This is a genomic window from Sphingomonas sp., from assembly GCF_048595155.1.
Taxonomy (GTDB): domain Bacteria; phylum Pseudomonadota; class Alphaproteobacteria; order Sphingomonadales; family Sphingomonadaceae; genus Sphingomonas_I.
Genome location: NZ_JBMDXN010000008.1, coordinates 1 through 91,074, shown reverse-complemented (window position 1 = coordinate 91,074; position 91,074 = coordinate 1). Strand labels below are relative to the sequence as shown.

The 91,074-nt window shown below is 63.8% G+C and carries 85 protein-coding genes, 1 tRNA gene and 1 pseudogene; 44 read left to right on the top strand and 43 right to left on the bottom strand.

Features of this window, described 5'->3' with window-relative positions:
• The 8 genes from ACOJSI_RS01815 to ACOJSI_RS01780 all read left to right on the top strand — a co-directional run.
• Positions 1-573, top strand: a 573-nt coding sequence (locus ACOJSI_RS01815; protein ID WP_420136541.1) for a succinate dehydrogenase iron-sulfur subunit, incomplete at its 5' end; no start/stop codon positions are given.
• Positions 574-587: 14 nt separating this feature from the next.
• Positions 588-1,706, top strand: a complete 1,119-nt coding sequence (zapE, locus tag ACOJSI_RS01810) for a cell division protein ZapE (protein ID WP_420136540.1) — start codon at positions 588-590, stop codon at positions 1,704-1,706.
• 161 nt (positions 1,707-1,867) lie between these two features.
• The gene (mdh, locus tag ACOJSI_RS01805) at positions 1,868-2,830 is read left to right on the top strand and encodes a malate dehydrogenase (RefSeq protein WP_420136539.1); all 963 of its coding nucleotides are present in this window, start codon (positions 1,868-1,870) and stop codon (positions 2,828-2,830) included.
• A gap of 108 nt (positions 2,831-2,938) precedes the next feature.
• On the top strand, positions 2,939-3,829 hold the full coding sequence (gene sucD / locus ACOJSI_RS01800) for a succinate--CoA ligase subunit alpha (protein WP_420136538.1): 891 nt from the start codon (positions 2,939-2,941) through the stop codon (positions 3,827-3,829).
• Positions 3,830-3,914: 85 nt separating this feature from the next.
• Positions 3,915-6,818 (top strand): 2-oxoglutarate dehydrogenase E1 component, encoded by a 2,904-nt coding sequence (locus ACOJSI_RS01795; RefSeq protein WP_420136537.1) that lies wholly within the window; start codon positions 3,915-3,917, stop codon positions 6,816-6,818.
• 9 nt (positions 6,819-6,827) lie between these two features.
• Positions 6,828-8,132 (top strand): 2-oxoglutarate dehydrogenase complex dihydrolipoyllysine-residue succinyltransferase, encoded by a 1,305-nt coding sequence (odhB, locus tag ACOJSI_RS01790; RefSeq protein ID WP_420136536.1) that lies wholly within the window; start codon positions 6,828-6,830, stop codon positions 8,130-8,132.
• Between the two features lie 120 nt (positions 8,133-8,252).
• Positions 8,253-9,647: a dihydrolipoyl dehydrogenase gene (gene lpdA, locus ACOJSI_RS01785; RefSeq protein WP_420136535.1), complete on the top strand. Its 1,395-nt coding sequence runs from the start codon at positions 8,253-8,255 to the stop codon at positions 9,645-9,647.
• Positions 9,648-9,770: 123 nt separating this feature from the next.
• Positions 9,771-10,391 carry a hypothetical protein gene (locus tag ACOJSI_RS01780; RefSeq protein WP_420136534.1) on the top strand — a complete coding sequence of 207 codons (621 nt, stop codon included), beginning with the start codon at positions 9,771-9,773 and terminating at the stop codon, positions 10,389-10,391.
• 5 nt (positions 10,392-10,396) lie between these two features.
• On the opposite strand, the gene ACOJSI_RS01775 is transcribed toward ACOJSI_RS01780, so the two are convergent.
• The 5 genes from ACOJSI_RS01775 to secB all read right to left on the bottom strand — a co-directional run bounded on the left by ACOJSI_RS01775 (position 10,397) and on the right by secB (position 15,219).
• Entirely contained in the window at positions 10,397-11,197 is an 801-nt protein-coding gene (locus ACOJSI_RS01775) for a TrmH family RNA methyltransferase (protein ID WP_420136533.1), read from the bottom strand.
• 39 nt (positions 11,198-11,236) lie between these two features.
• The gene (locus tag ACOJSI_RS01770) at positions 11,237-11,869 is read right to left on the bottom strand and encodes a DUF4136 domain-containing protein (RefSeq protein WP_420136532.1); all 633 of its coding nucleotides are present in this window, start codon (positions 11,867-11,869) and stop codon (positions 11,237-11,239) included.
• Positions 11,870-12,060: 191 nt separating this feature from the next.
• Positions 12,061-13,062, bottom strand: a complete 1,002-nt coding sequence (gene trpS / locus ACOJSI_RS01765) for a tryptophan--tRNA ligase (protein WP_420136531.1) — start codon at positions 13,060-13,062, stop codon at positions 12,061-12,063.
• Positions 13,063-13,122: 60 nt separating this feature from the next.
• The gene (gene murJ, locus ACOJSI_RS01760; protein WP_420136530.1) at positions 13,123-14,682 is read right to left on the bottom strand and encodes a murein biosynthesis integral membrane protein MurJ; all 1,560 of its coding nucleotides are present in this window, start codon (positions 14,680-14,682) and stop codon (positions 13,123-13,125) included.
• Positions 14,683-14,706: 24 nt separating this feature from the next.
• Positions 14,707-15,219 carry a protein-export chaperone SecB gene (gene secB / locus ACOJSI_RS01755; protein ID WP_420136529.1) on the bottom strand — a complete coding sequence of 171 codons (513 nt, stop codon included), beginning with the start codon at positions 15,217-15,219 and terminating at the stop codon, positions 14,707-14,709.
• Between the two features lie 186 nt (positions 15,220-15,405).
• Here secB and ACOJSI_RS01750 point away from each other — a divergent pair, with 186 nt between their 5' ends.
• The 3 genes from ACOJSI_RS01750 to ACOJSI_RS01740 are packed head-to-tail and all read left to right on the top strand — an operon-like array spanning position 15,406 to position 17,864.
• On the top strand, positions 15,406-16,053 hold the full coding sequence (locus tag ACOJSI_RS01750) for a Tim44/TimA family putative adaptor protein (protein ID WP_420136528.1): 648 nt from the start codon (positions 15,406-15,408) through the stop codon (positions 16,051-16,053).
• 7 nt (positions 16,054-16,060) lie between these two features.
• Positions 16,061-17,338 carry a murein transglycosylase A gene (locus tag ACOJSI_RS01745; protein ID WP_420136527.1) on the top strand — a complete coding sequence of 426 codons (1,278 nt, stop codon included), beginning with the start codon at positions 16,061-16,063 and terminating at the stop codon, positions 17,336-17,338.
• Positions 17,339-17,372: 34 nt separating this feature from the next.
• Entirely contained in the window at positions 17,373-17,864 is a 492-nt protein-coding gene (locus ACOJSI_RS01740) for a Smr/MutS family protein (RefSeq protein WP_420136526.1), read from the top strand.
• Here the strand turns inward: ACOJSI_RS01740 and dapE are convergent.
• Together dapE and ACOJSI_RS01730 are read right to left on the bottom strand one after the other, a co-directional pair.
• Positions 17,836-18,966, bottom strand: a complete 1,131-nt coding sequence (gene dapE / locus ACOJSI_RS01735; protein ID WP_420136525.1) for a succinyl-diaminopimelate desuccinylase — start codon at positions 18,964-18,966, stop codon at positions 17,836-17,838. The two genes, ACOJSI_RS01740 and dapE, sit on opposite strands and share 29 nt — an antisense overlap.
• 180 nt (positions 18,967-19,146) lie before the next feature.
• Entirely contained in the window at positions 19,147-20,490 is a 1,344-nt protein-coding gene (locus ACOJSI_RS01730; RefSeq protein WP_420136545.1) for a DEAD/DEAH box helicase, read from the bottom strand.
• A 272-nt stretch (positions 20,491-20,762) separates the two neighbouring features.
• On the opposite strand from ACOJSI_RS01730, the gene ACOJSI_RS01725 reads away from it, so the two are divergent.
• From ACOJSI_RS01725 to ACOJSI_RS01685, 9 genes are all read left to right on the top strand, one after another.
• Positions 20,763-21,560, top strand: coding sequence for an aspartyl/asparaginyl beta-hydroxylase domain-containing protein (locus ACOJSI_RS01725; protein WP_420136524.1), 798 nt, complete (start codon positions 20,763-20,765; stop codon positions 21,558-21,560).
• Between the two features lie 39 nt (positions 21,561-21,599).
• On the top strand, positions 21,600-23,141 hold the full coding sequence (locus tag ACOJSI_RS01720; protein ID WP_420136523.1) for a cation:proton antiporter: 1,542 nt from the start codon (positions 21,600-21,602) through the stop codon (positions 23,139-23,141).
• 198 nt (positions 23,142-23,339) lie between these two features.
• Positions 23,340-24,659: a M20/M25/M40 family metallo-hydrolase gene (locus ACOJSI_RS01715; protein ID WP_420136522.1), complete on the top strand. Its 1,320-nt coding sequence runs from the start codon at positions 23,340-23,342 to the stop codon at positions 24,657-24,659.
• A gap of 31 nt (positions 24,660-24,690) precedes the next feature.
• Positions 24,691-25,266 (top strand): NifU family protein, encoded by a 576-nt coding sequence (locus tag ACOJSI_RS01710; RefSeq protein WP_420136521.1) that lies wholly within the window; start codon positions 24,691-24,693, stop codon positions 25,264-25,266.
• Between the two features lie 12 nt (positions 25,267-25,278).
• On the top strand, positions 25,279-25,869 hold the full coding sequence (locus ACOJSI_RS01705) for a malonic semialdehyde reductase (protein WP_420136520.1): 591 nt from the start codon (positions 25,279-25,281) through the stop codon (positions 25,867-25,869).
• A gap of 4 nt (positions 25,870-25,873) precedes the next feature.
• The gene (gene tsaB / locus ACOJSI_RS01700; RefSeq protein ID WP_420136519.1) at positions 25,874-26,485 is read left to right on the top strand and encodes a tRNA (adenosine(37)-N6)-threonylcarbamoyltransferase complex dimerization subunit type 1 TsaB; all 612 of its coding nucleotides are present in this window, start codon (positions 25,874-25,876) and stop codon (positions 26,483-26,485) included.
• The gene (locus tag ACOJSI_RS01695; protein ID WP_420136518.1) at positions 26,482-26,976 is read left to right on the top strand and encodes a GNAT family N-acetyltransferase; all 495 of its coding nucleotides are present in this window, start codon (positions 26,482-26,484) and stop codon (positions 26,974-26,976) included. The genes tsaB and ACOJSI_RS01695 overlap by 4 nt, the downstream gene beginning before the upstream one ends.
• A gap of 18 nt (positions 26,977-26,994) precedes the next feature.
• Positions 26,995-27,417 carry a Fur family transcriptional regulator gene (locus tag ACOJSI_RS01690; protein WP_420136517.1) on the top strand — a complete coding sequence of 141 codons (423 nt, stop codon included), beginning with the start codon at positions 26,995-26,997 and terminating at the stop codon, positions 27,415-27,417.
• A gap of 9 nt (positions 27,418-27,426) precedes the next feature.
• Positions 27,427-28,170 carry a lysophospholipid acyltransferase family protein gene (locus ACOJSI_RS01685; protein ID WP_420136516.1) on the top strand — a complete coding sequence of 248 codons (744 nt, stop codon included), beginning with the start codon at positions 27,427-27,429 and terminating at the stop codon, positions 28,168-28,170.
• A 34-nt stretch (positions 28,171-28,204) separates the two neighbouring features.
• Here ACOJSI_RS01685 and ACOJSI_RS01680 read toward each other — a convergent pair whose 3' ends face one another.
• Complete coding sequence (locus ACOJSI_RS01680) at positions 28,205-28,906, bottom strand: glycine zipper 2TM domain-containing protein (protein ID WP_420136515.1); 702 nt, start codon at positions 28,904-28,906, stop codon at positions 28,205-28,207.
• A gap of 93 nt (positions 28,907-28,999) precedes the next feature.
• The gene (locus ACOJSI_RS01675) at positions 29,000-31,057 is read right to left on the bottom strand and encodes a TonB-dependent receptor (RefSeq protein ID WP_420136514.1); all 2,058 of its coding nucleotides are present in this window, start codon (positions 31,055-31,057) and stop codon (positions 29,000-29,002) included.
• A 118-nt stretch (positions 31,058-31,175) separates the two neighbouring features.
• Here ACOJSI_RS01675 and ACOJSI_RS01670 point away from each other — a divergent pair, with 118 nt between their 5' ends.
• Positions 31,176-32,237: an SDR family oxidoreductase gene (locus ACOJSI_RS01670; protein WP_420136513.1), complete on the top strand. Its 1,062-nt coding sequence runs from the start codon at positions 31,176-31,178 to the stop codon at positions 32,235-32,237.
• On the opposite strand, the gene ACOJSI_RS01665 is transcribed toward ACOJSI_RS01670, so the two are convergent.
• Positions 32,182-33,198 carry a sugar kinase gene (locus ACOJSI_RS01665; protein ID WP_420136512.1) on the bottom strand — a complete coding sequence of 339 codons (1,017 nt, stop codon included), beginning with the start codon at positions 33,196-33,198 and terminating at the stop codon, positions 32,182-32,184. The genes ACOJSI_RS01670 and ACOJSI_RS01665 overlap by 56 nt on opposite strands.
• A 223-nt stretch (positions 33,199-33,421) precedes the next feature.
• Between ACOJSI_RS01665 and paoA the strand changes: the two genes are divergently transcribed.
• The 5 genes from paoA (at position 33,422) to ACOJSI_RS01640 (ending at position 37,878) form a co-directional block, all read left to right on the top strand.
• Positions 33,422-33,952: an aldehyde dehydrogenase iron-sulfur subunit PaoA gene (paoA, locus tag ACOJSI_RS01660; RefSeq protein WP_420136544.1), complete on the top strand. Its 531-nt coding sequence runs from the start codon at positions 33,422-33,424 to the stop codon at positions 33,950-33,952.
• Complete coding sequence (locus ACOJSI_RS01655) at positions 33,949-34,890, top strand: FAD binding domain-containing protein (protein WP_420136511.1); 942 nt, start codon at positions 33,949-33,951, stop codon at positions 34,888-34,890. The genes paoA and ACOJSI_RS01655 overlap by 4 nt, the downstream gene beginning before the upstream one ends.
• Positions 34,887-37,097 (top strand): aldehyde oxidoreductase molybdenum-binding subunit PaoC, encoded by a 2,211-nt coding sequence (paoC, locus tag ACOJSI_RS01650; RefSeq protein WP_420136510.1) that lies wholly within the window; start codon positions 34,887-34,889, stop codon positions 37,095-37,097. Before ACOJSI_RS01655 ends, paoC begins: the two co-directional genes overlap by 4 nt.
• A 33-nt stretch (positions 37,098-37,130) precedes the next feature.
• Positions 37,131-37,598 (top strand): NUDIX domain-containing protein, encoded by a 468-nt coding sequence (locus ACOJSI_RS01645; RefSeq protein WP_420136509.1) that lies wholly within the window; start codon positions 37,131-37,133, stop codon positions 37,596-37,598.
• Between the two features lie 145 nt (positions 37,599-37,743).
• Entirely contained in the window at positions 37,744-37,878 is a 135-nt protein-coding gene (locus ACOJSI_RS01640; protein ID WP_420136508.1) for a hypothetical protein, read from the top strand.
• Positions 37,879-38,004: 126 nt separating this feature from the next.
• On the opposite strand, the gene ACOJSI_RS01635 is transcribed toward ACOJSI_RS01640, so the two are convergent.
• Positions 38,005-39,705: an alpha-amylase family glycosyl hydrolase gene (locus tag ACOJSI_RS01635; protein WP_420136507.1), complete on the bottom strand. Its 1,701-nt coding sequence runs from the start codon at positions 39,703-39,705 to the stop codon at positions 38,005-38,007.
• Positions 39,706-39,765: 60 nt separating this feature from the next.
• Here ACOJSI_RS01635 and fdhD point away from each other — a divergent pair, with 60 nt between their 5' ends.
• A complete protein-coding gene (gene fdhD, locus ACOJSI_RS01630; RefSeq protein WP_420136506.1) occupies positions 39,766-40,572 on the top strand; it encodes a formate dehydrogenase accessory sulfurtransferase FdhD in 807 nt (268 codons plus the stop codon).
• Positions 40,572-41,132: a molybdenum cofactor guanylyltransferase gene (gene mobA / locus ACOJSI_RS01625; protein WP_420136505.1), complete on the top strand. Its 561-nt coding sequence runs from the start codon at positions 40,572-40,574 to the stop codon at positions 41,130-41,132. The genes fdhD and mobA overlap by 1 nt, the downstream gene beginning before the upstream one ends.
• On the opposite strand, the gene ACOJSI_RS01620 is transcribed toward mobA, so the two are convergent.
• Genes ACOJSI_RS01620 through ACOJSI_RS01610 form a run of 3 tightly spaced genes read right to left on the bottom strand, consistent with a single transcriptional unit; the run spans position 41,129 to position 43,356 of the window.
• On the bottom strand, positions 41,129-42,175 hold the full coding sequence (locus ACOJSI_RS01620; protein WP_420136504.1) for an SDR family NAD(P)-dependent oxidoreductase: 1,047 nt from the start codon (positions 42,173-42,175) through the stop codon (positions 41,129-41,131). The two genes, mobA and ACOJSI_RS01620, sit on opposite strands and share 4 nt — an antisense overlap.
• On the bottom strand, positions 42,172-42,747 hold the full coding sequence (locus ACOJSI_RS01615) for a CC0125/CC1285 family lipoprotein (RefSeq protein WP_420136503.1): 576 nt from the start codon (positions 42,745-42,747) through the stop codon (positions 42,172-42,174). Before ACOJSI_RS01615 ends, ACOJSI_RS01620 begins: the two co-directional genes overlap by 4 nt.
• Before the next feature lie 39 nt (positions 42,748-42,786).
• Entirely contained in the window at positions 42,787-43,356 is a 570-nt protein-coding gene (locus ACOJSI_RS01610; protein ID WP_420136502.1) for a DUF4142 domain-containing protein, read from the bottom strand.
• 230 nt (positions 43,357-43,586) lie between these two features.
• On the opposite strand from ACOJSI_RS01610, the gene ACOJSI_RS01605 reads away from it, so the two are divergent.
• The 4 genes from ACOJSI_RS01605 to ACOJSI_RS01590 all read left to right on the top strand — a co-directional run bounded on the left by ACOJSI_RS01605 (position 43,587) and on the right by ACOJSI_RS01590 (position 47,444).
• The gene (locus tag ACOJSI_RS01605; RefSeq protein ID WP_420136501.1) at positions 43,587-44,438 is read left to right on the top strand and encodes a formate/nitrite transporter family protein; all 852 of its coding nucleotides are present in this window, start codon (positions 43,587-43,589) and stop codon (positions 44,436-44,438) included.
• A gap of 117 nt (positions 44,439-44,555) precedes the next feature.
• Positions 44,556-45,512 carry a manganese catalase family protein gene (locus ACOJSI_RS01600; protein ID WP_420136500.1) on the top strand — a complete coding sequence of 319 codons (957 nt, stop codon included), beginning with the start codon at positions 44,556-44,558 and terminating at the stop codon, positions 45,510-45,512.
• A 35-nt stretch (positions 45,513-45,547) separates the two neighbouring features.
• On the top strand, positions 45,548-46,066 hold the full coding sequence (locus tag ACOJSI_RS01595; protein ID WP_420136499.1) for a ferritin-like domain-containing protein: 519 nt from the start codon (positions 45,548-45,550) through the stop codon (positions 46,064-46,066).
• A 133-nt stretch (positions 46,067-46,199) separates the two neighbouring features.
• Positions 46,200-47,444 (top strand): Nramp family divalent metal transporter, encoded by a 1,245-nt coding sequence (locus ACOJSI_RS01590; protein WP_420136498.1) that lies wholly within the window; start codon positions 46,200-46,202, stop codon positions 47,442-47,444.
• A gap of 16 nt (positions 47,445-47,460) precedes the next feature.
• On the opposite strand, the gene ACOJSI_RS01585 is transcribed toward ACOJSI_RS01590, so the two are convergent.
• Positions 47,461-49,668: an alpha-galactosidase gene (locus ACOJSI_RS01585; protein ID WP_420136497.1), complete on the bottom strand. Its 2,208-nt coding sequence runs from the start codon at positions 49,666-49,668 to the stop codon at positions 47,461-47,463.
• A 280-nt stretch (positions 49,669-49,948) separates the two neighbouring features.
• Here ACOJSI_RS01585 and ACOJSI_RS01580 point away from each other — a divergent pair, with 280 nt between their 5' ends.
• Together ACOJSI_RS01580 and ACOJSI_RS01575 are read left to right on the top strand one after the other, a co-directional pair.
• Entirely contained in the window at positions 49,949-52,618 is a 2,670-nt protein-coding gene (locus ACOJSI_RS01580) for a TonB-dependent receptor (protein WP_420136496.1), read from the top strand.
• Between the two features lie 54 nt (positions 52,619-52,672).
• Positions 52,673-53,746 (top strand): aldose epimerase family protein, encoded by a 1,074-nt coding sequence (locus ACOJSI_RS01575; protein ID WP_420136495.1) that lies wholly within the window; start codon positions 52,673-52,675, stop codon positions 53,744-53,746.
• Between the two features lie 20 nt (positions 53,747-53,766).
• Here ACOJSI_RS01575 and ACOJSI_RS01570 read toward each other — a convergent pair whose 3' ends face one another.
• From ACOJSI_RS01570 to ACOJSI_RS01550, 5 genes are read right to left on the bottom strand one after another with little or no spacing between them, the layout of a single operon-like run.
• Positions 53,767-54,492, bottom strand: coding sequence for an SDR family NAD(P)-dependent oxidoreductase (locus tag ACOJSI_RS01570; RefSeq protein WP_420136494.1), 726 nt, complete (start codon positions 54,490-54,492; stop codon positions 53,767-53,769).
• Positions 54,486-55,631 carry a galactonate dehydratase gene (gene dgoD, locus ACOJSI_RS01565; protein WP_420136493.1) on the bottom strand — a complete coding sequence of 382 codons (1,146 nt, stop codon included), beginning with the start codon at positions 55,629-55,631 and terminating at the stop codon, positions 54,486-54,488. The genes ACOJSI_RS01570 and dgoD overlap by 7 nt, the downstream gene beginning before the upstream one ends.
• The gene (gene araH, locus ACOJSI_RS01560; protein ID WP_420136492.1) at positions 55,624-56,622 is read right to left on the bottom strand and encodes an L-arabinose ABC transporter permease AraH; all 999 of its coding nucleotides are present in this window, start codon (positions 56,620-56,622) and stop codon (positions 55,624-55,626) included. Before araH ends, dgoD begins: the two co-directional genes overlap by 8 nt.
• Entirely contained in the window at positions 56,619-58,148 is a 1,530-nt protein-coding gene (araG, locus tag ACOJSI_RS01555; RefSeq protein ID WP_420136491.1) for an L-arabinose ABC transporter ATP-binding protein AraG, read from the bottom strand. The genes araH and araG overlap by 4 nt, the downstream gene beginning before the upstream one ends.
• Positions 58,145-59,140 (bottom strand): substrate-binding domain-containing protein, encoded by a 996-nt coding sequence (locus ACOJSI_RS01550; RefSeq protein WP_420136490.1) that lies wholly within the window; start codon positions 59,138-59,140, stop codon positions 58,145-58,147. The genes araG and ACOJSI_RS01550 overlap by 4 nt, the downstream gene beginning before the upstream one ends.
• A gap of 88 nt (positions 59,141-59,228) precedes the next feature.
• On the opposite strand from ACOJSI_RS01550, the gene ACOJSI_RS01545 reads away from it, so the two are divergent.
• A complete protein-coding gene (locus ACOJSI_RS01545) occupies positions 59,229-60,101 on the top strand; it encodes an SMP-30/gluconolactonase/LRE family protein (RefSeq protein WP_420136489.1) in 873 nt (290 codons plus the stop codon).
• 58 nt (positions 60,102-60,159) lie between these two features.
• Entirely contained in the window at positions 60,160-60,909 is a 750-nt protein-coding gene (locus tag ACOJSI_RS01540; protein WP_420136488.1) for a FadR/GntR family transcriptional regulator, read from the top strand.
• 15 nt (positions 60,910-60,924) lie between these two features.
• Here the strand turns inward: ACOJSI_RS01540 and ACOJSI_RS01535 are convergent, their stop codons facing one another.
• Positions 60,925-63,162 (bottom strand): penicillin acylase family protein, encoded by a 2,238-nt coding sequence (locus ACOJSI_RS01535; RefSeq protein WP_420136487.1) that lies wholly within the window; start codon positions 63,160-63,162, stop codon positions 60,925-60,927.
• A gap of 91 nt (positions 63,163-63,253) precedes the next feature.
• Between ACOJSI_RS01535 and ACOJSI_RS01530 the strand changes: the two genes are divergently transcribed.
• From ACOJSI_RS01530 to ACOJSI_RS01520, 3 genes are all read left to right on the top strand, one after another.
• Positions 63,254-64,612 (top strand): M24 family metallopeptidase, encoded by a 1,359-nt coding sequence (locus ACOJSI_RS01530; RefSeq protein WP_420136486.1) that lies wholly within the window; start codon positions 63,254-63,256, stop codon positions 64,610-64,612.
• 46 nt (positions 64,613-64,658) lie between these two features.
• Entirely contained in the window at positions 64,659-65,972 is a 1,314-nt protein-coding gene (locus ACOJSI_RS01525; RefSeq protein ID WP_420136485.1) for a sugar MFS transporter, read from the top strand.
• A 183-nt stretch (positions 65,973-66,155) separates the two neighbouring features.
• On the top strand, positions 66,156-67,826 hold the full coding sequence (locus ACOJSI_RS01520; protein ID WP_420136484.1) for an aspartyl protease family protein: 1,671 nt from the start codon (positions 66,156-66,158) through the stop codon (positions 67,824-67,826).
• Positions 67,827-67,848: 22 nt separating this feature from the next.
• Here the strand turns inward: ACOJSI_RS01520 and ACOJSI_RS01515 are convergent, their stop codons facing one another.
• The 8 genes from ACOJSI_RS01515 to ACOJSI_RS01480 all read right to left on the bottom strand — a co-directional run bounded on the left by ACOJSI_RS01515 (position 67,849) and on the right by ACOJSI_RS01480 (position 73,591).
• Entirely contained in the window at positions 67,849-68,997 is a 1,149-nt protein-coding gene (locus tag ACOJSI_RS01515) for a DUF1501 domain-containing protein (protein WP_420136483.1), read from the bottom strand.
• 4 nt (positions 68,998-69,001) lie between these two features.
• Entirely contained in the window at positions 69,002-70,426 is a 1,425-nt protein-coding gene (locus tag ACOJSI_RS01510) for a DUF1800 domain-containing protein (protein WP_420136482.1), read from the bottom strand.
• Positions 70,427-70,509: 83 nt separating this feature from the next.
• Positions 70,510-70,935: a periplasmic heavy metal sensor gene (locus ACOJSI_RS01505; protein WP_420136481.1), complete on the bottom strand. Its 426-nt coding sequence runs from the start codon at positions 70,933-70,935 to the stop codon at positions 70,510-70,512.
• Between the two features lie 3 nt (positions 70,936-70,938).
• Positions 70,939-71,331, bottom strand: coding sequence for a hypothetical protein (locus ACOJSI_RS01500; RefSeq protein WP_420136480.1), 393 nt, complete (start codon positions 71,329-71,331; stop codon positions 70,939-70,941).
• Positions 71,328-71,882, bottom strand: a complete 555-nt coding sequence (locus ACOJSI_RS01495) for an RNA polymerase sigma factor (RefSeq protein WP_420136479.1) — start codon at positions 71,880-71,882, stop codon at positions 71,328-71,330. Before ACOJSI_RS01495 ends, ACOJSI_RS01500 begins: the two co-directional genes overlap by 4 nt.
• Positions 71,883-71,920: 38 nt before the next feature.
• The gene (locus ACOJSI_RS01490) at positions 71,921-72,379 is read right to left on the bottom strand and encodes an EF-hand domain-containing protein (RefSeq protein WP_420136478.1); all 459 of its coding nucleotides are present in this window, start codon (positions 72,377-72,379) and stop codon (positions 71,921-71,923) included.
• A gap of 71 nt (positions 72,380-72,450) precedes the next feature.
• Positions 72,451-72,699: a GCG_CRPN prefix-to-repeats domain-containing protein gene (locus ACOJSI_RS01485; protein ID WP_420136477.1), complete on the bottom strand. Its 249-nt coding sequence runs from the start codon at positions 72,697-72,699 to the stop codon at positions 72,451-72,453.
• Positions 72,700-72,835: 136 nt separating this feature from the next.
• On the bottom strand, positions 72,836-73,591 hold the full coding sequence (locus ACOJSI_RS01480; protein ID WP_420136543.1) for an exonuclease domain-containing protein: 756 nt from the start codon (positions 73,589-73,591) through the stop codon (positions 72,836-72,838).
• A 112-nt stretch (positions 73,592-73,703) separates the two neighbouring features.
• Here ACOJSI_RS01480 and ACOJSI_RS01475 point away from each other — a divergent pair, with 112 nt between their 5' ends.
• A complete protein-coding gene (locus ACOJSI_RS01475; RefSeq protein WP_420136476.1) occupies positions 73,704-73,847 on the top strand; it encodes a hypothetical protein in 144 nt (47 codons plus the stop codon).
• A 96-nt stretch (positions 73,848-73,943) separates the two neighbouring features.
• On the opposite strand, the gene ACOJSI_RS01470 is transcribed toward ACOJSI_RS01475, so the two are convergent.
• From ACOJSI_RS01470 to moaA, 3 genes are all read right to left on the bottom strand, one after another.
• Positions 73,944-74,018: transfer RNA gene (locus ACOJSI_RS01470), tRNA-Asn, on the bottom strand.
• A gap of 75 nt (positions 74,019-74,093) precedes the next feature.
• The gene (locus tag ACOJSI_RS01465; protein ID WP_420136475.1) at positions 74,094-74,870 is read right to left on the bottom strand and encodes an NAD kinase; all 777 of its coding nucleotides are present in this window, start codon (positions 74,868-74,870) and stop codon (positions 74,094-74,096) included.
• Complete coding sequence (gene moaA, locus ACOJSI_RS01460; protein WP_420136474.1) at positions 74,867-75,868, bottom strand: GTP 3',8-cyclase MoaA; 1,002 nt, start codon at positions 75,866-75,868, stop codon at positions 74,867-74,869. Before moaA ends, ACOJSI_RS01465 begins: the two co-directional genes overlap by 4 nt.
• A gap of 379 nt (positions 75,869-76,247) precedes the next feature.
• Here moaA and ACOJSI_RS01455 point away from each other — a divergent pair, with 379 nt between their 5' ends.
• Entirely contained in the window at positions 76,248-76,940 is a 693-nt protein-coding gene (locus ACOJSI_RS01455) for a Crp/Fnr family transcriptional regulator (protein WP_420136473.1), read from the top strand.
• A gap of 12 nt (positions 76,941-76,952) precedes the next feature.
• On the opposite strand, the gene ACOJSI_RS01450 is transcribed toward ACOJSI_RS01455, so the two are convergent.
• The 8 genes from ACOJSI_RS01450 to ACOJSI_RS01415 are packed head-to-tail and all read right to left on the bottom strand — an operon-like array spanning position 76,953 to position 82,702.
• Positions 76,953-77,222: an HPr family phosphocarrier protein gene (locus ACOJSI_RS01450; protein ID WP_420136472.1), complete on the bottom strand. Its 270-nt coding sequence runs from the start codon at positions 77,220-77,222 to the stop codon at positions 76,953-76,955.
• Positions 77,219-77,626 (bottom strand): PTS sugar transporter subunit IIA, encoded by a 408-nt coding sequence (locus ACOJSI_RS01445; RefSeq protein ID WP_420136471.1) that lies wholly within the window; start codon positions 77,624-77,626, stop codon positions 77,219-77,221. The genes ACOJSI_RS01450 and ACOJSI_RS01445 overlap by 4 nt, the downstream gene beginning before the upstream one ends.
• Positions 77,623-78,564, bottom strand: a complete 942-nt coding sequence (rapZ, locus tag ACOJSI_RS01440) for an RNase adapter RapZ (RefSeq protein ID WP_420136470.1) — start codon at positions 78,562-78,564, stop codon at positions 77,623-77,625. The genes ACOJSI_RS01445 and rapZ overlap by 4 nt, the downstream gene beginning before the upstream one ends.
• Positions 78,561-78,986: an HPr kinase/phosphorylase gene (locus tag ACOJSI_RS01435; protein ID WP_420136469.1), complete on the bottom strand. Its 426-nt coding sequence runs from the start codon at positions 78,984-78,986 to the stop codon at positions 78,561-78,563. Before ACOJSI_RS01435 ends, rapZ begins: the two co-directional genes overlap by 4 nt.
• Positions 78,983-80,545, bottom strand: coding sequence for an ATP-binding protein (locus tag ACOJSI_RS01430; protein ID WP_420136468.1), 1,563 nt, complete (start codon positions 80,543-80,545; stop codon positions 78,983-78,985). The genes ACOJSI_RS01435 and ACOJSI_RS01430 overlap by 4 nt, the downstream gene beginning before the upstream one ends.
• On the bottom strand, positions 80,514-81,221 hold the full coding sequence (locus ACOJSI_RS01425) for a response regulator transcription factor (protein ID WP_420136467.1): 708 nt from the start codon (positions 81,219-81,221) through the stop codon (positions 80,514-80,516). The genes ACOJSI_RS01430 and ACOJSI_RS01425 overlap by 32 nt, the downstream gene beginning before the upstream one ends.
• Before the next feature lie 49 nt (positions 81,222-81,270).
• Complete coding sequence (locus ACOJSI_RS01420) at positions 81,271-81,729, bottom strand: NfeD family protein (protein ID WP_420136466.1); 459 nt, start codon at positions 81,727-81,729, stop codon at positions 81,271-81,273.
• Between the two features lie 4 nt (positions 81,730-81,733).
• Positions 81,734-82,702 (bottom strand): SPFH domain-containing protein, encoded by a 969-nt coding sequence (locus tag ACOJSI_RS01415; protein ID WP_420136542.1) that lies wholly within the window; start codon positions 82,700-82,702, stop codon positions 81,734-81,736.
• Positions 82,703-82,830: 128 nt separating this feature from the next.
• Here ACOJSI_RS01415 and ACOJSI_RS01410 point away from each other — a divergent pair, with 128 nt between their 5' ends.
• Complete coding sequence (locus tag ACOJSI_RS01410) at positions 82,831-83,763, top strand: cation diffusion facilitator family transporter (RefSeq protein WP_420136465.1); 933 nt, start codon at positions 82,831-82,833, stop codon at positions 83,761-83,763.
• Between the two features lie 177 nt (positions 83,764-83,940).
• Here the strand turns inward: ACOJSI_RS01410 and ACOJSI_RS01405 are convergent, their stop codons facing one another.
• From ACOJSI_RS01405 to ACOJSI_RS01395, 3 genes are all read right to left on the bottom strand, one after another.
• Positions 83,941-87,294, bottom strand: coding sequence for a polysaccharide deacetylase family protein (locus ACOJSI_RS01405; RefSeq protein ID WP_420136464.1), 3,354 nt, complete (start codon positions 87,292-87,294; stop codon positions 83,941-83,943).
• Between the two features lie 138 nt (positions 87,295-87,432).
• The gene (locus ACOJSI_RS01400) at positions 87,433-88,734 is read right to left on the bottom strand and encodes an MFS transporter (protein ID WP_420136463.1); all 1,302 of its coding nucleotides are present in this window, start codon (positions 88,732-88,734) and stop codon (positions 87,433-87,435) included.
• A gap of 16 nt (positions 88,735-88,750) precedes the next feature.
• Positions 88,751-89,563: a 2-keto-4-pentenoate hydratase gene (locus ACOJSI_RS01395; protein ID WP_420136462.1), complete on the bottom strand. Its 813-nt coding sequence runs from the start codon at positions 89,561-89,563 to the stop codon at positions 88,751-88,753.
• Positions 89,564-89,711: 148 nt separating this feature from the next.
• Between ACOJSI_RS01395 and ACOJSI_RS01390 the strand changes: the two genes are divergently transcribed.
• Together ACOJSI_RS01390 and ACOJSI_RS01385 are read left to right on the top strand one after the other, a co-directional pair.
• Entirely contained in the window at positions 89,712-90,731 is a 1,020-nt protein-coding gene (locus ACOJSI_RS01390) for a LacI family DNA-binding transcriptional regulator (RefSeq protein WP_420136461.1), read from the top strand.
• A 49-nt stretch (positions 90,732-90,780) separates the two neighbouring features.
• Positions 90,781-91,074, top strand: a pseudogene (locus ACOJSI_RS01385) (5-dehydro-4-deoxy-D-glucuronate isomerase); the annotation flags it as partial.

Below are 91,074 nucleotides of genomic sequence, written 5' to 3'. Positions count from 1 at the left end.
GATCCGACGCTGACCTTCCGCCGGTCCTGCCGCGAGGGCATTTGCGGCTCTTGTTCGATGAACATCGACGGCCGCAACGGTCTGGCCTGCACCACTGCGATCGAGGATGTGAAGGGCGAGGTGCGCATCACGCCGCTCCCGCACATGGACGTGATCAAGGATCTCGTGCCTGATTTCACGCACTTCTACGCGCAATATGCGTCGATCAAGCCGTGGCTCCAGACGGTGACGCCCGAACCGTCGAACAAGGAGCGCCTGCAGTCGCCCGAGGATCGCGCCAAGCTGGACGGCCTGTACGAGTGCATCCTGTGCGCCTGCTGCTCGACCTCCTGCCCCAGCTATTGGTGGAACAGCGACAAGTTCCTCGGCCCCGCAATCCTGCTCCAGGCCTATCGCTGGCTGGCCGACAGCCGTGACGAGATGACCGGCGAGCGACTCGACGAGCTGGAAGACCCCTTCCGCCTCTATCGCTGCCATACGATCATGAATTGCGCCAATGTTTGCCCCAAAGGCTTGAGCCCGGCGCGCGCGATCGCCGAGATCAAGAAGATGGAAATGGAGCGCCAGCTCTGATCCTGCGCGCGTAAATGACGACGGTACTCGCCCGCTACGAGCGGCTTATCGCAGCGGGCGAGCTGAAGCCCGACGCTGACCAGCGCCGGGTTGCCGAGCGGCTGGACGTGCTGGCGCGCGCGCTGGAAGATCAGCCCACCAGGGGCAGCGTGCTGTGGCGCATGCTCGGCCGAAGACCCGATCCGGTTCGAGGTGTTTATCTTTGGGGCGGCGTGGGGCGCGGCAAGTCCATGCTCATGGACCTTCTGTACGACTGCGCGCATGTCCGCTTGAAGCGACGTGTGCACTTTCACGAATTCATGATCGACGTGCATGATCGATTGCGATTCGAGCGCGCCAAGGAAGTTGGCGACCCGATCCCGCCGGTTGCCGTGGCCATCGCTGGCGAGGCCAAGTTGCTCGCCTTCGATGAGATGGTGATCAATAACACGGCCGACGCGGCGATCATGAGTCGTCTCTTTACCGCGATCATCGATGCCGGCACCACGGTGGTGGCTACCTCCAATCGGCCGCCGCGCGATCTTTATAAGGACGGCCTCAACCGCGATCTCTTCCTGCCGTTCATCACGTTGATCGAGCAGAAACTGGACGTAATGCCTTTGAACGGGCCGAGCGACTATCGCCTCGATCGGCTGGCGGGCTTTCCAACCTGGTACACGCCGCTGGGCGACGCCGCCACTCAAGCCGTTTCAGCCGCCTTCTTCCGCCTGACCGATTATCCGCCGAGCGACCGCGTCCATGTTCCGTCGTGCGAGCTGAAGGTGCCCGGCGGGCGCACGCTTCACGTACCGAAGTCGCTGAAGGGGGTGGGCGTGTTCTCCTTCAAGCGTTTGTGCGGCGAGCCGCGTGGCGCGCCTGACTATCTCGCGATCGCTCGCGCCTTCCACACCGTGATCATCGTCGGTATCCCGATCATGGGCCCGAATCTGCGCGACCAGGCAGCGCGGTTTAAAGTGCTGATCGATGCCCTGTACGAGCATAAGGTGAAGCTGCTCGCGGCCGCGGCGGCCGAGCCTAAGGATCTTTATCCAGCCGGCGATGGACTGTTCGAATTCGAGCGGACCGTCTCGCGCCTGATGGAGATGCAGTCGGCCGATTATCTCGCAGAAGGCCATGGCATCGCCCCCAACTGAGGCCGTTGGCGGAAAATATCCGCCTATCCCGGAATGAGTCGGCCCAATACGCCTTTCGAAGGTTGAACCCCTCCGGCTATGGGTCTAAGCGGCCCCGGCAGCTCCGCGGTTGCCTCCTGCGACCGCTCTCACGCGCACTGGATCAGCCTGGAAGGGGTCGCATGGCTCGGAAGAAGATCGCGCTTATTGGCGCGGGCAATATTGGCGGAACCTTGGCCCATCTGGCCGCCAAGAAGGAACTCGGCGACATCGTTCTGTTCGACGTGGTCGAAGGGGTGCCACAGGGTAAAGCACTCGATCTGTCGCAGTGCGGCCCGGTTGAGGGTTTCGACGCCAAGATCACCGGCTCCAACGATTATGCCGACATTGCCGGCGCTGACGTGATTATCGTCACGGCCGGCGTGGCGCGTAAGCCCGGCATGAGCCGCGACGACCTCCTCGGCATCAACCTGAAGGTGATGAAGGCGGTGGGCGAGGGCATCAAGGCCAACGCCCCTGACGCGTTCGTGATCTGCATCACCAACCCGCTGGATGCGATGGTGTGGGCGCTGCGTGAATTTTCCGGTCTGCCGCATCACATGGTGGTCGGCATGGCAGGCGTCCTCGACTCGGCCCGCTTCAGCCATTTCCTGGCCGAGGAATTCGGCGTGTCGGTCAAGGACGTGAACACGTTCGTCCTGGGTGGCCATGGCGACACGATGGTTCCGGTGGTCGAATATTCCACGGTCAACGGCATCCCCGTTCCCGACCTGATCAAGATGGGCAAGTCGACGCAGGAGCGGATCGACGCGATCGTCAAGCGTACGCGCGGCGGCGGCGGTGAGATCGTCGCACTGCTCAAGACCGGCTCGGCCTTCTACGCGCCTGCGACCAGCGGCATTGCCATGGCCGAAGCCTATCTTAACGATCAGAAGCGCATCCTTCCCTGTGCGGCTTATGTCGACGGCCAATATGGCGTGGACGGCCTCTATGTCGGTGTTCCGGTCATGATCGGCGCCGGCGGCGTGGAAGAGATTGTCGAGATCGCATTGAATGACGAGGCCAAGAACAACCTTCAAGTCTCGGTCGATGCGGTTAAGGAATTGCTGGTTGCCTGCCAGGGCATCGACGAAAGCCTGAAATAAGGCAGTCGTGACCCCGGCGCTGCCGGGGTCGCTTGGTACTGACCAGCGCCGACGCTGACAAAGTCTGGACCGCGGCATGGCCGGGGAACCAAAGGATCGAAATTTCGCATGAGCATTCTCGTCAACGCCAACACCAAGGTCATCACGCAAGGGATGACCGGCAAGACCGGCACCTTCCACACGAAGGCGGCGCTGGACTATGGCTCCCAGATGGTAGGCGGCGTTACGCCCGGTAAGGGTGGAACGACCCACGAGGAGCTGGGTTTGCCTATCTTCGATACCGTTCTTGAGGCGGTTCAGACGACTGGCGCCGATGCTTCGGTGGTGTACGTGCCGCCGCCATTCGCCGCCGATTCGATTCTAGAGGCGATCGACGCCGAAGTGCCGCTGATCGTCTGCATCACCGAGGGCATCCCGGTGCTGGACATGGTGCGGGTCAAGCGCGCGCTGACCGGCTCCAAGTCGCGCCTGATTGGCCCTAATTGCCCGGGCGTGCTTACGCCGAACGAGTGCAAGATCGGCATCATGCCCGGCAGCATCTTTTCGAAGGGCTCGGTCGGTGTCGTGTCGCGTTCGGGCACGCTGACCTATGAGGCCGTGTTCCAGACGACTAATGCGGGCCTCGGCCAAACAACGGCGGTTGGCATCGGCGGCGATCCGGTCAATGGGACCAACTTCATCGACGTGCTGGAGCTTTTCCTCGCCGACGATGCCACCGAATCGATCATCATGATCGGAGAGATTGGCGGATCTGCGGAAGAAGAAGCGGCGCAGTTCCTGAAGGACGAAGCGAAGCGCGGTCGTAAGAAGCCGATGGTGGGCTTCATCGCCGGCCGTACGGCGCCTCCGGGCCGTCGCATGGGCCATGCCGGCGCGATCGTCTCGGGTGGTCAGGGCGGCGCCGAAGACAAGATTGCGGCAATGGAAGAGGCAGGCATTCGTGTCGCAGCCTCGCCATCCGAGCTGGGCACGACGCTTTCCGCGCTGCTCAAGGGTTGATTAAGCTGCTGGTAACGCTCACCTGAATAAGGCCCGCCGCGACGGAGCGGTTCAATCCGGCGGCGAAGCGAAACAAGGACGTGCGATGGGTATCGAAGGTATCGGCTTTGACGAGCTGGAGGGCGTAAGCCCCTCCTTCGCGGAGGCGCTGTACCGCCGATACCGCGCAGATCCGCAGTCGGTCGAGCAGGATTGGCGCGACTATTTCGCGGCGCTCGAATCGACCGTGTCGGGCCCCAGCTGGGCGCGCGCCAACTGGCCGCTGAGCGATACGGACGCTCTGACGGCGGGGCTCGACCCGACCCAGATGGAGCCTGCGCCGAAGCCCGCCAAGGGCGGCAAGCCTGCACCGGCGCCGGCAGCCGCTCCAGCGACATCCGCAGCCGACATCACCGCTGCGGCGCTCGATTCGATCCGTGCGACCATCCTGATCCGCACCTACCGGGTGCGTGGCCACTTGCTGGCGGAGCTCGATCCGCTGGGCCTAGCCCATCAGGAATCCCCTGAGGATCTGAAGCCCGAATATCACGGCTTCACGGCCGCCGACATGGATCGCCCTATCTACCTTGGCGGCACGCTCGGCTTCGAGCGCGCAACCGTGCGGGAAATCATCGACGTCCTGAGCCGCAATTACTGCGGCAAGGTCGGGCTCGAATATATGCACATCCAGGACGTGGAGGAGCGCAAGTTCCTGCAGGAGCGGATGGAAGGCAAGGACAAGGAGATCAGCTTCACGCCGGAAGGCAAGAAGGCGATCCTGGCCAAGGTGATCGAGGGCGAGCAGTGGGAGAAATTCCTGGCGCGCAAGTATGTCGGCACGAAGCGCTTCGGTCTCGACGGTGGCGAAAGCATGATACCGGCGCTGGAAGCCGTTCTGAAATATGGCGGTCAGGCTGGTGTCGAGGAAGTCGTGATCGGCATGGCCCACCGCGGCCGCCTGAACGTGCTGACCAACGTGATGAAGAAGCCGTATCGGGTACTCTTCCACGAATTTGGCGGCGGATCGGCGAATCCTGAAGACGTGGGCGGTTCCGGCGACGTCAAATATCACCTGGGCACGTCGACCGATCGCGATTTCGACGGGCATCGTATCCATCTCAGCCTCGCCCCCAATCCTTCGCATCTTGAAGCCGCGGATCCGGTCGTCCTCGGCAAGGCGCGCGCCAAGCAGACGCAGCTCAAGGACAATGAGCGTGCGAAGGTCATGCCGATCCTGATCCACGGCGATGCGGCCTTTGCCGGCCAGGGCATCGTTATGGAATGCTTCGGCTTCTCCGGCCTGCGCGGCTACAATACGGGCGGCACGATCCATTTCGTGATCAACAATCAGGTGGGCTTCACTACCAGCCCGCAATTCGCACGCTCGTCGCCTTATCCCAGCGATATCGCCAAGATGGTACAGGCGCCGATCCTGCACGTGAATGGCGATGATCCTGAAGCGGTGACCTTCGCCTGCAAGGTCGCCACCGAATTCAGGGCACAGTTCAAGCGCGACGTCGTGATCGACATGTGGTGCTATCGCCGGTTCGGCCACAATGAAGGCGACGAGCCCGGCTTCACCCAGCCGCAAATGTATGAGGCGATCCGCAAGCATCCGCCGGTATCCAAGCTGTATGCCGAGCGGCTGATCGCGCAGGGGCAGGTGGATCAGGCCTGGGTTGATCAGACGGAAGGCGAATTTGTCGCCCGCCTGGAAGACGAATTCGAAGCCGGTAAGAGCTACAAGGCCAACAAGGCGGATTGGTTCGAAGGCGAGTGGGCCGGTCTTGCGGCGCCGCGCGAGCCGATTACAGAGCGCCGCGCCGCTGCGAGCGGCGTGACGCGGGAGGCGCTCGATAAGGTCGCAACCAAGCTGACGACCGTCCCGGGTGATATCGTCATCCACAAGACGCTGGCACGCATTCTGGATGCCAAGCGCAGCATGTTCGACAGCGGCGAGGGCTTCGATTGGGCAACGGCGGAAGCGCTCGCCTTCGGCACCTTGTTGCTGGACGATTTCCCGGTGCGCCTGTCCGGCCAGGATGTCGGCCGCGGTACCTTCAGTCAGCGCCACGCGGTGTGGGTCGATCAGACGGACGGCCATAAATATATCCCGCTGTCGGATCTCGACCGCCGGTTCCAGGTCCTCGACAGTCCGCTCAGCGAGTTTGGCGTGCTCGGGTTCGAATATGGTTATGCTGGCCAATCGCCCAACACGCTGGTGTTGTGGGAAGCCCAGTTCGGCGATTTCGCCAACGGCGCGCAGGTGATGATCGATCAATTCATCGCCGCGGGCGAATCCAAGTGGCTGCGGGCCAACGGCCTCGTGATGCTGCTGCCGCACGGCTACGAAGGGCAAGGGCCGGAGCATAGTTCGGCGCGTCTTGAGCGTTATCTGCAGTTGTGCGCCGAGGATAATATCCAGGTCGCGAACTGCACGACGCCGGCCAATTATTTCCACATCCTGCGCCGGCAGATGCTGCGCAAGTTCCGCAAGCCGCTGGTGATCATGACGCCCAAGTCGCTGTTGCGTCACAAGGCGGCGGTTTCGAACATCGATGAATTCCTGGGCGACAGCCACTTCCATCGCGTGCTCGGCGATCCCAGCGCACCGGCGGACGCGGATGTGACGCGGTTGGTCTTGTGCTCGGGCAAGGTATTCTATGACCTTGCGGAAGCACGTGATGCCGCCGGGGATACGAACACCGCAATCTTGCGGGTGGAGCAGCTTTACCCCTTCCCGTCGGACGCGCTGACGGCGCGGATCGCGTCGATGAAGAATGTCGAGACCGTGGTCTGGGCTCAGGAGGAGCCGCGCAACAACGGCGCCTGGGGCTTCGTCGAATGCCAGATCGAAGAGGTGCTCAAGCAGGCGGGCAAGCCCGGCATGCGTCCGGTCTATGCAGGTCGCAAGGCCTCTGCATCCACCGCCACCGGCCTCATGAAGAATCATGCCAAGCAGCAGGCGGCGCTCGTCGCCGAAGCTCTTGGCCACGAACCGAAGCAATAAGGAAAAACGATGGCGACCGACGTAATCGTCCCCACGCTGGGCGAATCGATCACCGAAGCGACCTTGGGCCAGTGGCTCAAGCAGCCCGGAGAAGCGGTAAAGGCTGATGAGCCGATCGCCAGTCTGGAGACCGACAAGGTCGCAGTCGAGGTCAATGCGCCCACGGCGGGTGTGCTTGCCGAGCTGGTTGCGAGCGAAGGCGATACGGTTGCGGTTGGCGCGGTGATCGCGCGGATCCAGGAAGGTGCCGCGGCGCAGACCAGTGCTACGCCTGCGGTGGAAAATCGCACGGCCGTTGGCCAGGCCGAAGCGGCGCAGCCGCCCGAGCCGGCAGCCGCCCCCGCAGTCGAAGCGACACCGGCGGGCTACGGCAACCATGGCGAGGCGGAAGAAGGCGGCAGCGGCAGCCAGGCTCTGTCCCCGTCGGTCCGCCGGGCCGTACTGGAGCACGGGCTTGAGGCATCGAAGATCAAGGGTACGGGCAAGGATGGCCGGCTGACCAAGGAAGATGTCCTTCTGGCCGCGCAATCGGCGCCGGCGCAGGGGCGCGCCCCGGCGGCGGCCGCGTCGACTTCTCCCGCAGCAAGCGTCTCTGCTCCGGCCGCGTCAGGCGGCCGCAAGGAAGAACGCGTTCGCATGTCGCGCCTGCGTCAGACGGTCGCCAAGCGGCTGAAGGAAGCGCAAAACACGGCGGCGATGCTCACGACGTTCAACGACGTCGACATGAGCGAAGTGATCGCCGCGCGCGCGAAATATAAGGATCTATTCGAAAAGAAGCATGGCGTGCGCCTTGGCTTCATGGGTTTCTTCGTGAAGGCGGCCTGTCAGGCATTGCGCGATATTCCGGCGGTGAACGGCTCTATCGAAGGCGATGAGATCGTCTATCATGACTATGCCGACATCTCGGTCGCGGTCTCCGCGCCGAACGGCCTGGTTGTCCCGGTGATCCGCGACGCGCAGGACCTGTCGGTTGCGACGATCGAGAAGACGATTGGCGATTTCGGCAAGCGCGCCAAGGACGGTACGCTCAAGATGGACGAGATGAAGGGCGGTACCTTCACCATCTCCAACGGCGGCGTGTTCGGGTCGCTGATGTCGACCCCGATCATCAACCCGCCACAGTCGGCCGTGCTCGGCCTGCACCGGATCGAGGAGCGCCCGGTCGTCCGCGACGGCCAGGTTGTTGTCCGTCCGATGATGTATCTGGCGCTGAGCTACGATCACCGCCTGATCGATGGTCGCGAAGCGGTGACCTTCCTGGTCGCCCTCAAGAACGCGATCGAGGATCCGACGCGGCTCCTGATCGATCTGTAAGATCAGGGCGTAATCCCCATATTCCGTTCGGGCTGAGCTTGTCGAAGCCCCGTACCTATCTGCGGAACGGAACCGAGACGATACTGCCCTTCGACAAGCTCAGGGCGAACGGAGTGGCGAATGGCTGACTATGATTTCGACGTCCTTGTGATCGGTTCCGGTCCGGGCGGCTATGTGGCGGCGATCCGTGCAGCGCAGCTTGGGCTCAAGACGGCCTGCGCCGAGAGCCGCGCGACCCTGGGGGGGACCTGCCTCAATGTCGGTTGCATCCCGTCCAAGGCTTTGCTGCATGCGTCCGAGCTGTTCGACGAAGCCGCATCCGGCAAGCTCGCGAAGCTTGGCGTTAAGATCGACGGAATGAGCCTCGATCTCGATGCCATGCACGCGCAGCGGATCGATGCCGTCAAGCAACTCACCGGCGGCATCGAATATCTGTTCAAGAAGAACAAGGTCGAATGGCTGAAGGGTCATGCTGCCTTCGAAAGCGCCGATACGGTGAAGATCGGCGATCGTACGGTGCGCGCCAAGCACATCGTGATCGCGACCGGCTCTTCCGTCACCCCGTTGCCGGGTGTGGAGATCTACCAGCAGGTCGTGGTCGATTCGACCGGTGCGCTCGAACTGCCGAAGGTGCCGGGGCATCTCGTCGTGATCGGCGGCGGCGTGATCGGCCTTGAGCTGGGTTCAGTCTGGCGCCGGGTCGGCGCTAAGGTCACCGTGGTCGAGTTCCTCGATCAGATCCTGCCGGGCATGGATGCCGAGGTCCGCAAGGAATCGAACAAGATCTTCAAGAAGCAGGGCATGGAGCTGCGCCTGTCGACCAAGGTCACCAAGGTCGAACGTTCGGGCGAGGGCGCGGTCCTCACGGTCGAACCGTCTGCAGGCGGGGCCGCCGAGACGATCGAAGCCGACGTGGTGCTGGTGGCGATTGGCCGCCGCGCGAATACGGACGGGCTGGCCCTCGACAAGGCCGGCCTGACCGTCAACAAGCGTGGCCAGATCGAGATCGATCATGATTTCGGTACCTCCGTCCCCGGCATCTGGGCGATTGGAGACGTCGTTCCCGGCCCGATGTTGGCGCACAAGGCCGAGGATGAAGGCATCGCGGTGGCCGAAAACATTGCCGGGCTCACGGGCATCGTGAATCACGACGTCATCCCGAGCGTCGTCTACACCACGCCGGAGATTGCCGGCGTCGGCTTGACCGAAGAGCAGGCCAAGGAACGGGGCCCGATCAAGGTTGGCAAGTTCCCCATGCTCGCCAACAGCCGCGCCAAGACCAATCACGAACCGGACGGCTTCGTGAAGATCGTCGCCGATGCGGATAGCGATCGCGTGCTGGGCGTCTGGATCATCGCGACGCTCGCCGGCACGATGATCGCACAGGCTGCCCAGGCGATGGAATTCGGGGCAACGAGCGAGGATATCGCTTATACCTGCCACGCCCATCCGACCCATTCGGAAGCGATCAAGGAAGCGGCGATGGCGGTAACGGGAAAGCCGATCCACATCTGAGCTGTGGGCGGGTTCGCGCCCGCCTTGCTTTCTCCGCCCGACGCCGCGCAGCGTTCGTTGCGGGGCAACCGATGCCGATCTGACGCGTATCTTGCGTGTCCGTAACGATACCGGGATTGAACCATGCGCGTGGTAGCGGCGACAATGACGACGATGGCCCTGCTGCTCGCCGGATGCGGGGAGAAGACGCCCGTGTTGCCGACGGAGCCGCTCGACCGTGCCGCCGCCTGCGGCGTGCTTGAGGCCGGCAGTGCGCGTGAAGCTCTCGGCATGAAAGGCGAACTGCCGGCCGAGGCGCAAGCCCGCGTCCTTCATTATGCCATGCTTTATGCGTCGGAAGGCGGTTCCTTCGACAGGACCAAGTTCAACGCGGTATCGAAGCGCATGCCGACCTTGTCCGATTCGCTCCTTAAAGGGAAGTGGCAGACGCTGCGTCCGGCGTGCGCCAGCGCGTACCCGCCGGCTCAGATTGCCACGCCAACCCTGCCGCCCAAGCCGCTCGATGCGATGCTGCAATGTTATACGATGGCCGATTTCCTGCGCACCGCGTCAACCGGGACGGAAGACCGTTATGGGTTGCTCACGAGCAAGCTCGACAGCAAGATGACGCCGGCTTTGCGCGCCGCGGGCATCGCGAATGGCGATGCCCTGACCGCAAGAAAGAATAGCGCGTTGGCGGCCGCAGCCCAGCTCGGCCAGCCTGTCGCGGTGATCAAGGCGTGCGAGGCGAAATTCGGCGGCTAGCAAGCTTAGGGCAGCCGCTGCCCCAGAACCTGATACGCCATCACGGCGCAGGATATGGCGGCATTCAGACTATCCGCCTTGCCGAGCATCGGTATCTTGACGCGCAGGTCGCACGCCGCTGCATAATCGGAGGGAAGGCCCTGGGCTTCGTTGCCGACCAACAGAAAGGTGGGGGCGACATAGTTCGGAAGGCGATAATCCACGCTGCTGTCCAGGCTCAGGCCGACCAATTGCCCGTCGCCGCTGCGTAGCCAATCGATAAAGTCGGGCCATCGCGCCTGGGCGATGCGCTGCGTGAACATCGCGCCCATACTGGCGCGCACGGCCTCCACCGAAAAAGGGTCGACTGTATCGTCGATCAGGATCAACCCGCCGGCGCCGACCGCGTCGCCGGTGCGCAGCATCGTACCGAGGTTGCCGGGATCCCGCATGGCCTGGGCAACGAGCCAGATGCCCGATGCGGCGCGATCGACACGTGATAAGGCTGTATCGAACTGGCGATATACGCCCAAGACGGCCTGCGGATTATCCTTGCCGGAGAGCTTGTGCAGAATGTCGCGGCTCGTCTCGATAACGTCCCCGCCTTGCCCTTCGACCTTCGCGGACAAGCGTCGGACGATCGGATGATCGCCGCTTTCCCGCGCGAAGAAGAGCATTTGCGGCAGTGTGCCGGCCTCTTCCGCTTCGGCAAGGATACGCAACCCCTCTGCAAGGAACAGGCGCTCCTCGCGGCGGTGACGCTTGTCGCGCAATCCGCGGACGCGCTTGATGAGGGGATTGGAAAAGGCGGTAATCTGGCGCGGCATCGGGCGGGGTCTAGCCGCACCCGATGCCGGAGAGAAGGGTCAGCTGCCGCGTGTCGGCCGGATCGTTGCCGGCTGCGGTGCCTCGCCACCTTTCGGTGGGGGCGGAATGGTGATCATCACATCTTCACCGGAACGGCCGGGGAAGCCGGCGAACATGGCTTCAACCAGGTTTGGCACGAGCCGCGGCAATGCCTGATCGGTAGAACGCGCCCGCGCACGGCCTTCGAACAAGGCTTGCCCGTCGGAGGTGCGACGGATCTTCATCTCCAGCTGGCTGACATAATAGGTGTAGCTGTTGACCTGCGGATAGCCGAACGGATCATACCAGAAGGGATCTGCCCAGCCGTAATAGAAGCCCCGACCGTACAGACCGCCGCGGAAACCGCGCCGGTATCCGACGCCCCAGTTGCCGTACGGGCCCCAGCCCCAGGATGGGCCGATGCCGGGGGTGGTGACTACTTTTTCGTGGCCATTGTCGACGCCATAATCCATCGACACGACAAAGGTCGGCTTGGCGTCACCCGATGCCTCGCGATAGCCCAGCGCGGTCAGGCGCGAACTGACCAGCTGCGCATAATTCTGAAATTCGATCCCGCCTTGCTTGCGAGGATCGGCTGCCTGGACGACAAAGGTCTGCCCTTGCGGAGGCGGCATCATCTGGAAGCGGGACACATCGGCTTTGAAGGGCGTAGCGCACGCGCTGAGAAGGAGCAGTGCGGCGGGGGCAGCGATGGTAAGAAGCGAGCGGCGAAAAGACATAGTCTTGTGTCCCGAAAGGCTTGGAAGTCGAAGCTAAAGCGAAATTACTTAACCACGATTGAACGTTCCGAACCTGCGGTCAGTTGCTCGATTCGTCGTGCGACTCACAGGCCCAATGCGGCGTAGGCGCCGCCAAGTGTAGGTGCTGCAACGCGGTTGGCCTTCTCGGCGCCGAGCTTCAGCAGGCGGTCCAGTTCCGCCGGATCTTGCTGGAGCTCTGCGAACCGAGCCCCGATCGGGCGGAGCTTTTCTACTGTAAGCTCCGCCAGTGCGGGCTTGAACGCTCCGAACCCCTGGCCAGCAAATCGCGCCAGCACGTCCTTCACCGGCTCGTCGGCCAGCGCGGAATAGATCGTCACCAGATTTCTGGCTTCGGGCCGGCCATCCAATAAGCCTGGATCGTCCGGGAGCGGTTCGGGGTCCGTCTTCGCCTTGCGGATCTTCTGGGTAATCAAATCCGGGTCGTCGGCCAGGTTGATGCGGCTCATGTCCGACGCGTCGGACTTGGACATCTTGGCGGCCCCATCGCGCAGCGACATGATCCGTGCCGCTGCGGGCGGAATGATCGGTTCCGGCAAGGTGAAGAGCTCAACCGCATAATCGGTGTTGAACTTGATAGCGATGTCGCGCGCCAGTTCCAGATGCTGCTTCTGATCGTCGCCGACCGGCACGTGGGTCGCCTGGTAAAGCAGCACGTCAGCCGCCTGCAAAACGGGATAGGTATAGAGCGCGACCGAGGCGCCCTCCCGATTCTTGCCCGATTTGTCCTTGAACTGGGTCATACGATTGAGCCAGCCCACCCGGGCCGTACCGTTCAGCAACCAGGCAAGCTCGCTATGCGCCGGCACATCGCGCTGGCGAAACAGCGTCGATCGGGCTGGATCGACACCGCAGGCGATAAGCGCCGCCGCCATTTCGCGGATGCCACGGCGTAGCTCCGCTGGATCCTGATATTGGCTGATCGCATGAAGGTCGGCGAGAAAGAAGAAGCACTCGCCTCCACTCTCCTCCATCGCATCCTGCATGCGCACCCAATTTCGGATCGCACCCAGATAATTGCCGAGGTGGAGATTGCCGGTGGGCTGGATACCTGAGACGGTGCGCATGATCCCGACGCTCTCGTGCACGCGATGCGGCCCGTCAAGCGCCGCCCGTCGCCGTTGAGACTAGCGGCGGCGCACCAGCAGTTTGATGTCTTCGCGGCGGAATGCGCCGGTGGCGAAGCAGGCGATCGCATAGACCAGTGCACCGCCAGCGCAGAGCACTGCCAAGGCGGTAATCCGAATCGGCAGCGATCGGATCAGATAGGCTTCGACATAGGGCGCCAGAAGATACAGCACCGCCCCCATCATCAGCGCGGCGAGCAGCAGCCGGGGAATGCGGCGGCGCAAACGTGCGTCTGCGGTGAAGTGTCCGCGCTTGCCCAATGTGCGATAGAGCATGGCCACGTTGACGCTGGAGGACAGTGCCGTGGCCAGCGGGGGACCCATCGTGCCGATCGTAGGAATCAGGATCAGGTTTCCGACAATGTTCACCCCAACCGAGATGATCGCGTAACGAACGGGCGTGCGGGTGTCGGCCCGCGCGTAAAAGCCGGGGGTCAGCACCTTCACCAGAACATAGGATGGCAGGCCGATCGAAAAGGCGCTGAGCGCCCAAGCGACCCGTGTGGTGTCGGCCGCGGTAAACGCGCCGTGCTGGAACACACCGCGTACGATGGGATGCGCCGCAAAGATGAACGCGGCGGTCGCGGGGAGGGTCAGGAACAGCGCCAGTTCGATGCCGCGATTCTGCGTTTCCAGCGCCTCCGCCTCCTGGCCCCGGGTCAGCAGGCGCGAAACCGTGGGTAGCAAGACTGTACCAAGGCCGATGCCGATCATGCCCAGGGGCAGCTGATTCAATCGATCTGCATAATAAAGTGCGGAGATCGAGCCGGCCGAGAGCAGGGCGCCGGCAAGCGCGGTCGAGATGACGAGGTTGATCTGTGACGCGCCGGCCCCGGTTGCCGCCGGCAGGATCAGCTTCATCAGCTGCTTGACGTCATCGTCCCAGACCGGGCGGCGCAACCGCATGCTGACTCCGGCGCGCCGGCAGGCGTGGATCAGCCAAAGCAGCTGGAGGATGCCGCCCGCGGTCACGGAAATTGCCTGCACCCGGGCGGTCGCATAGGCATCCGGCCCGTGAAAAAAGAACAGGCCGGCGACCATCGCGATATTCAGCAGGATCGGCGCCGCTGCATTCACCCAGAACCGCTCGAGCGAGTTCAGGATGCTGCCCAGCAGCGATGCGAGGCTGATCAGCATCAGATAAGGGATGGTGATCCGTGACAGCAGCACCGCGAAGGCGAATTGCTCGCGCGTGGGATGCTGGCGGTGAAAGCCGCCGGCCAGCAGCCAAGTCACCGGCCATGCCGCAATCAGCATCGCGATCGTGAAGACCAGCAGAAAAGGGAAGAGGACGGCGAGCGCGCGTTCGGCGAAATCGATCGCTGTGCGCGTGTTGCCGTCTGCCGCCTTGCGGTTGAACATCGGGATGAACGCGGCCGAAAACGCGCCTTCGGCAAAGAAGGCGCGAAACATGTTCGGCAATCGGAACGCGACAAGGAAGGCGTCGGACGCGAAACCGGCGCCGACATAGGTCGCCTGCAGCGTGTCACGGACCAGCGCCAGCAGGCGGCTGACCAACGTCAGTCCGCCAACCGACCCAAGCGAGCGGGCCAGCCGCACCGGCGCTATTCCCCCCGCTCGTGCTTATGCCTGGCCGGCAGGCTCGCTCTCGGCCAGCTGGCCGGCCGCAGCCGCCTGCTGGAGGTACATGGCGCCGAAATCGATCGGGTCGAGCAGCAGCGGCGGGAAATTGCCGTCGCGCACCACTTCCGCAACGATCCGCCGTGCGAACGGGAACAACAGGCGGGGCGCTTCCGCGTAGAGGAACGGAGCCAGCTGTTCCGGATCGATGTTGCGCGCACCGAACAGGCCGGCATAGACCAGCTCCACAGCAAACATGGTCGAGTTGTTCTCACCGATCGCGCGGATTTCGATCTTCATTGACACTTCGTGCACGTCCTCAGCCACCGGCGTCACGCCGATGTGGAACTGGACGTCGATCTGCGGCTGAACCTGCGTCTGATAGACGGCGGGCGCGTTCGGGTTTTCGAACGACAGATCCTTCACATATTGCGCGATAAGGCCGATCTGGGCCTCCGTATCCGCACCGTTGGGGAGGGCGCCTTCGGGCGCTGCGTTGCTGTCGTTTTCGGCCATGGCGTGATCAGTCCTGAATGTCTGGAGCGGGGCCGCTGCTTGGGACCCGCGGGCGGCCCGCCGCTAGCAGCACGGTTGGGCAAGGGCAATGCGGAACCCCGAGGCCAGCGCCGCGTCTAGCAGTTGGTCGGTTTGCAGATTGGCCGCGCGCGTCCTATGTAGTGCGTGTAAAGTTTTGGAGGTCGGGTGGCCACGCTGATCGTTCTTGCCCTGGTATTCGTGTTCGTCGCGCTTCGGCTGTGGAGCGTGCTTGGACGGCGCACGGGTCATGAGCAGTCGCTCGTGAAGCCGGAAAGCGTGCCTCAGGTGCGCAACGTGCTGGTCAAGGCGCCCGACGCCGATCGTACGCCCGCCATCGGGCAGGAGCCCGCGACCTCGCCCAGTGCCGCTGCCGGCTTGCGCGCCATTGCCGCCGCCGATCCGCAGTTCGATCTGGCGCGCTTCATCGAAGGCGCCCGATCCGCTTACGGCATGGTTCTGGAAGCCTATTGGCGCGGCGATCAGGATACGCTCGACAAGCTGGTCGACGCGGATGTCGCCAGCGCCTTCTCCCAGGCGATCAAGGAGCGCGAGGAGGATGGAGAGACGCTGGACAACCGGCTGATCTCGATCGAGCAGGCGCAGATTGACGACGCTCACATCGACAATGGCGTGGCCCACATTCGTATCCGCTTCGAGGCGGATGTGGCGGCGGTGACGCGCGATCGCGATGGGAATGTGGTGGCCGGATCCCTCACCGATGCCGTGCCGACGCATGACGTCTGGACCTTTAGCCGCCAGATCAAATCGCCCAATCCGAACTGGATGCTGACCGAGACCGACGAAGCGGCTTGATCGATTGATGCGGGGAGGGTCAATCCGTCGCGCCGGCTGCGCGCTCGCCCTGGCGATGCTTGTCGCAGCTTGCGCGACCACCCCACCACCAAGGCCGACCGCGCCCGTTCCGACGCCAACTCCTGTGCCAACGGCCCCTCGGCCGATGCCGCCCGTGCGGCCCGCCAACCCCAAGACAGCGGCCGAAACGGGGGTAGCGGCGGGCCCGGCCGTATCTTCGCTCGACATCACGCCTGATCAGGCAAGCGCCGCTTTGTCGGCTTTCAAGTCGTCCTGCCGTGCGCTGATGAAGCGTCGGGATGTGAGTGGGCTCACCGAGCCGGGCGCGTGGGCGCCGGCCTGCACCGCGGCGGCGGCTCCTGACGTCAATCCCATCACCTTCTTCCAGACCCAGTTCGAAACGGCCCTGGTGGGGTCGGGCGCCTTGTTTGCGACGGGCTATTACGAGCCGGAGATTGACGGCTCGCGCTCGCACGATCCGGGTTATGACGTTCCCGTCTACAAGCGTCCGCCCGATCTGGTCGAACGTGACACCGGCCTTGCTGCCGGGGGTCCTCCTTCGGGCAAGAAGGCGCGCGGGCGGATTCAGGATGGGAAGCTGGTCCCCTATTATGATCGCGCGGCGATCGATGCCGGTGCGCTGGCGGGCCAAGGGCTGGAACTCGCCTGGGCCAAGGATCCGGTAGAGTTTTTTTTCCTGCAGGTTCAGGGGTCGGGCAGGCTGCTGTTGCCGGATGGCAGTGTGATGCGGATCGGCTATGATTCGCAGAACGGCCGCGAATATACCGGGATCGGCAAGATGATGCGGGATCAGGGGCTGATCGGCCCCGGGACCAGCTATGCGACATCGATGCAGGGGATCATGCAATATATTGCGGATCATCCCGATCAGACGCGCACCATCCTGGAAGCGAATAAGAGCTTCGTGTTCTTCCGCGAACTGACCGGCGCCGGCCCGATCGGCGCTATGGGGGCGCCGGTGGTCGGCCATGTCAGCGTTGCCGCCGATCCGGCCTTCGTGCCGCTGGGTGCGCCAGTCTGGCTGTCGGCCGACCGCCCGGAGGCGACGGGGCTGTGGGTAGCTCAGGACACGGGTGGCGCGATCAAGGGCGCCAATCGGGTCGACACCTTCTGGGGCGCCGGCGTGGCAGCACGCATCACTGCCGGCGGTATGTCTGCACGCGGGCAGATGTTGATCCTGGTGCCCCGCGGCACCCTGGCGAAGTTGCGGCGTGAAGCGCAGGAAGAGCGACTCGATGCCATCGGGGCCACGTCTCAGCGCTGAGGAACTCGCGCTTTGGGCGCGTGTCGCATCAACCGTGACGCCGCTTGAAGGGCGTGCACCACCCCAGGAGGCCGCACCTGCGCCAATCAAGCCGGGAGCGGTCAGACAGTCCCTGGGTGCGCCGCGTGCTCCAGCCAAACAGGATCACCGCGCAGGTCCGCGTCGTCCCGCACCCGGCCCGCCCTCCGATACGCTGGATGGTGGCTGGGATCGACGCCTGCGGCAGGGAAGCGTTGCGCCCGACCGTACGATCGATCTTCACGGCCATACGTTGGTGAGCGCCCAGTCAGCGCTGGAACATGCCCTCGCGCGGGCGGTGGCGGATGATGCGCGGGTGCTGCTGGTCATCACCGGAAAGCCGCCTAAACCCGATGCCCGCGGCCGGGGCCTGATCCGAGCGAGTATCGGTGATTGGCTGGGTACGTCCGGCTATCGCGATCGGATTGCCGCCGTCCGCCACGCGCATCCGCGCCATGGCGGTAACGGCGCGCTTTATGTCATCCTGCGGCGAAGGCGCGCCGGATGATATCGGCGTAAATGTCGCGCAGTGCGTGAAGGTCCGCGACCGCCACCGCTTCATCCAGCTTGTGCATGGTGGCGTTGATCAGGCCGAACTCCACCGTCGGTGCAAGCTTCGACAGGAAACGCGCATCCGACGTTCCGCCGGTAGTGGACAGCTCCGGTGAAACCCCGGTGACCTGTGTGATCGCGGCACCGACGAGCGCTGAAAACGCGCCGGGCTGGGTCAAAAATGCTTCCCCCGAAATACGCGCTTCCAGTCGCGCATGCGGTGCCTCCGTCGCGACGACCGATCGTACCTGTTCCACCAGATCGGCGCCACGCTGCATGTCGTTGAAGCGAATGTTCAACCGCGCCCGTGCCGCCCCGGGGATGACATTGGTGGCCTCATTGCCGGTATCGACGTCTGTGAATTCCAGATTGGAAGGCTGAAACCAGCTATTACCGGAATCGAGTTCCCATGCGGCCAAACGGGCTACGATCCGCGCCAGGGCGGGTATCGGGTTGGCGGCGAGGTGAGGGTAGGCGACATGTCCCTGGGTGCCGGGCACCGTGATCCACATATTCACCGATCCGCGCCGGCCGATCTTGATCGTGTCGCCCAGCCGGGCGCCGGAAGTCGGCTCGCCCACCAGGATCATGTCGGGTCGATGGCCTTGTGCCTGCATCCAATCGATGATGGCGGTAGTGCCGTGTGTCGCCGGCCCCTCCTCATCGCCGGTGATGATCACAGCGAGCGTACCGGTGTGCTCGCGCACGTCGGCGGCTGCCGCCATGAACGCCGCGATGGCGCCTTTCATATCGACCGCACCGCGGCCGTAGAGAAGCCCGTCTTCGATACGTGGAGTGAAGGCGGATTCGGTCCAACCCTCGCCCGGTGGGACGACATCGCTATGTCCCGCAAAGGCGAAGAAGGGCGCACCGCTGCCGCGGAGGGCAATCAGATTCTCGATCGGACCGTCGGGCGGTCCTCCGCTGGTGAAGCGATGGACGGTGAAGCCTTGCGCGATCAACCCTTCGGCAATCACCTGCTGCGCGCCGGCGTCGTGAGGGGTCACGCTGGGGCAGGCAATCAATTTGCTGGCAAGATCGACTGGATCGAACGACATGCCCGCCGGTTAGCGCGCGCTTCTGCATTCGTCATGCTGAACTTGCCTGCATTGGCGTGATCGCACGCCGCAGTGAAGCAATGCCGGGGTCAAGCTGACGCTGATCCATGAAAGATGCGGATCAACGGCTCGCCCCGACGGCGATCTGCACAAACGTCGTCGGGGTGAAGCGCGGTAGGTTTAGCGGGCGCCGGTCTTCCGGACGGCGCCGCGATGGGCGCCGGGCGCGCCCTTGCGCGGGCCGAAATGCCGCTTCGGCGGACCGCCGGCCGGGCGTTCACCCGCCGGACGGCCACCGTCGGATCGACGCTGACCCTGGCCGTGGCGCTGACCATGCGAACGGTCGGGACGCTCCTCGGACTTGGCAGGCTTCGGCAAGCGTGCCTGTTCGGCCAGGAAATTCTCCGGCAGCGGCACGATCGTGGGACGTACGCGTGTCAGCTTCTCGATCCCGCGCAGATAAGGCCGCTCGTCATCCGCTACATAGGAAATAGCGAGACCGGTCGCGCCCGCCCGCGCCGTGCGGCCGATGCGATGGACATATTGCTCGGGCACGTTCGGCAGTTCGAAGTTGAACACGTGGCTGACGCCGGAGACGTCGATGCCGCGCGCCGCGATGTCCGTGGCGACCAAGATCGGCGCAAGGCCCGACTTGAACTCAGCCAAAGCGCGTTCACGCTGCGGCTGGCTCTTATTGCCGTGGATCGCATTGGCAGCGATGCCGGCGGCGAGGAGATGCTTCACCACGCGATCCGCACCATGCTTTGTGCGGGTGAAGACCAGCGCGCGATCAATCGTCTCGCGCTTGATCGTCAGCGTCAGCAGGGCCTGCTTTTCCGACTGGTTTACATAGGTAACGAACTGTTCGACGCGTTCCGCCGTTGTCGACGGCGGCGCAACCGAAACCTTGGCGGGATCGGTCAGGAAGCTATCGCCCAGATCGGCGATCGTCTTCGGCATCGTCGCCGAGAAGAACAGGGTCTGGCGCTTCTTGGGCACCAGCTGGTGGATGCGCTTGAGGGCGTGAATGAAGCCCAGATCAAGCATCTGATCGGCTTCGTCGAGCACCAGGATCTCAACATCGCGCAGCGTCAACGCGCGTTGATCGATGAGATCGAGCAGACGACCCGGCGTGGCGACCAGAATGTCCACGCCTGCTTGAAGCTGGCGCATCTGGCGGTTGATCGGCACACCACCGAAGACGGTCATGACCGAGAGGCGGAGGTTCTTGCCATAAGCGGTGAAGCTGTCGGCGATCTGGCTGGCAAGCTCACGCGTCGGCGCCAGCACCAGCATGCGGCAGCCCTTGGGCGGCCGCGGCTTGAATTCGGCGGCCAAGCGATGGAGCGACGGCAGCGCGAAAGCTGCGGTCTTGCCGGTGCCGGTCTGGGCGATACCGCACAGATCACGGCCTTCCAGGACGACAGGAATGGCCTGCGCCTGGATCGGCGTGGGAATTTCATAGCCCTTGGCGGCAAGCGCCTGCTGCAGGGGAGCGGCGAGGCCGAGGTCGGAAAATTTGATCAAGTTATGCACTTTCGTGTGCGCGAACAGCCGTTCGGAATCGCTCCGAACCGCGGCAAGCGGGTTCATGAGACGACCCGCGTGAAAGGGGAGCCCTTGGCTACAGCATCGGATGGCGAGCACGACCCGCCTGGCGGGAGTTCACGCTGCTCGCTTCGCCGTAATATACGTCGATGCTGCGAGGCAGATAGTCTGTTGCACCTGCGAAATCAAGTGGACTGCTTGAACACTTTTTATCGGAACCAAAGCTTGCCTCGTCGATTTCGGTGGCAATGTTCACCGCAAATTTCGGTGCGCCTGCCTCCGGCACGGTTGCACCCCCGCCGCCCAAGAAGCGTCGCCCGCTCAGCATCCGGGTCGGCAAGAAGCTTCGTCGCCGTATCGATGCGGTGGTCGAGCGGTCGTCGCTCGTATCAAACGCGCCGGTTCTTCAGCCGGAACTGTTCCCTTGGACCGATCTGCTTCGCCGTCACTGGACCGAGATCAGGGACGAAGCACTTGCCGTATTGGCGCAGCCGGACGCCGTGCCGCTGCTTGATGAGGTCTCGCCCGATCATCGTCGGATCGCGCCCCCCGGTAAGTGGCGCAGTTTCTTCCTACGCGGCTATGGTGCCGACATCGAAGAAAATCTAGCGCGGTGCCCGCGCACAGCCGCGCTCATCCAGCATATCCCGAAGCTCAACAGCGCGTTCTTTTCGATCCTGGCGCCCGGGGCGCGCATCCCCCCGCACCGCGGCGTCACGAAAGGCCTGATCACCTGCCACATCGGCCTGATCGTCCCGGCAGGCGACATTCGCCTGCGGGTGGGACCGGAAGTCGTTTGCTGGCAGGAAGGCGAGGCGCTCGTATTCGATGACACCTACAAGCATGAGGTGTGGAACGAGACCGCGGAAACACGCGTGGTTCTGCTGATCCAATTCGGTAGGCCTTTGCGATTCCCCGGTAAATTGCTGGCAGATCTGTTCCTTTGGGGTATACGCCATTCCGCGTTCGTTCGCGAAGCGCGACGCAATATTGCTCTGTGGGGTCAGGCGATGGGAAAAGTGGAAGACGCTCATCGTCTGGATTGAACCGCGAGCGGTCGCTTCGGCTGACCGCGCCGTGGGGGCATGAGCTTCTTCGAAAGCCTGCTGGTGCTTGCACTGGCGTCGATCCTGCTCCTGCAGGTGTCACGCAGGCTCTCCATTCCCTATCCCGCCATGTTGGCGACCGCGGGCGTGGTGCTGGCGCTGATACCGGGTACGCCATCAATCTCCCTCGACCCCCACATAGCCCTGGCCTTGTTCATCGCGCCGGCGCTGGTGGATGCGGCCTATGATTTCCCGGTAGGCGCGGTTTGGCGCTTGTGGCGGCCCCTCGTCGCCCTCGCGGTCGTCGCGGTCTTACTGACGGCAGGGGCGGTGGCGTGGGTGGGTGTCGCCGTCGCAGGCCTTCCGTTCTACGCCGCGCTCGCGCTCGGCGCCATCGTGGCGCCGCCGGATGCCGCCGCGGCAACGGCCATCCTGGGCAGCGTCAGCATGCCGCGTCGTTCGGTCGCGATCCTGAAAGGGGAAAGCCTGCTGAACGACGCTCTCGCCCTGTTGCTATTCGGCGCCGCGACCTCGGTACAGAGCCGCGGCGGGATTGACGGTCATATCGCATTGCAGCTTGGGCTGGCCGCGCCTGGGGGCATCCTGTTGGGCATCGTACTGGCCTGGTGTTCCCGGCGGATCCAACATTATGTCAGCGGCACGCTGGGCGGCAATCTGCTGGAATTTCTCACGACTTTCGGCGTGTGGATCATCGCCGAGCGGATCGGGCTATCACCGGTCCTCTGTCTCGTCGCCTTCGCGATGTCGGTCGCGCGCTCCGCGGGGTTGAGGACGCCTCCCAGAGTGCGTGTACATAGTTTCGCGGTGTGGGAGACGGTGGTCTTCCTGCTCAACGTGCTCGCCTTCCTGCTGATGGGGATGCAGGCGCGCACCATCATCGGCGGCATGGCGCCGGAGCGGCTTTACGAGGCTGCCGGATTTGCCGGGGTCGTAACACTCTGCGTTATCTTGGTCCGGCTCGCCTGGGTGTTGATCTATAATCGGCTGGCACACCGATTCTCTTCGCTGCGGGGCGAATTCAAGCCCGCGAGCCTGAAACATGGCTTTTTGGTGGGGTGGTGCGGGATGCGGGGGCTGATCACGATGGCGACGGCCTTCGCCCTGCCCGGCAACTTTCCCCAACGCGATCTCATCGTGTTGACCGCCTTTGCGGTCGTTCTGGCGACGCTGGTGGTGCAGGGCCTTACGCTGGCACCCTTGGTGCGCCTGCTGCGGCTGGACGGCGAAGAAGGCGCACAGCGTGAGCTGGATGCGGCGCGGGCGACCTTGGCAGAAGCCGGGATTGCCGCGCTCAAGGGCAAAGAGGGTGAGGCGGCCGATTATTGGCGCTACAGCTTCGCCACTCTGTCAGCAGCGGTCGTGCCCCCGCACGATCCGAAGCCGCTCAAGGAGCGCCGCAAGCTGGGGTTGATGGCCGTGCGACACCAGCGCAAGCAGCTCGAACATTTGCGCAACGACCATAAAATCGACGCCGACGCCTTCCTCATCCTGCAGGAAGAGCTCGACTTCCACGAACTCGCCATCACCACCGAGGATGAGCGCCATATCGAAGAAAGCTAGGCGCTGGACGGGGACAGACCGCCAGATAGCTCCTCACCGCGCGCGCCTTGATGCTGGTCGCGGCCGCGGCCGGCCTGCCGTTTTCGGTGGCAGCGCCATCGCCAGTGTGGCGGGGGTGCAGCCGTGGCGATCACCGACGCGCAGCGGCGAGGACAGGACATCACTCGACCTAGATTACCCGGATGCTAAGGCGGTCGCATGAGACGCTTCCATGCTTCCGCGCTGCTCCTGCTCGTCGTTTTGGGGAGCGGCACCGCGCATGCTGCCTTGTCTCAGCCCGAACGGCGGATGGCCAGCGCGGTCGATGCGGGGCAGGCGCAGGACGTGGCGCTGCTCCAGCGGCTGGTCGATCAGAATAGCGGCACCCATAATTTCGAAGGCGTGCGCAAGGTCGCGGCGATGATGGAAGCCGAGCTCGTCCCGCTCGGTTTCACCGTTCGCTGGGTGCCGACGCCGGAAACCGGGCGCGCCGGCCATCTGCTAGCGGAGCATAAGGGCAAGGGGCGGCATATCCTGCTGATCGGCCATCTGGACACCGTGTTCGAGAAGGACAGCCCGTTCCAGAAGATGGAACGTCGTGGCGACACGGTGATCGGGCCCGGTGTCTCGGACATGAAGGGCGGCCTCGTCATCATGCTGTCTGCGCTGCGGGCCATGAAGCAGGCTGGCACATTGGCGAACGCCGATATCCGCATCGTGCTGTCCGGCGACGAAGAGAGTGCCGGCCGTCCGCTTGCCCTGTCGCGCCACGACATGGTCGAGGCGGGACGATGGGCGGATGCGGCGCTGGAGTTTGAGGGGCTGGCGCGTGAGGATGGGCAGGATGTTGGGTCCATCTCCCGGCGCGGATCGATCACGTGGACGCTGACGACAACGGGGCGCACCGGCCATTCGGCGGGTATCTTCAGCGAGGATAAGGGCTTCGGCGCCAATTACGAACTCGCCCGGATCGTGGATCAGTTCCGCCGTGAATTGCGCGAGCCCAACCTTACCTACAGCGTCGGCGTCATTCTCGGCGGCGTCACCGCGACGCCATCGGCCGTAGGGGAGGAGGCCACCGGGGGCACAGCGCAAGGCAAATCGAACATCATTGCCGGGCAAGGCTACGCGACCGGCGATATCCGGGCCCTTTCAAACGACCAAGCCGCCCGCGTCGAACAAAAGATGCGGGCCATCGTGGCCGATCACCTGCCCGGCACGGGCGCGGAGATCAGCTTCAATGAGGGCTATCCAGCTATGGCGCCGACGGCTGGCAGCCGAGCGCTGCTCGCGCAGCTTAACATGGTGAACCAAGATCTCGGCTTGCCCGCCATGGCCGAGCTCGATCCGATGAAGCGCGGCGCGGGCGATATTGCCTTCGTCGCGCCCTATACGGATGGTCTGGTCGGCACCGGTGCTGCGGGCAATGGCGCGCATGCGGTAGGCGAATCGGCCGACCTCACCAGCTTTCCACGCCAGGCCAAGCGCGCGGCGATCCTGATGACGCGGTTGAGCAAGTTAGCGTCGTCCAAGCCTTGATCTGTCTTCCGCCTCGGCCCACATGCCGCTCATGTTAATTGAAACCGAAAACACGCCGAATCCGGCCACGTTGAAATTCATGCCGGGCCGTCCGGTTATGGAGGCGGGCCCGCCGCGGGATTTCGCCGATGCCGACGAAGCGGAGGCGTCTCCGCTGGCGGCGGCGCTGTTTTCGTTGGGCGATGTTGCCGGCGTGTTTTTCGGACGCGATTTCGTTGCCGTAACGGCCGGCGAAGGCGCCGATTGGCGCGATCTGAAGCCGGAGGTGCTGGCGGTATTGCTGGACCATTTTTCCAGCCACGCGCCGTTGTTCCGGGCCGGGACCGCGCATGACATCGTGATCGAAGATGATGCTGCTTTTGCTGAACATCCGGAAGACGCGGACATCGTGGCGCAGATCAAGGAACTGATCGAGCTGCGGGTGCGCCCGGCGGTGGCCAATGATGGCGGCGACATCGTCTATCGCGGCTTCGACAAAGGTGTCGTCTATCTGGCGATGCACGGCGCCTGTTCCGGCTGCCCCTCTTCCACCGCGACCTTGAAGCAGGGCATAGAGCAGCTGCTCAAACATTATGTGCCCGAAGTTACGGAAGTCCGCGCCGCCTGAGGGGAAGATATGATGGCTGTTCCGTTAGCCGACGAGGCACTTGACCGTGCATTCCGCACCGCGCGCACCTTTAACGGCTATCGCGACGAGCCGGTCACCGAAGCCGATTTGCGCGCGATTTGGGACCTGATGAAGTGGGGGCCGACCTCCGCCAATCAGGAGCCGCTGCGGATCGCATGGTGCGTCAGCCAGGAATCGAAGGACAAGCTGGCCCAATTCTGTTCGGGCCAGAATGCGCCGAAGGTGCGCGCCGCGCCCGTCACCGCCATTCTGGCGATGGACATGGAATTTTACGAGAAGCTCCCCAGGCTATTCCCGCACACCGATGCGCGTGCCTGGTTCCTGGGCAATGATAGCCTGATCCAGGAATCCGCTTTCCGTAATTCGACGCTGCAGGGCGCCTATTTCATCATCGCTGCCCGCATGCTGGGGTTCGATACGGGGCCAATGTCGGGCTTCGATACGCCTAAGGTCACGGAGGCTTTCTTCGGCGGTACGACCTACAAGGCGAACTTCATTTCTACCCTTGGTTATGGTGATCCTGCCAGCGTTCAGGCGCGCCTGCCGCGTCTCGACTTTGAGGAAGTGAACCAGCTACTTTAGCCGCATGACGACGTTGGTGATCGAGACGGCGACCGCCGCATGCTCGGTGGCGTTGCTCGACGGTACAGCCGTGCGCGCATCTGCTCACGAGGTGGTCGGGCGCGGGCATGCCGAGCGGCTGGTGCCGATGATCAGCGAGGTTCTCGCGGCCGGCGGCGCCACGCGCGCCGACCTTATCCTGGTCGATTGCGGTCCGGGCAGCTTTACCGGTATTCGTGTCGGCTTGGCCGCTGCGCGTGCACTCGCATTGGCGTGGCAGGTCGATGTCGCGGGATATAGCGCGCTGGCATTGATCGCCGCGACGGCACCTGGAGATGAGGTGGGGGTGGCGATTACCGGCGGCCACGGCGAGATTTTCGTACAGCGCTTTGCCGTTGCGCCGCTTCATCCGCTTGGTGCCATGGTGTCTTTGCGTCCGGAAGCGGCGGCAGAAATCGTGCAGGATGGCCTCGTGCTTGGTTCCGGCGCGCCGGTACTGGTCGCGGCGCGTGGCGATGGCCAGGCGGAGGAGCGCCTGCCCAATGCTGCCGATGCGATTCTGCTGCCCTCGACGCTTGCTTCCCTGCCGCCCATGCCGCTTTACGGGCGTCCGCCTGATGCGGCACTGCCGCGATGAGCGCGCTGTTCTGGGAGGGCAACGAGGGCGATATCGGCGCCATCATGGATGTGATGGAACATGCTTTTGACCCGGCATTCGGGGAAGCATGGAATGCCGGCCAATGTCTGGGCATGTTGTCGCTGCCTGGCGTGTGGCTGTCCTTCGCCCAACAGGAGGGGCGTACCGCCGGATTCGCGCTCAGCCGCCTCCTGGTTGACGAAGCCGAATTGCTGCTGCTTGCGGTCGAGCCTGCGTCGCGGGGGCAGGGGATCGGCCGCGCCTTGATCGAGCGAACCGCCCGCATCGCCGGCGAGAAGGGGGCCCGCCGCCTGTTGTTGGAGGTGCGCCACGATAATCCCGCGCTGGATCTATACCGCTCTGCGGGCTTTGCGGAGATCGGCCGGCGCTGCGGCTATTATCATGGCGCGGACGGCGTGACCCGTGACGCGTTGACGTTGGCGCGAGAGATCGACCTCGATCCGTCCGACGCCCTTTCAACGGCACCGTAAAGCCGTTAGCATGCCGGCATGACGCGCAAAATTGATGTAGAAGCCCTCTGTGCCGACAAGGGATTGCGCATAACCGAGCAGCGCAAGGTGATCGCGCGTGTGCTTTCGGAAGCGGAAGATCATCCCGATGTCGAGGCGCTTCATGCGCGTGCGGCCGCGATCGATCCTGGTATTTCGATCGCTACCGTTTACCGCACCGTCCGATTGTTCGAAGATGCGGGCATTCTGGAGCGGCATGATTTCGGCGATGGGCGCGCCCGTTATGAGGCGGCGGCCGAAGAGCATCATGATCATTTGATCGACGTGGAAAGCGGCAAGGTGATCGAGTTCGTCGATGCCGAGCTGGAAGCCATGCAGCGGCGGATCGCCGAAAAGCTCGGCTTCCGTCTCGTCGATCATCGCATGGAATTATACGGCGTTCCTCTCGACCGGCAGAGCTGAGCCCGCTTCATGACGATTCGGGCGGTGGTGCGCGTGCTGGCCATGGCAATGCTGCTGCTCATGTGCCTGCCGATCTGGGCCATAAGCCGGTTGTTTTGCGACGGCGCCTTCATGGTGCGCTTTTTCCTCGGGCGGGTCGGTTGGCTGCTCGGGCTGCGCGTGACGGTCCGTGGGCAGCCGGTCGCCGGCAATGTGCTCTATGCCAGCAACCATCTCTCGTGGCTCGACATACCGGCCATCGGTGGGACAACGCCGGCGCGCTTCATCGCGAAGTCGGAGATTGCCGGCTGGTCTGTCATCGGGTGGCTGGCCCGGATCGGAGGAAGCGTATTCGTCGCGCGCCAGAAGCGCAGTGAGACACGCGAACAGGCCAATGCCGTGTCGGTGGCGCTAACGGAAGGACGGCCGGTGGTGCTGTTTGCCGAAGGCGGTACCGGAGACGGCGTGACGTTGACCCCATTCCGCCCTTCGCTGTTCGCTGCTGCCAATGAGGCAGGGGTAAAGGTACAGCCCCTCGCGGTCGATTATGGCTCCCGCGCCTCCGAGATCGCATGGCCGACCGGTGCGGGCTTCGCGCGCGAGCTCAAGCGCATGCTGAACCGTCCCGCGCCCGTGCGGGTGACCTTGCACTTCATGGCGCCGATAAACGGCGCCGAAGTCGATCGTAAGAGCATCGCCCGCGAAGCCTACCGGGCCGTCTCCGGGGCGCTTGGAATCGCCGAACCGGCAATGCCTGAGAAGTTGGCAGACTGATGCCCGGCGCGGAGCCGGGCACCCTCACGAGACGTTAGCGGCAGCGAATGTCGTTATTCTGCTCGATCGACTTGCCGAGCAGCGCACCCAAGGCACCACCGATCAGCGTGCCTGCGGCGCGGTTGTGGCCGCCATCGATGACATTGCCAAGGATTCCACCACCGGCGGCGCCGACGATCAGACCGGTCGTGCCGTCGTTGCGCTTGCAATAATAGCGCCCGTCTGATCCGCGATAGACCTCATCCTGTGCCGCCAGGCGCCGCTCCGAATAATTGGGCCCGTCGCGATAATAGCGCGACGCATCATATTGGGTCCGGAAGCGCGGATCGTTGCCGGCATAATAGCCATCATTGTTATAGCCGCCGTTGCCATAAGCGTAATTGCCGTTGCGGCGTTCCCAGCGGATCCGTTGGCTGAGCGCATCCAGCCGCTGCTGGATCATGTCGGCGCGCGCCGGGCTCCAGCCCCGGCGGTTTGCATCCCGTCGGATCGAATTGAGTTCGATCTGCGCATTACGTGCCTCACGGCGATCCAAGCTGCCATCGGCAATGCCACGCTGGATCCGGCGCTGGAGGAACTGGATCCGCTGACGCGGATCGACCGGCGCGCCGCGCCAAAAGGCATCCCGATCCCAGCTGTTGGCCGATCCCCATGGCGCGCCCGGTGGCTGCGCGACGATCGGGGTCGCGCCCAGCATAGCCAGCACGGCTGCGCATGTGAGAATATTGCGTTTCATCGTGTCTCTCCTGCGTCCGGACATTGGGTCCGATGCGGCTAGAACACCTGGATACCGAAACGGTGCCGTGACGACTGTGCCAGGCTGGATCGTCTAGCCGCCGAGGCGAATACCCAGCCATAAAGTTCGCGGCGTCGCGCGCTCGATCGTGCCGTCCGACGATATCGTCGCCGTCACCAGGGTGCCGGTCACATTTTCCGCACGCGCCTGAATCGCCAGATTATGGCCGATAGGAATGCCGGCGGAGAGATCGAGCGTTGTTGCACGCTTGTCGACGCGACTATTCTGATCGTCCTCATACTGGCCCGACACGTAGCGTAGCGTGGCCGAGGTCGAGAGACCCCATAATTCCTCTCGCCCGATCGTCGCTGAGAGCTGGTGGCGCGGCGTCTGGGCGGGGCGGAGTCCGTCCAGCGCAGCCGAAAGCCCATCGCCGCGCACCTTGGCATCCACATAAGCGTAGGAGGCTGCCAGTCGCCATTCGCCGTTGGTCACCTGCGCATCGAATTCAGCGCCGTTTGAGCGGATCGCATCCAGATTGCCGCGCTGGCGATAGACGCCACCGGCGCCGACGAATCCGACGCCGGGGAAGTTGCCGGGTCCGGTGCCGAGGGTGATGTTGCCGATCGCATGATCCAGCACATTGTGGAAAATCGTTCCACTGACCTTGGTGTTCGGGAAAGGCGTCCAGTCGATGCCGGCATCCACGCCTTTCAGGCGTTCCGGACGCAGGGCCGGATTGGCGGCCGTGGCATCCGTGCCAGCCCGAAATGGACGATAGAGCTCGTTCAGGGTGGGCAGGCGCCAGCCGAGATAGGCGGCCGCACGCGCGTGCCAATGGCGTGCGGGCCGCCAAGCAACGCCCCCGCGCGCGGTCGTCTCGGTGCCGTGGCGATCGGCATAATCGGTGTTGGTGACGAAATCGCCTGTCGCCAGCGCCCGTTCGCGCAGACGCCCATCGCTGATCCACCACCGGTCGATCCGCCCGCCCCCGGTCAGGATAAGCCGATCGTCGAGCGGCCAGCTCAGATCGACGAAGGCTCCCGCAGTGGTCGTGCGGCCGCCGGCCTCGCGCTGGCGGGTCGGCGCGCCCGCGACGTAGGTGAAATATTCGTCCGTCTCGCCTTCCGTGTAGCGCGCGTCGGCGCCGATGCGCAGCTCCACATTGCCGCCCAAGGGCGGGCGCACCTCAATCCGGCCGCCGGCTCCGGTGGCGGGAACGTTGAACTGGTCCAGCGTCTGGGTCGCAATCGTGCGGCTGGCATTTGCGCTCGCAAAGCCGGACGTGAACTTCCGGATTTGGAGATAGGTCAGCGCTTCGAACCCCCAGCGTCCGCGACCGATCAGCCGCAGGCTGGCGTCCGCGCCTGTAGTGGCGTTTTCCGTGCCTGCAATGCCGCGATTTCGCTCATCCCGGATCAGCAGCATGTTGGCCTGTAGTTCGGTGTCCGCGGCGACCGGGAATATCGCGCGGGCATTGACCGAACCTTGGCGGTAGGCAGCAGGCTGATCGATCGGCCCGCGCTGGCGCGCGATGATCGGCGTGAAGCCGTCCCCGCGCTGGTAGGATGCCGAAAGGGTGGCGAAGCCGGCGCCGGCATTGCCCGAAACGGCGGCGTCCGCATCGATCGAATCGCGGCTGCCATAGGCAACTGCGGCTGTCACCGGGCGCAGCTGATCCGGGCCGGCACTATCGATCTCGATCGTGCCGGCGAGTGCGCCGGGGCCATAAATGCCGCTGCCGCCGCCGCGCGTTACCCGAACCTCACCCAGGCGGGCGGGGTCGAACGCGGTGAAAGTGGCCCAACCGCCGAAGGGATCGATCTGCGGCACGCCATCCAGCACGATAAGGGCGCGGGAGGAGGCATTGCCGCCGAGGCCGCGCAGGGTTGCCCCTTGGCTGGTCGGATGGGCTGACCGTGAATCCGATCTGCGAAATTGCTGAAAGCCTGCCACGTCGCGCAGCACGTCTTCCAGCCGACCGCTGGCGGTCGACGTAAGCCTCGTCCGATCGATGGTGGCCACGTCGTAGGCCGCATCGCCTGCGACCTGTGCCAGGCCGCGTCCGGTCACGACGATATCGGCATAGGGCTGCGTGTCAGGCGGGGCGGCCTCGGCGACGATTGCGGGGGGCGGTAGATCTGCGGGCATCGCCGCCTCTTAGCGGCGTGGACGCGCTTGGGGAGATTAAATGCGCGATCGTTGAGATGTCGGGGAACGAGCGTGTCCGGCGGGCCGTTCCCCAGCATCTTCAAGGAGATACATCGCCATGCGCTACCAGCTGCGGCCGCTGCGAGACCAATCGATCGTGATCACCGGCGCCAGCTCCGGCATTGGCCTGAATACCGCACGGAAGGCGGCGGCAGCGGGGGCGAAAGTGACGCTGGTCGCCCGGGATGAGGGCGCGCTTCGCGCTACGGTCGACCAGATCGTGGAAGCCGGCGGCGACGCTATCTTTGTCGTGGCGGATGTCGGTGATCCGCAACAGGCGGAAGCTGCCGCTACGGCGGCGGTTGCCCGCTTTGGCAGGATCGACACCTGGGTCAACGACGCCGGAGTAACAATCTATGCGTTGCTGCGCGATACCCCGATCGACGAGCATCAGGCGCTGTTCCGCACGAATTATTTCGGCGTTGTGAATGGTGCGACGGCGGCGCTGCGACATATGCGTACATCGGGCGGTGCACTAATCACGGTTGGGTCGGTGGTGGCCGATCTGCCCACCCCCGTCCTCGGCGCCTATGCTGCATCCAAGCATGCCGTGAAGGGCTATATCAACTCGCTGCGGATCGAACTGGCCGCAGACAAGGTGCCTGTGTCGGTCACGCTCGTAAAGCCGGGCGGCATCGATACGCCGATCGCGCAGCATGCCGCCAACCATCTGGAGCAAGAGGGGCTGATTCCGCCGCCCGTTTATGATCCTGATCTGGTCACGCAGGCCATCCTCGACGCGGCGGAGCATCCTCGTCGGGAGATTACCGTCGGCGGCATGCCGCGCCTGCAAGTGTTGATCGGCACCCACTTCCCGCGATTGCTAGACGCGCTCTCGAACCCGCTGATCCAAATGCTCAGCGACCCGAACGAAGCGCCGACCAGAAGCGATATCGTCGCTTCTCCGGTTCCCGAGGGACAAATACGGTCGGGACGGCAGCAGGGCCGCCGTTTCAGCGTCTATACGTGGGCCGCCCGTCATCGCGTCGCCACGACGCTTGGCGCCGCCGCGCTGGCGACAGGCGTCATCGCACTTGTCCTGCGCCGTGGAAGCGCAGACACGCTTAGCGCCGAACGTCCAGCCCGCCTTGGAGGAAAGCGTCCAGGTCGCGGCGGGTGAACAAGCTCGCATCGCCTGGCAGGCTATGCTTGAGCGCGGTCAGGGCCAGACCCGCGCGCGCCACATCTTCCAGGCTGAAAGCCTCGATCAGGCCATGCAGGACGCCTGCGGCAAAGCTATCGCCACCGCCGATGCGGTCGACAATCCCGGAGATCGCGATCTCGTCCGTCTGAAAGCCACGGTCCGGGGTGTCGATGCGCGCTGCCAACCGGTGACGATCGCTGTCTTCTACATGCCGCGCCGTCGACGCGATCAGCTTCAGCTGCGGAAACGCCTGGAATGCAGCCTCGGCCGCCTCCCGGCGGCGGTCCGCGCCATCTCCGGAAAAATGCCGATCGAGCAGCAATGCCACGTCCTGATGATTGCCAAACAGAATGTCGGCCTGGCTGACCAGCTTCGCCAGAGTCTCGCGCGGACGTCCCTCCCAAGCCGCCCATAATTTCCCGCGCCAATTGCCATCGAAGGAAATAGGTACGCCCAGGCGCGTGGCCGCCGCGGCTGCGGTAAGTGCGGCATCGGTGCCATTCGGCCCAAGGGCGGGGGTGATGCCCGAAAGGTGGAGCCGCCCGGCACCCGCCAGCAGCGCGTCCCAATCCCAAAGATCCGAGGGCGTGTCGGCGAAGACGGAATGCGCCCGGTCGTAGATGACTTCCGTGGCGCGCAAACCAGCGCCTGGCGTGACGAAATACAGGCCCATCCGGCCCTCGCGGCGCTCAACTCCCGAAACGTCGACGCCGTGTGCACGCAGCGCATGGACCGCCGCGTCCCCCAGCGGCGTGTCCGGCAGCGCGGTTACCATCCGCGTCGCATGGTCCAGCCGTGCCAAGCCGGTGGCCACATTTGCTTCGGCACCCGCCACCCACACGTCCAGTTTGGCCGACTGCAGCAGCAGTTCGCGATTGGGCGGCGAGAGCCGCAGCATCACTTCGCCAAAGAAGATGGTCGGCTTGGAAGAAGGCATGTGCGTCGGATCCCTTCGATTGCGTGGCGGCTTTAGGCAGGCTCGACCGGCCCGGCAATCGGCACGGCTTGCCGGTTGCGCCACATGGTTCCCCCACCACGCCGCGCAGGGGTGGATCGGCTTTCGTCCGATCGGCGGGACCCGCTCGCGCGGATGAGCGTTCCCCTTGGCGATTGGTCATGCCGCCTGCGCTGCACCTGGCTGGTCGCCGCCAAAGAACCACATTCGAAGGGCCCTCGTCCGCATGACAGCCGCATTGCAGGTCTCGCTGACCGTCAACGGTACGCCACAGACACTCACGCTGGATCCGCGTGTCACGCTGCTCGACGCCCTGCGTGAGCATCTTCACCTGACCGGAAGCAAGAAGGGCTGTGATCATGGTCAATGCGGCGCCTGCACCGTCATCGTGGAAGGCCGGCGAATCAATTCGTGCCTGTCGCTTGCGGTGATGCACGAGGGCGAGGAGATCACTACGATCGAGGGGCTCGGCTCACCCGAACAGCTCCATCCCATGCAGGCGGCTTTCGTCAAGCACGACGGCTTTCAGTGCGGCTATTGCACGCCCGGGCAGATCTGTTCGTCGGTCGCCATGCTCGACGAAATCAGCGACGGCATTCCAAGTCATGTCACGGACGATCTGATGGAAGTCGCCTTTTCCAACAGCGAGGTGCGCGAGCGGATGAGCGGCAATATCTGCCGCTGCGCCGCCTATCCCAACATCATCGCCGCGATTCGGGAGGTGCAGGGCGCATGAGAGCCTTCACCTATGAGCGCGCGACGAGCGCCCAAGGCGCTGCAGCGGCAGCCGCGGCCCATCCCGGCGCGAAGTTCATCGCCGGCGGCACCAATCTGCTCGACCTGATGAAGCTGCAGATCGAGACGCCGACCCATCTGATCGACGTCAACCATCTGGGCCTCGACCGGATCGAACCAACGGAGGAAGGCGGACTGCGCATCGGGGCGCATGTCCGCAACACCGATCTTGCCGCGGATAAACGGGTCCGCAAGGATTATGCGGTTCTGAGCCGTGCATTGCTGTCAGGCGCAAGCGGTCAGTTGCGCAACAAGGCCACCACTGCCGGCAATCTGTTGCAGCGGACGCGGTGCCCCTATTTTTACGATACTGCCAAGCCTTGCAACAAGCGCCAGCCAGGCTCCGGCTGCAGCGCGATCGGCGGGTTCAGCCGCAACCATGCGATCCTAGGCGTCAGCGATGCCTGCATCGCGACGCAGCCGTCCGACATGGCAGTGGCAATGCGGGTGCTGGATGCGACCGTCGAGACGATCGATCCGGACGGGGCGAGCCGCACCATCGCCATCGCCGATTTCCACACATTACCTGGCGACACGCCCCATATCGAGACGGTGCTTGGCGCGAACGAGCTGATCACGGCGGTAACCTTGCCCGCACCGGTGGGCGGCAAGCATGTCTATCGCAAGGTCCGCGATCGCGCTTCCTACGCCTTCGCTAACGTGTCGGTGGCGGCGGTGATCGGCGATGGCTTTCAGCGTTTCGCCTTTGGCGGCCTCGCGCACAAGCCATGGCGGGTAGAGGCGGCCGAGAAGGCTGACGGTGCCGCAGCGGTCGCCGATATCGTGCTCGATGGCGCGCGAACCACGCCGCTCAACGCCTTCAAGTCGGTCCTGACCCGACGTACCCTGAATGCGGTCCTGCGGGAGGAACATGCGTGAGCCAGCTTCTATTTGATCGGCCCGCCGGCCCCAATCCGATCGATCAGCAGAAAGTGGTCGGTGTCGGTCACGATCGCGTCGATGGACCGCGCAAAGTGTCTGGACGGGCGCCTTACGCCTATGAATATCACGACGAGGTTCCCGATGCGGCCTATGGCTACATTGTCACGTCCGGCATCGCCAAAGGCAGGATCGCGTCGATCGACACGCAGGATGCCGAGGCGGCGCCTGGCGTGTTGCTGGTCGTCACGCACCTGAACGCGCCTGAGCAGGGGCCCAAGAAAGGAGATTTCGCCCCCCAGCTCGTCAGCGACGAAATCAGTTATTACCATCAGCCTGTCGCGCTGATCGTTGCCGAGACGTTCGAGCAAGCGCGGGACGCCGCACATCGGGTGCGGATTTCCTATGCCGAAGAGGCTGGGCGCTTCGATCTCGCGCGGGAACAGACGAACGCCTATCGCCCGACATCAAAGCAGGCGCAGGGCAATCCAGACAGTGGCGCCGGCGATTTCGAGGCCGGTTATGCGGCAGCCCCGGTCACGCTGGATGTCACCTATACGACACCCGATCAAAGCCACATGATGATGGAGCCGCACGCCACGATCGCGCGCTGGGACGAAGACCGGCTTACCGTCTGGACATCGAACCAGATGGTTCATTGGGCGGTGCGTGATCTTGCCGGTACATTACGGTTGGCAAAGGACCAGGTGCGTGTCGTGTCGGCCTTCGTCGGCGGCGGCTTTGGCGCCAAGCTCTGGATTCAGGCGGATGTCGTGCTGGCGGCAATCGGTGCGCGCATGCTCGGCCGGCCGGTCAAGCTGGCGATCGCACGGCCGCAGGTGATGAATACGACCACGCACCGGCCGGCGACGATCCAGCGGCTGCGCTTCGGCGCGGATGCGGACGGGCAGCTGTTGGCGATCGGGCATGAAAGCGTCAACGGCAACCAGCATGATGGCGCGGTCGAAACCGCAACCAGCCAGACCAAGCAGCTCTATGCCGGCAAGGACCGGATGACGTCGCTGCGCTTTGTCGACCTCGATCTGCCGGTCGGAAATTCGATGCGGGCGCCAGGCGAGGCGGTGGGCCTGCTCGCGCTGGAATGCGCGATGGACGAACTGGCCGAAAAGCTCGGCATGGACCCGGTCGAACTGCGGATTCGCAACGATGTTCAATATGATCCGGAAACCGGCCCGGATACGCCTTTCTCCAGCCGCAAGTTGATCGAATGCCTGCGGACAGGCGCGGAGAAATTCGGCTGGTCTCGACGTGACCCCAAGCCGGGGCAGATGCGTGATGGGAAATGGCGGATCGGCTATGGCGTGGCCGCCGCCTTCCGCCCGAATATCACCATGGATTCGAATGCGCGCGTTACCCTGCGCCCGGACGGCACCGTACTGGTCGAAACCGATATGACGGATATCGGCACGGGCAGCTATACCATCATCGCGCAAACCGCGGCGGAGATGCTGGGCGTGCAGCTTGGCCAGGTCGAGGTCCGCCTAGCCGATTCCGATTTTCCTACATCATCGGGATCGGGTGGATCCTGGGGCGGCAACAGCTCGACCGCAGGCGTCTACGCCGCGTGCGAAACCTTGCGCCAGCAGCTGGCGCAAAAGGCCGGCTTCAACGTTTCCGAAGTGGTGTTCGCGGACGGCACTGTGCGCTCCGGCGGGCGATCCGTGCCGCTGGCAGAGATTGCCGGGGACGGCGTCGTGGTGGAAGGCGGCATCAAAGTCGGCTCGCTCGCCGACGATTATGCGCAGGCAAGCTTCGGCGCCCATTTCTGTGAGGTGGGCGTCGACAGCGATACGGCGGAGGTGCGCGTCCGGCGGATGCTCACCGTCGCCGCGGCGGGCCGCATCCTCAATCCGAAAACCGCGCGCAGCCAGTGTCTGGGCGGTATGACGATGGGCATCGGCGCCGCCTTGATGGAGGAATGCGTCGTGGATACGCGCTTTGGATACTTCGTGAACCACGACATGGCTGAATATCATGTTCCCGTCCATGCCGACATTCCAGATCTTGAAGTCATCTTTCTGGAGGAAGAAGATGATAAGTCCTCGCCGATGAAGGCCAAGGGCGTCGGAGAGCTTGGGATATGCGGGGTGGGTGCTGCCGTCGCAAATGCGATCTACCATGCAACCGGGGCGCGCATTCGCGATTATCCTTTGACGATGGACAAGATACTGCCCCACTTAACGTGATGTCCCCGATCAGCCCTGCCGAGTTGTTGCCGCATGCCTGAGCATAGCGCGGGCATCCTGCTGTATAGGCAGTCGGAAGATGGCTTGCAGGTCCTGCTCGTCCATCCGGGTGGGCCGTTTTGGCGTAACAAGGATGCTGGCGCCTGGCAGATCCCAAAAGGGAAGATTGACGAGGGCGAGGCGCTCCTGGAGGCAGCGTTGCGGGAGTTCGAGGAAGAGCTTGGATCCTTGCCGACAGGCGATGCGCGCCCGCTGGGCCAAGTGCGTCAGGCGGCGGGCAAGCTGGTCGACGCCTTCGCGCTCGAAGGAGACTTCGATGCGGAAGGCATAAGCAGCACGATGTTCGAGATGGAGTGGCCGCCCAAATCCGGAACCGTGCGGGCCTTTCCGGAGGTGGATCGCGCGGCTTGGTTCTCGCTGGATGAGGCGCGCGAGAAGATGCTGGCAAGCCAGCAGCCGCTGCTCGAGCAGCTTGAACGGCAATTGATCGAGGATGGCTGACGATCGCATCGGGAAGAACGTCGTGGACTGGGAAAAAATGGCGCAGCGAATTGTGCGATGCGACAATCAAAGCCTTCGATGAGATCTCCACGACCCTACAGGACCAACAGCTTTACGCGATTGTCTGCAGACGGACGATGGAGGGATGACCGTTGGCCCCTGCGCGAACAGCGAAGAGGCTTATGCCGAGCAGATGGCGGAGGAGGAAGACGGACTGCATTTGCCGGAAGCGGCTTTCAATCGCTGGGCGCCGAACGCGCTGCTAACCTTGAAGGGGTGACCTTGTTCGTCACCATCTCCGACAGCGAAGAAGCCGAAGCGCTAGAGGATCGCTCTGCAGCCACCCTCAATCCGCCGCACTTCGCTCAGGCGTTTTTGCAGCGTTACGCCTGAGTTCACTGCTCGGCTAAAGCAGTTCGACTACCATTAGCCCGAGCGGGTCAAGTCGTATCGTCGCGCCATCGATGCGCGCCCGGTTCTGCGTGAGGATCCGCCCGGTTCTGCCGCCGCCGACCCGCGCCAATGGCATGTCAGCCGCAGTGCCGGAGAAGTTGAGCAGCGTCAGCAGCCGTTTGCCGCCGCCGGCGCGAACATAGGCCAGAACCTGCGCATTGCCGCGATCCACCATCGCCATGTCGCCCGCCAAGGCGGGGTTGGTGCGACGCTCCGCAATCAGGCTTCGATAGAGCGACAAGACTGAGTTGGGATCGACTTTTTCTGTCGCGACATTGCGCGTCTTGTAATCGGGCGCCACCGGCAGCCAGGGCTTGGCGCCGCTGTTAAAGCCGGCATTGGCGCTGGCATCCCATTGCATCGGGGTGCGCTCGCCATCGCGCCCTTTTTCCTTGGGCCACCCTTTCTTACCGATAATATCCTGCACGTCCTCGATCCGCTTGGGATCGTTGTTCACCATGCCAAGCTCTTCGCCATAATAGAGGATCGGCGTGCCGCGTAGGGTCAGCAGCAGGGTGCCGATCATCTTGGCCATATCGTCGCTGCTGGTGCCGGCGGGTCGGGCATAGCGGCTCGCGGCGCGCGGCTGATCGTGGTTGCTGAGCGCAAAGGTGGGCCATCCGCCGGCCGGATTGGGTTCCACCGCTTCGATCCGCGGCCGTAGCGCGTTGGCGGTCAGCGGCGTCCCGATCAGGCTCAGGAACATCGGCATTTGCAGCTCGTCATTATGTGCGCCGTAAAAGCGGGTCAGTTCGGGCGCGGTGGCGACATAGGTTTCGCCGATCAGGACGCGGCCGGGATAGCGGTCGATCACCTGCTGCCGCAGCCGTTGCAAGGCCGGATGTATCTCCGGCTGCTCGGTGTTGTAGAGCCGTTGCTGCTGGGGCAGGCCATAAGGATCCGTGCCTGGCGCGGCTGGATTGTCCTTGAGGTCGGCACGCTCGAACATCGTGCCGACGGCGTCCAGCCGATAGCCGTAGACGCCACGCTTCAGCCACCATTCGGCAGCATCGAACATCGCTTTCTCAACCTTGGGGTTGCGCCAGTTCAGGTCGGGCTGCTGCGGGTAGAAGAAGTGATAATAATATTGTCCGGTCTTCGCGTCCTTTTCCCACGCCGGGCCGCCGAAGAGCGAGGTCCAGTTGTTGGGCGGGCTGCCGTCCGGTTTGGGGTCGCGCCAGATGTAGAAATCGCGATACGGATTGTCCCGGCTGGCGCGGGATTGCTTGAACCAATCATGCTTGTCGGAGCTGTGGTTTATCACGAAGTCGAGGATCAACTTCACGCCCTGCGCTTTGCCTTTCGCAATCAGCGCATCGACATCGCCGACCGTGCCGAATTGCGGATCGACGGCATCATAATCCGAGACGTCATAGCCGAAGACCGCCTGCGCGCTCGGGAACAACGGTGTCATCCACACCGCTTCCACGCCCAGATCGGCCATATACTCCAGATTGCCTGCAATCCCCTTGATGTCGCCGATGCCGTCATTGTTGCTGTCCGCGAAGCTGCGCGGATAGATTTCGTAGATGACGCTCCGCTTCCACCAATCGGCCGAACCAGCGGCCGGGTTGGCAGGCATGGTAGGCGGGGCCGCGGAGACAGGCGCGGCAAAGAACAAGGCTAATGTTCCCATCCAGACCGCTTTGTTCATCCTGCTCCCCCTAAGCGTGTGCTGCTGGCATGCTGGTCTAGCATAGAATAACGCAGCACCATGAGTGCACCATCCGATGGGATCCGCAACGAGCGCGCGTCGCAGCCGATCCGGTTTGAGCGCGTCGAGCCAGATGGTACTCATCGCCAGGTGACGCGACCGGTTGCGGTCGAGCGGCCCATCGCGATCGAGTTCAACGGAATCGGTTATGCCGTGATGATGGCGACCCCGGGCGACCTCGAAGATTTTGCCATTGGCTTTGCGCTGAGCGAGCGGTTGGCGGTCCAGGCGCAAGACGTGATCGCCATCGATCTGCATTCGACCCCCAGCGGAGAGATAGTCCGCGTCACGCTGGCGGATGGCCTGACCGAAGCTTTGCTGGAGCGCGTTCGGCATCGGGTGTCGGAGTCATCCTGCGGCCTGTGTGGCATCGAAAACCTGGAGCAGGCGCTCCGACCGCTGCCGCGCTTAACGAGTGCGGCGCACGCAGGCGATGCGGCGCTGTTCCGGGCGTTGGCAGATCTGCGTGATCGACAGCCGCTCAATCGCACAACCGGTGCGGTGCATGCCGCTGCCCGCTGCAGCGCCGACGGGGAGATATTGGATGTTCGCGAGGATGTCGGCCGTCATAATGCTTTCGACAAACTGATCGGGGCGATGCGGCGGAGCGGCGCCGACTGGGACGGGGGTTTTGCGTTACTCTCCTCCCGCTGTTCCTATGAGCTGGTCGAAAAGGCAGCCTTGGCACAATGCCCGATGCTGGTGACGATATCTGCCGCGACCGATCTTGCGATCGCGCGCGCGCAATCGTGCGGGCTGAAGCTCGTCGTATTGGCGCGTGAAGACGCCATGCTGGCGCTGCCTTGATGAAGCCGCTCGGTGCGATCCTTGCCGGCGGACGCTCGTCACGTTTCGGCAGTGACAAAGCGTTGGCGCTGCTGGCCGGCGAGCCGCTTCTCGCGCACGCCGCGCGCGCAATTCGGCCTCACGTCTCCGGGATCATCGTCTGCGGACGCGTTGAGGCTGCAGACGGCCTGCCGAGTGTCGCCGATCGGCCGCGCCCCGACCTCGGGCCGCTTGGCGGCCTTTGTGGGGCCCTGCATCATGCTGCGATCCACGGCCATGATCGGGTTCTCACGATTGGTTGCGATATGCCGGTCGTGCCGTCCGCTTTGATGGAAGAATTGATCGCCGCCGGGCGGCCCGCCTATGTGGCGGATGCACCCATTCTTGGGATCTGGCCCAGCACGCTTGCTGCGACGTTGGAGGATCATCTGGCGGGCGAGGAGGATCGATCGCTTCGCCGGTGGGCGGCCCGCGTCGAGGCGATCGGCATCAAACCAGTCTTCAAGCTTGCTAACGTCAATCGCCCCGCGGATCTCGCGCGACTTGCTGCGGCGCCCGGCAACGGCAGCCATATCCTTTAATCGGATTGAAGTGGCGGAACCGGTGCCTTTCCCTTCAAGGCCCGTTCCTCTTGTCGGATGCGTTCGCGATTGCCTCCTTCTACCCCGGTTCCCTTGGTTATCGGCTGATGGAGGCTGCCGGACGTGTTCGGTGCAACTGGCCCCCGATCGATCTGGAAGCCATGGGCTATGTCCGCCGCTACATGTTCGGTCAGACCGGGCAGGATATGATCGCCGACGGCAACGGCTTCGGCCTTCCAGCCGACCGAGATGCGCTTGCGCGGGTGGATCGACATCCAGGTGATGGCGTCGACAACCTTATCGGGCTTGTCCATCCACGGCATGCGCGGGGTTCGGCCGCTATAATTCGCGGCATGTTGCCAAAAGGCGGTGTCGGCCGCCCATGGCATGACGGTGACGACCTTGATGTGCTTCTGGCCATCCAGCCGTAACTCCTGGCTCAGCGCCTCGCTCAGGCCAAGCACGGCATGTTTCGATGCGGTGTAGCTACTGTGGTAAGCCAGCGGCACCTTGCTCTCGACGGAGCCGATGTTGATCAGCGTGCCATAGCCTTGGGCACGGAATTGCGTCAGCGCGGCATGGCTGCCGAAGATGACGCCCTTGACGTTCACGTCGATGACGCGCGCGTGATCGGCGAGGGGAACGGTGTCGAACCGCCCGATGGTGCCGACCGCCGCGTTGTTGATCCATATGTCGATCCGGCCATATTTGCCCAGCGCGGCGCGTTTCAGCCGATCAATGTCTTCGGAACGGCTGACGTCGGTGACAACAACGAGCGCGGTACCGCCTACCGCACGGATTTCCGACGCAACCTGTTCCAGCACCTCGCCCCGGCGCGCCGCCAGAACGACATTGGCACGGTAGCGGCCAACTGCGAGCGCCACCCCGCGGCCGAAGCCGCTGGAGGCGCCGGTAATGACATAGGTTTTGCCTGCGACCAGCTGGGCATCACGCGGCGGCAAGACCGACGGGGTGGCACAGCCGGCCAGGCCAAGCCCGCCGAGCGATGTCGCGACGATCGCCCGAACGAGCGGCCGCGTCATCGCGGCGTCTGCACGCGCGGCGCGAGATTCACGACGACCGCGCGGGCGTCGAAGGCGCGAACATTATTCGATGGCTTGGGTCCGCGTCCCATGACGATCTCTGCCGCCGCCTCGTATCGCGTAACCGTCGTCACATCGACGCTGCCCGCCCAGAAGGGGTTGCCCCAATAAGGGTCCCAATTGCGCCAGCCGGACCCGCGGCGCCCATAGCGCCAGGACGGACCCCAATAGCCGTAAGGGCCCGGTCCAAAGGGTTGCGTCACATAGGTGTTGCTGTTCCGCTCCGTATTGCGATCCGCCATCTCGAACCAATCGAAGCCGCGGTCGATAGTGAGCTGGGCGGCGCGATAGAGAAGATAGGTTTCCACGGTTTCGCGGGACGTCATCGAATTGCCGGCAAAGGTTACGCGAAACCGATTGGGTTCGATCTGCTGATCGGTATAACCGCCGCGCGACCGGGCGTTGGGCGCGAGCGGCTGGTAAGGTGTGGCCGTCTGGCAGCCGGCCAGTATCAAGGTGGCGACGGCGGCCGCCGTCAGCCGCACGCCGTTGCGCACAAGCTTCGTCTGCATGGATCACCTATGGGTGCGGCCGCGCGTGGCGGCCGCGATTTACATTCCGCCTGCGCCGCCGCCGGGCATCGACTTCAGATGCTGGAGGTGCTTTTCGATGATGGGAACGGCAGACGTCGCCACCTGCCGCAATGCCGGGTCCGTCCCGTCGGTGGCATAGCCCTTGTGCAGGGCCCATGCCTTCTGGTGCGCTTGAAGCTGCTGCTGGATGTAGAGCCTGTCGAACGCATCGCCCGACGCTTGCTTGAGCTGCGCAATCATCGCGACATTGGGCTCCGACAGCTTCATCGGCGGCTTGGCGACTTTGGGTTCGGTCTTCGGAAGCGCCGCAAGCAATGTCTTCGTGGTCGTCGTGTGATCTGTAATCATTTCACGCGCATGGCTTTTCACCGCATCGCTGCGGCCTTTTGAGAGTGCCAGTCGGCTGGACTGAATCTCATACATGTCGCCGTCGGCCGCCCAGGCTACGTAATTCTGGGCGGGCGTACCCGTCATCGGACTTGCGCCGACATCGCTGGCGGAGAGCGCGCCACCAGCCATGTCCTGCGCCAAGGCCGGAACGGAAAGAGGTGCCATCACCAGGCAAGTCGCGATTAAAAGTTTGCGCATCTTATTCTCCTATTCGCTCCCGACAACGGTTATACTTATTCCTCGTTCCGCTCCGGCCGCGTTGATATAGAATTATTTGAGTATAACATAGATCAGCAAGCGGGCTAATCTAAGTCAATTCGTCAGTAAAAGTTTGAATTGGTCCTTCAGGGCGATCGTACGTTGGTGCCTTTGCGCCAGCCGTAAGGTGCATGGCTTGTCGTTCGATTCACTGATGTGGGAGGTGTGACGTGGCTGCATCAGGTTCGGATTCGGAGCATCTCGAAGAAGATGAACGCGCGCAGGTGGCCCGTTTCGAGCCGCTGCGCGCGACCGGGATTCACGAGATCCTGCGCAAGGAAGGCGAGAGCGAACTGGAGCGTGCGCTCCCGGCGCTGCTTTGGACCGGCTTGGCTGCCGGCCTCTCGATGGGGTTTTCCTTTTCCGGGCAGGCCTTGCTGCACAGTGGTCTTCCCGATCTGCCGTGGCGGCACCTTGTCGCCAGCTTCGGCTATGCGATCGGCTTCGTCATCATCGTTATGGGCCGTCAGCAGCTCTATACCGAAAGCACGCTGACCGCCGTCCTTCCCGTGCTGACGCGCCGCGATCGCAAGACGGCGATGGCGACCCTGCGTCTTTGGGGATCCGTATTGGCAGCGAATATCACGGGGACATGGCTGTTCGCGGCTGCGCTTGCTTATGGCGAACCCTTCGGACCGGACGTTGCCGCAAGCCTGCGTGCTCTTGCGGGCGAGGTCGGGAACGATCCGTTCGGCACTACCGTGTTCAAGGGCATCTTTGCGGGCTGGCTGATCGCCCTGATGGTGTGGCTGCTGCCAAGCGCGCGCACGGCGAAATTGTGGGTGATCATCCTGATCACGTACCTGGTGGCGCTCGCGCGACTCCCGCACATCATCGCGGGCTCCGCCGAGGTTGCTTGTGCGGTGCTGACGGGCATCAAGACGCCAAGCCAATATTGGCTCGACTTCTTCGTGCCGACCCTGATCGGAAACAGTCTCGGCGGCGTCTGCCTGGTGGCGATGCTGAACCATGCACCGATAGCGCCGGAGCTAGAAGGCAAAGAGGAGAAGGGTTCCTCATGATCGGAACGGGGGCGTTCCAAGTATCGCATAAACACAGATTAGTATAGGTAAATTAAGCGGAACGTTGCTGCTTGGCTCTGGGTTGGTCATTCTCTCGAATATGACTGGAGCACGCCCATGTTCATGCACAACAAGCGCTTGCAATATACGGTGCGGGTGGCGGAGCCTAACCCCCGCCTGGCTACAATGATGCTAGAACAATTTGGCGGTGCGGATGGCGAGCTTGCCGCTGCCATGCGCTATTTCACCCAAGGGCTTGGCGAGGATGATCCGGGCCGCAAGGATATGCTTCTGGACATCGCGACGGAAGAGTTGAGCCATCTGGAAGTCATCGGTTCGATCGTGGCCATGCTCAACAAGGGCGTCAAAGCGCAACTGGCCGAAGGTCAGATGGAAGAGGTTGAACTCTACCGCACGATCGGCGCGACCGGCACAAGTGCCAAGGAATCGCTGCTCTTCGGTGGCGGCCCCGCGCTGATCGACTCTGCCGGCGTTCCATGGACCGCCGCCTATGTCGACAGCCGATCGGAGCCGACCGTCGATTTGCGGTCGAACATTGCGGCCGAAGCGCGCGCCAAGATCGTGTATGAGCGCCTGATCAACATCACGGACGATCCTGGCATCAAGGAGGCGCTGGGCTTTCTGATGACGCGTGAGGTCGCGCACCAGAAGTCGTTCGAAAAGGCGCTTTACTCAATCGAAGACAATTTCCCGCCGGGCAAGCTTCCGGGCGTGGAGAAATATGCCAGCGTCTATGTCAACACGTCACAGGGTGACGGCGACACGACTGGCCCGTGGAACTCCGGCGAGCAGTGGGATCGTATCGACGATCTTGCGCAGACCATGCCGATCGATGGCGGGGACGGGCTTGCAACCGTCGGCCTCGATAGCGCGGATCAGGCCGTCGCCACCAAGATGGCGAAGCGGACCATGTCCGACCCGACGAGCGATCCGGTGACCGGGGCCGATCTTGGTGCGGGACCAGGCGCAGGCCGCACGAGCAGTGGGGACAAGGGCGGCGCGCCGGACATCCAGTCGGCGCCGGCCATGGCCGAGGCAACCGCTCCGGCCTGATCTGACCTCCCCGAAGACATTGCAAGAGGTGACCCATGGCGACGGCAGCTGACGAGGTACGAGAGGTCTTCATCGATGGGCTCAAAAATGCCCATGCGCTGGAAAATCAGGCTTTGGCGCTGATGGACCGGCAGATCGAGCACCTCGCTCATTATGCCGAAGTCGCGGAACGCCTGCGCGCGCATCGCGGCGAGACGCACACGCAGATCACGCGTCTCAACCAGATCCTTGAGAGCCTTGGGGAAAGTCCCTCGGCACTCAAGGATGCCGCGCTGACCATGTCAGGCAACATGGCGGCTATCGCGCACGGTTTTGCGACAGATGAAATCCTAAAGAACAGTCTCGCCAATTTCGCGTTCGAAAATTTCGAGGCGGCGACCTACAAGGCGTTGATTGTCATGGCAGAAGAAGGCGGTTTCACCACTGCGATTCCGCTATTGCAACAGACGCTGCAAGAGGAGCTGGCGATGGTCGCGTTCTGCGATGAAATATTGCCGACGGTCATTCGCAAATATCTATACCGCAAGGCCAGCGGCGGTCAGGCAAGCCATTGATCGCTCCGGTCGCTGATAAGGCGCAGCGTTGGGGGCGGATCGCGGAGTGACACCGCCCCCTCCGCCAGCAATCGCGGTCGACCCTGACCGCGGGTTGCTGCGTTCGCCAAGTCTTCCTGGTTCCTACCGTACCGTGCCGATACCTCGGCACGGTTCTTTTTGGCGCAAGCTTGGGGCTTTTGCGGGGCCCGGCTGGCTGGTTGCGGTCGGCTATATGGATCCCGGCAATTGGGCCACCGATCTCGCCGGCGGGTCGCAATATGGCTATTCGCTGCTGTGGGTGATCGCCTTTTCCAATCTGATGGCGATGTTGCTCCAGGGCTTGGCAGCCAAGCTGGGCATCGTGACCGGACGCGATCTCGCGCAGGCCTGCCGCGATCATTATAGCCGGCCTGTCAGGATCGCGCTGTGGCTGCTTGCCGAATTGGCGATCATCGCCTGCGATCTGGCCGAAGTCATCGGAACCGCGATCGCGCTGGACCTGCTGTTCGGCATTCCTCTCACACTCGGCGTATGGCTGACCGCGCTCAACGTGATCATGGCAACAATCCTGGAGCAGCGTGGCTTTCGCCGTTTGGAGGCGCTGGTCGGAGGCCTGATGGTTGTGGTCGCCGCCAGCCTGACCATCGAGCTGATCCTGTCCGGCCCTGATTTTGCCAGGATAGGCGGCGGCCTGGTTCCCTCCGGCGCGATCCTCTCGGACCCTGGTATGCTTTACATCGCCACCGGGATCATCGGCGCCACGGTAATGCCGCATAATCTCTATCTGCATTCGGCCGTCGTCCAGACGCGACGTTTCGCAACTGATCATTGCGGCAAGCGCGAGGCGGTCCGCTTCGCGATGCTGGACGGTGTGCTGGCATTGAGCCTCGCCATGCTGGTCAATGGTGCGATCCTGATCCTGGCCGCCTCTGTCTTCCACGCGCAGGAGCGCTCGGTCTCGGATATCGCGGAAGCCTATAAGCTGCTCTCTCCCATGCTGGGCGTCGGCTTCGCCAGCGCCCTGTTCGGCATCGCGCTGCTCGCATCGGGCCAGAACTCGACCTTGACCGGCGCGCTGGCCGGTCAGGTGATCATGGAAGGCTTCACCGATCTGCGCATTCCGATATGGGCGCGCCGGCTGATATCGCGTGGTCTCGCGATCATTCCCGCCGCGATCGTCGCGAGCCTCTATGGCAGCGCCGGGACCGGTAAGCTGCTCATCCTCAGCCAGGTGCTGCTAAGCTTGCAGCTCCCGTTCGCGATCGTGCCACTCATCCGCATCACGGGCGATCGCAAATGGATGGGCGAATTCGCCAACAGCCGGCCGGTCCAGCTGATGGCCTGGGTGGTCGCCGCGCTGATCATCGGCCTGTGCCTCAAACTGCTGTGGGGATGAGGATCGCACCCGCACGCTAGCGCTGTCGGCTGAGAATGTAGCCGGCACCCTGAAAGTCGCCCTGCAACCGCACGTCGATACCCCGGCCCATCCAATAAGCGCCGCTGGCAACCGCCGGTATGCCGTTCCCCAACGGCGTCCCGTCCATCGTCTCGACGGCGTAGCGCGCCTCCGGATCTAGCCCGAGCAGTCGGATCGGCGCCCGCGGCTCAAGCCGGTGTGTGCCTTGCGTGAGTGCGAACAGTGCCGCCTGCGTCTTGTCGCGTGAGACGTAGAGCGTGGTCGACGTCACATCATCCGGCTTGGGCCGCGTGAGGCGGTAGAGATTGCCATGCTGCACCGTCTCGCGGATCCGTTTGTAGACGCCGACATAATGCTGCGCGGTGGTGAAATCTTCCTCGGACCATTTGTTGAGGTTGGTGCCGATGCCGAGCCCGCCCTGCATCGACGACAGGAAACGGAATGGGAGCGGCGTCGCCCGCTTGTTCACCCAATTCGGGCTGTCGGTGACCCAGGCCATCATCAGCCCGGGTGAATAAGCCTGGGTGAAGCCGTCCTGGATCTGGAGCCGATCGACCGGATCCGTATTGTCCGAAGGCCAGACCTGATCGGTCAGGCCCATGATCCCGAGGTCGACGCGACCGCCGCCGCCGGAACAGCTTTCAATCTCCACATTAGGATGGCGCCGCCGCAGTTCGGCTAGGATCCAGTAGAGGTTGCGGACATAGTCGACATAGATTTTCTGCTGATCGGCCGGGTCCGCCGCCGGCCAGCCAGGCTCAGACCAGTTGCGGTTATAATCCCATTTCAGAAAGCGGATGTCACTGTTGGTCAGCAAGGCGTCCAGCTGCCGCAGCAGATGGTCCCGCACGTCGGTGCGGGCCAGGTTCAGGACATATTGATTGCGCCCTTCGGTCCGGGGGCGCCCGGCGAAATTGATGATCCAGTCGGGGTGCGCGCGATAGAGGTTGCTGTCGGCATTGACCATTTCCGGCTCTACCCACAGGCCGAAATCCATGCCGAGCGCGCGGACCTTGCTGATCAGCGGCGCCAGTCCATTGGGGAATTTGCGGGGGTTGACGGTCCAGTCGCCCAATCCGGCATGATCGTTGTCGCGGGCGCCGAACCAGCCATCGTCCATGACGAAGCGTTCGACGCCGATCCGCGCGGCACGTTCGGCCAGGCGCATCTGGCCCGCCTCGTCCACGGCGAATTCGGTTGCCTCCCAGCTATTGTACAACACCTTGCGCAATGCCGGCAGTTCGCCTTTGCGCGGTACGATATTTTGCAGGGCGAAACGGTGCATCAGACGCGATGCCTCGCCCATGCCGGCTTCGGCGTGGCCGGCGTAGAATATGGGCGTCTCCAGCCGTTCGCCCGGCTTCAGGCGATAGGCAAAGTCGAACGGGTTGAAGCCACCTGTCACGCGGGGTCGACCGGCGACATCGCGATCCACGCTGATGCGGAACGATCCGCTCCAGGCTAAGGTGCCGAACCAGACCGGTCCATCCGTCTCGGTCGAACGTCCGTCCTGGGTGATGGCGAACCAGGGATTGTTCTCGCTGCCGGTTGAACCACGCCGGCTCTCCAGCACGGTGGCACCAGCAGAGACGGGTCGCTCCTGACGCGTCCATTCGGATCCCCACCGTCCGGTCAGGAAATGGAGGCGATAGTCGCTGCCGACGGGCAAGACGTAGGTGGCCGCCATCGCCTGATCGACACGGACGTCGGTGCGGCCTTCATTGGCGATCGTAGCGGATCGGCCGACAATGCCCGTGGCGCGGTCGATGACATAGTTGAGCGTGACGGTGAGAGGCCGCTGGATGTCGCGCAACGTGACCGAGACGCCATCACGGCTGAGACGGTGTGAGGCATAGCGCAGCACCAGATCGCGATTGCCGTCAGGCCAGGCCACTTTCAGTGCGGGTTCGGCGAAGATGCCGCCGCCCCAGCCGGCATATTCCTGCGGGATGACATTGGCCGCCACGTCGAAACCGCTGAGCTCGCGTCCCTGTGGGCCGTCGATCGGATCCGTGGTCCTGAGGCGTGCTCCCCAATAGACAGACTGCAACAGGCCGGCAGCGTCGATCTTGAAAGCGTAGGTCACGTCGCCACCGTCCAGGCGGAACACGCGCCGGCTCGCGTCGAAGCCCGCTTCTGCGTGCGCTGCCGCGTGGGACAGGGCGGTGGCGGCCAGGATCAGTCCGGCCCGCGTCAGCTTCATCGACATGGCATCCTTCTCTTTGTCATACTTTTAGACTCTCGTCTTTGTGCTCAAATTGCAACAGATTATTCCTATCCGGGAGATTTGTTACAGAATCCTGTCGACGTGAAAGCAATAATATCATACTTTATCATCATAACGAGAGGGGATGATGATGCGCACGAGGTTTCACACGAAGCTAATCTTGCTGACCACAGCGGCGATTTCCATAGCGTCAGCGGCTTATGCGCAGGACGCGACCGCGCCGATCGGCCAAGACCCACAATCCCCGGGCGGCACGATGGCACAGCCGCCTGCGGCTCAAGGCGATACGGGCACGCCGGATGAAATCGTCGTCACCGGCGCGCGTGCCAGCCTCGCGCGCGCGCTCGATCTGAAAAAGCGTACCATCGGCGTTGTCGACGCGATCTCTGCCGAAGACATGGGAAAGTTCCCCGATCAGAACATCGCTGAGTCTCTGCAGCGTATCACCGGTGTGTCGATCAATCGCGTCAACGGCGAAGGTCAGGGCATCACCGTGCGCGGCCTTGGGCCCGAATTCAACACGGTGCTGCTCAACAATCGCTTGCTGGCGACCGTGGGCGGCGGCCGCTCCTTCGACTTCAGCCTGCTCTCTTCGGATCTTATCTCGGGTGCCGAGGTCTATAAGTCGTCCGAAGCGCGGCTGCAGGAAGGCGGCATCGGCTCCACCGTGATCCTGCGCACCGCGCGGCCGACCGACCGCGCCGGTTTGCGGATCACCGCTAACGCTGCCGGCCGCCACGACAATACGGCCGACAAGGTGACGCCTTATGGCTCGATCGCGGTCAGCAGTTCGAACGAGGACCGTACCTTCGGCGTGATGGCCAGCTTGATCTACGACAAGCGTATTTCGAACCTGACCAACATCAGCACGGATGGCTGGGTGATCAACCAGTCCGTCGACACCAACAATGACGGTAAGGCGGATCGTAATGACGTCGCGCTGCCCCGCACGCTGAACTTCACCTCGACGCGCAACGATCGTCGTCGTTCCGGCGGTACCTTCGCGCTGGATTATGTCGTGACTGACAAATTGAAGTTCACCATGGACGCGCTGTACACCCAGCAGAAGATCAGTAGCCGAACCAACCAGCTCGGTTTCTACACCGATCCGGCGCGTATCACGTCGGCCACGGTCAACGGCAACGGTACGGCCACAAGCTTCACGGTTCTGCCGGCGACGGCGAACGCGGGTGTGGCTGCCGACAACATCTTGGCGACCAACCCGGTCAACGAGCGCACCTATCAGATCGGCGGCAACCTGGAATGGAAACCGAACGATCGCACCACGATCCTGTTCGATGGCGCGCATTCCAAATCACGCAACAATTCCGATCAGTTGTTCTACGTGGTCGGCACGCGGGAGGTTGGCGTGACGCCGACTTTCACGCTGGAAGGGCCGGATGGTCTGCCGACCATGACCAATATTCTGCCGACGGACGATCGGTCGCAGCCACGGCTGCACTGCTGCTCCGAACGCGGCGGCCGCAACAGCGACAAGGTCAATCAGGCCACGATCGACGGCACCTATGACGCAGGATGGGGTCCGCTCTCCAAGCTCCAGGCCGGCCTGCTTTTCACCAACCGCCTGAAGACGACCGTCTCGCGCGAGTCACCGGAGCCGCTGGGCTGTTTCTACTGCGGCTATGCCGCCGTCGCGCCGTCCGACCTGTTCACGCCCTTCAAAGCCAATGTCCTCGGGCGCGACATGACCTGGCTGAATTATGATCGCGACGCCCTGGTCAAATATTATGGCAGCGCCGCCGCGGTGAATCAGGTCGGCAACAGCAATGATCCGGACGCGATCGCCGCACGCCAGCGCTTCCTGGCCGTCTATAGCGGCAACAATAACAGCCTGGATCCGATCGATCGTCAGCGCGGCTCCGGTACGGTGCGGGAAAACACGTTCGCCGGTTATATCCAGGCAAGCTTCGAGGGGCAGTTTGGTGATCGCCGCTGGACCGCGATGGCGGGCGGCCGCCTGATCCACACGGATCTGCACGCGACGGGCTATTCGGTGACGTTGGTCAACATCATTCAAAATCCCCAGGATCCGACGGCGGCTGTGCCCGTCTACAGCCCAACCGTGCCGGTGGATGCCAACAACAATTACACCTACTTCCTGCCGACGCTGAACTTCCGGTTGGACATGACAGACAAGCTGATCTTCCGCCTCGCAGGGTCGCGCACACTCACTCGCCCGACCTTGAGCCGGCTCGGTCTCTCGCAGGATTTCGTGTTCCGTCCGCCCAACAGCAACACGGTCAGCGGCGGCAATCCCTATCTCAAGCCGTTCCTGGCATGGAACGCGGACGCGTCGGCCGATTATTATCTGACGCGGACGAGCTATGTCAGCCTTGCCGGTTTCTACAAGAAGCTGCAGAACTTCATCATTTCCGGCCAGCAGCCAGAGGAATATTTCGGTCTGACCTTCATCGCCAACCGGCCGTACAACGCCCAGAATGGCGACGTGTACGGGTTCGAAGCAGCGATCCAGTCGACCTTCGATTTCCTCCCCGGGATCCTGAAGAATTTCGGCGGGTCGGCCAATTATACCAAGGTGAAAAGCTCGATCCGTTTCGATCCGTCGCTCAGCAACCAGACGTTCAATGTAGAAGGCTTGTCGGACTCGGCGAACCTCGTCCTCTTCTATGAGGACGATATTTTCCAGTTCCGCGGTGCCTATAACTGGCGCGCCAAGTTCCTGAATCAGACGTTCGGGCCGCAAAGCCAGCCGGAAAACGTCAACGGCTACACCCAGATCGACTTCAGCGGGTCGATCAAGCTGACGCCCAACTTCTCCCTCTATGGCGAGGTGCTGAACGTCGGTAACAAGAAGTTCCGCAGCTATTCGCGCTTTCAGGAACGGCTGATCACCCAATCCGATCAGGGACGCCGTATCACGCTCGGCATCCGCGCCAGCTTGTGAACCATATTGGGGAGGATTGTGCCGCCGGCATGATCCTCCCTATGGCCCGTGCAAATGACGATCGAGATCACGCGACAAACGGTCCGGTTGCGGGACGGACGCGAGACGTCGATCTTCCGGATCGCCGCGCAGGATGGTGTGATCGTGTGGGTGGCCGAACTCGGCGCCACCCTGCTGCGGATCGAGGCGCCTGATCGCGAAGGGCATCGCGCCAACGTTATCCTGGGCGATGTCGACATCCAGAATTATCCGGCCGCGCTTGGCATGGCCGAGGATCCCCGCTTCGGGGCGAGCTGCGGACGGGTCGCCAACCGCATAGCGGGCGCCGCCTTTACCCTCGATGGCGAACATTTTGCGCTGGACGCCAACGAAGCGCCCAATCATCTCCACGGCGGCAGCGACGGCTTCAGCCGGCAATTGTGGCGCGGTCAGGCCACACCGCGCGGGGTGGAGATGACTTTGGTCAGCCCGGACGGCGATCAGGGCTATCCGGGGACAGTATCGGCCTCCGCCAGGTTCGAACTGGTGGCGCCGGATCGGCTTGCGCTCACTTACCGCGCGACCACCGATCGGTCGACGCATGTGAACATCGTTAGCCATCCCTATTTCAACCTGTCCGGCGATCCCGCTGTCACCATCGATCGTCATCAGCTTGAGATTGCGGCAGAAAGCTTCTTGCCGATCGATGCGATGGCGCTGCCGGTCGGAGCGGCGCTATCCGTTCACGATACGCCGTTCGACTTCCGCAAGCCGCGCGCGGTCGGTGACGTGATCGATGCCGATCATTCGCAAATTCGTGCAGCGGATGGCTTCAATCATTGCTTCATTCTGTCCTCAGGCGGGACGCAGGAGGATGCACGCTTCGCTGCCCGGCTGCGTTGCCCGGGAAGCGGACGTGTCATGACGCTGTTTACCGATCAGCCGGCGCTTCAATTCTACAGCGGGAACGCGCTGCAGGCGGCCGATCCCGCCGGCTCACACATCGCCTTCGCGCGGCGCACCGGCCTCTGCCTGGAGGCGCAAGCCTTCCCCAACGCCGCCAATCGGCCGGACTTTCCGACGACACGGTTGGATCCGGGACAGGAATATCGCTCCGAACTCCGCCTCCTTTTCGCCGTGGAGGATTGATCCGTCCGGAAATGGGGCGGCTAAAGCCGGCCCATCCGCCCGCCGTCGGCGACAATGTCTTCGCCGGTGATGAACCGGGCCGCATCGGAGAGAAGGAACACAGCCAGTCGGGCGATGTCATCGGGGTGCCCCAGGTCAGCCGGATCGACCACCTCCGCGCCGGATCGGATATTGGGGCTGGCATGGAGCAAGGGGGTATCGATCGCCCCAGGCAGGATGGCGTTGCAGCGGATGCCGCGCGCTTTTCCTTCGATCGCGGTCGATCGGGTAAGGCTGACCATGGCAGCCTTCGAGGCTGCATAGGATGCGACCAGCGGCGATGTACGGCGCGCATGGACCGACGCGATGTTCACGATCGCGCCGCCCTGCGCCATGCTGCGCAGCGCGCATCCCGTCAGCAGCGCCGGCGCGATCAGGTTAATCGCCAGCAAGGTCTGCCAGTCCGCTGCCGATTGTTCCTCGATCGTCTTGTAAATCATGACCCCGGCCACGTTGACGAGCAGATCGACGCGGCCAAACCGCGCGACGGCAGCGGCAAAGGCGTCTTCGACCGCCACGGGATCCGCCAGATCGCAGCCAAGCGCCATCGCCGCCGGGCCCAGCAGCCCGGCTACGGCGTCCGGCGGTTGACGGTCGATCAGGAACAGCATTGCCCCGGCATCGGCCAAGCTCCGCGCGATCGCACTGCCGATCCCGCCGGCAGCGCCCGTGACGAGCGCGACCTTGCCTTCGATACCCTCTACCATTCGCGCAGCGATCCGTCGCGCCCGCGCCAGGCTGGGTTGCGCCAGCGATGTGGGGCGATGGCAGCCGATCGTACCGCATCTTCGTCAATGTCCACGCCCAGGCCCGGTCCTTCCAGCACGGCCACCGTTCCGTCGGTCACGCGCAGGGCGTCTGGATTGCGCACGAAGGTAAGAAGGTCCGCATCCGGACGATTATAGTGAATGCCGATCGACATTTCCTGGATTACGAAGTTCAGCGTCACTGCGGCCACCTGGAAGCAGGAGGCCAGTGCAAGCGGGCCGAGCGGGCAATGCGGTGCAAAGGCGACGTCATAGGTTTCTGCCATGGCGGCGATGCGGCGGCACTCGGAAATGCCACCGGCATGGCTGAGGTCGGGCTGGGCGACGTCGATCGCGGCGGCTTCGAAAAAGGGCTTGAACTGCCAGCGACTATACAGCCTTTCGCCGAGGGCGAGGGGCAGGCTGGTCTGTCCCGCAATCTGGGCAATCGCTTCCGGCTGCTCGTTGGCAAGAACCTCCTCGACGAACAGCGGCCGCAACGGCTCGAGCGCGCGGACCAGCTGGCGCGCCATTGGTTTATGCACCCGGCCATGAAAGTCGACCCCCACGTCCACCCCGGTTTCGCGCACCAGCGCCAGTCGCTCGGCCGCCGCATCGACACTCGCCGGGCTATCCAGCCAGTCCATGTCTTCGGTCCCGTTCATCTTGACCGCGTCGAAACCTTGCTGGCGCCGCTCCAGCGCAGCGGCGGCCACGTCGTGCGGGCGATCGCCGCCCACCCAGGCGTAGACGCGCATGCGGTCGCGCACCCGGCCGCCCAGCAGGTCCGATACCGGTACGCCCAACATCCGGCCCTTAATGTCCCATAACGCCTGATCGACCCCGGCTATGGCCGACATCAGGACCGGACCGCCACGATAGAAGCCGAGCCGGTAGAGCAATTGCCAGATGTCCTCGATCCGGCCCGGATCCATGCCGATGATGCGATCGCGCACCGCTTCCATCGCGCCTTGCACGGCTTCGCCATGGCCCTCTAGGCTCGCCTCGCCCCAGCCGACCGCGCCCTGATCGGTTTCGATCCGGACGAACAGCCAGCGCGGCGGGACGAGAAAAGTCTCGAGGGTGGCGATCTTATGCACGGTCAGTCTCGCTCGTCTGTAAGGTTCGGCCGGTGGCAGGCCAGAAGCGGAAGGCGGTCCAGCCGCGGCCTTGCCGCAGCCCGTCGGCGGTCACCGCGAGCAGCAGGATCCCGCCGCGCACCACATATTGATAGAAGGTCGGCACGTTCAGCAGGTTGAGCGCATTTTGCGCCGTTCCCATGATCAGCACGCCGATGATCACGCCGCCGATCGTCGCCACGCCGCCGGCCAGCGACACGCCGCCCAGCACGCACGCCGATATCACTGCCAGTTCCAACCCGACGCTGGTATTCGGCTGGCCGCTGGTAATCCGTGCCGCCAGGATGATGCCGGCGACACCGGCAACCAGGCCCTGGAGCGCGAACACGGTGATCCGAACGCGCGTGATCGGCACGCCAGACAGCCGGGCCGCCTCGGGATTGCCGCCTACGGCAAGCACGTTGCGGCCGAACACCGTTCGGTTGAGCAGAAATCCGAAGGCGGCGAAGCTCGCCAGCATCGCCCAGATCGGCCATCCTACGCCCAGGAAGGCGCCGGATCCCAAGGTGAAGAAGCTTTGTGCCGGGATGGCGACGGATTCGCCGCCGGACACCAGAAAGGCCAGTCCGCGAACCATCTCCATCGTCGCCAACGTCACGATCAGCGAATTGACCTTCAACAGTGCGACGACGGCACCGTTGAACAGGCCGACTGCCGCGCCGCCCGCCAAGCCGGCAACCACACCCAATATCGGGCTGCCCGTGCTTGCGATCACCACCGCGGCGATCACGCCGGAGAGCGCCACGGTGGAGCCCACCGATAGATCGACTTCCCGCATTGCGAGCACCAGCATCATCGTCGCGGCAATGGTGCCGACAAGGGTGATGGACAGCAGCAGACCACGCAAATTGCGCAGCCCCATGAAGTCGGGAACCGCGACCGAGAGCAAGGCCATCAGCAGCAGGAGAAGGATCAGGGGACCTGATCGGCGCAGCAGCCGGCGGTTCATCATGCGGGGTTTGCATCCTTGACGATGGGGAAGGGCGACGCGGCGGTCGCATCCGGCAGGGCCAGTCGCAGCAATCGTTCGGCGGTGGCATGGGCACGCGGCACGATGCCGGCGACAGCGCCGTCGCGCATGACGACCATCCGATCGGCCACGCCCAGCACCTCGGGAAGATCGCTCGACGCCAGCAATATGGTCCCGCCACGTTCGGCGAAATCGTAGATGTGGCTGTAAATCTCGCTGCGCGCGCCCACGTCGATGCCGCGCGTGGGCTCATCCAGCAGCAGGATGGAGGCCTCGGCCAAAAGCCAGCGAGCGATGATCGCCTTCTGCTGGTTCCCCCCCGACAGGGTGACGATCGCGGCCTCCGATCCGGGTGTCTTGATCCGCAGCCGGGCGATTTCCTCGGCGGCGTGCGTGGCCTCCTCGCGCTGCCGCAGCATTGCGCTTTCCCCGCCGCGGTTACGCCAGGCCAAGGCGATATTCTCTCGTACGGATGCAAGCGGTACGATACCCTGATCCTTGCGATCCTCCGGCGCCAATCCCATGCCGGCAGCGATGGCAGCCCGCGGATCGTTATCGATCGCCTGCCCGTTCACTGCGACGGTTCCGGCCGTCCTTGCCGTCGCCCCGAACAACAAGCGGAACAACTCGGTTCGGCCAGCGCCGACCAGACCAAAGACACCGACAATCTCGCCCTTGGCGGCATGCAACGAGACCGGTGCCCGCAGGCCGGGGCCTTCGACACTGTCCACCTGCAGGGCGGTGGCGCCCAACGGACGCGCGCGATAGGCATAGATGTCCGCAACCGTGCGGCCCGCCATGGCTGATACGAGCCGCGCCTCGTCAGCGGGGCCCACGTTCGTGGCGTCGAGCACATGGGTGCCGTCGCGCAGTACCGTGGCCGTATCCGCCAGCGCGAACACTTCTTCCATCCGGTGGCTGACGTAGATGATCGCGCGGCCTTCCGCGCGGAGGCCATGGATGATCTCCATCAGCTTCGCCGTCTCACGCGTACTGAGCGAGCTCGTCGGTTCGTCGAAGGCGATGATGCGCGCGTCGCGCAGCAGCGCCCGGCCAATCTCCACCATTTGCCGCCGGCCGATCGAAAGATCGCCCAGCCGGCTGTCCGGATCGATGGGCTCGCCCAACCGCTCCAACACGGTGCGCGCCCGCGCCCGCAACGCGCTGCGATCGATCATGCCCCACCGCTTGGGAAGCGCGCCCATCATCAGATTTTCCGCCACGCTCATGTCCGGAGCGAGCTGAAGCTCCTGATGGATAATCGCGATGCCCGCATCCTGGCTCTCGCGTGGGCGCGCGAAATGCTGTGGGGCGCCACCCACCACCAACTCGCCGCCGTCGGGCTGATATTGGCCGGCCAAGATTTTCAGCAGCGTCGATTTGCCGGCGCCATTTTCCCCGATCAGTGCGCGCACCTCGCCTGCGCCCACTTGGAAGCTGACGCCATCCAGCGCGACGACACCCGGGAAGCGCTTGGTGATGCGGCGATATTCCAGCAACGCGCTCATGCCATGCCTTCCTGCGCCAGCACGTCGCGATAATTGGCGCGGGTCAGCAACCGGCCGCTGGTCAGCGTTACCGGCGGCGGCGCCCGGCCGGTGGTGATCCACCGGTACATCGCCGCTGCCGTATCATAACCATGCGCGCGCGGACTTAGCAGAACTGAGGCGTGAAAGCCGGTGGGGCTGGGCTTGGCGAGTTCGGCAATCGCTGCTTCCGATCCGCCGATGCCAACGCCGATAATCTCGGTCGAGCCAAGCGACAGGCCTTCGGCCGCGCGGACGCCGCCGATCACCGTTTCGTCGTTCAGTCCCAGGATGATCCAGCGATCATAGCGTGCGTTGGCGGTCAGGACGGGAGCCGCGGCGCTGAATGCACCTTCCGTATCGCTGGTCCTTTGCGGCGCGTCTTTGATCGCAGTGGTGGGGTACCCTGCCGCGCGGAGGGCAGCGACCGCACCGGCCGTGCGTTCGCGGCCGGTTTCCAGGCTGTCGAAGCTGATGCGCAAAATGCCGGTCGTGTCGCGTGCCCATCCCCGCCGTGTGGCTTCGGCGGCGGCAGCCTCACCGGCCAGCCGGCCGATCGAAACGGCGGAGATGCCGGTATAGGGAATGTCCGCGATCGGCCGGCCGTCGGCCGCCATCAGACGATCGTCGACGGACATGGGCTTCAAGCCGGTCGTACGGGCAAAGCCGGCAATCGCCGGGCCCAGCCGCGGGTCCGGCGCGCAGATGATGAAGCCTGCGGCGAAGCGTGCGTAGAGCGTATTGAGAGCCGCCAGCACCCGGTCGCCATCTTCCGCGCCGATCGCGATTATTTCGAAACCCAACTTTCGGCCGGCCGCCCGTGCGAAGCGCCATTCATCCTGAAACCATTGCGCCTCCGGTTGCTTCACGATGAAGCCTATACGGGTTGCAGCCGGAGCGCGCGCACATCCCGAAAGCAGCGCGATGCCCGCTGCGCCACCTCCTGTCAGGCAGCTTCTCCTGCTTACCAGCACCTATCGTTGTCCCGCCTCATCCTGTTGTCGCAATCATGCGTTCGGAATCGACACACGTCAATTTATATCATACTTATAACGTGAGGTGATGATGACGAACTATCGGATTGTGGCCCGGGCAGAACGGGATGTGCTGGGCGAGGGGCCTCATTGGTCGGTGCGTTCGGGCACCCTGTTCTGGGTCGACATTGTCGGGCAGCGACTATGGTCGCTGACGCTGGCGGATGATCGCCTGCGCAGCTGGGCGATGCCGGAGAAGATTTGCTGGGTGGTGGAACAAGCCGGCAGTGCCGATTTGCTCGCCGGCTTCAAGAGCGGCGTGGCCGATGTGTCGCTCGATCCGTTCGTGATCCGCCCGCGGCTGTCGCCCGAACCGGCTCGTCCCCACAATCGATTAAACGATGCGAAGGTGGATCCCACCGGCCGGCTTTGGTTTGGCAGCAAGGATGATCGGGATCAGGAGGCGAGCGGCGCGCTCTATAGTCTCGATAGTTCTGGGCGGGTGCGGCGCCACGATGATGGCTATCAGGTCACGAACGGGCCTGCCTTCAGCCCTGAGGGCGATTGGCTCTATCATACCGACAGCGGCCGCGGCCTGGTCTATCGTTTTCCGCTGGGCGCCGACGGAATGCTGGGTGAGCGATCCATCTTCATCCAGTTCGAACAAGGTTGGGGTGCGCCCGACGGCATGACAACCGATGCCGAGGGGTATCTATGGATCGCCCATTGGGGTGGGGGCCGGGTCAGCCGCTTCGATCCGAATGGGCAGCTCGACCGCTCGATCGCGCTTCCTGCCACCAACATCACCAGCTGTACCTTCGCCGGTCCCCGATTGGACCGGATGTTCGTAACCTCCGCCTCGCTCAAAACCGATGGCGGCGAAATGCAGGGTGTGCTGTTCGAGATCGAGCCCGGCGTCACCGGATTGGCCCCGATAGCTTTCGCCGGGAGAGCGCTGTAAACTGAAACCGGGCGCGCGCGCTTCCCCGACCATCGGGTTAACGTTCATGAAGGATGGCATGGTCACTGCCCCGATCGAAGGCTTCTCCACAAAGTTTGGCGATGACGGCCGCAACCTGACCGCCAGCATCGTCAACGATCTGGGTCGGGCGATCGTGACCGAGGCGTTCACGCAGGAACGCGCCTTCCCCACCGAGGCGGAGCTTTGCCTACGCTATCACGCCAGCCGCCCGGTGGTGCGCGAAGCGGTCAAGATGCTGACGGCCAAGGGGCTCTTGCATGCGCGCAAGCGGGCGGGGACGGTCGTCCAGCCGGAGGCGAGCTGGAACTTGCTCGACCCAGACGTGCTCAACTGGATGTTGCAGCGAAGCTTCTCGATCGATCTGCTGATCGACTTCACTGAGATCCGAATGTCGATCGAGCCTCGCGCCGCCACGCTGGCCGCCCACACGTCCACAGGCCCGCAACGCCGCGCGATCGTTGACGCAATTGGGCGAATGCTGGCTGCCGATCGTGGGGAAGAAGACTCGCTGGAAGCCGATATCGGTTTTCACATCGCCGTGCTGGAGGCGAGCAACAACCGCTTCATGCGCCAATTTACCGATCTGGTGGAGACGACGCTGCGTTTCTCAATCACGCGGACCAACGAATATAAGGGCGTTCCCCGCGCCAGCGCCCGCGATCACAAGCGCGTTGCCGACGCCATTGTGGAAGGGCAGGCCACGCTCGCCGGCGAGCGGATGCGCGATCTGATCAAAGGCGCGTTGGACCTGCTGCTGACCGCCGGCAACCGCCCCCACCGGCCCTGACGAGCGGACGCCGGATCATAGCGCGCCGCAGCGGCTTGCGCCGGGGATAGGCTGGGCGGCCGCTTCTGACGGTCGCGGATCGCCGGGATGATAAGCATTGGCCATGAACGGGCGCAGATCCTCTTCGTCGAGCGGGATCGGCCGAAGGTCGCCATCGGCATAACGCCTGACCTGATCGTTGAAGTGCGAGGAGGACGGATTTCCGCTTTCGCCGCCCGCGGAAACCGCCCAGGCGCGCGGGTGCGGGCCAAATTCCACGACCGCGACGAAGCTGTTGCCGCTCGTGCCATAGAAGCAGCGTTGTCCTGGCTGCCGCTCCACGGCGAAGGAGGCGAGCGATCCGAAGTTTCCGGAGGTGAAGGCGATCGGCAGGCTCGGCGCGGCATCGTCAAAGTTTTGGTGGATCGCCCCGCTCACGCGCTGGAAGCGATTGATCCGTCCCCATTCGACCTGCCAGCTTCCCCAGCGCTTCTGCATCTGATCGATCGCCTGGCCCAGCGCGGCGAGCCTGTCGGCATCGCTCATAGTCTCCCGAAACCAGGTGAAGAGCGGCACATTGGCCGCCTTGGCCTTTGGACCCTCCGATGCCCATAAGGCCTCGCCCCAATGGACGGCCAGCGAAGTCGGGCGCGACGTCAGGGCCCATCGCCGGTCCCACGATGTCAGCAGTGCGATAGGCGCTGCGAGCCGCGCGCGTCGCGGATCGCGCGGCGGGAGAGCGTCATACCCACGCAACAGCAGCGGAATCTGTTCTTCGAAGAAGGGAAGAAAGGAATCGAATGCCGCCTTGCTCAAGCTTTGCGCCGAAAATCTGGTGGTTCCGGACAGCAGTATGGTGGCGTGGACGCCCCGCGGATTCTCCCCCAATTGATCCATATATCGGGGGTAATCCGCCGCGCGCGGGCTTGCGCTGCCGGCGGCGCTCCATGGCCAATTATTGGTGTTCATGACGTAGCCGGTCGACGGCGCGATGACCTGCGGAAGCTGGTTCAGGCGGTGCAGGCCCTTCCAGTCGGTCGCCGGATCGCTGCCGTCCACGGGTCGGGTGTAATCAAAGCGCGCGCTGCGCACCGGCACGAATTGCGGCGGCAGGAACGCGATCGATCCGTCAGCCGCGGCAAGAAGCGTGTTATTCGTCGAGTTCGCCTTGCGCTCGGACACCGCCTGATACGCGCGCAGGCTGGTCGCCTTGGTCCGCAGGAAGCTTTGCTCGAGCGCGGCGCGCGGATTGTTCAGCATCGCAACTGCAATCCACCGCCCGTTCTCGCTGCGGATTACCGGGCCATGATGGGTGGCCAGCGTGGTGAAGACCCGCTCTTTCAAATGGCCATCGTCACTGCGCACCTGCAGGCGCACGACCTGCTGGCGCATCGGCCGCCAGGCGCGGCCATAGCGATAAACCAGCCGTCCGTTGCGGCGTTCGACGGTCTCGGCAAATTCGTCGATATTGTCGACCCGGCTGGTCGTGTGCATCCAGCCAAGCTGTCGGTTGAACCCCTGATAAACGAAGAATTGGCCCCACGTGGCGGCCCCATAGACGTCCAGGCCCTCATCACTGGTGACCTGTTGTTCCGCCCGGAAGAAGAAGGAGGTGTGCGGGTTGATCCACAGCAGAGGATAGCCGTTGACCGTGCGGCTGGGGCCCAACGCGATGCCATTCGATCCCTGGGGTTCCGTCATCTCGCTGTCGCGCGCGGCCAATGCGGCGGGCGAGGGGGGCGCTATCTGTCCGTAAAAGGCGCGAAGCTGGGCAAGATCGACACCGCTCTCGATGTCGCCGCCGATGCTTCCTTCGGAAAAGGCAAGCGCCATCCACGGTTCGAAATGGGTAAGAATGCGCGGTCGGACGTCGCGGTGGCTGGCGAGATACTGGTTCAGCCCGTCCGCCCAGGCTTCCATCAATGTCTTCAGCCAAGGTGGCGACGCACGGTACTGGGCACGCAGATCGTCCAGATCAAGGAACAGGCGCTGGCGCAGATCCTGCCAGACCGCTTTCTCTCCATCGACCTCAGCAAGCCGGCCCAATGCGACCAGGTAGTTCTGCTCGATCCGTGGGAAATCGTCTTCCGCCTGGGCATAGGCCATGCCGAATACGGCATCCGCATCCGTCTTGCCGTGGACGTGGGCGATGCCGAAGCTGTCGCGAACGATGCGGACCCGGCTGGTACGCTCCCCCGGTGCACGATCTACGGCGCTGGCGGGAAGTGGCAGCGTGGCGGCTGCGGCGACAAGCAAGATCGATGAGGTGCGCACGCAAGCTCCTTGGAAGATTCGCAATCACCGGCTGACGGCTTGCGTCCAGGTTAAGTCATATATATTCGCCGGAGCAAGAGGAGAGCTTCGGATGACGATACGGCTGCGCGAAATCCCCATTCCCGATTTTGGCCCCATCTCCGCGCCGGCACCGCTTGAGGGCGAACGCTACGCGCAACGTTGCCGGTCTGCCCACGCGAGCGCAGGGACCGACTGGCTCATTCTATATGCGGACCGGGAGCATCTGGCGAATGTCATGTTCCTGTCGGGCTTCGAACCGCGCTTCGAGGAGGCGCTGCTGCTGCTTGGCCCCCAGGATCAGCGCATTCTGATCACGGGCAACGAATGCGTTTCTTATGCTGCGCGATCCCCCTTGCCCGGCCTGGAGGTACGGCTGTCACAGACGATGAGCCTACTTGGTCAGGATCGCAGTCGGGCGCCCAAGCTCACCGATGTACTGCGCGATGCCGGGATCGGCGCCGGGGACAGCGTCGGCGTTGCGAGCTGGAAATATCTCGGCGCCGACGAATGGGAGGGCGACGCGCCGCCATCCTTCCTGCCGGCAGCTTATCTGGAGGCAATCCGCCGGGTTTCAGGGCACGTGATTGATCGCACCGATGTGATGCTGCATCCGGAAACCGGTCAGCGCTCGATCATCGATGCGGATCAGATCGCCATTTTCGAGGCCGCCGCGGCGCGCAGTTCGGAAATGGTCTGGAACGCGCTCAGCCAAATCCGCCCGGGGGATCGCGAGTGGGAAGCCGCCGCGCGCATGACCTATCGTGGCGAGCCGTTCAACGTGCATACCATGCTTGCGTCCAGCAACGCAGCGAACGGGCCGGTGATCGGCCTCGCCAGCCCCGGCGGCCGGATTATCGAGCGCGGCGACGGTGTTTCCACTGCGGTCGGTCTCTGGGGCGGGCTGACGGCGCGGGCAGGTCTCGTCACGGACGAAGACGCCGCCTTCGAGACGCTCGCCGCTCATTATTACGAAGGGCTGCTCGCCTGGTATGCCGTGGCCGATATCGGTGTGGCGGGCGGCGCCCTGCACAGCCATGTGACGGAAACGCTGGCTCGCAATGGTCTCGGTTCGATGCTCAATCCCGGCCATCTGACCGGGCATGAGGAATGGTCGAATACGCCGATCCGGCCAGCGTCGGTCGAACCGATCCGGTCCGGCATGCACATGCAGGTGGATGTCATCCCGACACCGGTTCAGGACGGTTGGGCCCTGAATTGCGAAGATAGTGTCGTGTTCGCGGATCAGGCACTGCGCGCCGAACTGGCCGAACGCCATCCCGATGTCTGGCGCCGCATGGAGGCACGCCGCCGGTTCATGACCGAACAGCTCGGCGTCCGTCTCGCAGACTCGGTGCTTCCGTTGTCCTCTACGCCGATGTGTCTGCCGCCCTGCTGGCTGCGCAGCGACCGGATCTTCACCTGCGCATAAGCCTTCGCCCCGCGCAGCGGTGACCGAAAAATGAGAGGAGAAGTGGGTGCAGTTTGATCCATCTGCGGCAACATCCACGGCGTCCGCGGCCGCATCCGAACGCGCAGGCTATGGCTATGATGCGCCGGACTTACGCATCTTCATGTTCGCGCTTTTCTTCGTGTTCGGCGGCATCACCAGCCTCAACGACGTGATCATTCCCAAGCTGAAGGAATTGTTCACGCTCAATTATGCGCAGGCGCTGCTGGTGCAATCCGCCTTCTTCGCGGCCTATGCGATCGTGTCGATACCGGCCGCCGCGATCGTGCGCCGCACAGGCTATATGCGCACCGCAGCGCTTGGGCTGCTGACCATGATGCTCGGCTGCCTGCTGTTCGTGCCGGCCTCGCGTTCCGCCACCTTCGGGCTGTTCCTGTTCGCTTTGTTCGTGCTCGCTGCCGGGATCACGGTGGTGCAGGTTGTTGCCAATCCGCTGATCTCGCTCCTGGGGCCGCCGCAATCCTCCCATAGTCGCCTGACCTTTGCGCAGGCGTTCAACGCGCTTGGGACGACCGTCTTCCCCTATGTCGGATCCGTCCTCATTCTCGGCAACCTCGCGACAGTGGATCCGAAGACGCTGACGGGTGCCGCGCTCGACGCTTATCGCGCGGCTGAAACCCATATGGTCGTCATGACCTATCTGGGGCTTGCCGCCGCCCTCGCGCTGATCGCGCTGGTCGTCTGGTCGCGCCGTCATCGGCTAAAGGAAGAGCAGGCGCCGCGCCAAAGCGTCCTCCATGCGCTGGATCTGTTGGCGCGGCCGCGATTCGGCTTGGGCGCCTTGTGCATCTTTCTCTACGTCGGCGCCGAGGTGGCGATCGGATCGCTGATCGTGAACTATCTCATGCAGCCCGCCACGCTGGGCCTGAGCGCGGCCGAGGCGGGCAAGCACGTCCCTTATTATTGGGGCGGTGCCCTCGTCGGCCGGTTCATCGGCGCCTATGTCCTGACGCATATTTCCCCCGGCAAGGTTCTCGCTACGGTTGCCACAGGATCGATCCTGCTGATCCTCCTTTCGGCCAACAGCGTCGGCGCCGTATCCGGCTGGTCGCTACTCGCGATCGGGCTGATGAACTCGATCATGTTCCCGACCATCTTCTCGCTCGCGAGCGAGGGGTTGGGCCGGCGTACGGCAGAAGGATCGGGCGTCATCGTCACCGCAATCGTTGGTGGCGCGATCATCCCGCCGCTGACCGGCTATCTGGCGGATAGATCAGGCAGCCTTCATCTGTCGCTGGCTTTGCCCGCCGCTTGTTATCTCGTCATTGCCGCCTACGGCCTTTATACGCGCCGGCCCGCGCGGCCTCTGGAACCGGCCTGATACAAGCAGGCTATTGCTTCCCACTTGCGGCCGACCCAAAGTTCGATAGCTTGCTTAGCCAAAGGGTGAGCTTGGCTGCGGAGACGGCACATGCGCGGGGTGGCAATGGCGGCTTGCGTGGCGGCAAGCCTGGTCTGCATCATGTCCCCAGGCACCGCTAAAGCGGCCTGTCAGGTCGCCCGAATGGCCGAAATCCCCGTCATGCTTTCCGGGCAACGCGCCATGGTCGACGCGCAATTCGGGACGCATCAAACGCGCTTCATCCTGGACAGTGGAGCTTTCTACAGCACCTTGTCGCGCGCGTCGGCCGCCGAATTCGAGTTGTCAACCGAACCTGCCCCGCCAACCTTCCGGCTGAGAGGCATTAACGGCGATACCTCGGCTGGCATCGCCAAGGCCAAGAATTTCACGCTTGCGGGAATTGCGCTGCCTCCGGTCGAGTTCATCGTCGGCGGCAGCGATACCGGAACAGCCGGTTTGCTCGGCCAGAACATCCTGGGTCTTGCCGACGTGGAATATGACCTTCCGCACGGGATGGTCCGCCTGATGAAGGTTACCGGCTGCGGCAATGTGGACCTGGCCTATTGGGCCGAAGGCAAGCCCTTTTCCATCATCCCGCTGGAGCGCAACAGCGACGAACGTTTCCGGCCGCATACCGTGGGGACCGTTTCGGTCAACGGCGTGAAGATGCGGGCGATTTTCGATACCGGCGCGACCTCCACGATCATGACATTGGCCGCCGCCAAACGCGCGGGCATCACGCCTGCCAGCCCCGGCGTTGTCAGCGTGGGAACCTCCACCGGCCTCGGCTCCAAGCAGGTGCCCTCCTGGCTGGCTTCGTTCGACAAGATCGATCTCGGCGGAGAGATCGTGCCGCACCCCAAGTTCAGGATCGCCAATATCGACATTGATGGCGATATGCTGATCGGATTCGACTTCTTCCTCACGCACCGCATGTTCGTGTCGAACGCCAATCACCAGCTCTACATGACCTATGAGGGTGGGCGGCTATTCGGTATCACCCCCACGGGAGCCCGCAGTGCCGCAGGCGAAAAGATCGATCTTACCGACATGGCTGCGGTCCCGACCGATGCGGAAGGGTTTAGCCGCCGTGGCACGGTGCTGATGTCGCAACGCAAATTTGCCGACGCCCTGTCCGACTTCGACAAGTCCGTTGCCATGGCTCCGCAGCAGGGGCGTTATATTTATCTCCGCGCGCTGGCGCATCTCGCGCTGGGGCAAAGCTTGCTCGCGTCGGCCGATCTCGACAAAGCCGTGACGCTGGCGCCGGACGACGCCGAAATGCGCCTCACCCGGGCGCGATTGCGCCTGCGGCATCGCGATACGGACGGTGCGGCAGAGGATATCAAGGCCGCGGATCGCGTCTTGCCGGCAGCATCCGATCACCGGCTGCAACTTGCCGGCCTATATAACAGCATCGAGCAGCCTGACGCCGCCATCACCAACTATGATGCCTGGCTGAAGATGCACAGCGAGGATGCCGATCGTGCAAGCGCCTATAATGGCCGCTGCTGGTCGCGGGCCTTGCTCAATCGCGAGCTTGAGCGTGCTTTGTCGGATTGCAATACAGCGTTGCGGCTTCGTCCGGGCTATCCCGCCTTCCTCGACAGCCGCGCTCTCGTGCAACTCCGCCTCGGCAGGTTGGACGCCGCGATCGCCGATTATGATGCGGCGCTCACGCTCACGCCCCGTAACGCCTGGTCGCTCTATGTCCGCGCCATCGCGGAGAAGCGTGCCGGCAGGACGGACGCCGCCGAAGCTGATCGTAAGGCGGCGTTGGCGATCAACCCGGATGTGGGCAAACGCGCTGCGAAGTTCGGACTGGAAGGCTGACGCAACCCTCTGCCGTGATCGGCTAAGCTTTAATCAGCCCTGTCATAGGCCGGCTCGTCGTCGCCTGCGCAAATAGCCCGCGTCCCACCCGCTCGGGATCGAGCGCCAGCGCTTCCGCGGCAGCACCGGCAATCAACGCATCGAGCGCGGTGGTTGGGCGAAGATCGCGGGCCTCGTAGAGAGACGAGGGCGCAAGGCCAGGCCAATCGGCCACAACGCGACCCCCTTTCACCGCTCCGCCGATCAGCATGGCGACGGACGCGGTGCCATGGTCGGTTCCGCCCGTGCCGTTCATCGCGGCGGTACGGCCGAATTCGGTGGCGACCAGAATGGTCGTACTGCCCCAGGTGGACCCCAGCCCCTCGCGCAAACCGACGAGCAGGGTATCTAGGTTCTTGAGCTGGGTCGAGAGGCGCCCGCGCTGGGCATCATGCGTATCCCAGCCTAGCGTCTCCAGCATCGCGATGCGGGGTCCGGCCGGCTTCGTCAGGAATTTCGCTGTCAGGCGGCCAAGGCTCGCGGGATCCTGCTTCGCTGCTGTACCCGCGGCCAGGGCCTTTGTCTCCAGCGCGGCCGACCATATCGGGTGAAGCGCCGGATCGGCGTCGTACAACATGGTGACGCGCGTCATCAGATCGTCCACCGGCTGGGCAAGGCCCGACGGCGCGAAGGAGGCAACCTGGACCGGGCCGCGAAGAGCGGCCGGTACAGTTGGCGCGATCGCGATGGCATCCTCGCTTGCGCGGGGCAGCATGGCGGTCAGCCGGTTCAGCCAGCCGTCGCGCAAGACATAGGGTTGCGTGCCACCCGTCTCGAGCACGTTCTGGCCGTCGAAGTGTGAACGATCCCGATAGGGCGAAGCGACCGCATGCACGAATAGAGCCTCGCCACCGCCGTACATCTTGCCAAGCTCGACCAGCGCGGGGTGCAGGCTGAAGTGCGGGTCCAGCGGGATACCGGGCCCCGCTTCGTCGACTAAGGGTCCGCGCAGGGCTGAGAAAGCGGCGTCGCCGGTGGGGCGTACGATGTCGAGCCCGTCCGCCGCCCCTCGCTGGATGATGAAGACGAAGCGTCGATCGGTGGCGGCGTTGGCGAAGGCGATGCCGGGACTGACAAAGAGGCCGGCAGCCCCCAATGCAGCCGCGGAGAGAAACTGGCGGCGAGCGATCATTCGATCATCTCCTCAGGAAATCAGGGGACACCAGCATCAGTGCGATCGCGCCGGCGGGACTCTCGGACCGGCCGATCTGCTCCGCTGTCATATTGCTGAGCGAGGCAGGTATAAGTCTTGGCGCCGTGGCGCGGGCATCGATCGAGCCGCCGAGCGGTGCGGCCAGCTTCTGCGCTACCTCCACGCGCCGGAGCAGCGCGTCCGATCCGGCCCAGCTCGCGGCAATATCGTCCCAGCCGGCAGGGGAGCCGGGTTTCCAGACGCGTTGTCCGAGCTGCGTCTCAAGCGCCGCCAGCTGGATGTCGCCGGCTTCGTGGTAGCCAAGGCCGCGAAGCGAGGAGATCGTCCATTCCCACGGCGTCTTGAACTTGGTCGGGCGTGGAGCCCAGGCTTCCGGCGACCCGATCAGGGAACGATATAATCTCGGCAGGTCGCCGCGGTTCTCCATGAAGTTCGCCGCAAGCCGGGCGACCATGGCCGGTGGCGGATCATCGCCGGCGAAGTGCCGGGCAAGCTTGGTGGCGATATGCGTCGCGGTGGCCGGCGCACGGGCGAAGTCCAGTAGAGCCTGCCGCGCTTGCGTTTCTCCCGCCTCGGGATAGCGCTTGCCCAGGATCATGCGCGTGCCAGGCTCATGTCGCGCGGGTCGGAAGGTGTAGCGATACGGGGCCGCGGTCGTTTCTTCGCCGCCATCCTCTCCGTCGATGGTCCAGCCAGTCAGCGCGCGGGCGAACTCCGTGACGTCATTTTGAGTATAGCCCGATCGCACGCCGAGCGTGTGCAGCTCCATGATCTCGCGTGCCAGATTTTCGTTGAGACCTCGGCGACGATGCGGGTTGCGTTCGGCCGCAGGGCTGTTGGGCCCGATCGATTGCGCCTGATTGAGGTAGGTCAGCATGGCCGGATGCTGCTCGACCGCCAGGAGCATATCGGTAAAGTTGCCGAGCACGTGCGGCCGAATGGCGTCGCGTTCGAAGGGCGCCGCCAGTGCTGTCACCTGCGCATTATCCGCCGAGACGCAAAAATGGTTGGACCAGAAATGGACCATGCGCTCCACGAACGGCGCCTCTGTCGCCAGCGCGCTGTCGGCACGCGCCTGGACCCCGGCACGGTAAAGATCCTGCACATCGTGCTGAAAGGCCTGCCGCGCCGCCTTGACGTCGTCAGACGGGCCTGTCGAGCCCGTCTGCGCACCCTGGTCGGCCTTGGCGGCCCGGCGCATTTGCCGCTGCTCCGCGCGATAGTGGCTCACGACAGCGCCCGCATCCGCCAACGCGGCAAAGGCCGGCGGCTTCGCATCATAGCGCCCGAACTGATCGGTGAGCCAATGCGAAGGATTGGCGGGAATGGCGTCGTCCGGCCGTGCGCCGAGCCCGAAGCGATTAAGCGCGATCGCGGCCGGGGAAAGGGGCGGAGGGGAAAGCGACACTCAGCGTACCTCGCAACTGATCTACAGCTGGTACGCGGCGCATCCTTGGTTCCGTCGCTGCCGTTACGGAATGGATGCCGAGCCTATCTTGCCCGCCGCGTCATTGCGTCGGCCAGCTTGTTACGCTCCGTGATCGGGAGCGCCGCCGCATAATGAACGGCACTACGCTCCACGGCCGCTCGGACGCGGGAATCCGCGTCCCGTGCGCGGTCCAGTGCGGCGTTTACCGCCGCTTCGTCGACGCTGGGTTGGCGCAGCAAGAGCGCGGCTTGAGCCTTCGCGCCGCGCGATTCCGCGATGGTCGGCCGCATGGAGCGCCGCGCGTCCCGTAGCGTCATCCGGAATTGCCGCCGTTCCGCCTTGGAAAGCTCCGCCCCGGCCACGCGCAGCGACCCGGCGTTGATCATGCGGGTGCGGCCATTCAGCGAGACGATGCCCGCGACCAATGCGGCCGCGAGAAACAGGTTCACGACGATCGAGGCGGCGAGTGCGATCCTGACTTTGCTCATTGCTCAACCATCCTGTCCGCTCACATCTCCGAAGGACGTGCTGCCAATGGCGGACGGCTCGAAGGGTACGGCCATCGCCACGGCGGACGTGCCTGCTACCGCACCCGCCAGCGCGGCGGCAAAGCCGATGGCGGACCACCAGAGCCGTATCCGGGTTGCGATGGCGGGGCGTGCGGCAGTGGCGAACGCCGGCTGAAGCGAGGGTGAAGGCGGTGCCACCGTCCAACTGTCGAGTGCGGCATCGAGCGATGCGGCCTGCTCCAGGATTGCGGCGCCGCGCGCGTCGCGCGCCAATGCCATGGCGTCATCGCGCACCTCCTCCGGCCAGCGCGCGATGACGCCGCCATAAGCGTCGGCAAGCTCCTGGAAGCGCGCGAAGCTAAGGGATTCAGTCATGACTCATGCTCCAGCGAACCCGCTAATTGCGCCCGCAATGTCCTTCGGCCGCGCGCCAACAGCGATTCCAGCGCTTCGATACTGATCTCCAGTGCGGCTGCGGCCTCTTTTCCCGGCAGATCCTGATAATGGACGAGCAGGATTGCCTCGCGTTGCCGCTCCGGAAGCGCGGCGATGGCTCGCGCCACCGCATCGCCTCGCTCCGCTTCGAGCAGCCCCGTTTCCGCATCCGCACGGGGGTCTGCCGTCTCGGGAATATCGTGGCTGGTTCTTTCCCGGCGACGGCGCAGGCGATCCCGGCACAGGTTGAGCACGATAGTATGCAGCCACGTGTCGAAGCGGGCGCGTTCCGGGCGCCACACGCCGGCATTGCGCCACACGCGAAGGAGCGCCTCCTGCGCAACGTCTTCGGCTTCGCTGCGGTCGCGCAACATGCGTGTCGCCAGCCCCAGCATGCGCGGCAGCTTCGCGGTCATGAGCGCACGCATGGCCGCCGGCTCGCTGCGGACAAGCCGTTCGACCAGGCGCGCATCTGGATCCGGATCGCTCAATCGGGCGCTTTCCTAGCCTCACGAGGGCCCGTCGGCGCTCATCGCGCCGATGCCTCCTGGCCGGGGCCGCCGCGGGCCGGTCTTGCTGCGGCACGCTCATCCGCGGTGAGGACGCCATCTCCATTCGTGTCCATATGTTTGAAGCGTTGGGTCAGCATGGCCTCGATCTCGCTGCGGTCCAGGACCCCGTCGCCGTTCAGATCCATGCGGGCGAAGCGCTTGGCCGGATCCCCTCTGCCGCCTTGCGACGCTGCAAGGAACTCGGCCTGCGTGATCTTGCCGTCGCCATTGCTATCCGCAGCCATCAACCTGCGCGCATGGCGCTCTACGAATTCCTGCAGCGTGATCGATTTGCCGGCCGCTGCGCCATCGTGTGGCGGCCTTGTCTGGTCTGCGGTGGCCTGGGCGCTTGCGGGCATATCGAGCAGTGCAGCGGCGAGCGCAGCGCCGGCGATCATCATTTTCATCATGCTATAGCCTTTGATCAAAGCGGTCATGTGCGCTGGTCCAGCCCGACGCATCGCAGCATGAGAAAGGGGTGGGAGAGACTTCGCCCCGCGCGTCTGCGTCAGCGATAGCGCCAGCCGCCGTGCCAGTAGCGATGATGCCAGTAGCGGCGGCCATCCCAATAGCCGTGGCCGGGATAGAAGACGCCGATATGGGGAGCCGGCGCGACATAGACGGGCCGGTAATTCGGGCGGCACCAGCCGCGCCAATCCCGATGCCCTGCCGGGCCGCAGCCTTGCGCGGCTTCGGCCGGCGATAAGGCCATAGCCGCAGCACCAGCCAGTATCGCGCCAAGTAGGATCTTTGTCATGACACTCGTCCTCGCAACCTGTCGGCCAGCTTTTCGCCCGCCGGACAGACGTTGTACGCCGCGTGTCGCGCGTTCCGTCGCTGCGCGCTGACGAATTTGGCGGGCGTGCGACAAGGCAACGCGCTGGGCAGCCGATCTAGATAAGCTGGCCTTGGGAGGCTGCGCGCGTCGGTGAGGCCGTCGTGGTGCCGCCGCGGCGTTTCCGTTCTTCCTGGGCCGAGAAACGCACGTCCTCATTGCGATCTTCGGCAAATCGGGCGAGCGCAGTCGCATCCAGCTCCGACCACGTGCGACCGCGATCCGGGCCCGCCGGCACGCGCGGCAGGAGACCCGGCTCCTCGCTCCATCGCAAAAGCTGGTCGACCGACGCAACGTTCAGCATGTCGCGTAGGTGATGCGCGGTGACATAGGCGTCCGGCAAAGCGCGATGGGCGGGCAATCCGATCTGCTGGTCGAGACCCTCAGGCATTCGCCAGTAACGCAGCACCTGATTGGAAAAGCCAGGGCTGTCGGGCCATAGGCGCAGCGCACATTTCCACGTGCAGATCCATCGCGCGCCCCCCGAAAGCGTTGGCGTGCAGAAGCGTTGCTCGAAGCTCGCGCGATGAGCGGCCAGGGCGATGACGCCACCAGCCGGGCGCAGGACTGGCGGCGCCGCCTCTTTCCAGAAGGGAGCGCCGATAACGTCCCGATCCATGATATGATGCACGGCCATGGTGACCGGCGGGATGGCGCGGCCTGGATTTACGAGGGCGGAGCCGCGCTCCTCGTTGACAATCCAGCGGCCACCCTCGCGGATGACGTCCTGCCAGCCGATCTCGCACACGTCGTGGGCGGGCGGTGAGGAGCCCGTCGTCTCGAGATCGACGACCCTGATCCGTTCGGCGAGCATCCTGCCGATATGGGGATGCTCCAACGATTCGCCATCGCCTCTTCAGTATCTAAGTGGTTGAGGATTGAACCCGCTCGTGCGTGCGACGTTCGAGCAAGACAGGAGAAGACAGATGGCAGACGAAAAAGGTCATGGCAGCGCCACTGCGCGAAAGGCGAACGCCAAAGCCGCGAGAGACGGCAAGAAGAACCCCAGAAAATCGTCGTCGGCGCAGGCGGAGCTTGGCCGGAAAGGCGGTAAGACTGCCAATCACTGATAGGCGCTGTCCGACGGCAATGCTGCCGATCGGAAAGAATGTGCCTTCGCGATCTGGCCGATGCCGCGCGCTTTCCAGCCATTTAGCTGGAAGAAATGGCTCCCCGGGCCGGATTCGAACCAGCGACCGTCCGATTAACAGTCGGATGCTCTACCGCTGAGCTACCGGGGAACATGCCCCGTGGGGCGTGCGAGGCAGGGCCTATAGCAAAGCCGTGCGCGGTGGCAAGCGCTTCGGTGCGCTATTTCAGATCGCGAACTGCTCCATCGCGATCCGATCGTCCAGCGCATGCTCCGGATCGAACAGCAACGTCAGCGGATTGCCGCGATCGACCATGATCTCCACGCTCGCGACATCGCGGATCTCGCGCTGATCCGCGACGGCGCTGACGGGGCGCTTGATCGGGTCAAGCACCCGAAAGGTGATGCGGTTGCTGTCGCGCAGGATGGCGCCGCGCCAGCGCCGCGGCCGGAACGGGCTGATCGGCGTCAGCGCCACCAGCGCGCTCTCCAGCGGAAGGATCGGCCCGTGTGCGGAAAAGTTATAGGCGGTCGATCCGGCCGGCGTCGCCACCAGCACGCCGTCGGCGACCAGTTCGGCCAGCACGACCCTCTTGTCGACGCTCACCTCGATCCATGCGGTCTGACGCGTCTCGCGCAGCAGCGACACCTCGTTGATCGCCGACAGCGCTTCCTTCTTCCCGTCGATCGTCACCGCTTCCATCCTGAGCGGCGCAACCTTGATCGGCTTGGCCGCAAGCAGGCGGTTCTCCAGCAGATCCGGACTCCACTCGTTCATGAGGAAGCCGACCGTACCGCGATTCATCCCGAAGACCGGCAGCGCGCGGTGCCGGTCGAGCATGGCGTGCAGCGTCTGCAGCAGGAAACCGTCCCCGCCCAATGCCACCATGATATCGGCCTCGGCGGGCGGCACCCATTCGTAACGCTGCCTCAGCTCCTTGGCGGCGGCCTGGGCCGCTTCCGCGTTGGAGGCTGCAAGCGCAAGCTTGCGTTCGCCGCTCATCCGCCCGTGACGCTCATATGCCGCGATACTGCGGGGGACGCGTCTTCGATGGCAAAGGCGTGACGCAGCGGCTTGGCGGCCATCGCCCGATCGAGCGCGGCATCAAGCGCCGGGCGGCCCCCTTCTTGCAGTGCTGCGCGCAGATCGATCCGATCCTCCCGCCCGAGACAGAGGTAAAGCTGGCCTTCCGCAGTAAGCCTGACGCGGTTGCAGCCGGCGCAGAAATTTTCGGTAAGAGGCGTGATGAAACCGATCTTGGCGTCCAGCTCGGCCACCCGGAAATAGCGGGCCGGACCGCCGGTCCGTTCCGACAGCGGGACCAGCGTGAAGCGGCTTTCAAGGCCGCGCCGCACCTGGTCCAGCGGCAGATAATGGTCGGTCCTATCCCCTTCCACGTCGCCTAACGGCATCGTCTCGATCAGGGTCAGGTCATGGCCGCGTGCCGCGCACCAGCGCAGCATCGGTTCGATCTCATCCTCGTTCAGTCCCTTCAGCGCGACCATATTGATCTTGATCCGCAGCCCGGCTGCCGCGCCGGCTTCAATGCCGTGCAACACCTTGTCCAACTGGCCGGTGCGCGTGATGTGGCGGAACCGTTCGGGGTCCAGGCTGTCCAGGCTCACATTGATGCGTCTTACCCCGGCGTCGACGAGCGCCTGCGCTTCCGCTGCCAGTCGGGTGCCGTTGGTCGTCAGGGTCAGCTCGTCCAAGCCTTGGCCGATGTGACGCCCGATGGTGCGCGCAAGTTCGGTTACGCCGCGCCGGACGAGCGGCTCGCCGCCGGTCAGCCGGATCCTGCGCACGCCGCGCGCAATGAACGCCTCCGCGATCGAACCGATCTCCTCGATCGTCATCAGCCGGGATGTCGGCAGGAACTGCATCACCTCCGCCATGCAATAGCGGCAGCGCAGATCGCAGCGATCGGTCACCGAAATACGCAGATAACTGATTCGGCGGCCGAAAGCGTCGATCAGCGGATGGGGAAGCGCCTCGGCCATGCTTGTTAGCTAGGGGGCCGCTCGCGTGGCGGCAAGGCCGCATTGGAGGCGGAGCGATTGCCGGTCTGTCCTTCGCGGCGCTTCGTCCGATGGAGGCGACATGGGCTGGTCTGCACCCTGCGAGCGCGTTTGGGGGGGAGGGGCGCTCTTGCCGGCGCAGAGATCCCTTTCAGGACAGGCCGGCATCCATGTCTGCTCAACAGAGGCGATGCTGGCTTGGGGGAAAGCATCGCCCTGCGGCGGTGGGCAGGATTTTCACCTACGCCATCACTCTGCCCTTCGCAGACTGTGGCCGCACCGTCTTTGCGCCAGGACAAGTAACGGGACTCGAATGTGACGGCATGCTAATAAGGTCTGGCGAACCGTTTCCGGGGAAATCGTGGCGCAGGACCGGACATCCACACTTTCCAGCCCGCTTTTTGTCGGCATCACGCCAGACGACCGTGACGCCATTGTGCGGCGTGCGACCCTGCGCAAGTTCGGCCCCGGTGAGTCGCTCTTCGCGCAGGGGAAAAGCGCGACCGCCTTGTTCGTAGTCACCCGAGGGCGGATCAAGATTTGGCGGGCAGCGGAAGACGGGACGCCGCTCACGCTCGCTTTGTTGGGGCCGGGCGCGCCGATCGGCACACTTGGCGCCGCCAAGGACGTGCGGAACCACGCAACTGTGAGCGCGATCACCGCGGTTGAGGCGCTCGTCTGGCCGCTTCGTGGCCTGCGTGAGGCGATGGACAGCAATGCCACGCTTGCGCTGAACGTGCTGCGGACCGTCTCCACCTATGCCGAACAGATGATCGAACGGCTGGAAGAGGTTTCGAGCGTGCCGGTGGAGCAGCGGCTGGCTCGAACCCTGCTGCGGATGGCGCAGGGATCATATGGCGACCCAGCCCAGGACGGATGCGACCTACCCTTGTCGCGGCAGGATCTCGCGGATCTCACCTCCGCGACGCTGCCGACTGTCAGCCGAATCATGAGCCGGTGGAAGCAGGCGGGGCTAATCGCCGGCGGTCGCGGCCGGGTCCGGTTGCTGGATTGCGAGGAACTGCGCTTGCTGTCGGAACGGGCGACCGGCTGATCGCCTGGCAGATCATTCTTCGCCGAACTTGGCCTCGACCAATTCGCACAGCGCGCCCACGGCGACGTCGGCGCCTTCGCCCTCGGCGCTGATCGTGACGCTGTCGCCCATGGCTGCGCCGAGCATCATCAGTCCCATGATCGACGTTCCGGCCACCTTCGATCCGTCCTTCTCGACCTCGACGATCGTGGGTTGGGCCGAGGCGAGGGTAACGAACTTGGCGCTGGCCCGCGCATGCAGTCCCCGCCGATTGGTGATCATGACGGTTCGTTCGACCGTCATGCGGCGGCGGCGCCCAGCACTTCGGAGGCCACGGAAATATATTTGCGGCCAGCTTCCCGCGCGGCGGCAACCGCTGCTTGAACCTTCAGCATCTTGCGTGCGCCTTCGAGTCGGATCAGCATCGGCAGATTAACGCCCGCAATCACCTCGATCCGTCCAGGCTCCATCAGCGAGATAGCCAGGTTGGACGGCGTGCCGCCGAACAAGTCGGTCAGCAAAATAACGCCACGGCCCTGGTCGACCGCAGCCACCGCCTGCGAAATGTCGGCACGTCGCGCCTCCATATCGTCATCGGGGCCGATGCAAATCGCCTCGATTCCCTGCTGTGGGCCGACAACATGCTCCATCGCGCGTACGAACTCTGCAGCAAGCTGGCCATGCGTTACCAGCACCAATCCGATCATCTGTTCACCGCCAGGACTGCCCCTCTGCCATCGTCCGGCTTCCCCTCCCGCATGCCTGGCTGCTTCTGAACCAGGTCACGATGCGCGATGGTGGGCGAAAAACCGGCTGCGCGCAACCTCTTGGCCATCGCTTCGGCGGTGTGAACCGAGCGATGTCGCCCTCCGGTGCATCCGAAAGCGATGGTGACGTAGCTTTTTCCTTCGCGCTCGTAGCGCGGAAGCAACGTTAGCAGCAGTTGCTCGATCTGGTCGAAAGCCGGCTGATAGGCAGGATCCTGCGCGATATAGGCCGCGACCGCAGGGTCCAGCCCCGTCCCGGCTCGCAGCGCCTCATCCCAATGCGGGTTGCGCAGGAAGCGCATATCCAGCACCAGATCGGCATCGCGCGGCAGCCCCCGGGCATAGCTGAACGACATGACGGCCAGGGTCGAATTGCCCCGTTCCGCCCCGCTGAAGCGCTGGCGGATATCCTGCTGCAGCATGTTCGTATTGGTGTCGGTGGTATCGATCAGATGGTCGGCCGCCTCGCGCAGCGGGCCGAGCAAGGCGCGCTCGCTCGTGATTCCCACTTCTGCCGGCCGGTCGAGCGCCAAGGGATGGCGGCGGCGCGTGGCCGAAAACCGTTGGGCCAGAACGCTGTCGGCTGCATCGACGAAGAGAATTTCGACATCCTGATATTTTTGACGCCGCAATGTCGCCACCCGATCAAGGATGGATTGGGCATCGAACCCGCGCGTCCGGCTGTCGATGCCAAGCGCAAGAGGGCGCTCCTGATCCTGCGTACCTTGGGGCACGGGATTGGACAGCAGGCGATCCAGCAGGCTCAGCGGCAGATTGTCGACTGTTTCCCAGCCAATATCTTCCAGCGTCTTGAGGATGGTGGTCCGTCCAGCACCCGCAAGGCCAGTCACAAGAAGAATGCGAATCGGCCGGCTCATTCTGCTAACCCATAGAGAAGCAAAGCTTTCTCAACCTTGACTGGCGCGGAGCCTTCGAACGGATCGAGCGCCAGGAGGGGGAGGGTGAGCCCTTCGATCACACGCACCGGCAGCGTTTCGTCGGGCATGCGCGGAACGGGTCGATCGAGCGCGATGGCGAGCGCGAGCGGCGCCTCGGCGATGGTAGGCGCCGTCAGGATGCCGATGCCGCGAACTTCGATCTGCCCTTCGATATTCGGGCCCGACCGGGCATGTAGGCGGCCACCCCGCGCCTCGACGACGATGCCGTCGTCGCCCACCAAGGTGGCACCGCGATCGATCAGGCGCAGGGCGAGATCGGATTTTCCGGATCCCGAAACGCCCGTCAGCAGGACAGCACGGCCGTGGATGGCAACGCAGCTGGCATGCAGGGTGACGCTCATTTCTCGGCGGCGGGCAGACGGATGGAGAAGCGTGCGCCGCGATTATTGTCTTCGCGGTCGGTGACGGAGATCGTCCCGGTATGGCCTTCGACGATCGCCTTGGCGATGGCGAGGCCAAGACCGGAATGGCGACCGAACACCTCACCCTCTGGCCGGATCGAATGGAAGCGGTTGAAGATGGCCTGCCGCTCTCCTGGCGGAACGCCGGGGCCGTCATCTTCCACCCGGATCACGACCTGCTGCCCGTCGCGCATGGCGGTGATCTGCACCAATCCCCCGGGTGGCGAGAAGGAAATGGCATTGTCGATCAAGTTCTCGATGGCGCGCGCAAGCCTCTGTCCGTCGCCGAAGACGACTGCGCTGCCCCGGTGCGGCCGGCCGAATGCCAAGCGGATCCCGTTGATCACACCACGTGCCTCGCGCGCTTCGACCAATTGCTCGATCATATGACCGACATCGACCGATTCGAAGCGGGCTCGCGACAGTTCGGCATCCATGCGCGACGCTTCGGACACGTCGGTAATCAGCCGATCGAGCCGTCGCACATCGTCCCGGATCACGACGAGCAGACGTTCGCGCAATTCCGGATCGCTGACGCGCTCCAGGCTGTCGATGGCCGATCGCAGCGACGCCAGCGGGTTCTTCATCTCATGCGCCACGTCGGCTGCGAAAGCCTCGGTCGCGTCTATCCGCTGCCGCAGCGCCTGGCTCATGTCGGAAAGCGCGCGGGCGAGCGTACCGATCTCGTCCCGCCGCGACGGCAGACGCGGCACCTGCACTTCGCGCGACCGCCCCAACCGGACCCGGTGTGCCGCCAGCGCAAGGCGGCGCAACGGGCGGGCGATCGTGCGCGCGAGGAATAGGGAGAGGGCGATGGAGAGGGCTGTCGTTACCAGCAGCACGATGCCGAGCCAGAACCGTTCGGCCCGTACGGTGCGAACCACGTCGCGCTGGTCGCTCGTCAGCAGCAGGATACCGGCATTGTCCCCCTTCACCGGCAGCGCCGCAGATATGACCGGCGTGCGCGCCGGTGCGCGTCGGATCGCCATGGTAAGCGTGCCCGTTTTCTCCGCCCGGATCGCTTCCGGCCAAGCACCCAGGCGGTCGACAGCGGGCTCGACAAAACGCTCGGGCACCTCCGCGCCGACGATATGGTCGATCGCCCGGTCCATGAAGCGCGCGACATGGCGACGCCATGGCTCGTCGGCCGGATCGCGCAACACGTAGGTCGGAGAGCCGCGATCCCAGCTGTCGATCGGCGGACCCTCGCCGCGATACAGGCGCAGGCGCGTCTGGTTGGCGGCGCCCATTCGGGTCAGCAGGTTGGGAACCGCGGCGGGGGGCGTACCCGCGATAGCGGCTGCCGCAAGCTGCGCTTCTGTGCCGATCCGATCGCTCCGCTCTTCGATCAGCTGCGTGCGATAGGAATCCAGATAGAAGAAGCCGCCGGCGAGCACGACCAGGGCGAAGATGTTGACGGCCAGGATGCGTCCGGTGAGCGACAATCGCCAGGGCGCCTCCCCGTCATCACTCCTCCGAAAAACGGTAGCCAACGCCATAGAGCGTCTCGATTGCTTTGAAATCGCCGTCCACCTGCCGAAATTTGCGCCGCAGTCTCTTGATATGGCTGTCGATCGTGCGGTCGTCGACATAGACATCGTCTTGATAGGCGGTGTCCATCAATTGGTCGCGCGATTTCACGAAGCCGGGGCGTTGTGCCAGCGCTTCCAGGATCAGGAATTCGGTGACGGTCAACGTCACGTCGCGTCCGTCCCAAGTGACCCGGTGGCGCGCCGGATCCATCTCCAATCGCCCGCGCACGATCTTCTCGGCGACGGGCGCGCCATCCTCGCCGTCATTCTTGCCGCGCATTTCGACACGGCGCAGGATGGCGCGAATGCGCGCGATCAACAGCCGCTGGCTGAACGGTTTGGTGATATAATCGTCGGCGCCGAGAGCGAGGCCGAGCGCCTCGTCCAGTTCGTCATCTTTCGACGTCAGGAAAATAGCGGGCAGGGGGCTTTTCTCGCGGAGCCGGCGCAGCAATTCCATCCCGTCCATGCGCGGCATCTTGATGTCGAGCACCGCCAGATCCGGTGGATTCTCCGTCAGCGCCTTCAGCGCGGTTTCCCCATCGGTGTAGATTCGTACGACGAATCCTTCCGCCTGGAGCGCGATCGAGACAGAGGTGAGGATGTTGCGATCGTCGTCGACGAGCGCGATCGATGCCGACATGTTCGCCTTTCGCACAGCCCAACTACGCGCCTGGCGCGGCGATAGCCGCTTAATTTCCTTCGCTCAACCGGGGTTGCACGTCGGGGGGTACAGGTTCGACCACCAGCCGCGCGCCATGGGCCGCGACCACTTCCACCCAGGTGCCGACGGCTGCCTCGGGTCCGATCGCGGACCAGACCCCGTCGCTCACCCGCACGCGGCCTTCGCCACCCTGCAGCGCTTCCACAACGATCACCTTGCGACCGATCAGCCGAGCCGTCCGTTCATTGAGCAGCGGATCATCCGAGATGATCGGCGCGCGCTGCGCCAAGGCACGCCCAGCGAAAACCGTCAGGAAGGCGGAGACCGCGAACAGCGCGAATTCTGCCGAGAGGGGCAGTCCGAACAGGAGGGATATCGCGCCGGTGAACAAAGCGGCCGCACCCAGCCAGATCAGGAACACGCCCGGCGCGACCAATTCTGCGCCCGTAAGAACCAGTCCTGCGATCAGCCAGATCCAGCCGTACATCCGCTCAGCCTCGGCTGGTCGGAACCTGGGCGGGATTACGCCTCGTTGTCACGGGGGTCTGCGCCTCGGATCCGCTCAAGACCTCTTTCGCCAATTCCCCGATGCCGCCGAGCGTCCCGATCAACTGGGTCGCCTCCACGGGAAAGAGGATCGTCTTTGCGTTGGGCGAGGTTGCGAATTGGCCGATCGCCTCGACATATTTCTGTGCGACGAAATAGTTGATCGCTTGGGCGTTTCCGCTCGCGATCGCCTCGCTCACCATTTGTGTCGCCTTGGCTTCAGCCTGGGCGGCACGCTCGCGCGCTTCGGCGTCGCGGAACGCAGCCTCGCGCCGTCCCTCGGCTTCCAGGATCTGGCTTTGCTTCTGTCCTTCTGCGCGCAGAATCTCTGACGCGCGGCTGCCTTCCGCTTCCAGAATCACCGCGCGCTTCTCGCGCTCGGCCTTCATCTGCCTACCCATGGCATTGACGATATCCGCCGGCGGTCTGATGTCCTTCACCTCCACGCGGGTGATCTTGACGCCCCAGGCCTCGGTCGCGTGATCCACGACCGACAGAAGACGGGCATTGATCTCGTCGCGCTTCGACAAAGTCTCGTCGAGATCCATCGAGCCCATGACGGTGCGCAGATTGGTGGTCGTCAACTGCATGATCGCCACGTAGATTTCCGAGACTTCGTAAGCGGCCTTCGCGGCATCCAGCACCTGGAAGAAGACGACGCCATCCACGGCGACCATCGCATTGTCCTTGGTGATGATTTCCTGGCCGGGAATGTCGAGAACCTGTTCCATCATGTTTACGCGGCGGCCGACGCGATCGAAAAACGGAACCAGAAAGTTGAAGCCGGGGCGCGCGACATAGGTAAAGCGTCCGAACCGTTCGATCGTATATTGATGCCCTTGGCGGACCACCTTGATGCCGGAAAAGACGATCAGAGCGGCAAGCAGCGCGATTCCTGCAAAGAAGTAGAGCATCACCCGTCCCCTCAACTTTCGATACATAGATTATGCGTGGGCCCACCGTAGGTTCCAATCGCAATCCCAGGGACGCCCTTCCCGCATCGCGTCTTCTTTTTGAGCGGCGGCTCCTCTAAGGGCACGACATGGGCGACGCGCACAGCCACCACGGTCATGATCATGCGCATGGCTCCGGCCATCATGACCATACGGCCGGCGCAAGCGGGCGGGCGCTGACGACCGCCTTGATCCTGACGGGATCGGTTCTGCTGATCGAACTGGCCGGCGCCTTCCTGTACAACAGCTTGGCGCTGCTGTCCGACGCGGCGCACATGCTGACGGACGTTGCCGCGCTGGCGATCGCATTGATGGCGGTCAGGATCGGCGACAAGGCGCCCGACGATAAGCGGACGTTCGGCTATAAACGCTTCGAGATTTTGGCGGCAGCGTTCAACGCGCTCCTCCTCTTCGCCGCGGCAGCCTATGTCATGGTGGAGGCTGTCAGCCGTTTCCGGGAACCGGAACCCGTCGCCGCGACCGGCATGATGATCGTTGCGGCCCTCGGCCTCGCCATCAACCTCATTTCGATGCGCGTGCTCGTCGCAGGGCGTGGCGAGAGCATGGCCGTGAAAGGCGCTTATCTGGAGGTCTGGTCGGATGCGATCGGATCGGTTGGAGTGATCCTTGGCGCGATCCTGATCCGCGTCACCGGCAAGCTCTGGATCGATCCCGTCGTGGCAATCGGCATTGCGCTTTGGGTGCTGCCGCGCACTTGGGCGCTTTTGCGAGACACCGTCAACGTGCTGCTGGAAGGCGTGCCGAAGGGCATCGATCTCGCGGAGATACGCACCGCCATTTCAGACTTGCCCGGCGTGTGCGACGTCCATGACCTGCATGTCTGGTCTATGGCGATCAGCGACGTGAACGGCACCGTCCACATCGCGATTACCGACGATGCCGACGGCGAGGACGTCCGCTTGCGGGTCGCGCGCCTGCTCGATCATCGCTTCCATATCGGGCACGCCACCATCCAGATCGAACGTGACCCCTGTGGCGCTGGAGCCCGGCCACACCGTTAGGAAGTGACGGGTCGCAAGTGCCAAAGGCTGGGCCCTGCATTGCCTTTCACCTAATCGTGCAGCCCCGTGCGTGGGAAGGCACGGCTTAAAGACAAAATGCCGCGCTCGTTGAGGCTGGGCGTCACGATCTCCAACAGAGAGCGTCGTTGATCGTGCCTCACTGCCGATGCCGGACGCTTAACCTTGCGTCGACACCCGCCCCGATCGTTCCAATTTGCCCCAGCCCACCCATGGACCGCGAATGGCTGCCGTGACTGCGCGCACCACCACCGAATACATGATCTGGCGGTAGATGAACCGCTGCGCCAGCAGCAGGAACAGCGGGAAACGCTTCTCGCGCGGTTCCAGGCGGTAGGCGATCCAGCCGCAGATCGCGTCGATACCGGTGAAAGCCACCCAATAGACACCCATCTGGAGTACGTCGGATTGGGTCTGCGCCCAACCATGCTGCTGGACGCGCAGGATGGTGGATATGATGCTGACGGCGAGCGCCAGATCGATCAGCGGCGAGATGAGCGCAAAGCCGATCTGGAACAGCCATGCCTGCGGAATACCGACCAGCGCCAGACCCGGCGGGCGGCGCTCGCGCAAGATGCGGCGATGTTTCCACAGACATTGCAGCGTGCCGAACGCCCAGCGGAATCGCTGGCGCGACAGGGCTACGAACGTCTCGGGCGCTTCAGTCCAGGCGACCGCGTCGATATCATATTCGACCAGCCAGCCCTTGCGCTGGATCGCAATCGTCAGATCCTGGTCTTCGGCAAGCGTATCGTGCGGGTAGCCGTCCACAGCATCGAGCGCGGCGCGCCGCCACGCGCCCACCGCGCCCGGTACGACCGTAATGGCGTCAAACCGGTCCAGCGCGCGCCGTTCCAAGTTCTGCGAGGTGACATATTCCACCGCCTGCCAGCGGGTGACGAGGTTCACGCGGTTGCCGACCTTGGCATTGCCAGCCACTGCGCCGATCTCGGGATGGACGAACCAGCGTGCGAGACGGGCGATCGTCAGCGGCTCGAACTGCGTGTCGGCGTCGAGCGCGATGACGACTTCGCCCGTTGCCAGCTTCAGGCCTTCGTTCAAGGCGCGTGCCTTGCCGCCATTGACCAGCGTCAGCAGGCGCACACGGGGTTCGTCGCCAAAGGCGCGCGCCACGATCGCGCTGGTCTCATCGGTCGAGCCATCGTCAATGACGATCACCTCCACCGTTACCTGTTCGCTGGCCAGCACGCCGCGCACCGACTTCTCGATAACGCGTGCCTCATTATAGGCCGGGATGAGCACCGATACGAAGCGCTCGGGATCGATCGGCGGCGCGACCGGGCGGTTATGCTTGAGGTTCGATCTTACCGCCAGCACGGCCAGGATGATTGCCCGGCCGGCGCCGATGAAGATGGCGGTGAAGAACATATATTTGAGCAGGTTGGCGAGCGCTGCCAGCAGCAGGAAGATCGCGACGTCGAAGCGGACCGCGGCGAGATCCGATCCGCTGATCTGCGGGTTGACCTGGGCGGGTGTCAGCCCCGCCAGCGCGGAGACAGGTACCAACGTGTAGCCGCGTGCGCGCAACGTATCGATCAATATGGGCAGCGCCTGTACGGTCTGCTCGCGGTTGCCACCCGCGTCGTGCAGCAGGACGATATTGCGCGATTTGTTGTCGGCGAGCGGATCGGCATCCTCCCCTTCCTGGATGGAATCCAGCGCGTTCTGGATGATCGCCTTCACGCCGGGCCGCTGCCAATCCTCGGTATCGACGTGGAGGCCGATATTCAGATAGCCGGCCCGCTGCGCCTCCAGCACCGGTCGCAATTCGTTGTCGGTCGTCGGCTCGGCGTCCCCGAAATAGGGAATGCGCACCATGCGGAGCGATCGGCCGGTATAGGCCTCGACCAGGCGCTGGGTCGTGTTCAGCTCGATGCGGGCGCCGCGCGGCGACACCAGCGACATGTCCGGATGCGTATAAGTGTGATTGCCGAGCTCCGAGCCTTGCTGGAGGATGCGGTTGAGCAGCAGCGGATGCGCGAGCGCATTTTCTCCGATCACGAAGAAGGTCGCAGGCACGTGCTTGGCCTTCAGCACGTCCAGGATGCGCGGCGTCCAGTGCGGATCGGGGCCGTCGTCGAAGGTCAGCGCAATCAGCTTTGGTTTATAGCCGGTTCGCTCGATCACATAAGGCGTCGGATAGGCCGCGAAATGCTCGTCGCGGATCAGGCCGCGTTTGTCGGTCGTAACCGTGCGCATGCCGTTGGCCGGCACATCCGTGACGCGTACGATCTCGCCTTGGCCGACGACTTCCGGCGTATTGCCGCGCGGAACGATCGCGCCGAAGGCAGGAGGTGTCGTTCCGGCACGAATGGCACGAAAATCATCCCAGACGCCCGGGTCTTCGCCGCCCATCTTCCACAGCGCGACACCGGACGCGCCGGAAATCTTGATCGCCCTTAGCTGGTTCCAGGCACTCGCAGCATCGAGCATCCACACATGATGCACTTTGCCGTCGTCGTCCGTGTAATCGAAGGTCGCATTGCCGCTGGCCGGGTCGAACCGGGTTGGTGAGCTATTGTCATTGGCAAGAAGCCACGCCTCCTGCACCGACAAGCCGTTGGCGTCGGTTTCTCCGTCGGGCCAATCCTGGGCATAATTGCCGATGGCCACGATCAGCTTGTCGGTCGGGATCGCCTGCAGCGCCGCGCGCAATTGCTGCACGAACCAGGGCTGGGCCGCGATCGGACCGGCATCGCCACCCGGATAATGCTGATCATAATTCATCAGGAACAGCTTGTCGGCGACGCGGGCATAGGCCTTCAGATCCCACGCCGCATCGCCGACCGGCACCTGCACCGTGATCAGCATCTTGTGCGGCGCCAGCCGCGCCCGCGCTTCCGCCAGAAACCGCAGGTAGAAGGGGTGGGACCAGGCCGGCAATTCCTCAAAGTCGAACGAGACACCCGCTGCGCGCTGCTCGATCAGCATCGATTCGACCCTGTCCAGCAGCGCCTTGCGGGCTTGGGGCGTGCGCAGAAGCACCGCCATGTTGGCGCCGTCCCACACGCCGCCGCGCACATTCTGGATCATCGGCAGGATCGCCGGTTTATGCTGATGGCTGGCCAGTACCGCCTGCAGTGCGCGATCCCGGTCATAGGCGAAATCATGATTGGGCCCGGTCACCGTGCCTAAAACAGGCACCAGCCAATCCAATTCGCCGATATGGGCGGCAAGGCTGGCGTGGCTGGCATCATCCCACGGCGTATAAAATCCGACAACGATCTGGCGCTGCGGCGTCCGCTTCTTCGACCCCGGCAACCAGGCCGTAAATTCTCGCGCCTTCCGGCGCAAATGGCTGACTTCCTGCTTCAGCGAGCGTGGCTGCGCCCGCTCCATGCCGACTTTCAGCTGGTCGGGCGCAGGTACGTTGAGGATCGTTGCCGCGAAGCCGAAGGCCGCCCCGACGAGCACGATGATGAGGCCCAGCAGAAACCGCATGGACCAGCGCCGCCGCCGTCCGCTTGGATCGAAAAAAACCGGCGCTTTCATGTTGACCGAACGCTATCCTCGCAGGCTCTGGCCCTATCTGTGGCGGATTGCCGGAGAAGTGCGTTTTGCGCAAGCGCGCGCGTTCATAGGCCCTTGCAGCCCCTTCAAACCACCCTCCGGCACCCCGCTATGGTGCGCTCAAGCCGCGATTTTGGCGCGGGCGAGGCGGGGCGAGAGCAGGTGAATGCAGAGCAATGCGACGAAATAGGACGCGCCCGCTACGGCGAAGATGGCCGAATAGGTGCCCAGGCTGTCGAGAATCCGGCCGATGTAGAGCGAAAACAGCATGCCGCCCACGGCGCCAAGCGTGCCGCCGATGCCGATAACGGAGCCGACCGCATAGCGTGGGAAGGTGTCCGACGGTACCGTGTAGAGGTTGGCCGAAAAAGCCTGATGGCCGGCCGCCGCGACGCCGATGATCAGCACGTTGATCCACACACTGTCGATATATTGGGTCGTTACCACCGGCAGAATGCAGATGGCGCAGATCAGCATCGTCAACTTACGCGCTTTGTTCGGTGTCATACCCGATTTCATCAGCCGCCCGGACAGCCAGCCCCCGGCGACACTGCCGACATCGGACAATAGGTAAATCGCCGCGATCGGCAGGCCGAAGCCGATCAGATCGAGGTGATAAGTGTCGTGCAGATAAGGCGGTAGCCAGAACAGATAGAACCACCAGATCGGGTCGATGAAGAATTTGCCGAGTGCGAACGCCCAGGTCTCACGCGTGGTCAAAAGCTTGAGCCACAGACCTTTCACCCGCACGGGCGGATCGGCCGGATCTTGCTGAATATGGGCAAGCTCCGCTGCGCCGACGCGCTTATGGGTGTGCGGGTCGCGATACAGAGCGAGCCAGGCGATCACCCACAGCACGCCCAGAATGCCGGTGGCGATGAAGGCCATTCGCCAACCGTAAGCGAGGGTGATGGCCGGCACGATCAGGGGCGTCAGGATCGCGCCGACATTGGAGCCGGCGTTGAACACGCCGATCGCCAGCGCACGTTCCTTTTGTGGAAACCAGTCGGTCACCGCCTTTACGCCCGCTGGGAAATTCCCGGATTCGCCAACGCCCAGGCCAAAGCGGACCATGGCGAACTGGGTGACCGAATGGACGCCGCCATGCAGAACGTGGAACAACGTCCATACGCCGACCGCGACCGCGTAACCGAGCCGCGCGCCGATCCAGTCGACGAACTTTCCGAAGCCCAGATAGCCGATCGCGTAAGCCAGCTGAAAATAGAAGACCAGTCGCGCATAATCACTTGCGCTCCACCCGAATTCGGGCCGAAGATAATCGGGCTCCAGCACCCCGATCATCTGGCGATCGATATAGTTGATGGCGGTGGCCGCGAACAGCAGTGCGCAGATGACCCACCGATAGCGTCCCACCTTCACGGCAGCCGCTATTTCCGGTTGGGGAACACCGCTGCTTGCCATGAAATTCTCTCCGCTTTTACCACGCCGTGCTCGTCGCTTCGATCGTACAGGTCACGGCGAACATATCGCCGAAGCGCGCCTCGACCTGCTGGCCGGGGCGGACCTCATGCACTCCGCTGACGGCCCCTGTCGAGACCCATAAGCCGCGCTGCACCGCAATCTTACGGCGGGCCAGCAGTTCCAGCAGGAACCGCACCGCGCCGACCGCCCCGTCCAGCATCGTCTCAGTCGTGGCGCGCCCCACCTCGACGCCTTCGATCCGTACGCTGACGGGCCAGCGTTCGAAGCCGCTCGCGCGCCAGTTCGGGATGTTTGGCCCGACGATCAGGCCGTTATTATTTCCGAAGTCCGAGACGGTAACGGTAGGACCATGTTGATTGATGCCGGCAAAGGGGGAGCTTGCAATCTCGATGCCGACATGGACCGCCTCAACCAGCGCTGCGGCTTCCTCCATTGTGTAGGTCGTTTTATCCGGATCTACCCCCTTGCCGATCCGCAGAAGGAATTCCGCTTCGGCGGCAGCAAAGCCTTGCGCGAATATAGGCATAGCCGGTGAAGCTGCCGGCTCGACAACCACATGGCGCGCGAAGATCGGGCCTGCCAGGCGATCGGTATCGAAATTACCAAGATCCGCCTCGCCGATCCGCCCAACTTTCCAACCCACGACCTCGTCCCCATAGGCTGAGATCGCAAGATCCTGAATGGCATAGGCGTCTTCCAGCGTGCTTGGCATCGTTCCGGGATAGTCGATCGGCGATGTCGCGCTCCGGCGTGCAGCCACGAAACGTTCGGCTATCGTGCGGAATTCCTTGCTTGCAGCCGTCGTCACGCGCCCCTCACTCCCTTGATTGTCGGGCGTTGGGGTAAGGGAAACCGGTGTCAATCGCAAGCGGCTCTGCATCGGTTCTGGCGTAAGATCGGCGGGACAGGGCCATATTGGCACGCTATGCTCGTGCGCAAGGGAGCGGAACGAACGGATGGCGAAACCCACGATCAACGATATTGCGCGCTTGTCGGGGGTGTCGAAGAAGACGGTCAGCCGGGTCATCAACCGCTCGCCTTTGCTCAACGACGATACCCGCGATCGCGTCGAAGCGGTCATCAAGGAAACGGGTTATGTCCCCAATCCACAGGCACGCGCGCTGGCACTACGCCGCAATTTTCTGATTGGGCTAGTCCACGACAATCCGAGCGCGCAGACCGTCCTGAACGTCCAGCAGGGGATATTGCGTGCCTTGCGAGATACCGAATTCGAGATGATCGTGCGCCCGGTGGACCGCGGATCGGCGACGATGCTGGCGGACGTGCGCGATTTTCTCGCGCGGCAGCGCCTCTTCGGCGTGGTGCTGCTGCCGCCCATTTCCGAGAATGATCAGCTCGCCGAAGTCTGTCGTGAACTCGGCTGTCGTTATGTGCGAATGGGGTCGGCCGAACTGGACGATCCGCGCCACATGGTGGCCTCTAACGATCGCCAGGCGGTGGCCGACGCGACGCGCTACCTCATCAAGCAGGGGCATCGCCGGATCGGTTTGATCACGGGGCCTCATGGCTTCCGTTCGGCGCGCGAGCGTCGGCAGGGTTTTGAGGATGCGCTGGCCGAAGCCGGCATCAAGCTGCCGCGCAGTTTAATCGCGGACGGAAATTACACGTTCGAAAGCGGGATCGCGGCCACCCAGAGCCTGCTTGACGTGAGTCCGCGCCCCACTGCCATCTTCGCCTCGAACGACGATATGGCGGCCGGTGTCCTGCTGGCCGCTCGGCAGCGGGGTTTGTCGGTGCCCGAGCAGCTTTCGATCGTCGGCTTCGATGATTCCCCGCTCGCCGCCCGGCTGTGGCCGCCACTGACGACGGTCCACTGGCCAACGGAATCCATGGCACGATCGGCCGCGTTGAAGCTGATCGCCGACATGATCGACGAGGATCATGAAGTTGAGGAACCGTCCATGTTCGTCTCCAGCCTCGTTACGCGCGGATCGGTCGGACCGCCCGCGAGCTGATCGGCATTTGCGATCGATGACACCGGTGGCTTAAGTTTGGGAGAGTGGAATGTACGAGAAGACCTATTACGCGACCCATCCCGACATGATGGAGTGCGTCGCCAATGAGGAGTTGCGCGATCGTTATCTGATCTCGGGGCTGTTTCGCGAAGGCGAATGCGTGCTGAACTACACGCATGCCGATCGCTTCGTGATCGGCGGCGTGGCGGTGGGTGCGGGCAGCGTGAAGCTGCCCGATCAGACGGAGCCGCCGTCGGCTGCGGGCCATCCCTTCCTGGAGCGGCGCGAGCTGGCGGTCGTCAATGTGGGGCAGGTCGAGGGTGTCGTCACAGTCGATGGCGAG

Bases quoted from the DNA above. Each gene is read 5' to 3' on its own strand.
- zapE (WP_420136540.1), top strand. From the start codon at position 588: ATGACGACGGTACTCGCCCGCTACGAGCGGCTTATCGCAGCGGGCGAG.
- mdh (WP_420136539.1), top strand. From the start codon at position 1,868: ATGGCTCGGAAGAAGATCGCGCTTATTGGCGCGGGCAATATTGGCGGA.
- sucD (WP_420136538.1), top strand. From the start codon at position 2,939: ATGAGCATTCTCGTCAACGCCAACACCAAGGTCATCACGCAAGGGATG.
- ACOJSI_RS01795 (WP_420136537.1), top strand. From the start codon at position 3,915: ATGGGTATCGAAGGTATCGGCTTTGACGAGCTGGAGGGCGTAAGCCCC.
- odhB (WP_420136536.1), top strand. From the start codon at position 6,828: ATGGCGACCGACGTAATCGTCCCCACGCTGGGCGAATCGATCACCGAA.
- lpdA (WP_420136535.1), top strand. From the start codon at position 8,253: ATGGCTGACTATGATTTCGACGTCCTTGTGATCGGTTCCGGTCCGGGC.
- ACOJSI_RS01780 (WP_420136534.1), top strand. From the start codon at position 9,771: ATGCGCGTGGTAGCGGCGACAATGACGACGATGGCCCTGCTGCTCGCC.
- ACOJSI_RS01775 (WP_420136533.1), bottom strand. From the start codon at position 11,197: ATGCCGCGCCAGATTACCGCCTTTTCCAATCCCCTCATCAAGCGCGTC.
- trpS (WP_420136531.1), bottom strand. From the start codon at position 13,062: ATGCGCACCGTCTCAGGTATCCAGCCCACCGGCAATCTCCACCTCGGC.
- secB (WP_420136529.1), bottom strand. From the start codon at position 15,219: ATGGCCGAAAACGACAGCAACGCAGCGCCCGAAGGCGCCCTCCCCAAC.
- ACOJSI_RS01745 (WP_420136527.1), top strand. From the start codon at position 16,061: ATGCGGGGAGGGTCAATCCGTCGCGCCGGCTGCGCGCTCGCCCTGGCG.
- dapE (WP_420136525.1), bottom strand. From the start codon at position 18,966: ATGTCGTTCGATCCAGTCGATCTTGCCAGCAAATTGATTGCCTGCCCC.
- ACOJSI_RS01725 (WP_420136524.1), top strand. From the start codon at position 20,763: ATGTTCACCGCAAATTTCGGTGCGCCTGCCTCCGGCACGGTTGCACCC.
- ACOJSI_RS01720 (WP_420136523.1), top strand. From the start codon at position 21,600: ATGAGCTTCTTCGAAAGCCTGCTGGTGCTTGCACTGGCGTCGATCCTG.
- ACOJSI_RS01715 (WP_420136522.1), top strand. From the start codon at position 23,340: ATGAGACGCTTCCATGCTTCCGCGCTGCTCCTGCTCGTCGTTTTGGGG.
- ACOJSI_RS01710 (WP_420136521.1), top strand. From the start codon at position 24,691: ATGTTAATTGAAACCGAAAACACGCCGAATCCGGCCACGTTGAAATTC.
- ACOJSI_RS01705 (WP_420136520.1), top strand. From the start codon at position 25,279: ATGGCTGTTCCGTTAGCCGACGAGGCACTTGACCGTGCATTCCGCACC.
- tsaB (WP_420136519.1), top strand. From the start codon at position 25,874: ATGACGACGTTGGTGATCGAGACGGCGACCGCCGCATGCTCGGTGGCG.
- ACOJSI_RS01695 (WP_420136518.1), top strand. From the start codon at position 26,482: ATGAGCGCGCTGTTCTGGGAGGGCAACGAGGGCGATATCGGCGCCATC.
- ACOJSI_RS01690 (WP_420136517.1), top strand. From the start codon at position 26,995: ATGACGCGCAAAATTGATGTAGAAGCCCTCTGTGCCGACAAGGGATTG.
- ACOJSI_RS01685 (WP_420136516.1), top strand. From the start codon at position 27,427: ATGACGATTCGGGCGGTGGTGCGCGTGCTGGCCATGGCAATGCTGCTG.
- ACOJSI_RS01680 (WP_420136515.1), bottom strand. From the start codon at position 28,906: ATGAAACGCAATATTCTCACATGCGCAGCCGTGCTGGCTATGCTGGGC.
- ACOJSI_RS01675 (WP_420136514.1), bottom strand. From the start codon at position 31,057: ATGCCCGCAGATCTACCGCCCCCCGCAATCGTCGCCGAGGCCGCCCCG.
- ACOJSI_RS01670 (WP_420136513.1), top strand. From the start codon at position 31,176: ATGCGCTACCAGCTGCGGCCGCTGCGAGACCAATCGATCGTGATCACC.
- ACOJSI_RS01665 (WP_420136512.1), bottom strand. From the start codon at position 33,198: ATGCCTTCTTCCAAGCCGACCATCTTCTTTGGCGAAGTGATGCTGCGG.
- ACOJSI_RS01655 (WP_420136511.1), top strand. From the start codon at position 33,949: ATGAGAGCCTTCACCTATGAGCGCGCGACGAGCGCCCAAGGCGCTGCA.
- ACOJSI_RS01645 (WP_420136509.1), top strand. From the start codon at position 37,131: ATGCCTGAGCATAGCGCGGGCATCCTGCTGTATAGGCAGTCGGAAGAT.
- ACOJSI_RS01640 (WP_420136508.1), top strand. From the start codon at position 37,744: ATGACCGTTGGCCCCTGCGCGAACAGCGAAGAGGCTTATGCCGAGCAG.
- ACOJSI_RS01635 (WP_420136507.1), bottom strand. From the start codon at position 39,705: ATGAACAAAGCGGTCTGGATGGGAACATTAGCCTTGTTCTTTGCCGCG.
- fdhD (WP_420136506.1), top strand. From the start codon at position 39,766: ATGAGTGCACCATCCGATGGGATCCGCAACGAGCGCGCGTCGCAGCCG.
- mobA (WP_420136505.1), top strand. From the start codon at position 40,572: ATGAAGCCGCTCGGTGCGATCCTTGCCGGCGGACGCTCGTCACGTTTC.
- ACOJSI_RS01620 (WP_420136504.1), bottom strand. From the start codon at position 42,175: ATGACGCGGCCGCTCGTTCGGGCGATCGTCGCGACATCGCTCGGCGGG.
- ACOJSI_RS01615 (WP_420136503.1), bottom strand. From the start codon at position 42,747: ATGCAGACGAAGCTTGTGCGCAACGGCGTGCGGCTGACGGCGGCCGCC.
- ACOJSI_RS01610 (WP_420136502.1), bottom strand. From the start codon at position 43,356: ATGCGCAAACTTTTAATCGCGACTTGCCTGGTGATGGCACCTCTTTCC.
- ACOJSI_RS01600 (WP_420136500.1), top strand. From the start codon at position 44,556: ATGTTCATGCACAACAAGCGCTTGCAATATACGGTGCGGGTGGCGGAG.
- ACOJSI_RS01595 (WP_420136499.1), top strand. From the start codon at position 45,548: ATGGCGACGGCAGCTGACGAGGTACGAGAGGTCTTCATCGATGGGCTC.
- ACOJSI_RS01585 (WP_420136497.1), bottom strand. From the start codon at position 49,668: ATGAAGCTGACGCGGGCCGGACTGATCCTGGCCGCCACCGCCCTGTCC.
- ACOJSI_RS01580 (WP_420136496.1), top strand. From the start codon at position 49,949: ATGGCACAGCCGCCTGCGGCTCAAGGCGATACGGGCACGCCGGATGAA.
- ACOJSI_RS01575 (WP_420136495.1), top strand. From the start codon at position 52,673: ATGACGATCGAGATCACGCGACAAACGGTCCGGTTGCGGGACGGACGC.
- ACOJSI_RS01570 (WP_420136494.1), bottom strand. From the start codon at position 54,492: ATGGTAGAGGGTATCGAAGGCAAGGTCGCGCTCGTCACGGGCGCTGCC.
- araH (WP_420136492.1), bottom strand. From the start codon at position 56,622: ATGATGAACCGCCGGCTGCTGCGCCGATCAGGTCCCCTGATCCTTCTC.
- araG (WP_420136491.1), bottom strand. From the start codon at position 58,148: ATGAGCGCGTTGCTGGAATATCGCCGCATCACCAAGCGCTTCCCGGGT.
- ACOJSI_RS01545 (WP_420136489.1), top strand. From the start codon at position 59,229: ATGATGACGAACTATCGGATTGTGGCCCGGGCAGAACGGGATGTGCTG.
- ACOJSI_RS01540 (WP_420136488.1), top strand. From the start codon at position 60,160: ATGGTCACTGCCCCGATCGAAGGCTTCTCCACAAAGTTTGGCGATGAC.
- ACOJSI_RS01530 (WP_420136486.1), top strand. From the start codon at position 63,254: ATGACGATACGGCTGCGCGAAATCCCCATTCCCGATTTTGGCCCCATC.
- ACOJSI_RS01520 (WP_420136484.1), top strand. From the start codon at position 66,156: ATGGCCGAAATCCCCGTCATGCTTTCCGGGCAACGCGCCATGGTCGAC.
- ACOJSI_RS01515 (WP_420136483.1), bottom strand. From the start codon at position 68,997: ATGATCGCTCGCCGCCAGTTTCTCTCCGCGGCTGCATTGGGGGCTGCC.
- ACOJSI_RS01505 (WP_420136481.1), bottom strand. From the start codon at position 70,935: ATGAGCAAAGTCAGGATCGCACTCGCCGCCTCGATCGTCGTGAACCTG.
- ACOJSI_RS01500 (WP_420136480.1), bottom strand. From the start codon at position 71,331: ATGACTGAATCCCTTAGCTTCGCGCGCTTCCAGGAGCTTGCCGACGCT.
- ACOJSI_RS01490 (WP_420136478.1), bottom strand. From the start codon at position 72,379: ATGACCGCTTTGATCAAAGGCTATAGCATGATGAAAATGATGATCGCC.
- ACOJSI_RS01485 (WP_420136477.1), bottom strand. From the start codon at position 72,699: ATGACAAAGATCCTACTTGGCGCGATACTGGCTGGTGCTGCGGCTATG.
- ACOJSI_RS01480 (WP_420136543.1), bottom strand. From the start codon at position 73,591: ATGCTCGCCGAACGGATCAGGGTCGTCGATCTCGAGACGACGGGCTCC.
- ACOJSI_RS01475 (WP_420136476.1), top strand. From the start codon at position 73,704: ATGGCAGACGAAAAAGGTCATGGCAGCGCCACTGCGCGAAAGGCGAAC.
- ACOJSI_RS01465 (WP_420136475.1), bottom strand. From the start codon at position 74,870: ATGAGCGGCGAACGCAAGCTTGCGCTTGCAGCCTCCAACGCGGAAGCG.
- moaA (WP_420136474.1), bottom strand. From the start codon at position 75,868: ATGGCCGAGGCGCTTCCCCATCCGCTGATCGACGCTTTCGGCCGCCGA.
- ACOJSI_RS01450 (WP_420136472.1), bottom strand. From the start codon at position 77,222: ATGACGGTCGAACGAACCGTCATGATCACCAATCGGCGGGGACTGCAT.
- ACOJSI_RS01445 (WP_420136471.1), bottom strand. From the start codon at position 77,626: ATGATCGGATTGGTGCTGGTAACGCATGGCCAGCTTGCTGCAGAGTTC.
- rapZ (WP_420136470.1), bottom strand. From the start codon at position 78,564: ATGAGCCGGCCGATTCGCATTCTTCTTGTGACTGGCCTTGCGGGTGCT.
- ACOJSI_RS01435 (WP_420136469.1), bottom strand. From the start codon at position 78,986: ATGAGCGTCACCCTGCATGCCAGCTGCGTTGCCATCCACGGCCGTGCT.
- ACOJSI_RS01430 (WP_420136468.1), bottom strand. From the start codon at position 80,545: ATGGCGTTGGCTACCGTTTTTCGGAGGAGTGATGACGGGGAGGCGCCC.
- ACOJSI_RS01425 (WP_420136467.1), bottom strand. From the start codon at position 81,221: ATGTCGGCATCGATCGCGCTCGTCGACGACGATCGCAACATCCTCACC.
- ACOJSI_RS01420 (WP_420136466.1), bottom strand. From the start codon at position 81,729: ATGTACGGCTGGATCTGGCTGATCGCAGGACTGGTTCTTACGGGCGCA.
- ACOJSI_RS01415 (WP_420136542.1), bottom strand. From the start codon at position 82,702: ATGCTCTACTTCTTTGCAGGAATCGCGCTGCTTGCCGCTCTGATCGTC.
- ACOJSI_RS01410 (WP_420136465.1), top strand. From the start codon at position 82,831: ATGGGCGACGCGCACAGCCACCACGGTCATGATCATGCGCATGGCTCC.
- ACOJSI_RS01405 (WP_420136464.1), bottom strand. From the start codon at position 87,294: ATGAAAGCGCCGGTTTTTTTCGATCCAAGCGGACGGCGGCGGCGCTGG.
- ACOJSI_RS01400 (WP_420136463.1), bottom strand. From the start codon at position 88,734: ATGGCAAGCAGCGGTGTTCCCCAACCGGAAATAGCGGCTGCCGTGAAG.
- ACOJSI_RS01390 (WP_420136461.1), top strand. From the start codon at position 89,712: ATGGCGAAACCCACGATCAACGATATTGCGCGCTTGTCGGGGGTGTCG.